Here is a 115343-nt window from a genome sequence, read left to right as displayed (position 1 = left end):
CGGCTGTCCCGGATAACCGTCACGGTGTCCGCGATCATTTCGAGCTCCGCCAGCCGGTGCGAAATGTAGATCATCGTCACACCGCGCTCGCGCAAACACCGGATCAGTTGAAACAGATGCTCGACTTCGCTCGTCGCCAGCGCGGACGTCGGTTCGTCCAGGAGGAGGATCGCGGGCTCGTTGGACATCGCCTTCACGATCTCCACGACTTGCTGCTGCCCGACACTGAGATGACGCACCGGCGTCTCCGGATCGATCTCGAGCCCCATCGATTCCAGCAAACGGCGCGCCTGGGCAAACGTGGCCGGCCAGTCGACCCTGCCGCGGCGCCCTTTCGTCGGCAAGCGTCCGAGATAGATATTCTCGGCAACGCTCAAGTCGGGAATCAGGCTCAGTTCCTGATATACGGTGGCGATGCCATCACGCAATGCGTCTTGCGGTCCGTCGAACGAGACCGACCGGCCCGCCACGACGATCTCCCCCTCGGTCGGCTGAATGGCGCCGGCCAGCACCTTGATGAAGGTACTCTTGCCCGACCCGTTCTTGCCAATGAATGCGTGGACCTGACCTGCCGCGAAGTCATGGCTGAAATTGTCGAGTGCCAGGATCGACCCGTACCGCTTCGTCAGGCCCCGCAATGACAACGCGATCGGGTGCTGCGCTACGTTGCGCCGCGGATTGCCTTCGAATCCGCACGTGCTGCTGCCTTGCAACATCAATGATTCTCCGCGAGCCGACCGGTGTTCCCGGTCAGCCCTTCACATACATCGGTTGGCGAGTCAGTACTTCTTCACTTCGGTGAGGAATGCCTTCACGGCCGCCGGGTCGGTCCGGGACAGCAGCAGGCTCGGAACGATGACGCTTGCGGGCACCTGCTTCTTGGCGATCAAGCCGACGGATGCATCGATGGCCTGCTTGCCGACCAGATACGGCTGCTGTGCCGTGACAGCCTGCAGGACAGCATCGCCGTTGAGGATCGCCTTGGCCGTCTGCTCCGTGCCATCGATGCCAAATACGGCGATCTTGCCGAGTTTTCCGGCATTCTTCACCGCCTGAACCGCGCCGACGGTGCCGCCTTCGTTTGCGGCAAAGATCATCTGAAGATCGGGGTTGGCCGTGATGATGTCACCCACGACCGCCACGGCCTTTTCAGCGAGCCAAGCGTCCTGCTGCGCGACAACATCGACGCGGGAACGCACCTGATCGAGAAACCCGTTCACGCGCGCGTCGCTTTGTTCGGGAACCTGGGACTTGAACGCGACAACCGCGAGCTTCACCTTGCCGGCGCTCGCGTGCGTCTTCAGGTACTCGACAGCCGCCTTACCCGTGCTGATGCCGAGGTCGCGATCGCTGCTCGTCACCGACGCCTGCGACACGTTGCCGTCGACCGACGTGCCGTACGTCACCACGGTAATGCCCTTTGCACGCGCCTTTTCGATCGCGTTGACCGAGCCCTTCGCGCTCAACGGCGCAATCACGATCGCGTCGACGCCCCGCGCGATATAGGTGTCGATCAGCTGCGACTCCTTCTCGAGCTTGCCATCGCTGTTGCCTTCGAGCAGTTCCGCACCCGCCGCCTTTGCGGCATCGCGCATGCCGACCTCTACCGTCCTGAAATACTGGTCCTGCTGAAACACGATTCCCGCGATGACCGGCTTCTTGGCTTCGGCGTACGTCGCGCCCATGACGCCCACGACGGCCAGTACGGCCACGAGTGCTTTCTTGATGTGCTGCATGCTTGTCTCCACTTGCGTCTCGAATTGAAAAATTGGAATCGGCTTCAGAACCGCTCAGCCGGCAATGCGCGACCCGTCGGAAAAGCGTAACGGTTTCGTCATGACGGACCGCCTCGCATTGCCTCGATTCCGGCGCGCCGCCGCATTCACGTCTTCGCTCCCCTCCGGTGTTGCGCGCAGATCCATCTCCCCCTGCGTGTCACGCACGGCGGAGCGGTTCGCTCCGCCGTGCGAAGGAAAAGGCTATCGAGCCGATAGCCAAAACTTACTGACACACTAGTATCCTAGTTATATGAGCACACTGAGTCAATGCGGTTAACCATGACCTGTCACACCATCGACTGCCGTCACCACACCACTTTCAGGATGACTAATGGAGCGTCAGCGCGCGGTGTCGCGCCCGTGGTGGCTATTTCCGTGCAAACGCCGGCAGGACGCTTGCGCCCGCGTAGCTGGCTTGCATGCCCAGCTGCTCTTCGATCCGGACGAGCGCGTTCCATTTCGCCATCCGCTCGGAACGACTGAACGATCCGACCTTGATCTGCCCGGCATCCCAGCCGACCGCCAGATCGACGATCGACGTATCCTCCGTTTCGCCGGAGCGCGCCGAAACGATGGTGCCGAAGCCGGCCAGTTTGCCGGCTTGAAGCGCAAGATTCGCTTCGGACACGGTGCCCACCTGGTTGACCTTGATCAAGACCGCGTTGACCGCCGCCTCTCGTGCCGCCTCGATAACGCGATCACGACGCGTCACGAGATAGTCGTCGCCGATCACCTGAACCCGATCCCCGACTGCCGCAGTGAAACGCTTGAGCCCTTCCGGATCGTCCTCCCCGAGCGGATCCTCGATCGACACGATCGGATAGCGCGTGCACCAGTCGATCATCAGTTCGCACAGTCCGTCGCTGTCCAGCTCTCGCTTCTCGAGGCCCAGCCTGTACCTGCCGCTCTTTCCGAACTCGGAAGCAGCAATATCGAGCGAAATCGCCACGTCGCTGCCGGGTACGAAACCCGCCGCCTCGATCGATTTCACCAACATCTCCAGTGCTTCCTCGTTACTGTCGAACGCCGGCCAATGCCCTCCTTCGTCCGCCACGCCCGCCTGGCGCCCGCGGGCCCGAAGCAGTTTGCCCGCCGCGTCGTAAACCTCGGCCGTCATTTCGAGCGCCTGCGCAAACGAGCGGGCCGCGGGTGCGACGATCATCAGGTCCTGAATGTCGATGCGACGCCCCGCGTGAGCGCCGCCGCCGAAGATCTGGATTTCGGGCAGCGGCAGGCGCACCGGCCGTCCTTGCGACAGATAGCGCCACAACGGCATCCCTGCATGCATCGCAGAACCGTGCGCGACGGCAAGCGAAACGGCAACGATGGCATTGCCGCCCAGCCGCGATTTGTTCGGCGTCCCGTCGAGTTCGATCATCGCGTCGTCGATTGCCGCCTGATCGCGCGAATCCATGCCGATCAACTTCGGCGCAATTTCGCGCCGAATCGCGCCGATCGCCAGTTGTACGTCGAGCCCGCCGAATCGGTCGCCACCGTCGCGCAAGTCGATGGCCTCGAATTTGCCGCGCGACGCACCGGCCGGTGCGATGCCGCGACCGGTGCTGCCGTCGGCGAGTTCCACCTCGGCCTCGACGGTCGGGCGGCCTCGCGAATCCCAGATTCGTCGAGCGTGAACCTGAACAATCGTTGTCTCATTCATGATCTTTTCTCTGCCAGTATTCGCCAAGTTCGGTGACGGATCGCCCCGGATCGGCAATCAGCGCAGTCGCCCGTCGTCTGACGAAATTCATCTGACCCTGGTCGCCCAGGTATTCCACGGGGGACTTGCCGTCGATTCGCGCGAGCAACAGCGCCGGTATCAGCGTCGCGCACCGCGCATCGAGTGCGTCCACGTGCTCCCAATTCACACCCGCCAGATACGCCCGCGCCAATGCCGAGTAGCAGCGCGCATAGTCGCCCGCCCACTGCGGTTGCCACACCGCCTTCAGAAGCAGATGAGTCAGACAGAAAGCGAGATCGAATGCCGGATCGCCATACCATGCGCATTCCGCATCGATGAAGACGGGCCCGGCCGTGCCGCACAGAATGTTCTTCGGGCTGACGTCCCCATGCACGAGCGCGACCTTGGTCGCGAGTGTCCGATCCGCCAACTCCCCCAACCGGTCGGCGAGCCGCGGATACTTCGTCGCGGTGAATCGGAAATACGGATCGAGGCGAATCAGTTCGAATGTCCGGTCGTTGGCGAACGTGCGCGCAATGTCGCGATCGCCCGCACTCAGCGCATGAATTTTCCCCAGCACTTCGCCGACACGCGATGCGAACGATGGGTCGATTTCCCCGTCTTTCAAGCGAGCCTTCCAGACCGGATGCGCGTCCGGCGACAGATACGTCATCGCGAACAGCCCTTCCGCGCGCGCCTCGCCGAGCACGGCCGGTACGTTCTCCGGCAACCACCCGCCAACCAGCGACAGCCAGTCCGCTTCGGCTGCGTTGCGCCCGACCGGCGCCTCCCAGACTTCCGTCACCTTCAATCGGGTCAACGCCCGTTTGATGCAGAACTTCCGCGTCGGCGTCGTTGCAAGCAATATGTCGGACGACACGCCGCCCGTCAGCGGCGCAAGCGCGATCGTCTCGCCCGGCCGCAGCAATCCCATCCGCAGCAACGGCTCATACAGATCGGCGCAAACCTCTCGGTCGGTTTCGTGCACCATGTCAACGCTCCACGAGGCGTTGCTGTTGCTCGCCCAGTCCCGCGATGCCGAGGCGCATCACCTGTCCGGTTTGCAGAAAGGTGGGCGGCTTCATGCCGGCCCCCACGCCCGGAGGCGTGCCAGTCGCAATGACGTCGCCCGGCTGCAGGCTCATGAACTGGCTCAGATACGAGACAATGAACGGAACCGAAAAAATCATCGTCCGGGTATTGCCGTTCTGATGTCGCTGGCCGTCGACTTCGAGCCACATATCGAGGTTGCCCGGATCGGGAATGTCATCGGCCGTCACCAGCCACGGGCCGAGCGGACCGAACGTGTCGCAACCCTTTCCCTTGTCCCACGTTCCGCCGCGCTCCATCTGGTACGCGCGTTCCGACACATCGTTGACAACGCAATAACCCGCCACGTGACGCATGGCGTCCGCCTCGTCGATATAGGCGCCGCCACGGCCGATCACGACACCCAGCTCCACCTCCCAATCGACCTTTTCCGCGCCTCGCGGCCGAACGACCTCGTCATACGGCCCGCTCACCGCGCTGAGCCATTTGTTGAAAACGATCGGCTCGGACGGAATCGGCAAGCCAGCCTCCGCCGCGTGATCCGCGTAGTTGAGTCCGATACAGATGAATTTTCCGATCCCGCCAACGCACGGGCCGATCCGCGGCGTCCCATCAACGATCGGAAGCATCTCCGTGTCGAGATTGCGCAGCCTGTCGAGCGCGTCGTGCACCAGGGCCTTGCCGTCGATATCCGGCACGAACGCGCTGAGATCGCGAATTCGTCCGGCCGAATCCATGCAGCCAGGTTTCTCCTGTCCGCGTTCGCCGTAACGCAACAACTTCATGTCCAGTTCCTCATGTAAATACAACCCCATATGTCACGACAACCCGCATCGACCGAAGCAGGCGCGAAGCTGCCGCAAGTCGGATCGACCGATGCGATACGAGAATCGATGACGCTCAGGCGGATTCGACCCGAACCCGGTTCTCCGGCAATCCCGCGACGTCGCATTCGACTGCCCAGAGCGAGCCGGCCAGACGCTCGCCAGGCTCCTTCAACGCAGATGCCGAAGTCACGTACAGTCGTTTCAGATCCGGTCCGCCAAACGTCGCCGTCGTAATGTTCTTCACCGGCATTTCCACGACCTTGTCGATCGTTCCGTCCGATGCGACACGCACGACGCATCCACCAAAGAACCGGCAGTTCCACAGGAATCCTTCCGAATCGATAGTCGATCCGTCCGGAACGCCCCGCGCGAAATCTTTCAGATGTTCACGGCGGGATCCTATCGACGCGCGGACCGGGTCGAATGCGTAAGCCCACACCACGTTCGCCAGCGTGTCTGCCGTATAGAACGCTGTCTTTTCGCCGTTCCAGCACAGCGTATTGGCGATACCGAGCCCCGCAATATGAGTGGTGACATCGCCGTCCGGATCGATCCGGAGCATCACACCTTCCGCACCGCCCGCTTCACCCTGCTCGCCATTCGGCAAGATGTTGTTACGCATCGAGCCGACCCAGAAATTGCCAAGCGGATCGGCTCGACCGTCGTTCAGGCGCAAGTGCGGATAACCGTGCAGCACGAATCCATGATCCACGCGCCGGTCATCTTCAGGCCACCACCAGATCAGTTTCGATCCGAGCGCGACGAGCCATCTGCCTGGCTCGTCGCTCAAGCTCAGCGCGACCACCGGTTCGTCGAACAACCAGGTACGCACCGAGCGATCGGCCTCGTCATAGCGGTGAATCAGGTAGCGGCACACGTCGGTCCAGTACACGGCCCTTTCCGCCTCGGACCACACCGCACCTTCACCCACCACGTCCCCCGTCGCTGCGACGCAATATGGTTCGAACAAGTTCATACTGCCTCCCTGCTTCGCGGGAAAATCGATCAAATCGAAATACCGCCGTCGATACACAAAGCCTGGCCTGTCACGAAGGTCGACTCGTCGCTCGCCAGATACACGAGCATCGGCGTCACGTCGTCGACGGTCGCCATGCGACCCATGGGCTGCCGGGCGACGAAGTCCTTGAGCGCCTGGGCCGGATCCTCCGCGCTCGCGATCCGCGCCAGCAACGACGGCGTTTCGACCGTACCGGGACATACCGCGTTGCAACGAACGTTGCGCTTGACAAAATCGGCAGCGACCGCTTTCGTCATGCCGATGACCGCGGCTTTGCTCGCACCGTATGCATAACGGTTCGGAAAGCCCTTCACGCTCGATGCCACGGACGACATATTGATGATGCTGCCCCCGCCCGAGACGAGCATGCCCGGCAGCACCGCCTGAATCAGGCGATGCATGCTCGACACATTGATCTCCATCGAGCGCTGCCATTCGACTTCATCGCACTCGAGCACCGTGCCCTGGTGCACGATCCCTGCGCAATTGAAAAGCACGTCGATTCGCCCTGCTTCACTCACGAATCGGTCGATCGCAACGCGGTCGCACACATCCAGCACGTGCCGTTCGATAGCTGGATGATCGAGCGTTTCCAGCGCATCGGCGTCGATATCGCATGCCCACACCCTTGCACCTTCGTCGGCAAAGGCCAGCGCAGCAGCCTTCCCGATACCATTGGCGGCCGCAGTGACCACGATCCGCTTTCCGGTCAATCTCCCACTCATGATGTACTCCTTAATGATTTTATAAAGAATCGGCCCGGCATCAGCGCGTCCTTCACATTGGTCTTGTTTTCCGCCCCCGGTGCAGATATGTCCTCGAAGCCGCCGCCCCGTTCATCGCTTCGCCGCGACAGCCGGAATCCGGAAGTACGCTTTCAACGTTGCCGACAAACGAATTTCACCGCAACCCGGCCTCACCCGCAAAGGAGAGCCGCCCCCTCTCCGCCAACTGGACCAGTGCACGCATATAGCCGAGCGCATAGGCCATCCCCGCGTGCCAGGAAGCGTCGCACTCGAGCGCCGGCGTATGATCGGGGATCAACACGCCCTGGTAGTCGTTGTCCTTCAAGATCGCGACGATCCGTGCCATGTCGATGTCGCCCTCGTCGACAAAGACTTCCCGATAAGCCGGCACCTTGCCCTTGACATTGCGGAAGTGGATGTAGCCGACACGCCCTTCGCGGACGTACCTGGCCACGGCCTGATACACATCCATTTCGCTCGCCGGCATCTCCTGTATGCTGCCGAGACACAGTTCGATCTGGTTCGAACGCGACGGCGAAATCTCGACGAGCCGGCTGTATTTCTCCGGGCGATTGACAAGCCGCGCGCAGCCGCGCATCGCGTCGACCGGAGGATCGTCCGGATGCAGCGCAAGCGCGACGCCACACTCTTGCGCAACCGGCAGCACGCGCTCGAGGAACCAGCGAAGCCGTTCCCACAGTTCGTCGCTCGATACCTCGCCCACGACACCGTCGCTGCGGCGCGCGCGATATCGCATGTTCCAGACCATGCCGTCCGGAATCGGCTCGGACAGATCCACTGCGGACGCGTCGAATCCGACCGACATCGCGCCGCCTCGCGCATAGGGCCCGCGCGACCATCCCCAGACGCCTGCGACACTGAAGTTGTAGCCGATGGTCGGAATGCCGGCGTTGCCGGCCGCACGGATCGATTGCTTCACCACTTCGATTTGCGCATCCCGCCGCGGGCCATCAAGCAAAATGTCGTGCCATTGCGCGGGATTGAAGTTCTCGATCGCGGCAAGTTCGAGACCGTGAAGACGGATGTCGCCAACCAGCGCCTTCAATTCGGCTTCGTTCCATGGGCACGCATCGGTACTCGTGCCCCAACCGTCGTCTCCCCCGCTCGATATCTCCGGGTTCGCATCGCTGAAGTAGTCGGTCAAGTGGGCAACGATATGCGTGGCGCCAGCCTGTTTCGCGAATGCATAGTTACGGTCGGTCAGGGAATTCCGGTACAGCCCAAGTCCAATTTTCATGTCCTTCCTTTCTACTCGATCACGAAGTCGGAACAGTCGCTATCGATACGCTGGAGAAGAAAGTCGCGAATGCCGGTCAGGTGAGTTCCAAGCGCGTCGTCCAGCTTCGCACGATCTCCGACGAAAAGCGCGTTCGTCAGCGCCACGTGCTCCGCATAGGCCTTGCTGCAAAGGGCCGTATTGTTCGCGATCAACAGAAGCCGCGCACGATCGAGGTGCTGCTTGGAATGCTGAACGATCTCCCATACGGGGAGCCGGCCAGTCAATTCGAAGAACAAGCGATGCATCGCCTCGTCGTGCTCGAAGAACTCTGCAATCCGGCCCTGCTCGAGTGCCTCCTCCTGGAGCGCCAGCTCCCTGCGAATTTTCTTCTTGCCTTCTTCCGTGAGCGTGCCGGCGAGATCCATCAGGTTTGCCCGCTCAAGTGCATGGCGAACGAAATTGTCGTTCGCGATCAAGGACAAGCGAATCGGCGCGACAACCGTACCCGCCTGAGGGAAGATGTCGACCAGGTTCTGATCGGACAGGTCCTTCAGCGCTTCTCGCACGGGCGTCCGGCTCAGTCCGAGAACCTTTGCGATCGCCGCTTCGGAAATCGGCGTTCTCGGCATCAATTTCAGACTGATGATCGCCTTGCGCAGAATTCCGACGATCTGCGGCGTATAAGGCAGCGCAACCTCGATCGAGGCACCGTCGAGCGCCTCCGTCAAGACGCGAACCTGCTCCAGTTGATCCGCCCGTTTGGGTGCAGTTGCAAAACTCTTCACCGATTCACCTATCGCTCAAATACACTCGTATCGACTATTTATCGACTATGTCCAACCCCATCGAGAAGCGAATCCCGACTTCCAGCCCCCGCAACTCGGCCAAGCCGATCATCCGGCCTGTTCTCGAGTATCCGGGATAGGCGCCACTATCCCTGTCTCCATCCATCAACTTACCATGGTCCGGCCGAACCGGAATCGCCCAATGCTCGACGCCGGCAGCATTGCGACGCTCCTCTTCGCTGATCAGCGCCTTCATTGCCCGAGGCATGTCGACAGATCCGAACAGATGGTTCGACTCGTAGAATGAGCCCTCCTTGCCCTGCACATGCGTCACGTTCCGGAAGTGCACGAAATACACACGCTCGGCGAAACGCTCCAGCATTTCCGCAGGATTGTTGTCGATGCAGCTGCCGAACGAGCCGGTGCACATCGTCAGGCCGGAATGCATGGATGGCACGGACGCGAACAGTTCCACAATATCTTCGCTTCGGCTCATGACGCGCGGCACGCCGAACACGGAATAGGCAGGATCGTCGGGATGGATGCACATCCTGACGCCCGATTCCTCGCACACCGGCATGATCTCATTGAGAAACGCGTACAGATTCTGTCTCAACTGGTTCGCGTCGATGCCGTCGTAACGCTTAAGACGACGCAGGAATTCGTCCAGCGTCAAATCGTCTACGGTGCCCGGCAAGCCGAGCAGAATTGCATCGCGCAGCTCATCACGCGCATCGTCGGACAGGCCTGCGTAAAATTGCGCGGCCGACCCCAGCATCCAGGCGGGATAGTCATTCTCGGCACCAGGCCGTCGCAGGATATGGAGATCGAACGCAACGAACGCGTCGATATTGCATCCTGAAATCGTGCTGCCGTCCGGCTGCTCGATATTGAGATCGGTGCGCGCCCAGTCCAGAACCGGGATGAAGTTGTAACAGATGGTTCGAACGCCTGCCGCGCCGAGCCGCCGGATATTCTGCTTGTAAACATCGATGTAGTGCCGATAGGCGCCGGTGCGCGTCTTGATATCCTCGTGAATCGGCAGACTTTCCACGACACCCCAGTGCAAACCGCTCGGCCTGTCGCCGCGAGCGTCCCATTCGACTTCTCGAATCCGCTTGTGGATTTCCTCTTCGGGCCAGGGTTCGCCACAAGGAATGTGATGCAGCGACGTGACAATATTGCTCACGCCGGCCTGGCGCACTTCACGAAGGGATATCGGATCGGAGGGGCCGAACCATCGCCAACTCTGCAGCATACTTTCTCCATTTTGAAATTGGATAAACAAGCGTCTGTAACCGGAGATCCGCACTCGACGACGAAATCTACCGCTCTGGATGCGGTGCGATGGAATACCCCGCACCGCATCCGGACAACGCTTGGTCATCGAAACCGGTTGCGCCGCTCCTCGCCATTACGATCAGTAATCGAAATTAAATCAGCGACGTCATTTTCACGATTCAGTTGAACTTGATACTAAGCGCGCCGTCCACGACGAACTCGCTTCCCGAACAATAGCTCGCACGAGTGCTCGCTGCGAACGCGATCACCTCCGCGACCTCTTCCGGCTCGCCAATTCGCCCGGCAGGAACGCTCTCCCCCCAGTGCGCAAATACTTGTTCCTTGTCTTGTCCCGGTGCAAATTTGTCGACCGACACATCAAGCAGCGGCGTTCGAATCGAACCGGGGCTGACGCTATTGGCACGAATGCCCATCGACGAATAATCGACGGCCAGGGTACGCGTGAAGCCGAGCAGCGCCGCCTTGCTCGTGGAGTAGGCCGAAACGTCCCGCTGGCAGCCGGAACCCTGGATCGACGACACGTTGACTATTGCGCCATCGCGTTGCCGGAGCATGTGCGGTAGCGAATGGTGCGCCAGCAGAAATGCGCTCTTGAGATTGACGGCCATCACCCGGTCCCACACCTCTTCCGACGTGTCGCCGGCGTTGCCGTAAGGATGTATGCACGCGGTATGGACCGCGATATGCAGTCCGCCGCGCTCTGCCGCGAGGCGATCGATCGCCTGCTTCATGACGGCCGACGACGATGCATCGCCGGTCACACCTTCAAGCCGGACATGCCGACTGGCGGCCAACGCCACCGCCTCGTCGACACCGCGATCGGCAAGTATCGTGACATCGGCACCGCGTTGCGCCAGCAAGAGCGCCGCATGCAATCCGATCCCGCTCGATCCGCCAACAACGATCGCCACCTTTCCGGCAAATTCCTGCTCGACTACCGATACCGTATTCACATTTGTCCCCTATATCTACTGGTAATGGCGTCAACGAATTGCACCACAAACATACTAGTACCTCAGTATGCTAGATGACTTTCCTCCGATGGTCAAGCCAGCCTTGTCCAGGGCGCGGCGCGCCCCGCTCCAAGCCGACCACGAGATCCTCGAAATCCTTGCCCACCGGGCTCCGACACACGCTCTGCCGACTTGTGCCAAGATGCTTGCGTGTTCCCGAGTCCGCGTCGACTCGTGCCCAATCGATGACTCACCGGCCGGGAACAACGCGGCTTGGAATGCGCAATCGTTGCCTCCGGGTTCGAAAGAGGCGGCCGTATATACCTCCGAGCGGATCGATATCCCGCTTGCGCTCTGGCGGCTTCATCCATCGCGTCGGGCACGCCCCGCAAATGGCGGGATCTACAGGAGAACAAAATGATCGTGAAACGTAGCGGAGCGACAATCCTGATCGTACTGTCGCTGACCCAAGCGGCTTACGCGTTGGGGCCGTCGAATGCTGGTGCCCAGGGTATCGACTCGCAATCTGGCGTGCAGTCCACTTCGGGTCGCCATGTCGCAACGGAAGTACGCCGGGCGCTCGGCAATGCGAACGGCATGAACGTATCGCGGATGTCCGTCACCGCTCATTCCGGCACGGTAACGCTGTCGGGCAGTGCGACGGATCAACGGCAAATCGATCGCGCAACGCAACTTGCGGCAAGCGTGGACGGCGTCAAGGATGTCATCAACCACCTTGCAGTTAGGGCATCCGGCAGGGGCTCCTGATTCCCGAAATTTCGAAGGTATCTGCAAGCCGCGACACTTCGGGCGAATGCCATCCTTGCGGCACAAGGCGTCTAACACTGCATGTGGAGTAAAAGGCGTCGATTCGAGTCCAGTCGAGACGAGCATCGTGATACCCACCGACGCTCGGATCAGACCGAACCGACAAACATTCGCCTCGTCGCCACCAGCCCTGATTTTCCAAGGCGCCATTCCTGGTGCCGACAATTGCAGGACACAAACGCGACAGCAGCAAGCAAGTTCCCAAATCTGCGCCGAGCTGCGCGAGGGTCGGCCGCGATTCAGCCCGCATCCGCTGAGAGTCGTACCCACCCTGGTTTTGCGAAGCTTCTCGAAGCGATTGGGGTGGCCCTACGTATCTGAGGACACAAGGGCTTTCCTAAGATAAGGGATAGTCTTGTGAGCGGGGAGGCCACGGCGTCGCCGAAGCAGCCTTCCCTAAGAACCGTGCGTGCGAGTTTCCCTGCATACGGCTCAAGCATCCCTAAGTCAACTCTACGAGTGACCGGCGCCAAGTTACCAGCGCCTGCACATTGCAACGTCGAGGATCAATGGCTGCATGTGATCGGCAAGGGCGCAAATTTGGCAAGGTGGCGCTGCCTGCGCTGAATGGTAGACACTAACTCATTGTTTTGTCGGAATAATTATTCGGGGCCGCAAGGGAGAGCCTTACCACGCCTAAAGGCGTCTAACCGGAAGAATGCACGGGAATCAAAGGCACCCCTATCCACGCCTGCGCGAACTGATCCGGCAACATGACACGCACCCGCTCTTCCAGGGTGCGACAGAAGTCGATACGCGAAATAGATGCGCTGTACTCCTGAATAATCAGGCACGAACCCGAACCATCATGGCACGCTCGAAGCGGAACTGCTCATGCGCGAACACTTTGCGACGCACGAGCAGGCACGGCACGCGATCTTTAGTCAAATACCACCTGTCATCGAGATTAGGGACAGTTTTCTTCTCTCAGCTTCATCAACCCTTTTTGCAGAATTGCGACATTTTCCGCATCCCCGCCACGATCTATCTGACGAGACCACTTGGGGAAATATTCAATAAATATTGAATTTCCAATTTCAGTCAGATTGGATTTGCGAATCACGAGATCGGGTTTTATCGATCCATCTGCATCAAATGGATCAATCTTGATAAGATCATTCTCCTTTAAAAACCGCATCAGCACATGCGTTATTTTTTCCACCTGCTTCCTGTAGGATAGATTCTTGCTACGTTCAAGCATGGCAGGGTAGCTGTATCTTAGCGTATCCATTTATTCAATATTAATCCGTCTTGAAATGGTGTCAGAGAGTTCGATCAGTTTCTTCGATCTTGGATAACGTACAAAGATGCCACCAGCATCTCTGATTGCCTGCTCCTTGGCTGATTGAGCACTCTTGACTGCCGAGCCGCTCGTAACTTCAATGCCCTTCCATCCATCTTTCGTCTTTACGACAAAATCAAGAATTCTGGAGCCTTCCGTTCCTTTTGCATGCTGGACCTCCCCCTCAATCTGACAAAGTATTTTCCCGCCAGCATCCCGCAGATGCCTTTGCTTAAGAACATTCTCCTTCCCAAAAATCGACTTCAGGAGCCCCTCCAGCCTCGCCTCGCGCCGCATCCCGTTTTCGTGGTTTTCCTGAACATCAAGACCAAGTGGGTCAGCCCAACCCAATACGTTTAGCGCAAACTCATAGGGGTTCGTCCCACCGGGTAATCCGATGGGGTCATGCGAAATGAAGCGGGCAGAGCCGGGATCGTAATAGCGATACCGGTTGTAATGCAATCTGGATTCAGCATCGAAATATTGCCCCTGCAGCCTGAGCGGTTGCTCAACCAGGCGAGCCCCAAAACCATCCATGCTCCCCGTCGCGCTGTAATGCGCCTCCCATACGATGTTTCCACTGGCATCAAGCATCCGCACGGGCGATCCGTTCGGATCGTTCTGGTAAAAATACATGACTGCCGCTTCCCCCGGCAACCGCCACGGTGTTGGTACTGACGCCCCGCCCACTGCAGCATCGCGATGCACCGCGATGAGCGGCCGGAACGTTTCCGGGTAATAGACCCACTCATACGCACGGCCAGGGTTGGGGGACGACCCGACGCCGGCGTGGCCTTGTGCGGATGGGACCAGTAGCGCTGGGCGCGCCCCGCCTTCAACGCCCGGGACGCGATGACCGCGCCCATCCTCGCCGCTCGCATACTCTCCCACGAGCGTATTGCCATCCCAGAAGAATCGGCTGACGCGCGACGGTGGCCCCTGCGCCGCGCCGCTTGCCACCGCCGCATGCACGACCTTGCGCACCCGCCGCTGGAAAGCATCGTATTCGTATTGCGCGCGGATAGAGACCCGGCCTTCCTCTTTGCCCGCAGGCGCTGGTCGGACTGCCAGCGTTTCGGCGAGCTGCCCGGCCACATCCCAGCGCAGAATCAGATCCTGCTCCGCGTCCTGCAGGTGGACCAGGTTCCCCCCGCGGTCGTACACGTGATAGCAGTCGTCGTATTCGCCTTCGCGCACCCATTCGCCCGTCTGCGTCGCACCAGCGGCGCCTGCTGCGCGGCGCTCGCAGATATGTGTCCTCAGAAGGTCGCCCGCCGGGTCGTACAGATAACGGCGCAGCCGGCCGGTGGGGTCGAGGTGCGTGGTCAGCCGCCCCACGGGGTCGTACTGGAAGCGCTCGGCACCGCTGCGAGAATCGCGCTTCCCGATCAGCTCGCCATTGGTGTCATACGCATATTCGCTGGCAAACAGCGGGCCGGTACCGGAAAACAGTGCCTGCTTCTCCAGTAACCCCTCAGGCGTGTATGACAGCTCGCGGCGCAATTCGGGCCCAAGATGCTCGACGCGAATCTGCCCGAGCGCGTCCCGTTCGAAGGTCATCGGTGCCGCGTCATCCATCTGGATCGAGCTGACGGCATCAAGCGCGTCATACGCATAACGAACGGTGTGCGTGATAGCCTCGTCGCCCGTGTTGAGTCGGGTCCGGCGTTCGACCCGATTACCCGCCGCGTCATACACGCTGGCGATCACGAAATCATCGCCCAGCCTTTCCTCGACAACGCGACCGAGCGCGTCATACGCGAGCTCGACCCTGCAATCCGGATTCTCCGCGACAACGAGGTTGCCACTGCGATCATACGAGAACGTCTCGATGCGGATCCCGTCGGGCTGGCGCGAGTCCGGCACGCGCTTTTGCACGAGACGGCCGAGCGTATCCGTTTTGTAGTCGATTGCCTGGCCCAGCGGATCGATGCTGCGCAGCAGCTCACCTGCCGCACTGTACTCGTAGCGCCGCGGCTGGCCCCAGTAGTCGACCTCCTCGACGATCTGCCCCAGGGCATCACGTTCAAGCCGGTACAGCTCGCCGCGCTCATTGACGACGCCGACCAGCTGCGCCTCGGAGTCGTACCGGTATTCGACTGCACTGCCGCCCGGTGCCACCCGCCTGGTGATTCGCCCCAGCGGCGAATAGTCGAGCTGCGTGACCTGGCCGTTCGGATCGCGATAGCGCGTCAGGTTGCCATCGGCGTCATAACCGCAAAGGAATTCCCGCCCGCCCGGCTCGATTGCCCGCGTCAGGTTGCCGTTGCGATCGTATTCATAACGGCTCATCTGACCGAGCGCATTGACGGTCTGGGTAATGTTAGCCCGCGCATCATGCGTGTACCGGGTGGGGCGGCCGAATGCATCGGTAACCACTTCAAGATTGCCGTCGCGATCGTAGTCGAAGCGCGTCACCGCGCCGCGGGGTCCCGTATACGCCACAAGTTGCCCGTGCCGGTCATACTCATAGCGCATGATGGCCTGCGTCGGCGTTGTCTGCTCGAGCAGATTGCCGCGCTCATCCCACGCGTAGCGCCACTGCCGGTCACCCGGCGCGGCCACGCACACGGGTCGGTCGTGCGCGTCGTACGCGGCACGCACGACGCTCCCGTCCGGCAGCGTCTGAGCCAGCAGATTGCCGTACGCATCGTACTCCCAGGCAGTCATGCGCCCGGCGGGGTCCGTTTCCGCGCTCGCGCGCGCCTGCGCGTCGTATCCGTAACTCCACACTCCGCCCAGTGGGTCGACCCGTGCCACCGGCATGCCACGCTCATTGGCCTGGAGGATCGTCGTGTGGCCCAGCGAGTCGGTGATCCACGTCTCCCGATGTTCGAGGTCATAGACGAAGCGGTAATCAAAGAGGCCGTCGTCGCCCCACGCGTGATCAACGCGCCATAAACCGTCGTCGTGCCGATGATGGCTGTAGCGGAACGATACCCCGCGGGCGCTTGTGTGGCGTACCATCCGGTGACCGTCGACGTACGCGAAATGATGCGGCTGGCTCATCGCATCCAGGGCGGCGATCAGGTTCCCGGCATCATCGTGCTCGTAACCGGCAAGCGGATGCGCACGGCCGCCGGCATCGACGAGCGTCAGTGCGGTAAGCAGCTTCGCATGGCGTCCGGCCGCGCTGCCCATGCCGGCCTCGCACTCGATCATGCGCCCGGTCGACATGTTGCCCTTCCACTCGGTCAGGCGCGTCAGGCTGCGATCCGCTCCGCGCTCGAACACCCATGCGTTGCCGTTCAGGTCAGCCATCCGCCCGACGGGCAGGGTCAAGGTGGCGTCTTCGATGCCCCCATCCAGCACGTGCTGCCAGTGCGCAGGCAATGCAAACTCATATTCAATCCCGGCATGCGCACGCAGAACCAGCCGGTCATCATGACGATACAGGGCATGGCCGTGCTGCCAGTCATGCACGCGCGCCGGCCATCCACCCGCATCAGGCAGCGCATCGAAGGCCGTCGCGTGATCCGGGAAATACGCCGCGACACCGACCGCACTTGCCCGCCCGATCAGTTCGAGCCGGATATCGGCCGGTGTCTGCCAGCCCACGCCAATCGCTCCGCGCCGCGTGTCGTGACTCGCATAATGGCGGTTCCATGCGAGCGGCAGGCGGCCCTCGACCGTGAAATCGTGCTGCTGCACGACCACCTCGCCGGTGATCGAATCGACCGGCTCCGCATCCAGTACGACGCAGCGTAAGAACCCCGGCTTCAGGTGCAACCTGTCCGCAAGCTTTTTCGCCCATCCGGAGCCGCGGAAAGCCTTGAACAACCCCTTCGCCGCCGCAGCCATATTCATGATCGGCGGCCCGCCCACCAAAACCGGCCGCCCTGCCGGAATCGGCAACATCACCGAACTCGGCATCGACGGATAAGTCCGATCGGTATGCGCGCTGTTATGCGGAGGCGGCTCCATCCCGACCGACCAGCAACTCAACGCCTCCAGCGCCATGTACGACATCGGATCGTTGTTGGCGAGCACCGTCTTGCCGCCCATGAACGATTCCCCGTCGTTCGACGGTTCAACTTTGTCAGGCGGAGCAAACGATTCTCCAAGCGGGAAATGCAACCCCGGTACGTGATAAACATGCGTCCCGGCCGTGGCCCGCATCATCCCGTTCACAAAAATCGGCCTGCCGCTGCTTCCCCCCGACCCGACGTTCGAACCAAGATCATCGCTTATGCGGTTCTTGATCTTGTTGGCCTCTTTCGCCAGCCGCATCCCCTCAGCGACGTTGGGGTCGTCCTTGAAGTCCGGCAGCTTGCCGCCACCCATCAAGTCGTTGACCTGCTGGTTCGCCTCATCGGCCAGATGCGCCAGCTTCTCCACATCTTCGGGATGATCTTCGATGTATTCGGTCACCTTCTCCTGCACGATCATCATTGCGATGCAGCCGACCACGGCCTTTGCCGCTTGAACGTACTCACGCAGATCGAGCATGAACCCGACATGAGGGTGCGGCAGGAACACCGGCGGTGTCCCAGGGGTAACCAGCACCGAATGAACGTCGACGCCGACGACTGGATCGAGATGCTTGACGGCCGGAAGTGCCACGATTTCAGCCCTCGTTCGCGCTCAGCGCCCACCACGCAACGCCGCGACTTTCTCGCTCAACGCGTTGCGCCGCCGGTCCTGAGCACCCAGCTGCGACACCATCCATTCGACGACCATCGGCAGATTGCTGTTCGCCCGCATCGGCTCGGCGATCATCAACCCTGCATCGAGCGCATTGAACCCGGCCTCCAGCGCATGCTCGCGCTCCCCTGCCCGCTCCCAGCACACGGCGCTCATCCGCCACGCCTCGACCGTCATCAGTCCATCCTTCGCCGCCGTGGTCGACGCGACCGCACGCTCGTAGCAATAAGCCGAGTGCGCATAGTCCTTATGCGTCAAATGCACGCTCGCCTCGCCGAACAATCCGTTCGCGATGAGCTTGTGTCCGGCCGGATGCCCAGCCTCAACTGCACGCATCCCGCTGCTGGTCGCGCTCCGATACGCATCGATCGCCTGCTCCCGATCCCGCCACTTCAGATACGCGGCTCCCGCAATCAGATGCACGACAACGCACTGATCGAACCACTGCTCGCGTTCCGCGACCTTCAGCGCAGCCGCGCGCAATTCCTCCAGCCGAGTCGGATTGCCGCGTTCGATCATCTCGGTCAGCAACACGAAATGCCGTCGAAACTCTCCGCTCGGCCCGCGCTCGCCCGATTCCGCCAGCAATTCACGTGGCACGCTCGCCATCGAGTACTTGCCGTGCACGACCCGCACCGCGGCACGATGCCGTTGCATCAACGCCGCAAACGGCGCGATATCGATACGCGGCACGACAAAACGCACGCGCTCGCCAAGCTGCGGCGCGACCGCAATGATCGACAGCAAATCGTCGAGCCATCGCACCCATGCCGCGTCATCCCGCACTTTCGCCGGTTCCAGCACGAAAACCATCGCCGGAAAAACATCCGGATGGTGCTGCATCAGGCTGTCGGCAACCGCGAACAGATACAGCAACGGATCCTTGTCATCGTCGTACGGCGCTTGCCAATCGGCCCGCACCCCATGCGCATCGGATCCTTCACGCCGGCTGTCATAGAACGCAATGAGTTCGTCCGTCAGCGCCTTCGCATAACTCGCTTCACTAATGAACGACGCGCGCATCATCCTGACCGCACACGACGTCTCGTCCTGAACCTGAAAATAGAGCCGCACGAGTTCCGCATCCGTCTCGTCGGTCTGCCAGATCATCAATCGCGCATCCGGCTCTTTTGCGAAACTCATCCAGTCCGTATGCGCATCCATGAACCTGCGTTCTATCGGATTGGTCGGCTGCCAGTTCTGCATTCGTGCGAGCCTCCGTTATGGATTCAGTTTCAGGATCGTCCCTTCGACCGTATGCTCGACCGACGCAGACGACGTCACCTTCTTGCTGTTGACGGTGTGACTTTCGGTGCCAGCCGATTCGACGTTGACACCCTGGATCGTGATCGTTCCGTCGCGCTTCATCACGATGCTGGACATCCCGCAGACGAGCGAAAGCTGATCGCCGGCGTTGACGAGCACCTGATGCTGCACGTTCGTCGTATGGTTCGCGCCGACGTTGACGGTGTGCTCACCGCCGACCGTGTGCGTATGGGCGTTGGCAATCGTCGATGTACGTGCACCGATTTCCTCGGTATGCGACGACGCAACCAGCGTCTTCATGTCCTGCGACGTCGTTTGATACATCTGTCCGACATTCAGCGTCTTGCCTTCGCCGATCGTTTCAGTCTTGGCTTTCGCAACCGTCTCGGTATGCATTCCACCAATGGTCGCGTCGCGATTCGCCGCGATCGTCACGGTTTCGTTCTTGCCGACCGTTCGCGTCCGGTTTCCCCCCACCCCATGCGTCTCGTCCACCCCGATCTGCGCGACCCGGTTCTGCCCAATATTCACGGTCTCGTTCTTCCCGACGCTCCGTTGCCGGTTGTTCTTCACCTGCATCGTTTCGTCGTTCCCGACGGTATGCGTATGGTTGTTCCCGACGGAAAGTGTGTGATCGGCCTCCGTCTCCGCGTCGAAATTGCGCTCGGCATGCATCCACAGCTGCTCGGCGCCCTTCTTGTCCTCGAACCGAAACGCATTCGCATGCTCGGTGGTCCCGCCCGGCGACGACCTCGACAACAACCCGCTCTGCGTCGCACTGCCTGGCAGCCCCCACGGCGGCATCTTCTCGCCGTTGTAAACGCGCCCCGTCACGATCGGCTCATCCGGATCGCCGTTGAGAAAATCGACGACCACCTCATCGCCGACACGCGGAATCTGCACGCCACCGAAGCCCCCCCCGGCCCAAGGACTCGACACTCGAACCCAGCATGACGAATCCTGATTGCTCTGCCCGTATCGGTCCCATCGGAACTGCAACTTCACCCGCCCATACTGATCGGTCCAGATTTCCTCCCCCGGCGGCCCGACCACGGTAGCCGTCTGCGGCCCGTTCGTCCGCGGCCGCGGCGTTTCACGCGGCGATCGATAAGGCAGGCTCGATGGCTGCACGAGCATCATCGTCTGATGCACCACAGCCTCCGCGCCCTGATCGCTTGCATACGCGTTCTCCTGGAAACGGTACCGACACCGCACGATCAGGTACTCGCGGTTCTGATCGGCACGCGGGCAATGCGCAAGCGTGAACAGATAGCCCGGCGCGGCGCCGCGCACGTCGGTATCAGCACTCGCCCGCTCATGTTCGGCCTGCTGCTCCTCGAGCCGCACGCGGCTGTAATGCGCACCAGGCGCATCGTCTCGATACCCGCCCGGCCATTCGAACGACGCGAAGCTGTCGTGATCGTGGCCGCGCGGATCGACCTTCTGCGCCGAAAGATCCGCACGCGGCTTCGTATAGTCGTAGTCGGTCGTCTGATGCTTGCCGACGCTCACTTCCTGCGCGGGCAGCCAGCCGTCGATGTGCTCCTCGTCGGCGATCGCGGTGCGATCCTGCGCGATGTACGGGATCGTTTCGTAGCCGGGCAACGCGACGTGCGACGACATCGCGTCGCACAGCACGAGCGTGTGATTGTCGGCCGCGTGCCGGAAATAAAAATAGATGCCCTCGAACTCCATCAATCGCATCACGAACGCGGTGTCGGTCTCGTTGTATTGCACGCAGAAGTCACGCGGCACGTACGCATCGGTCAGCTTGTTTTCGATGGGGAAGCCGTAAGGCGCGAGCACTTCCTGCACGATGTCGGGCACGGTGCGGTTCTGGAAGATCCGGCAATCTGAGCGACGCGTCGCGAGCCACAGCCACGGCCGCACGACGAGTTCGTAACCGTAGTGCCGCTCGGCACGCCGGCCGGCCAGCGTCGCGCGCGCGACGATCCCGTTTAGATAGCGCGTCGACAGGTCCTGCTGCTCGATCCTCACGGTCACGGGCTTGCCGAGCATGTCCTTCAGCGACAGGCTGTGGCTGTCAGCCAGCGCCTCGATCCGGAATTCGAACAGGCGGCCGAGTTCGTCGCTGCCGTCGAGCGTGTGGAACTTCAGGTCGTCGCCGTGCGGGCTGTCGAGTGTGAATACGCGATTCACGTCGTTCCCTCCTCGTCGAACCGGTAAGCGAATTCGCCGCCGGCGGCGCTCACCTCGATCGACGCCAGCGTGCGGCCTTCGAGCGTGGCCTCGAGGATCGCGCGGCCGATGCGCGGCATCACGGTATGCGTGAGGATCGCGTCGACCATGCGGCCGCCGGATTCGATCGTCCGGCAGCGCGCGACGATCAGCGCGGTCGCCGAATCGGTGCAGCGCAGCCGGATCCCGTGATGTTGGTCGATCCGCTTCTCGAAGCGCCGCAACTGCAACTCGACGATGCGCGCGAGCGTCGCATCGGTCAGGGGGTAGTAAGGCACGACGGTCAGCCGGCCGAGCAGCGCGGCGGGGAACACGTCGAGCAGCGGCGCGCGCAGCGCATCGGCAAGCGTCTGCATGTCGGGCAGGCGCTCGGGGTCGCGGCACAGCTGCATCACGCGATCGGCGCCGACGTTCGACGTCAGCAAAATCACGGTATGCCGGAAATCGATGTCGCGCCCTTCGCCATCTTCCATCCAGCCCTTGTCGAACACCTGGAAGAAAATCTCGTGCACGTCGCGATGCGCCTTCTCGATCTCGTCGAGCAGCACGACGCTGTACGGCCGGCGACGCACGGCCTCGGTGAGCACCCCGCCCTGCCCGTAGCCGACGTAGCCGGGCGGCGCGCCCTTCAGCGTCGATACCGTGTGCGCCTCCTGGAATTCGCTCATGTTGATCGTGATCGCGTTGCGCTCGCCGCCGTACAACGTGTCGGCCAGCGCGAGCGCGGTCTCGGTCTTGCCGACGCCGGACGGCCCGCACAGCAGGAACACGCCGTGCGGTTTGGTCGGGTCGTCGAGCTTCGCACGTGCGGTCTGAATCCGTTCGGCGATCAGTTCGACCGCATGGTGCTGGCCGACGACGCGTTCGCCGAGCGTCTCGGCGAGCTTGAGCACGGCCTGCGTCTCGTCGCGCACCATCCGGCCGAGCGGTATGCCGGTCCAGTCGGCGACGACGGCGGCGACCGCATGCGTGTCGACGGCGGGCAGCACGAGCGGTGCGTCGCCCTGCATCTCGGTGAGCGCCTGCTGCGCGGCGGCGAGGCGCGACAGGACATCGGCGCGTGCGTCGCCGGTGAGCGCGCGCGACGGCGCGTCGTCGAGCAGCGCGGCGCGCGATTCGACGATCGAGGCCAATGCGTCGCGCTCGGCTTGCCAGCGCGTATCGAGCCGATCGAGCTCCGTCTGCACGGCGGCAAGCTCGGCATCGATCGCGTCGCGCCGCGCGGTGTCGCCGCTGCCGAGCGCGCACTCGCGCGCGATCCGTTCCCGCTCGACGCGCAGGCCGTCGATGCGTCGGCGCGCATCCTCGATCGGCGCGGGCACCGCGTGCTGGCTGACCGCAACGCGCGCGCAGGCCGTGTCGAGCAGGCTGATCGCCTTGTCCGGCAACTGCCGCGCGGGAATATACCGATGCGACAACGTCACGGCGGCCTGCAGCGCATCGTCGAGCACCAGCACGCGGTGGTGGGCTTCGAGCTTCGCGGCGAGGCCGCGCAGCATCGTCACGGCGGCTGCCTCCTCGGGTTCGAGCACGTGGACGAGCTGGAAGCGCCGCGTCAGCGCGGGATCCTTCTCGATGTACTGCTTGTACTCGGACCACGTGGTCGCGCCGATGGTGCGCAGCAGGCCGCGCGCGAGCGCCGGTTTCAGCAGGTTCGCGGCGTCGCCGGTGCCGGCCGCCCCGCCCGCGCCGACGAGCGTATGGACTTCGTCGACGAAGAGGATCGTCGGCCGCTCGGACGACATCGCTTCGTCGATCACGCCGCGCAGGCGGCTCTCGAATTCGCCCTTCACGCTCGCGCCGGCCTGCAGCAGCCCGATGTCGAGCAGGTACAGCGCGACGTCTCGTAGAGACGGCGGCACGTCGCCGGCGGCGATGCGCAGCGCGAAGCCTTCCGCGACGGCGGTCTTGCCGACGCCGGCCTCGCCGACCAGCAGCGGGTTGTTCTGCCGGCGCCGCAGCAGGATGTCGACGATCTGGCGGATCTCGGCGTCGCGCCCGACGACGGGGTCGATCTCGCCTGCCCGCGCACGGGCGGTCAAGTCGACGGCGAAGCGCGCCAGGGCCGCGCCTTCCGCGGCTGGCGCACCGCGCATCGCGGCGTCGCCGGAGCCGGTGCCCGAGCCCGGATCGGCACGCGCAGCCGGTTGCGCCTCGGGCGAACCGTCGACGATCGATGCGAGTTCGTCGGCGAGCACGTCGGGCACGATGCGCTCGAACTCGCGTGCGATCGCGTACAACACGTTGCGCAACTGCGGCGTCTTCAGGATCGCGAGCAACAGGACCGCGCCGCGAATCCGCGACGCGTCGTATTTCAAGGTCGCATAGACCCACGCGCGCTCGACCGCGTCGTCGATGTGCACGGACAGGTCCGACACCGATCCCGCGCCACGCGGCAGCCGATCGAGCGACGCGACGAGGCCGCGCTCGATCGCGGCCTCGTCGATCTCGAACCGGCGCAGCACGCGCTGCAGGTCGCCGTCGGGCCGCTGCAGGAGCTGCTTGATCCAGTGCGCGAGCTCCACGTATGGATTGCCGCGCAGCCGGCAGAATCCGGTCGCCTGCTCGAGCGTTTCGTAGAGGAGCGGGTTGAGCTTTCCGAACAGGTTGACGCGGCCGATATCGGACATGACGGTTCCCGTTTAGGCGGTTTCGCGATGAGGGACGGCGCCGGTGCGCGGCGGCCCGCCACGGCGCGCGTCGTAACGGACGACGAGATCGCGGGCGGGCCCCGCGTCGAGCCGCTGCCCGAGCCACGCAGTACGGCCGAGGCCCTGCGGCGCGCCGAGCGCGATCGCGGGCACCGCGTCGGCCGCCAGTTCGAGCTGGACGTCCCAGTCGAACTCGATGCCGACGTATTCGCGCACCCAGTGCGCGAGCTGCCGCGCGTGCGGGCCGCCCGGCAGGAAGCGCCGGTATGCGTCGAGCGACAGCGGCCCGAGCACGATCCGGAAATGGGACTGCGCGTCGCGCACCGCGATGCCGAGCGCGACGCCGCCGACGCGCAGGGTCGGCCGCGTCGCACGGATCACGCAGCGCTGCGTGCGCTCGATCGCGACCCAGCGCGGCACGTGCTCGACGATGCGCGCATCGACGCCGAAATGGCTGCTCAGGATCTGCACGAGCCCTTCCGGGTTGCGCGTGTGCCGCACGAGATGACCCGCGTGGAAATAAAGCGCATGCGGCGCGAGCGTGTCGGCGGCCGTGCGTTCCGCATCGGCCTGCGCGGCCGGCCTGTCGTCATGCGCGGCGCGCCCGATGAGGCTCGCGACATACGCGTCGAACCGTGCGCGCCCGGGACGATCGAGGCTCGCCGTCGGTTGCGCGTCGGCCCATGCACGGTAGAACAGCAGGATCAGCCGGTGATGAAACAGGTCCGCGAATGCGGCGAACGTCGGGTCGTCGTGCTGGGCCGCGCGCTCGTGCGCGTATTCGGTCAGGTGGGTCGGCAGCGGACCGTTCGGCCCGAACAACCCAAAACCGTGGATCGCGATGCGCGGCCGCGTGGCGCCGCCGTCGCCATCGTATGCGCCGGCCACCATCGACGCCGCGAACGCGAGCGACGGCTGTTGCCCGAGCCGCACCGGTTCGTCGCGCGGCCGCGCGGCATGGCCGAGCGGTGCGCGGCCGGACGACAGCGCATCGAGCCAGCGCAACGCCTGGAACAGGTCGTAGCCATGCGGCGCGGCGCGCAGTCGCGCCCACCACGCATCGCGGCGGGCGGATTCGACGGCCGATCGAGCGCCGGGTGGCGTGCCGTGCTTCATATCGCGGGCCGCCGGCCGATGCGCGCGGGCCAGTGCGCGAGCGTGCCGCGTTGCACGCTGGTCAGCACGCATTCGGCGAACGCATTGATCGAAACATGCCGCGCGAAGAACTGTTCGAGCACCGCGCCGAGCAGGAACGGGCTGTCGCCGGAAAACGCATGATCGTCGACGGTCACGTCGACCTGCACGCCGCGTCCGAACATCAGCGGGCCGAGCGCCGGCAGCCGCCGGAACACCGGCGAGAACGCGACGCGCCGCACGCCGTCGATCTGCCGGCGCATCGCGGCATCGGCCGGGTCGGCGTGCAGGCCGAGCAGCTCGCGTAGTGCATGTGCGCCCTCGTCGTCGTCGAGATCGGTCAGCGTTTGCCGGGCGAGCCCGAGATGACGGACGAGCCGCCAGGCCGTCTGCGCGTCGGCGATCGGCGGGCGCGGGCGGGACGGGCCGCGAATCGCGACGATGCGCTCGACGGGCGCCGAAATGCGCAGCGTGAACGCGTTCGCATCGCCCGGCGGCAGCAGCAGCGCGAGGTCGCGGTTCGTGCACAGCGTGTCGACGGACAGATAGCGCATCGTCTCGTCGTACGGCGCGCACTGGCTGTCGACGAGCGACACGTAGGTTTCGCTGCCGACGTAGCCTGTGCGCGTGCCGTTCGCGCGTGCCTGCGCGGACACCAGTCGAGGCTCGCGCCGTACCGTGTAGTACGCGCCGTAGTTGCCGTCGTCGCGCGCGAACGACGCATGAAACGGCCGGAATTCGCGCGACTGGCCATCGTCGCGCTGCTCGCTCGCGAGCCGCTGCACGGCATAGACCTCGTGATCGAGCGGCCGGCTGCGGTCGACGACGACATGATGCTCGCGCGCGCCCGGCTGCAACAGGATCCGGTCGCCGCGACGTGCGAACAGGTTCACGGCCGGTGTGCAGTTCAGCGCCAGATGTCGCGCATCGACGGCCGCTTCGAGCGCGGCGTCGTGGCGATCGAACAGCACGGTCAGCTCGCATTCGTCGCCGGTGGCGCGCGCGAGCGCGGCGCGCAGCCCGCCGATACTGAAGAACAGGAAGCGCGCCGGAAACGCGAAATACTCGCGCAGCAGCCGGTAGCCGTGGAAACTGCGCCCGTCGTCGGGCAGGATCGCCTGCGCCGGATCGAAGCCCTCATGGACGATCGCATCGGCGTCGAGCGTATGCAGCCAGCGCGGCGGCTGCCCCGGGTCGTGGCAGACAGCGCCGAGCGCATGCGCGGCGATCAGTTCGAGCAGGTGCAGCGCGTCGCGTTCCGAGCCCGCGAGATGAAAGGTCAGCCGCTCGAGCGGCAGTTGCGACAGCCTGGCGCCGCCACGCGCCTTGAGCCGGATGCGCAGCGCGCCGCGCACGTCCTGGCGCGCAGGCACGGCGCCGCGCGGCAGCCACGACGGCGCGCCGGTGACGGCCGCATCGGTCAGCTCGAGCGGCCACAGCGTCAGGTCGTGCGCGGTACGGAATTCACATGCGGTCTGCTCGGACGCGGCGGGCCGCGCGCGCAGCGCGGTGCCGGCCGGCAGCCGCCAGCCCTGTGCGAGGCTGCCTTCGTTGAGCATCGGCGCGAACCGCACGATCGCCATCGACGGCAATGGCGCGAGATAGCCCGGATACACCGCGTCCAGCAGCGCCTGCGTGAAGCGCGGAAACTCGGCGTCCATCTTCAGCTGCACGCGCGCGGTGAGAAAACTGAAGCCTTCGAGCAGCCGTTCGACGTACGGATCGGGCGGCCCGGATTCGGTGAGCCGCAGCCGCGCGGCGACCTTCGGAAACTGCTGCGCGAATTCGTCGCCGAGCTCGCGCAGGTACGCGAGTTCGCGGTTGTAGTAGTCGAGCAGGCGCGTATCCATCGTGTCAGTTTCCCGCCGCCGACCGCAGCGACATCGCACCCGTCTCGAGATCGAGGTCGGAGCGCAGCACGAATTCGACCGGATGCGGGATCGACCACAGCGTGCCGCGAATCTCGAACAGCAGCACGTTGTGACGCCGTTCGCCGGCACGCCCGTCCGATGCATCGGCGACGCTGCGGACCTCGACGCTGTCCGGCGCGATGCGTGGCTCGAAGCGCACGATCGCGTCGCGGATCGACGCCTCGACCGACATCCGCTCGACGCCCGACATCGGCTTGCCGACGAGCGGCCGCATCCCGTAGTTGAGCACCGAGGCCTGCGCGTACGCGAATGCGGCCCAGTCGACGAAGCCGTCCTCGGCATTGCGCGTATTGAGCAGCCACGCGAGATCGCGCAGCACGGCCGCACGCAGGCGCTCGGCGCCGACGCCTTGCGTGCCGGGCGGATCGGCCGTGCGCTGCGGCGCGTCGTCGGTCAGCCGGTCGAGCAGCGCGGGCTGCAGCCGGTCGCGCACTCCGGCGTGGCGGCCGGCGTGGGCTTGCGGGTCGTCCATCGTCATCGCTCCGCCGTCACATCTCGGTGTTTTCCTTGATGTTCCAGCCGACCGACACTTCGGCGCCCTTGCCGCCGTTGTCGTTCTGCTGCCAGTACTGCTTCTTCACCTTCGCGGCCTGGAAGCCGTAGTGCATCATCAGCCGGTCGGCCGCGTCGCCGGGGTCGATGCCCGCGACCTGCGCGGACGTGACGAGCACTTCCTGCAGCGTCACGCGCATGAACTCGACCTGCGTGCCGCCGGTCTTGCACGCGGAGATCTCGACCTTCGGCAAGTGCTTGCCGCTCGCGCAGTTCTTGACGATTGCCGGCGCGCCCTTGTCCATGTACGCGGCCACGACGAGATCGTTGAAACTCGCCTTGCCCGCGTTGCCGCCGCTGCCGCTCGCCATCGCGCCCGGCTGGCTCGCGCCCCACGTGAACGATTCGATGTCGGTCCAGCCCTTGTGCTGCGCGTCCGCCGATTCGCCGGTCACGCCGTCCACCTTCATAAACATTGCCACGCCCATTGCCGTCTCCGTTTCGGTGCGAAATCACGTTGAATGCCGTATCGAATGCCGCGTGCCGCTCACTCGTTCGCCGCCTTCGCCGAAGGCAGTCGCGAGATGAGCCGCAGCGATACGGTGAGCCCTTCGAGCTGGTAATGCGGTCGCAGGAAGAATTTCGACGTGTAGTAGCCGGGGTTGTCCTCGACCTCGTCGACGACCACCTGCGCGGCCGCCAGCGGCTTGCGCGCCTTGGTTTCCTGGGACGAGTTCACGGGGTCGCCGTCGACGTAGTTCATGATCCAGTCGTTGAGCCAGCGCTCCATGTCGTCGCGCTCGCGGAACGAGCCGATCTTGTCGCGCACGATGCATTTCAGGTAATGCGCGAAGCGGCAGCACGCGAACAGGTAAGGCAGGCGGCCGGACAACCGCGCGTTCGCGGTCGCGTCGGGGTCGTGATACTCGGCCGGCTGGTACAGCGACTGCGCGCCGATGAACGCCGCGAAATCCGAGTTCTTCCGGTGCACGAACGGCATGAAGCCGTTCTTCGCGAGTTCGGCTTCGCGGCGGTCGCTGATGGCGATCTCGGTCGGGCATTTCTGGTCGACGCCGCCGTCGTCGGTCGGGAACGTATGGCTCGGCAGCCCTTCGACCGCCCCGCCCGACTCGACGCCGCGAATCGACGAGCACCAGCCGTACAACTTGAACGAGCGATTGATGTTCGCGGCCATCGCGTAAGCCGAGTTTGCCCACGTGTAGCGGTCGTGATTCGCGGCGTCGGTGTCTTCCTCGAAGTCGAATTCGTCGACGGGATTGGTGCGCGCGCCATACGGCAGCCGCGCGAGAAAACGCGGCATCGCGAGGCCGACGTAGCGCGAATCCTCCGACTGCCGCAGGCTGCGCCAGCCCGCGTATTCGGTGTTCTGGAAGATCTTGGTGAGGTCGCGCGGGTTCGACAGCTCCTGCCACGAATCCATCTGCATCAGTTCCGGCGACGCGCCCGCGATGAACGGCGCGTGCGCGGCCGCCGCGATCTTCGACAGCTCGCCGAGCATCTCGACGTCCGGCGGGCTGTGATTGAAGTAGAAGTCGCCGACGAGGCAGCCGAACGGCTCGCCGCCGAACTGCCCGTATTCCTCCTCGTAGATCTTGCGGAACAGCGGGCTCTGGTCCCACGCGACGCCCTTGTAGCGCTTGAGCATCCGCGCGACCTCGTTGCGCGACGCCGGCAGGGCCTTGATCTTCAGCAGCTCGTCGGTCTCGGTGTGCGTGACGAGGTAATGCAGGCCGCGCCATGCACCTTCGAGCGTCTGGAATTCGTCGTGATGCAGGATCTGGTTGATCTGCTCGGACAGCTTCCGGTCGATCTCCGCGATGATCTGCTTCACGCTGCCGTATGCGTCGGTCGTCATGCCGACCGTATGTTCGAGCGCCTGCTGCGCGAGCGTGCGCACCGCGCGCTCGACCGATTCGCGCGCCTCGGCGGTCTTCGGCTTGAACTCCTTCTGCAACAGCGCGGCGAACTCGCCGTGCGCGACGGCCGGCTGCGCGGCGTCGCGGGTGTTGCGAGTTTCTGCGCGGGACTGGACGGGGTCATTCATCGCGGGCCTCCGGTTGGGTCGCGTCGCCGGCCTGCGCGTCGGCGCGCGGTTCGCGCACGAGCGTCTTCAGCAGGTCGGGATCGTTGATCGCGCGCTCGATCAGTTGCTCGGCGCCGTGCTTGCCGTCCATGTACGACAGCAGGTTCGACAGCTCGGTGCGCGCATCCAGCAGCCGGCGCAGCGCGTCGACGTTGCGCGCGATCGCCGCCGGCGAGAAATCGTCGATCTGCTCGAACGTCATGTCGACGTTGAGCATCCCTTCGCCCGTCAGCGTGTTGGGCACCTGGAACGCGACGCGCGGCGCGACCGACTTCATCCGTTCGTCGAAGTTGTCGACGTCGATCTCGAGGAATTTGCGCTCCGGTAAATCGGGCAGCGGCTCGGCACGCTTGCCCGCCAGGTCCGCGATGACGCCCATCACGAACGGCAGCTGCACCTTGCGCTCGGCGCCGTAGGTCTCGACGTCGTACTCGATCTGCACGCGCGGCGCCCGATTGCGCGCGATGAACTTCTGTCCGCTGCCTGCCGCCTTGGTTCTGTCCGTCATCGTCCGCTCCTTCACATCGATCAGATTGCGTGTACGTCGCCGCCGCCGGGCGGCTTGCCTCATTCGCTCCGCTCGCCGCTCAGCAGGTCCAGCTTCGGCAGGCTCTCCGGAGCGAGATCCCGGATGATTTCGTAGAAGTCGAGCGCGAGCAGCCGCTGCGCACGCCGCAGCAGCAGCGGCGCCGGGTGGCTCGGCTCGTGCAGTTCGAAATAGCGGCACATCTTGTCGATGCCGAGCCGCACGTCGTCGCGGCTCGCGACCTCGGCATCGCGCCAGGCCTGCCCGTTCGGCAACGCGGTCGGCGTGGACGCGGCGTGCGCGGCGCCGGATGCGGCCGGCGCCGCCGGAATCGAACCGTCCGCCGGCCGTGCCGCGTGCATCGGCTCCGGCTCCGGCTCCGGCATTTCGTGCACGATGCGTTGCAACGCCTTTTCCGTGTCGCTCGCATCGGGCGACCATTCGCTGCCGAGCCGGTCCGTGACGTGCGCGCGGATCGCGTCCAGCGCACCCAGCACCGCGCGCACCGCGTCGATCGGCACGCGGCCGTCGTCGCCTGCGGTCGACAGCGCGGCGACCAGGCCGTCGCGGCTGACTGCGGCCGGGCCGCCTGTTTCGTCGCGGCCGTCGAGCGCGCGTTCGGCGTCGCGCACGCTCGGGCCGCCGTCGAACAGCGGCTGGCGCCGCGCCGCGCGCGCGCATTCGTGCGCGCCGGCGACATCGGCGAGCGCGTTCATCCGCAATGTCGGATCCGGTTCGCCATCGGCGTCGAGGCGCGGATGCAGGTCGTCCCACCAGCGGCCGATCAGGCCGGCGACGACCGCGAGCCCGTCCGCGTAGCCCGGGATGCCGTGCTGCTCGGTCCAGCTGCGCGCGAGATACGCGGCGACACGCAAGTCCTTCGTCCGCTCGCCCAGCGCGAGCGCAAGGCGCTCGACCGCGCGCCAGTCGGGCGTCTCGGCCGGAATCACGGTGTCGCCGTATTGCTGCTCGGCGCGCGGTGTCGCCCGCTCCTGAAGCTGCAGGAAGTCGGCGTCGTATTCGAGGTTCGGACCGCACGGGGCTTCGGGCGAGACCTCCGCCAGCAGCCGGCCGATCAACTCGGCGCGCGGCGTCGCGGCCGGCAAACCGGGCGACGGCGAGGACAATGCGGCGGCAGCCAGCGCCGCCTGGCTGACGTCATTCGAATGCATAGTCGATGTTGACCGGTTTGCTGCCGAAGTCGATCGCCACGGTGCGGTGCAACGGCGGCAGCGAGCCGTTGCGGATCTCGATCTGATAGACGCCCGGTGTCAGCGACACCGAGCGCAGCGGCGGGCTCGCGCCGCGCCGTGCGCCGTTCACGTACACGTCGCCCCACGGACGCACGTTGAAACGGACCTGGACGGTCTCCTGTTTCGGCGGGCGCTGCTCGACGGCCGGCGCGTTGATCGCGGCAACGGCCGTCGCCGCTTCCGATGGCGACGCCGGCGCGGGCACCGGTGCGGTCGACGGCGGCGCAGCGGCCTCCGACGGCGGCACGTTGACGACGCGCTCCGATGTGTCGAGGCTGCCGGCCGGTGCGATGGTCGCGCTCGAACCGGCTTGCGACGGCGTGACGCCGGCGATGTCCGTGGCGGTCGTCGCGACCTGCGGCGCGGGAATGGCCGCCCCCGCAGCGGGCGTGCTGGCCGGCGCGGCGGCCAGCGAGGGAGGCGGCACCTGCGCGGACGATCCGGCCGGCAGGCTCGACGGCGGCACGACGATCGGCGTCGGGCCGCGCTGCGCGAGCATCGTGTCCGACGCCGCGCCCGAGGACGCAACGCCCGCCAGCGGCTGGCTTGCGCCCGCATCCGGTTCGCCCGCGACTTTCGCGGGACGCGACAGATAGGTCGCGGCGATGCCAACGACGATCAGGGCTGCCAGCGCGCCACCCACGTAGGTCTTCGTGCGCCGGTTGCCCGCCGCGATGAACGATGGGCGGCGCGGCGGGCGGATCGGAGGCGGTGCACCCGGCGACGGCGTGGATGTGGAGGCGCCAGCAGCGCCAGCAGCGCCAGCAGCGCCAGCAGCGCCAGCAATCGGCACTGCCGTTCCGTTCAGGTTTCCTGTATCCGTTGCACGGCCCTGCCCGCTGTCCGCCCCGGCGCTTCCCGATCGCATGCCGGCATCGTCATGCGCTTCAGGCGTCGAAGCCGATCGCTCGTCGTTCGCCCCTTCCTTTGCACGCCCCTCATCACCTTCACGTCCGTCGGATCGCCCGGTTTTCGCGGAAGCCGACAACGCCTGCGATACGGATGACGAAGCAGTTGCAGACGTGGGCGAAGTCGATGAATCCAGGGCTTGCGCAGCCGCCGTCGACGCCAAAGGCCCGCCATCGTTCGGCTTGTCGCCAGCCCTGGCGGACGCGGTAGACGGCGTATCGGAAGTGCTCGTCGGGCCTTCAGCCCGCTCAGGTTGCGACGACCGCACATCCGGTGTTGCATCGCCCGTCACCGCAGCCGCCCCCGAAACACCGGAAGCCACTTTCCCAGCTCCGCCGCCCCCGGCATCGGCGGCCGGCGGCACAACGGCCGCACCATACCCGCCGCCCGTGCGGTCGAGATCGCGCAACCCGAGTTCCGCCGCGAACGCCGCGACCGACTCCGGCCGATCCGGGATCCGCAACTGCAACGCGTGATCGATCGCCGCGAGGAACGCCGGGCTGTACACCTCGCCGGCCGGCAACTCGCGCGACGCGAGCGGCCGGTACGTGTCCTTGATGCTGCGCACGACGGCCGCGGGCGGCAGTTCACCGGTGATCAACGCGTGCATCACCGCGCCGAGCGCGTAGAGATCGGTCCACGGCCCCTGGCTGAACGCGGGGTCGTCGGTGTACTGCTCGATCGGCGCGTAGCCGGGCTTGATCATCATCGCGCCGTCGTCGACGAGATCGCCGATTCGCTTGCGCGCCGCGCCGAAGTCGAGCAGGATCGCGCTGCCGTTCGGGCGGATCAACACGTTGTCGAGCGCGACGTCCCGATGGAAGCACTGCGCGCGATGCAGCGTGTCGAGCGCGCCGAGCAGCGCGCCGACGATGTTGCGCAATTGCGTCTCGCTCATCCGCGCACCGCCGTCGAGCAGTTGCTTGAGCGTGCGCCCCTCGTAGAACGGCATCACCATGTATGCGGTGCCGTGGCTCTCCCAGAAATGCAGCACCTTCACGAGCCCCGGATGGTCGAATTGCGCGAGCAGGCGCGCCTCGTTGAGGAACGCGCCGCGTCCCGCGTCGAACGCCTGGGCGAACCGCTCGGAGCGCAGCGACACCGTGTAGTCGCCGCCGCGCGTCGCGAGCATCGACGGCATGTATTCCTTGATCGCGACCGCGCGCCGCAACGTGCGGTCGAACGCGCGATAGACGATGCCGAAACCGCCGATGCCCAGAACCTCGTCGAGCTGCAGCTCGCCCAGGCGATGACCGAGCGGCAGCGGCCGCACCGTGAATTCGGGCGCGTCGCTGCGGGTCGCCGTGTCGTGCTCGTTGTCTCTCGATGAAGGGTCCTTCATGTCTACCTCGCGATACCGCATCCGTATTGCCTGCGTTGCCTGCCGCCGACCGCCGACCGGCACCGTCAGCTACCGCCGAACAGCGTCAGGAACAGCGCGTTGTCGAGTGCACCCGTATGCGCATGCGTGCGCAGCGGCGAGCCGTCGGCGCGATTGGTCCACCAGAAGCTCGTCCCGCCGTGGGGATCGAAATAACCGGACAGCCCGGGCCACGCGGCGAGCGCCGGTCGTTCGGGCAGCGTCGCCGGGATCGTGTCGACCACTTCCGCCATCGGCCCGCCGCCCGGCGCGAGCCGCACGCGGTCGAGCGTCTCTTCGAGGTCGACCGGCGCGCGCGCATGCCGGATCGCATCGAGCAACGCATGGCCGATCTGCCAGTAGAACGCGTCGGCGGCGTCCGGCAGCCCGTTCCAGTAGTCGGCCGCCGGCATCGGCAACGTGACGATCACCGGGTAGTAACGCCCGACGCGGTCGCAGCTCGGCGCGAGACAACCTGCCTGCACGCACGACGCGCCGGCGCCCGCCGGCACCAGGAAATTCCAGACCGGCGCGACCGTGTAGTGGCGCGCGATCTCGTCCGGGCCGCGCTGGCGCATCGCGGCCATCCCCTGCTGAAGCCAGCGTTCCCACCACTGCGCGAGCGCATGCGGCAGCCGGCTGTTCACGAAGTCGCCGGCGCCGGGAATCTTTCCGTACCAGGCCGGGGCGTCGCCGTCGGCGCGCGTGAGCGGCGGCAGGCGGCTCATTGCTTCGGAGGGCATATAAAGGACTCCATCTGGGGCAGCCTGAACGGATTGCGGACACTGCCCGCATTCACCTGCAGCACGAGCGGTTTGCCGTCGACGGTGAAGCGCGCGACCATCTGGTCCCACCCGCGCCCGGCCGACACGGCCGCGCGGTCGAACAGCCGGTGCAGCGCCCATGGCCCGTTGGTGGTGAAGCCGTCGGTCGCGCCGGCCTGCCCCGACACCTGCAGGCGCACCTGGTTGCTGCCGCGCGTGCCCGGCCAGTCCACCGCGCTCTGCACGAGCGGGCCGTGCGCATAACGGACGATCTGGCCGTCGACGTCGAGCACCATCTCCGTGAGCGACGGGTCCATTTCGAGCGGCTGGATCTGCACCTTCAGTTGCGCCGTGCGTGCACCGCCGCCGAAATACACGTCGCGGATCACCGCGGCCTTCTCGAACGACGAAAGCATCGCGGCGGCGGCCGGATCGGCGTCCGCATTGCGGTTCGCGAAACGCCACGGGTGCGACGTCGTATCGACGATCGACTGCAGGTTCTTCTGGAAGAAGTCGTCCATCAGGCCGCCCGGCGCGAACATCTGCGCGAAATCCGCCGGTGCGACGTCGCGCGACGATCCGCGCGCGAACGGATAGCGGCCCGCGATCGCCTGCCGGCAGAAATCGCCGACGTTCGCGCCGGCCCGCTGCGCGACGCTGCGCTGCTCGACGGTCGCGACGCTGCCGTTCGCGACGTTCGACAGGTCGTCGAGCACTTCACGGAATGGCGTGGGCAGCCGACCGGCCTGCGCGCGCAGCCGCGCGGGCGCGTCGGACGGCGGCGGCTGCGCGCCGCTGCGCAGCGCATCGTCGGTGGCCGTCAGGTACGTATAGAGCGCGTCGATCGACTTCAGCACCGCGTCGAACGCCTGCGCCTGGTCGCCGCTGCCCGGCGCGAACGCGCGCAGCCCGGCGAAGTGGCTGTCGACCACCTGCTCGGGGCTCGCGGGCGCCGCGGCTGACGGATTCGCGTCGCTCGCGCCCTGCCCCGCGAAGATCTGCGACAGCGAACTGCGCGCCTCGTCGACCTTGTCCTGCGCGCGCGACGCGAGATTGCGCGCGCCGCCCGGCGCATCGCCGAGCGCCGTGTCGCGCGCGAGCGCGATCATCAGCCGGGTGAGCGGCGAATCCGCCGACGACAGCGCGCGCGCGACCTGGATGCTCTGCGCGAGCGTCGCCGTGCGCTGCAGCTTGATGTCGGCGAGATAGTCGTCCCAGATCTTCAGATAATCGTTCAGGTACAACTGGCGGATGTCGCGCGCCCATGCGGCGGCGTCGTTCGGCCCGGGGATCTCGGACAGCCCGAGATTCAGCACCCACACCTCCTCGCGCCCGTATGCGTCGACCTCGCCCGCGAGGCGCGGCGCGAACACGTTCCGATAGCCGTTGCGCGTATACAGGCCCGGCACGCCTTCCGACAGCGGCTTGCCGCTCTGGCGGCGGAACACGAGCGACGCGTCGGGCCCCACCGCGCGCGCGACGCTGAAATCGAATGCGGACGTCGCCGGCCGCAGCGTGCGCGTGAGCTGGCGATACAGCCGCTGCGAGAACGGCACTTGCCGCAGCCGGTCGCGCACGTCGGCCACGAGCCGCTCGTTCATCGGATACGGCGACACGGCCACCCGGTTGCCGAACAGCGCGGCGAGATGCGCGCGCAGCGCCGAGCGTTCGGCCGGCGAGAAATCGGGCGGCAGCGAGCGCTCCATTTCCAGGTCGACGACGGCCTGCACGAACGCGGGATCGTAATGCGCGCTGTCGTACAGCATCAGGTAGGCCTTCAACGCCGCATACGCGTAGTCGGTTTCGTCCGGCCGCGCATCGCTCAGCGCGGCCTCCATCCGGCGCGCGGCGATCGGCAGCAGCACGTCGTCGAGCGCGCGCCGGTACACGGCGTCGACGGCCTCGTCGATCTTCTCGCCTTGAAACAGCCCCCAGCGGTACGCGAGCGGCGGATGCGAGCGGTCGACGCCGCCGGCATTCGCGAGCCCGCCGAGCGCATCGAGCACTGGCAGTAGCCGCGCGATGTCGGCCGCATCCGAGAACTTCGCGCCGGCGATCTGCGCATCCACGGCGGGCACCTGCTGCGCGATCCGGTCGAGATACGCGCGATTGTTCGCATAGCTGCGCAACCAGGCGGCCAGCACGACCACGCTCGCGAGCGCGAGGAGCGCATAGCCGGCGATCTGCAACACGCGCCGCTTCTGATGCCAGCGCAGGTCGCTGCCGGCGAGCGCGGCTTCGCGGAAGATGTGCTCCTGCAGCAGCGACTTCAAGAAGAAGCTGCGCCCGGTCGAGCCGACCTGGGCAACCGGCGGCACGCCCTCGATCTTCAGGAAGCGCTTGATACCGCTCATCACGCGGTCGAACGCGGTGCCTTCCTGCGTGCCGCTCGTCAGGTACACGCCGCGCAGCATCGGCATCGGCTCGAAGCTCGACACGGAAAACACTTCGGCGACGAACTGGCCGAGCATGTCCTGCAGGTCGGCGACCTGCTGCGGCAGCAGATACGCCATTTCGCGCTGGCGCGCGTCGGTCTGTGTCGCGAGCAGCTCGGGCAGCCCGTCGTTCAGCCGCTGGTGCAGAAGCCGGTATTCGCGGTCGAAGGCGGCGCGCAGGTCGAAGCCCGGCGCCTCGCTTTGCGCGAGCGGGAACGTGAAACCCCACACCTGCGCGCATTCCGCGCGGCCGAAGCCGCCGAAATACTCGGCGAAGCCGGCCAGCAGGTCGGCCTTCGTCACGAGCAGGTAGACGGGAAACCGGATGCCGAGCTGGGCGCGCAGCTCGAGCAGCCGCTTGCGCAGCACCATCGCGTGCTGCGTGCGCTCGGCTTCCGACGCGCCGACCAGGTCGGCGACGCTGATCGTCAGCATCGCGCCGTTCAGCGGCTGGCGCGTGCGGTACTTCTTCAGCAGCTCGACGAAGCCTTTCCACTCGGCTTCGTCGAGTGCGCGGTTGCCTTCATGGGTCGTGTAGCGGCCGGCCGTGTCGATCAGCACCGCGTCGTTCGTGAACCACCAGTCGCAGTGCCGGGTGCCGCCCACGCCGCGAATCGCGGCACGGCCGAACTGCTCGGCAAGCGGAAAACTGAGCCCGGAATTGACGAGCGCGGTCGTCTTGCCCGAGCCCGGCGCACCGATGAACACGTACCACGGCAACTGGTACAGATACTGGCGCGACATCCGGTCGAACCAGCGCGCCAGCCCCTTGCGCGCGGTGTCCGCCTGCCCGAAGCGGACCTTCTTCAGCAGCGCCGCGGCCTCGTCGAAGCGGCTGCGCAGCTCGTCGAGCTGGGCCTTGGCCGGATCGTCGGCGTTCGCCGGCCCGGGCGCGGCCTCGCGCAACTGGTTCAGCAACTGCGCGTTCAAGCGGCTTGCGTGCCAGCTTCGCCACGCCACGCGTGCGCCCCACGCGGCGAACAGCACCGCGATCGTCGCCGCGCGCGCCCAGCCGCTCTCGAGCGGGCGGATCTCGGCGAACGCGAACAGCGGCCCGGCGAGCCACACGAAACACGCGAGCACGACGAGACCGGCGAAGGTCCAGATCTCTCGCGACGGCAACGGCCGGACGAAACGCGCGACAGCCTGGTTCATGTCAGTGCGCTCCCTGCGTCGCGCCGACGGCGGCACTGCCGGGCGCCGGCAGCAGCGTGATCTCGACGCGCCGGTTCAGCGCGCGGTTCGCGGGCGTATCGTTCGGCGCGACCGGATCGAGCGTGCCGCGCCCCTCGGCCGCGAGTCGCTCCGGATGGTCGAGGCGCGCGGCGATCATGCCGCGCACGGCCTCCGCGCGCTCGCGCGACAGGTCCCAGTTCGACGCGAAGCGTGCCGTGTGCACCGGCGTGTCGTCGGTATAGCCGGTCACGCGCACGTTGCCGGGCACCTGGTTGAGCGCATCCGCGACGCGTGCGAGCACCGGCGAGTAACGGTCGATCACCGACGTCGAGCCGGACTTGAACAGCCCGTCGCCGCGCAGCACGATCACGCTGCGATCGGCGTCGTCGCGCACCGACACGAGGCCGGCCGCGATCTCCGGCGCCAGGAACTTGGCGACGCGCGGCGCCGCCGCCCGGCGCGGCGGTGCCTGAGCAGGCTGCAGCTTCGGCACGTGCAGCGCGTCGATCGACGCGAACAGCCGGTCGGAATGCCCGGCCAGCGCGATGCGCAGCCCGACGAACGCGCCGAAGCCGATCAGCAGCGCAAGCGCCACACAGACCCAGAGCGGCACGACGAAGCGACGCGACACGTCGCGCGTGACGACGTCGCGCCAGTGCGGCGACAGCGCGGGCTCGAATTCGCCGCGCACCGAGCGAATCGTGTGAGCCAGTTGCCAGCGCAGCGCGTCGAGTTCCGCATGACCGTTGTCGAGCACCCGATAGCGGCCCTCGAAGCCGAGCGCGAGGCAGAAATACAGCAGCTCCAGCAGGTCGAGGTGCTGGCGCGGCTGTTGGGACAGGCGTTCGAGCAGGTGGAAGAACTTCTCGCCGCCCCAGGTTTCGTTGTGGAACGACACGAGCAGGCTGTGCGACGACCACACGCTGCCGCCCCACGGCGTCAGCGCGGCTGCTTCGTCGAGCGCCGTGCACAGGCAGTAGCGCGCGCCGATGATCGCCTCCGACGGCACGCCGGCTTCCTGCGCGCGCGCCTCGAACTGACGGATCTCGACGACGAGGTGCTCGCGCAGCCATGCCGGATTCGGATGATGGACGGTCGAGCGGATCTGGGGCACGAGATTGAGCAGCGGGTTGGCGGCCGCGACGAGCGGATTCGTGCCGCTCGCGGCCCAGCGGCCGGGGCGCGGCTGCGTGGCCGTCGGCCCGGCCGCGCCGGACGCGGCCGATGGATGCATGCCGCCCGGATTCGGCGGCACGAATCCGCCTGCGCCGGCGGAAATCGAATCGGAGGAAGAATTCATCGCGCTGCCCCGCCCTCACCCGCGAATCGCCCAGAACTCCATCGAGAGCCCCGGAAATTCGCCGGCGAAATGAAATGCGAGACCGCCGGAGCGCGCCAGCTGCTTCCACAGCTCGCTGCCCTTGTCGATCTCGAAGTACGTATGCCCCGCGTGATACGGGATCTGCCGCGGCGCGACCGGCAACTGGCGCATCGTGATGCCCGGCAGCTGCAACTGCACCAGGTCGCGGATCCGCTCAACCGGGCCGAGCTTCGCCTGCGCCGGAAACCGCGCGCGCAGGCTGTCGGCCGGCACGTCCGCGCGCACGGCCAGCACGAAGCCGGCCGTGTCGCGCAGCGCGGGATCGGCGAGCGTCGCGACCCGGATGCCGTTGCCCGCGTCGCGCAGCTCGATCTGGATCGCGTTTTGCTCCAGCACCGTCGACAGCGACCGGCGCAGCTCCGTCATCAATTCGGCGAAGCTCGTGCGCAGGTCGTCGTGCACGTAGACCGCGAGCGATTGCGGGCGCCGGCCGGCCGCCGTGAACGTGCTGAGGTCGCATGCGAGCTTCAGCCAGTCGCGGAACAGCGCCTCCGGATGCGTCGCGACGTCCTGTTGCGCGTGCCAGGTCAGCGCCAGATAGCGGTTCACCAGTTGCAGCAGCAGGAAATCCGCGACTTCCGATACGCCGCCGCGCCCCGGCTCCGACAGGCGCTCGGCCAGCGCGTCGCTGCGCTGCGTCAGCAATCCGTGCAGCTCGCGCGTGTATGCCAGCAACGCCGCGTCGCGCTGCGCGACCAGGCGCGGCGGAATGTAGCCGTCGTCGACGAGCAGCCGCGCGTCGGTGCGCCGCTCGACGATCCGCACGACGCCGAGCGCATGCCAGTCGCCGGTCAGCTCGGTGTCCAGCATCAGCCGGACGTTCAGGCGCCCCGTTTGCAGCAGTGCGGGGCCGAGCGCGACCGCGTTCGCATCGGCCACTTCGTATTCGCGGACGACGTAGCGCGCGACGTCCGCGCCGCCGTTGCCGCTTGCGTTCCCGCCGAACGACACCTCCTCGCCGCCGCCGCGCCACAACGGCAGCGCGAGCACGACGAGCTGGTCCTTCGCATCCGGTGGCACGTCGAGCGGCTCGGGCAGATCGTCGGGATGCGACAGGTCGAACGGCGTGCCGTCGCGCATCACGCCCGCCGCCGCGCGTAGCGCGACCTTGCCGAGCGCGAGCTGCTCCCGGTCGATCTCGAGCGTGTCGAAGCCCCAGTAGAAGCCCTGCAGCGGCAGGCAGCGCAGCGCGACGTAGCGCTCCCAGTGCCGTTCGAGCTGCTGGAAATGCTGCGGCCGAAGGAACATCCCTTCGGTCCACACCACGCGCTGGCGCAGTGCGGCGACCGGCGTCGCGGACATCGTCGGTTCGGTCATGGGCGCCCCCGCGTGTCGTTCAGCGCGAGACCGCCGTTCCTGACCGCGATCGACAGCTTCAGCTCGCCGGGCGACGTCTGCCAGAACTTGTATACGTTGAGCTGCTTCGCGCGCGGTAGCGGCACCGTGAGGCGCCAGCGGTTCTTGTCGAGCATCCGGTATTCGGCGATCACGCCGACCGCGCCGGCCTCGACGTTGCCGCGGTAATGCAGCGTGCGCGACTCGCCCGGGCGCAGGATCACGCGATCGGTGCCGAGCAGGTCCGCGCCGAGGATGTTCTCGGGCTTGTCCTGCAGCGAGAAGAAGTCGGCGCCGTCGAACGCCGATGCCGCGCGCAGCTGGAACACCTTCAGCACGATCGGCGAAGGCTTGCGGTTGAGGTCCGGATTGACGTCGGGCGCCACGTCGACGGTGATCGCATACGGCACCGCGGCGGCGCGCTCGGTGGCGCCGCATCCGGGCAACAGCAATGCACATCCCAATACGATGAACCCGCTCGACCGCCAGCGCATATTTCATCCTCGCAGCGCAATAATTCCCCCGTCGATTTCCGTACGCGAAACCGACACCTCCAATTAAAAGGGGACAATTAATTGACCGGTAATTATGTGACTTGCATATCCTTCCGCTTAAATTTCACTCGGCAATTTATTCTTGCAAAAAGACGGGTCAAATCGCCAATTATGGAATGAGATCGAAATTGGGGAAATGGCGATGAATTGGATTGATTTCCGTCATTTTGAAAAGGCGCGTTAATCCGACCGGTTCGCCGCGGCGGCCCGGTTCTATTGCAGGTTCACTTGCGGTATGGACGTTGAACCCAAGCCTGACGGCCGTCGGCGGTCGGTGGCTACGCCCTGCGGGTCGTGTCACGCTGTTTGCGTTGCCCGAACGGAGGGCCGGCTTTTCCGATCATTGACCGGTGCCGGGCAAACAACTGACGAATCCCAAAAAGCACAGCGAACTATAGAATCGATTTTATGGATTAACAAGTCGAAAACCCGGAATCGATTTGAGTGAAAACTCGGGCGCAATTTCCAAAATGAAACAAAACGTAACGACGACATCGCCCGCCCCGATTGGCACTAGAATCCAACAGCGCTTGTGCACCACCCTCCAATAACGCAAATATTTCATTTCAGAATGAAAGGCCGTTCATCGATCGTGATTTTCCTCGGCGCCTTGCTGCTGGGAATCGGCGGGTGCAGCACGTCCCCCACGCAATCGGCGGCGCGCGCCGCGGTCGACAGCGCGCGCGCGGCGTACGGCGCCGGCGACTACGGACGCACGATCGCGGTCCTGAGCCGAGCGAAGGAGATCGACGGGGCCGATACCGACACGCAGGTCACCGCGCACAAGCTGCTCGCGTTCAGCTATTGCGTGACGAACCGCATCGCGCAGTGCCGCGCCGAGTTCTCGAAGATTCTCGACCTCAACCCGCGCTTCGACTTGTCCCCCGCCGAGAAGGGACATCCGATCTGGGGGCCCGCGTTCGAGTTCGCGCGCCGCAGGCATGCGTCGTCATCCTGACCGAACCGGAATCCCCGCCAGCGTTTCCTTACCGAGCGACGTATGACATGCAACTGATCGTGATCGAACATGCCGGCGAGCCGGTCGAAAGCGACACCTACGACGCCGTCGTGTTCCACCCGCCCGGCGGCACCATCGGCCGGGCAACCGACAACCATCTCGTGCTGCGCGACGACACCCGGCAGATTTCCCGGCTGCAGGCCCTGTTGCAGGTCGGTGACGATGCGTGCCTGCTGAAGAACCTGAGCAGCGTGTCGACGATCGAGGTGAACCGCGAGCCCGTCGGCTATGCACAGGAGCGCCCGCTCAATACCGGCGACATCATCCGCATCGGGCCGTACGTGCTGCGTGCCGAGCGTGACGACGGACATGACGCGCCGGTCGTCGACATGCCGACCGCCTCCAGCGCGAGCGCCGACCCGCGAGGCACGTCGGGAACCGCCGCACACGCGCACGTCGACGCGAAGACGACCGGCAACCGGTTGTGGGGCCTGCTGCAGGATCGCCTCGCTCCGCGCGGCAAGGCAGCGGACGCCGGCACGCGATCCGGCACGGCGGCGCGCAGGGAGGCGGCGCAGCCCGCGAGCCGCGCCGCGCCGGCCGCGCCGTCGCCACGCGACCTGAATCAATTGTCGACCGACCCGCTCGACTTGTTTGTACAGTCGTCGCCCGATATCGGTGGATCGGGTTCGACGTCTCCGCCCGAACGCGGCGAGGCGGATCGCGGCGCGTCGTCGTCCGCGACGCAAGCCGATCATGCGCCCGAGTGGACGCAGCACGTGCGTGTGCAACCGGCGACGGCGCATGCCGAGCCACGTCCCGTCGATGAGCCTGCACCGCAGGCGAACCGCGTGCCGACGCCCGACGAATTGCTGAACGCGTTCTTCGAAGGCGCCGGACTCGATACCGCCGCCGAATCGCATCAATGGTCGGCCGAACAGCTGTACATCGCGGGGCAGTTGCTGGCGCTGTTCGCGAACGGCACGGTCGAGCTGCTGTCGTCGCGCAGCATCCTGAAGCGGGAGGTGAAGGCGCACATGACGATGCTGCTCGATCGCGAGAACAATCCGCTGAAGCTGCTGCCGGACGGCGGCGCCGTGCTGCGCCAGATGTTCGGGCTGCCGCTGCCCGGCTTCATGTCGCCGCAGAGCGCGGTCAGCGACGCGTTCCAGGATCTGCACGCGCACCAGATCGGCATGGTCGCCGGCATGCGCGCCGCGCTGATGGACCTGCTGACGCGCTTTTCGCCGCAACGGCTGCGCGAGCGCGACGATGCGATGCGCTGGTACGAGAAGCGCGTGCCCGCGCTGTACAAGGCGAGGATGTGGGACCGCTACGCGGCGACGCATCGCGACACGGTGTTCGCGATCGAAGACGATTTCGCGTCGGTGTTCGGCAAGGCGTTTCTCGCCGCGTACGACGCGGAGGTGGAAAGCTATCGCGGCAGCAGCCGGCATTGAGCGGCGGGCGTCGCAGGTCCCGTGCGCGGCGGGAACGACCGACATTCCCGGGCGAAGCCGACCGCCAGCGACGCAGAAACAACAAGGCCGGGCAGAACGCCCGGCCTTCGGCAACGCTACCCCGCGTGCGCACCGCACAACGGGCGGCACGCGCGTGGTCGAACGGTCGTCAGACCGCCATCACCGTCACCGACTTCGTGACGAGATACGGCTCCAGCGCTTCCGGCCCGCCTTCCGACCCGTAGCCCGAATCCTTCACGCCGCCGAACGGCATTTCCGGCCACGGCGTCGCGGGCTGGTTGATCCACAGCATCCCGACTTCGAGACGCTGCGTCAGCAGGTGCACGTTCGCGAACGAGCGCGTGAACGCATAGCCGGCCAGCCCGAACGGCAGACGGTTCGCTTCGGCGATCGCGTCCTCGAGCTTGTCGAAACCGCGGATCGCCGCGACCGGGCCGAACGGCTCGTTGTTGAACACGTCCGCTTCGAGCGGCACGTTCGCGATCACGGTCGGCGCGAAGAAGTTGCCTTCCGAGCCGATCCGTTCGCCGCCGGTCTCGATGCTCGCGCCGACCTTGCGCGCGTTCTCGACGACCGACGCCATCGCGGTCAGCCGGCGCGGATTCGCCAGCGCGCCGAGCGTCGTGCCTTCCTCGAGGCCGTTGCCGATCTTCAGCCCCTGCGCATGCTGGACCAGCGCGCGCGTGAATTCGTCGCGAATGCTGTTGTGCACGAGGAAACGCGTCGGCGAAATGCACACCTGGCCGGCGTTGCGGAACTTCGCGCCACCGGCGGCCTTCACCGCCAGCGCGACGTCCGCGTCCTCGGCGACGATCACCGGCGCGTGGCCGCCCAGTTCCATCGTCGCGCGCTTCATGTGCTGGCCCGCGAGCGCCGCGAGCTGCTTGCCGACCGGCGTCGAGCCCGTGAACGTCACCTTGCGGATCACCGGGTGCGGAATCAGGTACGACGAGATTTCCGCCGGATCGCCGTACACGAGACCGATCACACCGGCCGGCACGCCCGCGTCGACGAACGCGCGCAGCAGCGCGGCCGGCGACGCCGGGGTTTCTTCCGGCGCCTTCACGAGGAACGAGCAGCCGGTCGTGAGCGCGGCGCTCAGTTTGCGCACGACCTGGTTGACCGGGAAATTCCACGGCGTGAACGCCGCGACCGGACCGACCGGCTCCTTCACGACGGTCTGCTGCGCGCCGAGATTGCGCGGCGGGACGATCCGGCCGTACACGCGGCGGCCTTCGTCCGCGAACCATTCGATGATGTCGGCTGCCGACAGCACTTCGACACGCGCTTCCGTCAGCGGCTTGCCCTGCTCCTGCGTCATCAGCTGCGCGATCGTGTCGGCGCGCTCGCGCACCAGCGCGGCCGCCTTGCGCATCGTCGCCGCGCGCTCGTGCGCGGGCACCTTGCGCCATGCTTCGAAACCGCGCTGCGCCGCGGCCAGCGCGCGGTCGAGATCGGCGATGCCCGCGTGGGCCACCTTGCCGATCGTCTTGCCGGTCGCCGGGTTCACGACGTCGATCGTCTTGCCGCTCGCGGCGTCGACCCACTCGCCGTCGATCAGCAGTTGTGTATCCGTATAAGTCACGTTAGCCATCCAGACACCCCAGTTTTGCGTCGATAAAACGCGCGCTGCCGCGTACGGCCGCACGCCGGTTGACAGAAAGCACCATGTTGCCGGGCGCCCTGCCCCCGGCAACCTTCGACGACGCGCACGCGGCACGCATGCCCGTCGTCATCCGCCACGTTCGGCCGCGCTCAGCGCGCGGCCGCCGTCGCCTTGCGGAGTTTCGCGACGTCCGCCGCCTGCACGGCCGGCGCGCCGTTGTTCCAGCCGGCGCGCATGAACGTCAGCACGTCGGCGATCTGCTGGTCGTTCAGCTGGTTCGCGAACGCCGGCATCGGATACGCGGACGGCACGCCGCCGATTACGAGCGACTCGCTGCCGTTCAACGTCACGTTGATCAGCGACGATGCATCGGCCTCGAGCACGTTCGGATTGCCCGCGAGCGGCGCGAGCAGCGGCGCGTAACCGCGACCGTCCGCGCCATGGCAATTCATGCAGAAAGCGTTATACACCTTTGCGCCCGGATCGTTCGCCGGCCGGCCCAACGCGACCTGCGTCGGTTTCGGGTCGTAACGGTAAGGCGGCGCGCCCGTGCCGCCCGCCGCCGGCAGCGATTTCAAATAGCGCGAGATCGCCGCGAGATCCTCGTCGGTCAGCTCCTGCGTGCTGTGGTTGATCACGCTGACCATCGAGCCGAACGCGGTCGCATGCTGGTTCGCGCCGGTCTTCAGGAACTGCGCGACATCCGCATCGCTCCAGCGGCCGAGCCCGGTATTGTGCTCGCCGGTCAGGTTCGACGCGAACCAGTTGTCGATCGGCGCGCCCGACAGGAACGCCGCCCCGCTTTCGTCCAGCGCCTTCTCCTGGAAGCCGACGCCGCGCGGCGTATGGCACGACCCGCAATGCCCGAGCCCCTGCACGAGGTACGCGCCGCGGTTCCACGTCGCGTCCTTCGCCGGCTTGTCGGTATACGGCGTCGTGTCGAGGAACACCGCGTTCCACAGCGCCAGCGGCCAGCGCATGTTGAGCGGCCACGGAATGTCGGACGCGCGGTTCGCCTGCTTCACCGGCTCGACGCCGTGCATGAAGTACGCGTAAAGCGCCTTCACGTCGTCGTCGCGCAGCTTTGCGTACGACGGATACGGCATCGCCGGATACAGGTGATGGCCGTCCTTCGCGACACCCGAGCGCAGCGCGCCCGCGAACTCGGCTTCCGTATAGCCGCCGATGCCCGTGTCCGGGTCGGGCGTGATGTTGGTCGTGTAGATCGCGCCCATCGGCGTGACCATCTTCAGGCCGCCGGCGAACGGCGCGCCGCGCGGCGCGGTGTGGCACGCCACGCAATCGCCGGCCTTCGCGAGATACGCGCCGCGTGCGACCAGCGCGCTGTCGGCGGGCGCCGTTTGCGCGGCATGCGCCGTCGTGCCGGCCATCAACGCGGACAGCGCGATCAACGATGCGCCGAGCGTGCGAGCGGCGCGATTCAGGCTGTTCGGGGTGAGGTTTCGCATGGTGTGTGTCTCCCCTCAAGCCGTCTTCAGCTGGTTGCCGACCGGGAGCTTGCGCAGCCGCGTGCCGGTCGCCGCGAAGATCGCGTTCGACAGTGCCGCCGCGGTCGCGGCGGTGCCCGGTTCGCCGATTCCGCCCGGCGCCTCGGCGCTCTTCACGAGATGCACGTCGATCGGCGGCGTCTCGTTGATGCGCATCATCCGGTAGTCGGTGAAGTTGCTCTGCACGACGCGGCCGTCCTCGATCGTGATCTCGCCATACAGCGCGCCCGTGATCCCGAAGATGATGCCGCCCTGCACCTGCGCCTCGATCGTGCCCGGATTCACGGCCATCCCGCAGTCGACCGCGCACACGGCACGCTTGATCTGCACCTCGCCACCCTCCACCGCGACGTCGATGACGATCGAGAAGAAGCTGCCGAACGCGTGCATCACCGACACGCCGCGGCCTTGCCCCTTCGGCAGCGGCGAGCCCCATCCGGCGGCCTTCGTGGCGACGTCGAGCACGTTCAACGCGCGCGGCGTCTTGCCGAGCAGCGCGCGGCGGTACTGCACGGGATCGGTCTTGGTCTGCGCGGCCAGTTCGTCGATGAAGCTCTCGACGACGAAGGTGCTGCGCGTCGGGCCGACGCCGCGCCAGAACGCGGTCGGCACGTGACGCGGCTCCTGCCGCACGTAATCGATCAACTGGTTCGGCAGGTCGTACGGCAGGTCGGTCGCGACTTCGACCGCGTCGGGGTCGACGCCGTCCTTGAACGCGGGCGGTGCGAAGCGCGCGAGGATCGACGAACCGACGATGCGGTGCTGCCACGCGACCGGCTTGCCGTTCGCGTCGAGGCCGGCCGAAATCCGGTCGTAGTAATACGGCCGATACATGTCGTGCCGGATGTCTTCCTCGCGGGTCCACACGACCTTCACCGGCGCATTGACCTGCTTGGCGATCTTCACGGCCTGGCCGATCATGTCCGTTTCGAGCCGCCGGCCGAAGCCGCCGCCGAGCAAGTGGTTGTGCACGACGATCTTTTCCGGCGGAAAGCCCGTGAGCTGCTGCACCGTGTCGCGCGCGCGCGTCGGCACCTGCGTGCCGACCCAGATCTCGCAGCCGTCGGCGCGCACGTGCACCGTGCAATTCACCGGCTCCATCGTTGCGTGCGCAAGGAGCGGCTGTTCGTAGACGGCGTCGATGCGCGTCTTCGCATTCGCGAACGCGTGGCCGACGTCGCCGTCCTTGCGCGCGACCGCGCCCTTCCCGTTCGCGGCGGCCTGCGCGAGATCGGCGACGATGTCCCTGGTCGACACCTTCGCGCCCGCACCTTCGTTCCACTTCACGACGAGCGCCGACGCGCCGCGCTTCGCGGCCCACGTGTGATCGCCGACCACCGCGACCGCGTTGTCCGCGCGCACGATCTGGCGTACGCCCGGAATCTTCCGCGCGGCCGACTCGTCGACGCTCGCGACCGTGCCGCCGAACACCGGGCTGTTCACGATCACCGCGTACAGCATGCCGGGCAGACGCACGTCGAGCCCGAACTGCGCCGTGCCGTCGACCTTCTCGGGCGAATCGAGCCGCTTCACCGGCTTGCCGATCAGCTTGAAATCGGCCGGCTGCTTCAGCGCGACGTCCTTCGGCACCGACAGCTTCGACGCGGCGTCCGCGAGCTGGCCGTACGATGCGCGCCGGCCGCTCGGGGGGTGCCGCACTTCGCCGTTTTCCGCCCGGCAGGTGGCCGGATCGACGTTCCATTGCTTCGCCGCCGCGGAAACCAGCAGCGTACGCGCGGTCGCGCCCGCGCGGCGCAGCGGTTCCCACGCGTAGCGCACCGACGTCGAGCCGCCCGTCAACTGGCCGCCGAGCAGCGGATCGAGGAACAGCTTCTCGTTGGGCGGCGCGTGGTCGAGCGTGACGTTCGACAGCGGCACTTCGAGTTCCTCGGCGATCAGCATCGGCAGCGCCGTGTAGACGCCTTGCCCCATCTCGACCTTCGGCATCACCAGCGTGACCTTGCCGCTGCGGTCGATCTGCACGAATGCGTTCGGCGCGAATACGCCGGCGCGCGCACTTTCGTCCGCATCGCCGCCGATCACCGAGCGCCGTGCGTCATCGCCCGCCGCCGGCAGGCTGAAACCGAGCAGCAAGCCGCCGCCCGCCGCCGCGCCGAGCGACATGCCCGCCTTCAGAAACAAACGGCGCGACACGCCCGCGCCGGCCGCCTTCCCTGCTTCGATGAGTCCTCGCGACATGTCACGCTCCCTTCGCAGCTTGCTTGACGGCCGCGCGAATCCGGTTGTACGTGCCGCAGCGGCAGATGTTGCCGGCCATCGCCGCGTCGATGTCGGCGTCGCTCGGGTTCGGGTTCGACGCGATCAGCGCCGTGGCCGCCATCACCTGCCCGGACTGGCAGTAGCCGCACTGAACGACGTCGAGCTCGCGCCACGCTTCCTGAACCTTCTGCCCGGCCGGGGTCGCGCCGACGGCTTCGATCGTCGTGATCCTGCGGCCCGCGACGGCCGCGACCGGCAGCACGCACGAGCGCGCGGCGACGCCGTCGAGATGGACGGTGCACGCGCCGCATTGCGCGATCCCGCAGCCGAATTTCGTGCCGGTCAGACCCACGACGTCACGCAGGACCCACAGCAGGGGCATGTCGTCGGGGGCGTCGACCGTGCGGTTCTCGCCGTTGATATTGAGGGTGACCATTCAGACTCCGGGGCCGATGTATTGGGGAAGCGGCGCGAACGATGCACCGCGTTGTCGTTGTCATTGCCGTCGCGTCATGCGTGACGGCTGCCGCGCGGCCGGGGCGGGAGCGAGCCGCGACGACGGTGCCGCGTCGTTACTCGGCCACGTCGATGCCCGACAGCACCTTGATGACGGGCGGCGCCGCGAACCAGTCGGCCGACTTCACGCGGAATTCGGCGAAATACGGGCTGGCGAGGTGCGCGTCGAACGCGGCCTGGTCGTCGTAGATTTCGTACAGGTGCAGGTTCGGCGAACCGTCCTGCTCGCGGAACAGGTCGTAGCGCCGGTTGCCCGGTTCGACGCGCGTCTTGGCGACCATGCTGCGCAATTCGGCCTCGGCGGCCTGCGCGTGTTCGGGTTTCAGGAACAGGGAAGCAATCACGTGAAGCGCCATCTTGTCACTCCTTTCGAAACGGAATCGAGCATGCCACAAGCCGGCGTCTCGCGACGCCAGCGTGCAATCGTCGTGTGTCGTCCTGCGCCGGTGTCAGGCCAGTTCGTCCGGGCCCACGCTCACGACGACCTTGCCGAAATTCTTGCCGGCGAGCAAGCCGATCAGTGCTTGCGGTGCGTCAGCCAGGTCGGGGACCACATCCTCGAGCGTCTTCACCTTGCCCTGCGCGACCCACTCAGTCATCTCCTTCAGGAACGACGCATAACCGGTCGCATAGTGATCCAGAATGATGAACCCCTGCATCCGGATGCGCTTGCGCAGGATCGTGCCCATCAACGCCGGCACGCGGTCGCGGCCGCTCGATACCGCGGTGTCGTCGTACGCCGCGTCGTTGTAATGCGCGATGATTCCGCACACCGGCACGCGCGCATGATCGTTGAGCAGCGGCCACACCGCGTCGAACACGGCACCGCCGACGTTCTCGAAATAGACGTCGATGCCGTTCGGGCAAGCGTCCTTCAGCCGGGCGGCAAATTGCGGATCGCGGTGATCGACGCACTCGTCGAAGCCGAGCGTGCCCTTCACGTACGCGACCTTGTCGGCGCCGCCCGCGACGCCGACCACGCGGCAACCCTTCAACTTTGCGATCTGGCCGACCACCGCGCCGACGGCCCCGCTCGCGGCGGCCACGACCACGGTTTCGCCGGCCTTCGGCTCGCCGATCGTCAGCAGTCCGGTGTACGCGGTGAACCCCGGCATGCCGAGCACGCCGAGCGCATGCGACGGATGCGGGAAGTCGCGGCCGAGCGGAATGAGATCGCTGCCGTCGGACAGCGAATAGTCCTGCCAGCCGCCGCCGGCGACGACCAGGTCGCCTTCGCGATACGCGGGCAGGTTCGACGCCACGACACGGCTGATCGTGCCGCCGACCATCACGTCGCCGAGTTCGACCGGCGGCGCATACGACGGCGCGTCGCTCATCCGGCCGCGCATGTACGGGTCGAGCGACAGCCAGACCGTGCGCAACAGCACCTGGCCGGCGCCGGGCGCCGGCACGTCGCCGGCCTCGGTACGGAAGTCGTTCGGGGTGGGCGCGCCGACCGGGCGCGCGTTCAGGATGATTCTGCGGTTTGCTGCCTTGCTTTGCGGCATGGGAACCTCCGTCAACAGGAAGGGACGTGCATCGGGCACGATCGGATCAACTTGTACAACCGTGATGCGTGAGGCCGCGGGCCGTGCCGGCCAATCGGCCGGCGGCGCCGCAGCCTCGCGGGTAAAGCAACGGGATTTCAGCGTAAGTAGACCAGTCGTCTAGCATTCGTTCAAAAAACAAGGCGCGCCTGCGCGCGCCCACGTTACGACTGCGCTCCGTCTGGCTCGAAGGACGGCAGGTTCAGCATCCGCCGCGTTTCGAGCATCGCGCGTTCGAGCGGTTTGCGATTCCGGTGAATCTTCTCCAGCAGCGTCGCACCCAGCCACAGCTCGTAAAGGATCGCGGCCGTATGCGCCGGATCGTCGACGCCGCTCAGCGAGCCGTCGGCCAGCCCGGCCTCGATCCCGCCCGCGAGCCGCTCGATGATCTGGCCGGTGCCGCGCCGCAGCACCGCGCGCATCGCCTCCGACAGATCGGACACTTCCGCGCCGAGCTTCACCGCGAGGCACTTGCCTTCCGGATCGTCCGCGCACTGCGTGTGCAGCCAGTTGCCCCAGTACGTCATCAGGCGCTGCGCGCCCGTGCCGGCCTGATGGCCGAGCAGGTTGTCGAGATGCGCGAGATAGCCTTCGAAATACGATTCGAGCAGCGCCTCGCCGAACGCCTCTTTCGAGCCGAAGTAATGGTAGAACGAGCCCTTCGGGATGCCCGCCGCGGCGAGAATCTCGTTCAGACCGACCGCCGAGAACCCCTTGTGGAGCATAATCGGCTTCGCGATATTCAGGATGTGCTGGCGGACTTCCGCGCCTGAAGATGCATTCATGATGGCGTATCTTAGCAACGATTAGACCGGTCGTCTAGTAACGTCGAGCCGGCAAGTTGAGCGGCACTTTACCCGAATCGCGCCGCGTCGCGGATGCGTTGTCGCCGCACCGTGGCGTCCATGTCACGCGGGTTTGGGAATGCGCTTCCTGGCGACCGGTTTCGCCGCGCGCAGGCTGCCACCCGCCGGCCGACCGGGCGCCCTGCGCACGGGCGGGCGTGATGCGCGTTCGGCACGCAATGCGTCGAGCTCGCCGACATACGCGACATTGGCCGCGCGGGCGCCGTCGAGCTGGCCTTCGAGCACGCCGCAGCGGTGCTGTGCGTCGGCCAATTGCGCCTGCAGCGCCGCGAGATCCTTGCGGTGCTGCATATCGCGCTGTTCAGCGCGCGTCGCGGCCGCGTCGAGTTCCTTTTGAACGCGCGCGGCCGCGAGCCGTTCGCGGTCGATCTCCTGAAGCGCCCGCTTCTCCGATGCACGCAAGCGTTCCTCCGCCCGGCCCGCGTCGTCGCGCAACCGGTCGAGCTGCGACGTGAAATCGGCACGCGCCTGCGCCAGCGCACGATCGGCGTCCGCATTGTCGGACTTCAACCGTTCGACCTCCGCCTGCAGCGCGCGGCGCGATGCTTCGTCGGCCGCCCTTGCCTGCTCGAGCTCCTGGATGCGCACCTGGGCCGCCAGCAGTGCGCTCGTGCGGTGCTCCAGCGCGGTTTCGGTGCGGGACAGGTCGGCCTGCGATGCAGCGACTTCCGCCTTCGCCGCCGCCCGTTCGGTTTCGACTTCGGCGCGCAGTGCATCGAGCGCTGCGGCGGCATCGGTCGTCGAGCGGCTCCACAACGCGGCGACGAGCTCGCCGGCCGCAGCCTGCAGGTCGGCCGGCAGGTCGGGATGCTCGATGCGCACCCGGCTCTTCTCCCGCAACTCCGCCCAGAACTCGCCGAGAACCGCCGTCGGCGTGCTCATGCTGCCTTTGCGCACGAGCTGGTACAGGCGGTTCGCGGTGGGCGTGATGCCGAAGCGGAAGAACATCAATGCGCAGACTTCGCGATACAGCTCGCGGGTTTTCGGGAAATCGACCTTCAGGCGGTCGATTTCGGCGATCAGGCGGGAGTCGTCGGTGGTGAGGTCGGGCATGGCGGGTTGAGTCGGTAGTTTCGTGAATAATATAACGTAAACCGTTAAATATCCAATCATGCGCCTCTTCTAGTTTGACATTATTTCTATAATGTTGATGTTTTGCGGGCGCGCTTCGTTATTTCCGAATGTCGCCTGGATGGCGCCATCAATTTTCTGGCGAGCCTGAGCCGCGGATGCTCTGCTTTGATTACGGCGGGGACTGGGGAGCTACTGGTCGACCCGCTCACCGACGTACCGGTTGGGTGGCAGGCTTGCCATCTTGGAGAAGCGTCGTGAGATCACTACAAAATGGAAGCGCATTACCGCGAACACGGCGGATGACATCACGCACGCCATGACGCACGCGCGAGCGGTATCGTGCGGAACGCGACAAACATCTATCGTTGCTGCGACGGCAAGGTTGAGCTTTCAGGCAAGGCGGATTCTCTTATCTGATGGGCGAAGTCGCCGGGCGGCAATGGTCGGTTCGCCACGTCAAGTGCCTCGGCGCACGTCAGGCCGAACGTCTGCAATACCATCGCCGCGGCTCGCTCGGGGAACCTGCCCTCGTCCCCCATCGGCTTTCGCGCCGCGCCCGCAGCCGCGTCGGCCGCGTAGGACTCCGCCGCGATCACCGCCAGGATCGTTCCCATCGTCGCAAGCACGCTCATGAACAGATCGCCGACGACAAAGCGGCGTGCCGAGATTCCTCGCTCGCCGTCCCGCCGCAAACGCTGGCCCAGCCCTTGGCCAAGCGCGCGCGCCGAAAATCCTTCCCGCATCAGGAACCGCGCCCAGAGCCGCTCGCGGCGCGCGCGCATCAGCGTGTGACGCACGCAGACGGAAACGACCTCGGCAGGATCCGACAATCCACTCGTCAGACGCTCGAGCCCGTCCGCGAAATCGTCGAACACCCACTCCGTCAGCGCGGCGAAGATGCCGTCCTTCGATTCGAAGTGGTAGTAAAACGAGCCGAACCCCACATCCGCCGCCTCGGTGATCTCGCTGATCGCCACATTGTCCCTGCCCTTTTCCGCCATCAGGCTGAACGCCGCCTGCAGCAAGCGCATGCGCGTCTCCTGCTTGCGCCGGGCGCCGCGCGGCTGGCGATGTTCCGCTTCGCCCGCTGATGCGTTCGAGCAGCGGTGCCGGACCGGTGCGTCGCCCATGAGCGCGCCTCCCTTTTTCGAAAGATTTTTTTGCATGGCGCAATTCTAGATTTTTCTCTCATACTTGACAACATTATCAGTTATGAGTCTAATCTCGGAAATCGCAGAACCGGTTCCGGCCCAGACGCCGTCCCACCCTCGCTAGCGAGCGTTGGCGACGGGTATGGCCACGTCGGCGTAAGCGCGTCTATCGCCAGGCGGCGCCGCGTCATGTTGGCAAATGGAATGGTCTGCACCCGGAACATTGGAGTCCTGATTGATCGTCCGGCGTACCGCCGCGGAGACGCTCGCGTACGTCTGCATAAACCAGGGCGACCCGTCGTGGTCGCCGAACGCTTCTTAGTTGACCCTCACTTGTCTTGGAAACATCGTGAAATCACCCGGTCCTGACGCGCGGACTTCAACGCGCCCGTTTCTGACACGCATCGCATCGCCGGTTCGGCGAACCCCAATCGCGTTCGCGTGCTGTGCGATTCTCCTCACGGCCTGCCACTCGCACGAGGCCCCCGCGCCCGAACTGCAGCCGGTGGTCGCGCTGCCGGTTCATGCGGACGACGGCGCGGTGCAGCGTGCGCTACCCGCACAGGTTCAGGCGCGATATTCGACGCCGCTGTCGTTTCGGGTCGGCGGCAAGCTCGTTGAGCGGCGCGTGCGCATCGGCGACACCGTCAAGGCCGGCCAGATCCTTGCGATGCTCGATCCGGCGGATCTGCACAACACGCTGCTGAACGCACGCGCCCAGCTCGATGCCGCCGAGCATCGCGTTACCTATGCGAAGCAGCAGCTGGATCGCGACCGCGCCCAGGCTCAGGCCAACCTGATCGCACCCGCGCAACTCGAGACGACGCAGGACGCGTATGCATCGGCGGTCGCGCAACGCGATTCCGCCCTTGCGCAAATGGCGCTCGCGGGCGATCACCTGCGCTACGCGACGCTGATTGCGGATCACGACGGCGTCATCACGTCGGAAGACGCAGATACCGGGCAGAACGTTGAACCCGGCCAGGCGGTGTTTCATCTGGACTGGAGCGGGGACCTCGACATCGTCTGTGACGTCGCGGAGCGCGACCTGCGCGATCTCGCGGTCGGCCGCACCGCACACGTCAGCCTGACGGCATTGCCGGGCAAGGTGCTGGACGCACGCGTGCGCGAAGTCGCGGCGGCCGCCGATCCGCAAAGCCGCACCTGGCGCGTGAAGCTGACGCTGCTCGCACCGGGGCCGGACGTGCGCTCCGGGATGACCGCCAGCATCACGTTCGACGGCGCCGCCGACATCGCCGCCGACCACGCGATCACGCTGCCGGCCACCGCGCTCTTTCATCGCGGCGACGCGCCGGCCGTCTGGGTCGTCCGCAAGGGCAGCGATACGCTGGAGCTGCGCCCGGTGTCTGTCGGACGCTACGACGAACGCACGATCACCGTCACGTCGGGGCTCGCGGACAACGAACGTGTCGTGATGCAAGGCGTTCATACGGTCAGTACCGGCCAGCACGTCCGCGTCGTGCCGCCGCTGCATGCGGAGGACTTCGCGTCATGAATGCTCCGGAACATCGCCCCTCGACCGACGGCGCGCTCGGAACCGGCGCGGCATCGCACGACGACGGCCGTTTCAACCTCTCCGCATGGGCGCTGAAGCATCAGCAACTGGTGATCTTCCTCATCGGCCTCGCGACGATCTTCGGCGTGATCGGCTATACGCGCCTCGCACAATCGGAGGACCCGCCGTTCACGTTCCGCACCATGGTGATCCAGACCTACTGGCCCGGCGCCACGGCGCGCGAGGTGCAGGAACAGGTCACCGACCGGATCGGCCGCCAGCTTCAGGCCGCGCCGTACGTCGACAACATCAAGAGTTATTCGCGGCCCGGCGAGTCGATGATCTTCTTCGCGATGAAGGATTCGGCGCCGGTCGACCAGGTGCCGGAAACCTGGTACCAGGTGCGCAAGAAAGTCGGCGACATCCGTGCGACGCTGCCCAAGGGCGTCGTCGGCCCGTTCTTCAACGACGAATTCGGTGACGTCTACACCAACATCTATGCGCTCGAAGGCGACGGCTACTCGCCCGCGCAACTGCACGACTACGCGGACAAGCTGCGCACCGTGCTGCTGCGCGTGCCGGGCGTCGCGAAGGTCGACTACTTCGGCGATCCCGCCCAGCACGTGTTCGTCGAAATCTCGAATGCGCAGCTGACACGCCTCGCCATCACACCGCAGCAGCTCGCGCAGGCCATCGACGCGCAAAACGCCGTCGCCCCGGTCGGCACGATCACGACGGCCGACGATCGCGTGTTCGTGCGACCGAGCGGTGCATTCAAGGACACGCAGGCGCTCGCCGACATGCTCGTCACGGTGAACGGCCGGACCTTCCGGCTCGGCGACGTCGCAAAGGTCACGCGCGGTTACGACGATCCGCCCGTCACGCAGATGCGTACGAACGGTCACGCGGTGCTCGGCATCGGTGTGACGATGCAGAAAGGCGGTGACGTGATCGACCTCGGCAAGGCGCTCGATGCGAAGGCGGCCGAGTTGCAGGCCGGCTTGCCGGCCGGTCTGAAGTTGACCGCGGTGTCGAGCATGCCGCATGCGGTCAAGCATTCGGTGGACGACTTCGTCGAAGCGGTCGGCGAAGCCGTCGCGATCGTGCTCGTCGTCAGCCTCGTGTCGCTCGGCTTGCGCACCGGCATGGTCGTCGTCATCACGATTCCGATCGTGCTCGCCGTGACGGCGCTGTGCATGCACGCGTTCGGCATCGGCCTCGACAAGGTGTCGCTCGGCACGCTGGTCCTCGCGCTCGGGCTGCTCGTGGACGATGCGATCATCGCCGTCGAGATGATGGCGGTGAAACTCGAGCAGGGCTGGAGCCGTGCACGCGCCGCGGCATTCGCGTACACGAGCACGGCGTTCCCGATGCTCACGGGGACGCTCGTCACCGTGTCGGGCTTCCTGCCGATCGCACTCGCGAAATCGAGCACCGGCGAATACACGCGCTCGATCTTCGAGGTATCGGCGATCTCGCTGATCGTGTCCTGGTTCGCGGCCGTCGTGCTGGTGCCGCTGCTCGGCTACCACATGCTGCCCGAGCACGCGCATCGCGACGGTCACGCGCATGGCGACGAGGTGTACGACACGGGCTTCTACCGCCGGCTGTCCGGCTGGATTTCGGTCTGCATCGAGCGCCGCTGGGTGGTGCTCGGCGTCACCGCCGTGCTGTTCGCGATCGCGATGGCCGCGTTCTCGCGCGTGCCGCAACAGTTCTTCCCGAATTCCGAGCGGCCCGAACTGCTCGTCGACATGCGCTTGCCGGAAGGCGCGTCGTTCGATGCGACGCTACGTGAAGCAAAGCGGCTCGAAAAGGTGCTCGACGGCCGGCCTGAAATCGGCCATGTCGTCGACTTCGTCGGCACCGGTGCACCGCGCTTCTATCTGCCGCTCGATCAACAGCTCCAGCAGCCGAACTTCGCTCAATTCGTGATCACGGCCAAGGATGTCGAGGCGCGCGAGCGGCTGTCGCACTGGCTCGAAACGACGCTCGCAAGCCGCTTCCCGACCGTGCGCACGCGCGTCGCGCGGCTCGAGAACGGGCCGCCCGTCGGCTTCCCGATCAAGTTCCGGGTGAGCGGCGACGACATCGCCACCGTCCGCGGCATCGCCGAAAAAGTGGCGGACAAGGTCCGCGCCGACGCCCGCACACGCAACGTGCAATTCGACTGGGACGAACCGGCCGAGCGATCGGTCTCGTTCGAGATCGACCAGCTCAAGGCACGCCAGCTCGGCGTGACGTCGGAGGACGTGTCGGGTTTCCTTGCGATGACGCTGTCCGGCTACACCGTCACGCAGTATCGCGAGCGCGACAAGCTCATCGACGTCGATCTGCGCGCGCCAAGGAGCGAACGCATCGATCCGTCGAGGCTCGCCGGCCTGGCGATCCCGACGCCGCACGGTCCGGTGCCGCTCGGCACGATCGGCCATGTGCGCGACACGCTCGAATATGGCGTGATCTGGGAACGCGACCGCCAGCCGACGGTCACCGTGCAAGCTGACGTGCGCGGCGAAGCGCCGAGCATCGGCGTGACGCGCGACCTCGACGCCGCGCTGGCAACGCTTCGCGCCACGCTGCCGGCCGGTTACCGGATCGAGGTCGGCGGCGCGGCCGAGGAAAGCATGAAGGGCCAGACGTCGATCAATGCGCAGATGCCGCTCATGATCGTCGCGGTGCTGACGCTGTTGATGATTCAGCTCAAGCGCTTCTCGCGCACCTTCATCGTCGTGCTGACGGCACCGCTCGGCCTGATCGGCGTCGTGGCCGCACTGCTGCTGTTCGGCAAGCCGTTCGGCTTCGTCGCGCTGCTCGGCGTGATCGCGATGTTCGGGATCATCATGCGCAACTCAGTGATCCTGATCGATCAGATCGACCAGGACATCGCAGCCGGGCAGCCACGCTTCGCCGCGATCGTGGGTGCGACCGTGCGCCGCTTCCGGCCGATCATGCTGACCGCCGCCGCCGCCGTGTTCGCGCTGATTCCGCTGTTGCGTTCCGGCTTCTTCGGCCCGATGGCCACCGCGCTGATGGGCGGCATCACGATCGCGACGGTGTTGACCATCTTCTTCCTGCCGGCGCTCTACGCGACCTGCTTCAAGGTGCGCGCCGACGAACGCGAGTCGCGCGCAATGGACGTCGCGTCCTCGGAGACATGCTGATGAAACTCTCTCGTATCACATCGGTGCTGGCCGCCAGCGCGGCGCTTGGCCTGGGCGGCTGTGCGATGGCCCCGGACAGTACGCCGCCCGCGATGCCGTCGCCGGCACACTACGGTGCGACGCCTCAGGCGCCGCGCACCGCCGAGGCGGCGGGCGTCGCGCAGCAATTCGACGTCGGCGCCGCGCCCGTCCCGCAATGGTGGCGCCTGTATCGCTCCAGCGTGCTCGACGCGCTGGTCGATGAAGGCTTGCGCGCGAACCCGACGCTGGCCGCGACGGAAAAGACGCTCGCCGCCGCGCAGGAGGAACTGCGCGCGCAGATCGGCGCGTCGACCCTGCCGTCGATCGACGCGAACGCGCAGGTAGCCCGCACGCGCACGCCGGACATCTCCGGCGCAGGCGCGCAAAGCCTGCGCTACAACGTATTCGTCGGACAACTGCAGGCGCACTACACCTTCGACCTGTTCGGCGCCACGCGATACGCGAACGAAGCGAGCGCCGCACGCGTCGACGTGCGCGGTTGCGAGCTCGAAGCGGCAAGGCGTGCGCTGGCAGCCAACATCGTCGGCACCGCCATCCGCGCCGCGACGCTCGACCGCCAGATCCTGCTGACGGAGCGCCTGGTCGCCGTCGCCGAGGCATCCGCACTCGAAGACCAGCAGCGTTACGCGTTCGGTGCGGTATCCCACGTGCAGGCGCTGGCGTCGACGCAGGGCGCGGCGTCGCTTGCCGCGACGCTGCCGCCGCTGCGCCAGCAACGCGCGAGCGCGGTTCACGCGCTGGCGATCCTGCTGGGCCGCACGCCCGACGCGCCGCCACCGGTCCCGTCCTTCACCGGGCTGACGCTGCCGGAACATGTGCCCGTGGCGGTGCCGTCCGACCTGCTGAAGGCACGTCCGGACATCCGCGCGGCCGCGGCAGCCGTGAAGGCGGCATCGGCGGACGTCGGCGAGGCGACCGCCCAGTTGTTCCCAAGCCTGTCGCTCACCGCGACGATGGGGCGCGGCGGCTTCAGCTGGCCGGCGCTGTTGTCGGGGGCGGGCGGGCTGTGGGCCGTCGGCGCAGGGCTGTCGCAGCCGATCTTCCACGGCGGCGCATTGCTGGCGCACCGGCGGGCGACGCGCGATGCGTACGACGCCACAGTGCTGCAGTACAAGGCGGCGGTGCTGTCCGCATTCGGTGACGTCGCGGATTCGCTCGCCGCGCTGGACAACGACGCGCAAGCGCTGGCCGCGAACGAACTCGCGGCGCGCGCCGCAGGCGAGGCGTTCCAAGAAACGGCGCAACGCCGCACGCTGGGTGCCGTTCCGATGTCCGCGCAACGGTCGAGCGAGCAGACCTATTTGAACGCGGAGCTCGATGCGGTGCGTGCCGCGAGCCGCCGGATGACCGATACGGCGGCGCTGCTGCAGGCAATGGGCGAACTGCCGCCCGGCGCCGGCACGACGGTCGCGGCCCGGCAGTAGCCGCTGCTTGAGTCCGCGGACCGGCCCGTGCCTTCGGGTCGCACCGGTCCGCAATCCCGAAGCCCGATGCCCGGCGTACCGTGCATCGCGCGGTGCCGGCCTTCGTTACCCGCATGATTGATTCCCGATGAAATCCGACAACCTGGTCGCCTGCCACGAATGCGACCTGCTGCTTCAGCGTCCGCCGCGCCTGCGCGCACTGACGGCACACTGCCCGAGATGCCGCGCGCGCGTGAGCGGTGCGGCGCACGGCCGCCGCGCCCTCGACCGGATGTGCGCGTTGACGGTTGCCGCGCTGGCGACGTGTTGCATCGCGCAGGCCTTCCCGATCGTCGCGCTCGATGCTGCCGGCATTGCGTCGCACGCGACGCTCGCCGACGCGGTTCGCGCGCTATGGTCGAACGATCAACCGCTGGTGGCTGCGCTCGTGTTCTGCACGACGATGCTGTTTCCGATACTCGAGCTGGCGGCATGGCTGTACCTGCTCGTGCCGTTGCGTGCGGGCCGCGTACCGCGCCAGTTCGCGCCGGTGCTGCGCGCCATTCACCGATTGCGGCCGTGGAGCATGGTCGAGGTGCTGATGCTCGGCGTGCTCATCACGATCGTCAAACTGATGAGCCTCGCACACGTACTTGCCGGGCCTGCGCTATTCGCGTTCGCCGGGCTCACCGTGATGCTCTGCGTGTTGTCGACGATCGAACCGGCCCGACTGTGGGAAGCGCACGAGGAACTCGCCGCTCTGCAGCCGGGCGACACCGACCATACGAAGCCGCCCCGCTCCGACATGACGCGACATGCGTCGCCCCGGACAACCGAAAGCAGCGGATCGGCGGGCATGACGGCGCGCACCGCGGGATTGATCGCCTGTCACCACTGCGCGCGCGTGCAGCCGGTCCACGCGTGCGGCCGGCGCTGCACGCGCTGCGGTTCGCCGCTGCACGCACGCCGCCCGCGCAGCGCCGCCCGCACCGGCGCGCTCGTCGCCGCCGCCGCCCTGCTTTACATCCCGGCGAACCTGTTGCCGGTCATGCACGCGACCTCGCTCGGCCGAGCCGAGGACGACACGATCCTCGGCGGCGTCGCGTACTTCTGGACGTCCGGCGACTGGCTGCTCGCCGCGATCGTGTTCATCGCGAGTGTGCTCGTGCCGATGCTCAAGCTCGCGATCCTCGCATTTCAGGCGATCGCCGCCCATCGCGGCGTGCAATGGCGGCCGCTCGAACGAGCGCGGCTGCATCGCCTGGTCGAGCGCGTGGGCCGCTGGTCGATGCTCGACGTATTCGTCGTCGCGCTCACGATTGCACTCGTGCATTTCGGCTCGTTCGCCGACATCACACCCGGCCCCGGCGCGCTCGCGTTCGGCGCCGTGGTCGTGCTGACCATGTGTGCGTCGATGCAGTTCGATCCGCGGCTCATCTGGGACGGTGCGCCGCGCGCGGCCGCCGCCCACCCCCAACCCTGAACCGGCTCAAGCACTCGCTTTCTCGCGAATTCCAACACGATGTTTCCGTTCGATTTTCCTCCCCCTGAGATCCGGCCGCGCAGCCGCTGGATTCCGTCTCTCGTCTGGATCGTGCCGCTCGTGTGCGCGCTGATCGGGCTGTCGCTCGTGATCCGGACCGTTGCCGCGACCGGCCCGACGATCACGGTCACGTTCGCCAACGCCGAAGGCCTCGAAGCCGGCAAGACCAAGGTCCGCTACAAGGACGTCGATATCGGCTCCGTCCAGGCCATTACGCTCACTCCCGACTTCAAGCGCGTGATCGTCACCATTCAACTGACGCGCGATGCCGCACGCTTCGCGAACCGCGACACGCGGTTCTGGGTCGTCCGACCGCGCGTCGGTGCCACCGGCATTTCCGGCCTCGGCACGCTGCTGTCAGGCGCATTCATCGGCGCGGATCTCGGCCGCTCGCCGCAGAAGCAGACAGATTTCACCGGCCTCGAAACGCCGCCTGCCGTCACCGCGGACCAGCAGGGCCGACGCTACGTGCTGCACGGCGACTCGCTGGGCTCGATCGACATCGGTTCGCCTGTGTTCTATCGGCATCTGCAGGTCGGTCAGGTCGTCGGCTTCTCGCTCGACAAGGACGGTACCGGCGTCGACGTGCAGGCGTTCGTGAAGGCGCCCTACGACAAGTACGTCGGCGTCAATACGCGCTGGTGGCACGCAAGCGGCGTGGATCTGCGGCTCGATTCGAGCGGCCTGAAACTCAACACGCAGTCGCTGGCGACGGTGATCGTCGGCGGTCTCGCGTTTCAGTCTCCGCCTGGACAAGCGGACGCGCCGCAGGCCGCCGACAATGCACCGTTCCGGCTCGCCCCCGACGAAGCCGACGCGATGCGCGACCCCGACGGCACGCCGCTGATGGTCGTCATGCGCTTCGACCAGTCGCTGCGCGGGCTGTCGGTCGGCGCGCCGGTCGATCTGCGGGGCATCGCGCTCGGTCAGGTCACGAACATCGGCATCGAGTACAACGAACACTCGCGCAACTTCAGCATGAAGGTCACGATGGCGCTGTATCCGTCGCGACTGAGCCGGCACAGTGATACGGCGCTTCCCGCGCCCGATACGGCCGGCGGCCACGAACTGATCGAGCACCTGGTGGTCCAGGGGCTGCGCGGGCAGTTGCGCACGGGCAGCCTGCTGACCGGTCAGCTCTACGTAGCGCTCGACATGTTCCCGAAGGCGCCGCGCGCGACCGTTGACGCGCGCCGTACGCCGGTCGAGCTACCGACCGTGCCCAATACGCTCGACGAACTGCAGGTGCAGATCGCCGACATCGCGCGCAAGCTCGATCAGGTTCCGTTCGACCGGATCGGCAACAATCTGAACGGCGCGCTGGCGCATGCGAACCAGTTGTTCGGCCACCTCGACGAGCAGGTCGTGCCGCAGGCGCGTGACACGCTCGCCGCCGCGCAACGCACATTCAATGCGGCCGAGTCGACGTTGCGGCAGGATTCGCCGATGCAGTCGGACGTGCATGAGGCGATGCAGTCGCTCACGCATACGCTGCAGTCGTTGAACGCGCTCGCGGACTATCTGGAACGTCATCCCGAATCGCTGCTGTTCGGTAACAAGGGAGACCACCAATGAAAGCGCGTTCTTTTGGTCGGCTTCGCATGTCGGCGCGCATCGCGACGTGCGTCGTACTCGCGGCGCTGAGTTCGTGCGGTTCGCCGCCGGTGCATTTCCATACCCTCGCGGTGGCAGACGATGCGGGTGTCGAGGCCACCGCCGCGCATCCCGCATGGTTGATCGACATTCAGGCCGTGCACGTCGCGGCGCCGGCGGACGGCAACCGGCTCGTCGTGCAGCGCGGCCCCCAGCGGGCCGACATCCTGGAGCAGGAGCGCTGGGCCGCGCCGCTCGGCGACGAGATGCGCGGCGGACTATCGACACGCATCGCGTCCGCGCTCGGCACGATCGATGTTCACCGCGTCGCCCACCCGGACGGCACGCCCGTCTACCGGGTCGCGGTGGACATGCAGCATGTCGAGTCGTGGCCGGCGTCGCACGTGTTGCTCGATGCCGCCTGGAGCGTGAATTCCGCGGCCGGACAGCCGGCGCTGACGTGCCGCAGCATCGTTCGGGCCGATACGTCGGCGGGCTACGATGCACTCGTCGATGCGTATCGCCGCGCGCTCGATTCGCTCGCGCTCCGGATCGCCGCGGGGATCCGGGCGGAAGTCTCGCACGTTGCGCCGCCTGCCGGATGCCGGACGTGAACGCTCGAATTTCCGTCAACATGGACAACGCAGGATGAAACGCACGCGCCTCACTCGCGAGCAACGCAGGCTCGACACCCGCGAACGGCTCATCGCCACCGCTCGCGCACTGTTCATCGCGAAAGGCTTTGCCGATACGAGTGTCGAACATATCGCAGAGGGCGCCGGCTACACGCGCGGCGCGTTCTATGCACACTTCGAACACAAGCGCGAACCGTTGATCGAGATCCTTCGCCGTGACCATGATCGAATGATCAAGAGGCTTCGGCTGGCGGCGCCGGAAGGCGACGGTTACTGCACCGTCACCGCCGCCGCGGATATCGCCGCCGGCTGGGAATGCTTCCCGCTGTGGGTCGAGGTGTATCTGTACGCCCTGCGCGATGCCGGATTCCGGCAAATCATGGACAGCATGCACGCCGAACGGGTCGCGCCACCGAACGCGGCAAGCGGCGCGGCGGGCCCCTCCGACCGCATGTCATCGTCGGACGAACTGGCGGCGGTGCTTGGCGTCACGCTGTTGCGTACAGGCGCTCGGCGCGACGAGCCGACGTAGTACGCCGCGATGTGCATGCCCTGCTGCCCGTCTTTAACGCGCGCCGGCTGGGCGGTGCCCGACTGGTTAACCGACCCGGTCAACTGATGGGTACCGCACGAGCACTCGGGGTGGCGTGGGCACCGCCTGCGCCGCCCCGTTGCGTCACTGTACAGTTTCAGCCGCTTCCACGACCGGCAGCGGCCGGCTTGCAATCTTCTCGGCTTCCGCACGCTTGAGCCCCAGCGTATGCAGGAGCATCGCAGCCGTGCGCTCCGGGAAATGCTCTCCGCTGAAGCCGAGTTCCTTGAGAACACCGGCCGCCGGCGCGCCCGGAGCGACGAAATTAAGCTCGGCGGCAATTGCGGTCAGCACCGTACCGCCAACCGAAAGGAAGCCGATGAATGGGTCCGCGACCACGAAACGCTTCTCGGCGATACCGCGCTCCATGTCCCGCAGCAGGCGTTGACCCAGGCCAAGCGTCAGGACGCGCGCCGAAAAGCCCTCGCGTATCAGGAAGTGTCCCCATACCGGCTCACGCCGCGCACGTATCAGCGTATGCCGCACCGAGACGGAAATGATTTCCGCCGGGTCGGACAAGCCGCTGGCCAGGCGATCGAGTGAATCCGCGAACTCCTCGAATACCGATTCCACGAGGGTCGCGTAGATCGCCTCCTTCGATTCGAAGTGGTTGTAGAACGAGCCAAAGCCGACGTCGGCGGCCTCAGTGATTTCATTAATGGCGACGCCTTCCATGCCCTTCTCCGCCATCAGTTTGAGCGCGGCGTCCAACAGGCGGGCGCGGGTCTCCCGCTTGCGGCGCGCGCCACGTGGCTCACGCTCTTCGGCGACCGCTGGACTGGATGCTTCCGGAGCGGAGCGCTTTGAAGTCCGGCGACTCGGTGTATTCGTCATGACGTTTCCGATGCTTGTTCGTGCCCAAGTATAGATTCAAATGTCTACATTGACAAAATTATCATCTATGACTTTAATGTCACCAAAGGTGGCTGACAAACCCTCACGAACCGATCGAACGACGAATGGAGATACGGTGGAGACACAACTGCACACGGGCGCCCGCGCGTCCATTGACAACAACTCGCGCGCCTCAACGAAGCGTGCGCTGCCGTTGACGCTCGGCATACTGATCGCAGGATTCGAGGCAGTCGGCGCCGCAGTGGCCAATCGGCAGCCCCTTCACGAAGTCGACGTCTCGATCGTCGCCCCACGCGCGATCGCACGCGGCGACGAAGCGCTGCGGACTCTCGGCATCTGCGACGAGGCGCCCTGCCTCCATGCGAAATCGACGATCGACTTCGCCATATTCACGGGTCGGCCAGTCACGCCGTGCCGCGATTCAGTTGCATGCCTGCCGTCGCACGGCAGGCCCCTCGGTGCGATGGCGTGTGCCTTCGCGAGCGTCATTCGATCTGCCTGATTGTCATCCGCCATGAAACTGACCACGACACAACCGGCTCGCCACCCGCATCCGACAACGAAGGCGTCGGCGCTCGCCTATTTGATCTTCGATCGCCCCGATCTCGGCGAGGCAGAGCATTTTCTCAATGACTTCGGTCTCCGAACGGTTCTGCGGGACGACACGCAATTGCTGCTGCGCGGAACGGGCGACGCACACTTCTGTTATGTCGTTCGCCACGCGCCGAAAGCCCGCTTCGTAGGCTTCGGATTGCGGGTCGACAGTCGTGCCGATCTGGAGGCGCTCGCCAAAGTCCCTGACGCATCGGAGATCGAGGCGTCGGATTGGCCAGGCGGCGGCCTTCGGGTGCGGCTCGCCGATCCGTCCGGGTTTCGGGTCGATGCGATTGCTGGCCAGACACGGGCCGACACGTTGCCGCATCGTGCTCCGCTCCCATTCAACTCGGTCGACGCGCCCGTCCGGATCAACGAGACGCAGCGGCCACCCGCAAACGCACCCGAGATCATTTGTCTTGGGCACGTCGTACTCGAGCTGGCCGACTTCCAGGAAACCTGCGCGTGGTACACGCGACATTTCGGGTTCATCCCCAGCGACGTCCAGGTGCTGCCGGACGGCTCCCCTGCCGTTGCGTTCATGCGGCTCGACCTCGGCGACAGGCCGGCCGATCACCATACGCTCGCGCTCGCCCAAGGGTTCGCGCCGACTTATAGCCATAGCGCGTACGAACTGGTCGACGCCGATGCCGTCGGCATGGGCCAGCGCGTGCTTCGCGACAACGGGTGGGTGCACGCGTGGGGTATTGGCCGGCACATTCTCGGCAGCCAGATCTTCGACTATTGGCAAGACCCATGGGGCGACAAGCACGAACACTATTGCGACGGCGACCTTTTCACGGCCGACGAGCCGACGGGCGTGCATGCGGTCAGCCGCGAAGCGATGGCGCAGTGGGGCCCGACGATGCCGCGCAGCTTCACGAAGCCCCGGTTCACGCCGTCGAGCCTCGCGGCGCTGTTTCGCAACCTGCGCCGCAGTCCCGATCTGACGATCCGCAAGCTGCTGACCCTGGCGAAGCTGTTCGCCTGACCCCATCCGCCTGTTCGACTCACGAGAGACACATTCATGTCACTGCTTGTCCTGCACTTCCGGCATAACGGCCGCGCCCAATGGGGTGTGGTCGCCAACGGCGCCGTCACACCGATTCCCGGCGACTTCGAAACGACCGCGAGCTTTCTCGCGGCGAATCCGGTCGAGCGACTCATCACGCTCGACGGATCGACTATTCCCGAGTCGGACGTGGAGTGGCTGCCGCCGGTGACCGCCAACCAGCAATTCGTTTGCCAGGGCGCGAACTATCGTCGGCACATGATCGAATCGGGCATGGATCCGGACGCGAAAAAATTCAACATGATCTTCACGAAGGCGACGAGTTGCATCGTCGCTGCCGATTCACGGGTCGTGAAACCGCGGCACGTCCGGTTTCTCGACTACGAAATTGAGCTCGGCCTCATCCTCAAACGCGACATCACATCTCACCAGCAGATCACGGACGCGAACCTGCACGATTATGTCGCCGGCACCGTGATCGTCAACGACTATTCCGCGCGCGATGTCCAGATCCCGCAAATGCAGTTCTACAAGGGCAAGAGCTTCCGGACGTTTGGCCCGGTCGGCCCCTATCTGTGCCTGCTCGAGCGGCGTGACTTCCCGAAGCTGAAGGCGCTCGACCTGACGCTGACCGTCAACGGCGCGGTGCGTCAGCAGGACTCGACATCGAACCTCGTCTATGGCCCGGCGGAAACGTTGACCGAGTTGTCGGGCGTGCACGATCTTCACGCAGGCGATTTGCTCGCGACCGGCACGCCGGCTGGCTGCGCACTCAGCATCCCATCGCCGCTCAAGCAGCGCGCTGTCGCGCTTTTCCCCGAATCCGTCAAGTGGAAGATGTTCATGAAGGTGCAGGCAGGACGCGCGCAGTATCTGAAAGCCGGAGATATCGTCGAAGCCCGGATCGCGAGCCGCGACGGAACGATCGATCTGGGCGTACAACGTAACGAAATCGTGGACGAAGCAGCATGAACGGCATCGCGACCCGGGACGACGTACTGGCGATCGAAGCGCAGGGCCTTCCGCGCGACCTTCCGACCAGCACGTACGAGATGATCTGCGCCGGTGCGGCCATCGATCCGTCCGCCCCTGTCCTCTCCTTTTTCATGACCGCCGACGCGCACCGCGACGCGGAGTGCTGGACCTATCGCGAACTGGTCCGTGACATCACGCGCACGGCCAACATGTTCGCGCGCATCGGCGTGAATTCGCAGTCGGTGATCGCCTATTTGTTGCCCAATCTGCCCGAAACGCATTTCGTGATCTGGGGCGGACAGGCGACCGGCATCGTATGCGCGATCAATCCGCTGCTTGAACGCGAAGCGATTGCCAATCTGCTCAAAGCGGCCGGTGCCAGCGTGCTCGTCACGCTCGCGCCGTTTCCCGGGATCGATCTCTGGAAAAAAGTCGCGGAGATTCTTCAGGATGTCGAACCGCTGCGGCATCTCGTGCTGGTCAATCTGGCCGATCGCGTGCGGGGCACGGCGCAGTCGGCGGTACGCGCGCTCCAGCATGACGCGTGTATGCAGCTTTACGGCGATGGCGGTTTGCGCAGCGCCGTGCCTGCACACATCCAGATCCACGACTTCGGTACGGCAATCGCGCGGGAATCCGGTACGGCGCTCGACAATGCGCGCCGCATTCAACCTGGCGACAAGTCATCTTACTTCTGTACCGGTGGAACCACCGGGTTGCCGAAAATCGCGATGCGCAGTCACGGCAACGAAGTGGCGAACGCATGGAGCGCCGCGCGGTTCTTCGGCGACAGTATCGGTCCCGGCAAAACGACCTTTTGCGGATTGCCACTCTTTCACGTCAATGCTGCGATGGTGACCGGCCTGCTGCCTTTCTCGCGCGGCGCCCATGTCGTGCTCGGCACACCGCAGGGTTACCGGGGCGATGGCGTCGTCAAACGTTTCTGGGAAATCGTCGAACATCATCACATCAATTTCTTCAGTGGCGTCCCGACACTTTATGCTTCGCTGCTCGACATTCCTGTCGACGATCATGTTATCGACTCGCTCGAATACGGCCTGTGCGGTGCCGCGCCGATGCCGGTCGGCGTCTTCAGGGCCTTCCAGGAAAAGACGGGCATCCGGATTCTCGAAGGCTACGGCCTGACCGAAGGAACGTGCGTGAGCAGCGTCAACCCGACGACCGGCGAGCGCCGGCTGGGATCGATCGGGCTGCGCATCCCCTTCCAGTCGATGAAAGCTGTCGTCGTGGACGACGCGGGACGGTATCTGCGCGACTGCGCGGCCAACGAAGAGGGGCTGCTGGTCATCTCCGGGCCGAACGTCTTCACCGGCTACACAGATCACGACCAGAACAAGGCCCTCTGGCTCGATCTCGGCGATGGCAAGCGCTGGCTCAACACCGGCGACCTCGGCCGTTGCGACGTCGACGGGTACTTTTGGCTGACCGGCCGCAAGAAGGATTTGATCATCCGCGGCGGACACAATATCGACCCGGCGACGATCGAGGAGCCGCTGCATCGGCACCCGGCGGTCCAGATCGCCGCGGCAATCGGGCGCCCCGATGCGTATGCCGGTGAATTGCCGGTCGCCTACGTTCAACTCAAGCCGGGCATGACCGCTACCGAGCACGATCTGGAGGTGTTCATGCAGCGGGAGATCGCTGAACGCGCCGCCCTGCCCAAGCATGTCCGAATCGTCGAATCGATCCCGCTCACAGGCGTTGGCAAGATATTCAAACCGGAACTCAAGCGCCGCGAGACGGGTGACGCGATACGCGCCGCATTGGACCAAGGCGGAGCCCCAGGGGCATCGGTCGAGGTCACGACCAACGAGTCCGGCGGAATGTCGGTCTCGGTCGAGTTGAACGATCCGGCGCACGAGGCCCCGGCACGCTTCGTACTGGGCCGATTTCCGTTTGCGTTCTCGATTTCGATCGCCGCGCGGCCGATACGGTCGGCTGGATCGACAGCGACAGATCTGCGGTGACGCGGGAGCGCCACTAGCCGCGATAACACAAATTCATAAAGCGGCTTGTCAATATCAATCAGTTATCCAAATTAGTTTTATTCGTGAATCGAATCGAGACAGAGGAGACACATGATGAATTTCAAGCGAATGACGCGTTTCGCAGGCGTGGCGGCTTTTGTCTGCACAACTGCACTTGTCGACAATGCGGATGCACAGACGGCCGGAAGCATCACCACATCGGTTGGATGGCTACACATATCGCCACAGGGCAACGCAACCCCGCTGACCGTGGAAAGTGTCGGTGGCGTAACGGTGAATCAGCAAATGGCGGGTACCGGGGCGCATGCCAGCTCGACGGATACGATGGGAATCACCACCGAGTACCACGTCACCGACAACATTGGTGTCGCCATGCTGTTTGGACTGCCACTGACAGTCAATCTGGTCGGTGACGGGACGTTGCAGAAGTACGGAACCCTCGGCACGACAAGGCCGATGCCGCCCGCCATCGAACTTCGATATCACCTGTTTTCAGCTGAATCGAAATTCCGTCCGTACGTAGGACTTGGTGTCAACTACACGTGGTTCACCCAGGTTCGGGCGACCAATCACCAGTTCGTCTCCGACAGCTTCGGGCCGGGCGGCTCAGCGCGCGCGACACTCAGTTCATCGTGGAACCCGGTGTTCGAGCTCGGGGCGAGTTACGCGATGACCAAACACTGGTCGGTCGGTGCTTCCGTCGGCTACATGCCGGTGAAGACCCACCTCACGTTATACGGACAGACCGCGACCGGGACGCAGATCGTTTCCACATCGACGCTCCGACTCAATCCCGTCAACGTGTTCCTGAACGTCGCTTATACGTTCTAGCGCGTGCGACCCGATGCCAGCCCCTTGCATGGAAGCAACACTTTGGATCGAACGATGAAACGACAGGCTCTCAAGACCATTCTTTTTGCATTGCCCAAGGTTCTGGACCTGACGGCGCGCCGCTTCCCCGCCTATCGCGATCGCCTCAAGGAGCGCAATCTCGTCGCGTGGATCGGGCTCATGGATCAAAGCATCGGTCGCGCCATCGAGTTCAGGAATGGTCGCATTCGGTCGCGTGCCGGCAAGCATGCGCGGCCCGATGTACGCATGGCCTTCAAGGACGTCGCGACCGCCCTGAAGTTCCTTTCCCCGAACCCGGACCAGGGCGAGATCGTCCACGCCGCCAAGAATTTCAAGGTGGTCACCGAGGGTGAGGACGAACTGCTGGTGTGGCTCATGCAAACCCTGAGCATGATGCGCACCGTCGGCCTGCCAATGGGCACGCCCATGCGTGACGGCACCCGACGCTACACCACCTGTACCAACGGCGGGCCCCTGTTCGTCTATGTCAAAGATGGCCGCATCGTCCGCGTGACCCCCATCGAGCTGGACGATACGGACGCGTCAAGCTGGGTGATCGAGGCACGTGGACGACGCTTCAGCCCGCCACGGCGTGGTTTGGTCGCACCCCACGCGTTGACCCTCAAGTCGCTCGTCTACTCGGACAAGCGCATCCTTCACCCGATGAAACGCGTCGACTTCGACCCTGACGGCGAGCGCAATCCACAGAACCGCGGCAAGTCCGGCTATGTGCGCATCAGCTGGGACGAGGCCCTGGACATCGTCGCCAAGGAAATCAACCGGCAGAAACGTGTTCACGGTCCCGGCTCCATCACGTTCCCGATGTCGTCCCACCATCAGTGGGGTAACGTCGGCTACTACCTCAGCGCGCTGACGCGCTTCGCCAACCTGATCGGCTTCACCCGGGTCGCCGCGAATCCGGACAGTTGGGAAGGCTGGTACTGGGGCGCCATGCATCATTTCGGCAACTCGATGCGCGTCGGCGTGCCCGCCGGCTATGGCGGCCTCGAGGATGGCCTCAAGGAGGCCGAAATGATCGTCTTCTGGTCCTGCGACCCCGAAAGTACCAACGGGGCCTATGCCGGATTCGAAGGAACGCCGCGCCGCCTGTGGGCCAAGGAGCTCGGCATCGAGTTCGTTCACATCGACCCGCACTGCAATCCGACCGCCCAGCTGCTGGGCGGCCGCTGGATCCCGATCCGGCCGCAAACCGATGCCGCCCTGGCTACCGCCATCATGTACGTCTGGACCGTGGAGGGCCTGTACGACAAGGATTACGTCGCGACGCGCACGACCGGCTTCGACGATTGGAAAGCCTATCTTCTGGGCGAGACCGACGGTACGCCGAAGACTCCCGAGTGGCAGGAGAGCGAGACCGGCGTGCCGGCCAAGGACGTTCGTGCGCTTGCGCGCCTGTGGGGCAAGAAGAAGGTGCATCTCGCCGTCGGAATGACCGGCGCGGGATTCGGTGGCGCGGGCCGCGGGGCGACCGGGGCGCAATGGGCGCGCTGCATGATCATGATGATGTCCATGCAGGGCTGGGGCAAGCCGGGAGTGAATTTCGGCTGCCTGGAAATCGGTGTCCCGCACGACCTCCAGTTCTACTTCCCCGGCTACGCGGACGGCGGAATTTCAGGCGATCTGGCGTGGACCGCCAATGCGGTGGACAACTACCAGCGCATGCCACACATCCTGACCATGAATCCCGTCAAGCAGATGGTGCCGCGACAGCAGATGCCCGATGCGATTCTCAACGGTCACGCCACCGGTTACCTCTGGGACGGCATGTCCCAGGAAGCCCAGTTCGCGCCATTCACCTACCCGATGCCCGGTTATTCGCCGATACACATGATCTATCGCTACGGCGGATCCGCGTTCAGTACCGTGACGAATGCCGGACGCTGGACGGAGGCCTACCGGCACTCGAGCATCGAGTTCGTCGTCAATCAGTCAATCTGGATGGAAGGCGAAGCCCAGTTCGCGGACATCATCCTGCCCGCGTGCACGTCGCTTGAGCGCTGGGACATCGGGGAATGGGCGAATTCGGGTGGCTACGCCCACCAGGGGTATGGCACGGTCAACCATCGCATGCTGACGCTGCAGCACAAATGCATCGAGCCCTTGGGCGAGTCCCGCTCCGACTACGACATTTTCACCGCGATCCTGACCCGGCTGGGCCTGGGTGGCATTTTCACCGAAGGGTGTGGCGATCTCGACTGGGTCAAGCGCGTCTTCGATTCGTCGGACCTGCCCGATCACATTTCGTGGCGCGCATTTTGCCGCAAGGGCTACTTCGTCGTGCCGCCCGAAAAGCCCGAGCTGCGCCATCCGGTCGACATGCGTTGGTTTGCGGAAGGCAGGAAGAAGGACCTGCCGGAACCTCATCCGCTGCCGTCGCAGTTCTCGGAACGGTTCGGCAAGGGCCTGCAGACGCCGAGCGGCAAACTCGAGTTCGTGCCCGAGTTGTTGAAGCGACACACTGCGGACAATCCCGAGCGACCACCGCTCAACCGATATATCCCCTCCTGGGAGGGGCCACGCTCGGACCTGGCCCGGCGTTACCCGCTTCAATTGATCGCCACCCACAGCCGCTACAGCTTTCATACCTATTGTGACGGAAAGAATTCCGCCGTTAATGGCATCGAGGATCATCGCGCGCTGATCGCGGGACACCGATTCTGGCTCCTGAGACTCAATCCGGCTGACGCCGCTGTTCGACGCATTGCCCATCGCGATCTCGTCAAAGTACACAACGACCGCGGCGCTGTGATCTGTGCGGCCGATGTCTCGCCCTTGGTGAACGCCGGAGTGGTGAAATCGTACGAGGCGAGCGCTGAATTTCAGCTGATCGAAATCGATGGCGAGCAAGTCGAGATCGGCGGTTGCATGAACATGCTTACCCCCGACCGGCCGCAGACCTCCGGCACCAGCAGCATGAGCCCGAATTCCTGCCTGGTGCAGGTCGAGAAATGGCGCGGTGCCGAAGCTTTCATGCTCGGTCGCGCAGCGTGAGGAATTTCAAATGAGCAAGTGGAACCTGATTATCAACGTCGGCCGTTGCGAGAACTGCCAGAACTGCGTGATCGCCGCGCGGGACGAGCACGTCGGCAACGACTTCCCCGGTTACGCCGCACCCGCTGCGGCCAGCGCCGAGAGCCCGATCCGCATCCTGCGGCGTGTACAGGGTGCCTCGCACATGATCGAGACCACTTATCTGCCGGTCATGTGCAACCACTGCGACGACGCGCCCTGCATGCGTGTGGGCGGTAGCGCCATTCGCAAGCGCGCCGATGGCATCGTCATCATCGATCCGGACAAGGCACGAGGCCGAAAAGACATCGTGAAGGCGTGCCCCTACAAGGCGATCGTCTGGAACGAAGAACTGCAACTGCCTCAGATCTGGATCTTCGATGCTCATTTGCTCGACCAGGGGTGGTCCCGTCCGCGTTGCCAGCAGTCGTGCCCCACCGATGTTTTCGAGACGGTCAAGCTCGATGACGCGGCGATGGCCCAAAAGGCCCGGCGCGAGGGACTCAAGGTATTGCGGCCCAACCTGAGCACGAAGCCCCGCGTGTGGTACAGCGGCCTTGAGCGCTGGGAAACGTGCTTCGTCGGCGGAAGTGTCAGTGCCCAGGCAGGGGACGTGGTCGAGTGTGTCGCGGGTGCGGTCGTCGCCTTATATGGAGGCAAACGGCAGGTGGCCGAAACCGTCTCGGACGCCTTCGGCGATTTCCGGTTCGACGGCCTCGCCAAGGGTAGCGGCCTCTACCGAGTCAAGATCCGACATGCCCTCGGCATCGCTTGGCGCGAGTGCGAATTGGGCGAAAGCGCCTACCTGGGCGAGATCAGGCTCAGTCAATCGACAAACGCCGTGGCGGTCGAGTGCTCATGAGCCGACCAAGGCTGGCCGCCGTCATCGTGCCGCACATGGCGCGCGAAACCGGCTCGACACTGCTCGAAGCGCGCGGCTGGCATGCGCGCGGCTGGCCGCACTCGCGATCGGTGCGATCGTGATCCGGACGGGCGTCGGATGCATCCGGCGCGGTTGCGTGCAATGACCGGCATTGCCGGCGTGGACGACATGCCGCCCCGATCAACCGAGCGGCACCACGCTCCCGAGCAGAATCCGCACGAGCGTCGCCTGGCGCGTCACGCCCGTCTTCGAGAAGATCGCGCGCAGGTGCGTGCGTGCCGTGTTCTTGCTGATCCCCGACTCCTCCGCCGCCTCCTCGAGCGTCAGCCCGTTCGTCAGCAGCAGCGCGAGCGACGTCTCGGCCGGCGTCAGGTCGAACAGCTTCCGGATGATTTCCTGCGCGCCCTGCGGCTTGCGGTCGGGGTCGCGCAGGAACAGCGTGACGGCCGGCCGGCGCTTGTTGTCCTCCGACCAGTCGGACAGCAGCACGGTGCGCACCAGCAGCCCGAGGCGCGGCTTGTCGAAACTGCGCGTGATCGGCATCGCCTCGACGGTCGCCGCCGCCGTGCCGTGATGTCCCATCACCGCGTGGCGGATCAGCCGCTTGAGCGTGCGGTTCTCCTGCGCATCGGTCGCCTCGATCGTGCCGCGCGCAATCGTCAGACCGTTGTTCTGCTTCAGGATCTCGTCGGCGACGCTGTTCATGTCGATGATCGTGCCGTTCTCGTCGAGCGTGATCGTGCCGATCTGCATCCGGTTGATCGCGTTCGCGTAGATCGACCGCTCGACCTCGGCCGTGTCGAGCCGCGAATGGAGCTCGACCGCGCGCTTCAGATGCGGCAGCAGCAGCGCGCAGATCGCCTTGTCGCGCGCGGAGAACTGCTTCGACGCATGGTTGCGGCACACGCGGAACCGGCACTCGACGCCCGACGGCGTGCGCAGGTCCGCGCCGAGGATGTAGCGCACGTCCTGCGGCTTCAGGAACTGCTTGTACAGCTCGCTCGACAGCCAGCCCGTGTCGCCGAACACGTCGTCGACCGTGACCACGCGATCGGCCGGCAGGCCGACGAACGGGTCGAGCGAATAGTAGTAGTTGTTGTACGACGCCTCGCCGTCACCCGGCACGACCGGGCCGTACTCCGACGCGTGCACGGACAGCGGCGCGCGGCGGTCGCTCGCGGCCGCGCGCAGGATCAGCGTCACGTAGTTGGCCTGCAGCAACCGGCGAACCAGCTCGAGCGCCCCCGCCCACGGCGGCGTTTCCAACGGTCCCTGGTAGATGCGCGCCATCAGCTCGCTGAAATCCGCGACGCCGATGTCGGCCTCCTCGCTTGTTGACTGGCTCTCTTGCGGAGCCCATCTCGTCTCCATCAGCACGCTCCATCCTCCATGCAACTTGTGGTCGGTGCGATTCATCCGCGCCGCCATGATTAAGACGCGTCTTAATTCCGGCGTCATCGGGACATTCACTGAATGGTGAGCTTTGGCCAATCGGACGCGCGAACCATCGTCCGATCGGATGATGTGGCGCCCTGCCCGCTGCGCTGGAATGCCCGTCAGGCCGTGCCGACAAGCGTCCGGCGCGGGCTCAGGGAAAACCGCGATGCGGGTTTACCTGATTCAGACCGCATCCGATTCAGACAGGAGTTCCAATGCCGCTCGACCCTCAGGCGCAGGCGCTGCTCGCCGCGCTCGCCCAAGCGCCCGCGATCGATTTCGATCAACTGACCGTGCCCGCGTACCGCGCGAGCCTCGCCGGCGGCAGCACGTTCGCGCCCGGCGACGCGATTGCCGCCGAAGAGGACTGGCAGATCCCCGCACCGGGTCGTCAGTTGTCCGCTCGGCTGTATCGGCCCGACGCCGACGGGCCGTTGCCGCTGACCGTGTTTTTCCACGGCGGCGGCTTCGTCGCGTGCGGTATCGACTCGCACGCGAACCTGTGCCGCAGTCTTGCCGGACGGGCGCGCACGCTCGTGCTGTCGGTCGATTACCGGCTGGCGCCCGAAGCGCGCTTCCCGGCGGCCGCGCAGGACGCATGCGATGCCGTGCGCTGGGCCGCCGCCAGTGCGCGCGATCTCGGTGCGCGCGCCGGTGCGATCGCCGTGGCCGGCGATAGCGCCGGCGGCAACCTGGCCGCGGTCGCCGCATTGCAGTTGCGCGGCTCGGGCATCGCGATCGCGCACCAGTTGCTGCTGTATCCGGTCGTCGATTGCGCGACCGAACATCCGTCATACGAATCGCTCGGCGAAGGCTATTTCCTGACGGCGGACGCGATGCGCTGGTTCAAGCGCCAGTATTTCGACGACGACGCCGACCGCGCATCGCCGCTCGCGAGCCCGCTCGCCGTGGCGGATCTGTCGGGCGCGGCGCCGGCCACGATCGTGAGCGCGGAATTCGATCCGTTGCGCGACGAGGCCGAAGCGTACGCATTGCGTCTCGCGCAGGCCGGCACGCCGGTCTCGCTCGTGCGCTGGCCGGGCCAGCTGCACGGCTTCGCGAGCATGCTCGGCGCGGTCGATGCGGCCGATCGCGCGCTGACCTTCGGCGCCGATGCGCTGCGCCGCGCATTCGACGCGACGGAGGTGCAATGACGCTCGCCAGCACGTTGGAAATCGTCGACGAGCTGCGTGCGGGACGGATGGTCCTGCTCGTCGACGAAGAGGATCGCGAAAACGAAGGCGACCTCGTGATCGCGGCCGATCACGTGACGCCCGACGCGATCAACTTCATGGCGCGCTTCGGGCGCGGGCTGATCTGCCTGACGTTGACCGCCGAGCGTTGCGAGCAATTGCGCCTGCCGCCGATGGCCGATCACAACGGCACGCCGTTCGGCACTGCGTTCACCGTCAGCATCGAGGCGGCCGAAGGCGTGACGACCGGGATTTCCGCGGCCGATCGCGCGCGGACGATCCGCGCGGCGGTCCGCGCAGGCGCGCGCCCCGACGATCTCGTGCAGCCCGGCCACGTGTTTCCGATCGCCGCGCGCGCGGGCGGCGTGCTGGTGCGCGCGGGGCACACCGAGGCCGGCTGCGATCTCGCGGCGCTTGCCGGGCTCACGCCCGCGTCGGTAATCTGCGAGGTGATGAACGACGATGGCACGATGGCGCGGCTGCCCGAACTGAAGACGTTCGCCGCGCATCACGGGCTGAAGATCGGCACGATCGCGGACCTGATCCATTACCGCCGCGAGCACGAGTCGCTCGTCGAACGCGTCGGCGAACGGCCGCTGCATACGCCGTGGGGCCGATTCCGCGCGATCGAGTATCGCGACACCGTGCATGGCGCGCCGCATCTCGCGCTGGTGCGAGGCGAGCCCGATCCGTCGACGCCCGTACTGACGCGCGTGCACGAATGCCACTCGTTGCTCGACCTGCTCGACGCGGAGCCGTCTGCGCATTCGTGGCCGCTGCACGCGGCGCTGCAGCGGATCGATGCGGCCGGCTGCGGCGTCGCGGTGCTGCTCGACTGCGACATGCGAGGCGACGCGATGCGAACGCCCGCCGGCCACGCACGCCGCGACGGCCGCGTGACGGGGATCGGATCGCAGATCCTGCGCGACCTCGGCGTACGGCGGCTGAACGTGCTGTCGAGCCCGTTCCGGCTGCCGGCGCTGTCGGGGCACGATCTGGAAGTCATGGCGTTCATCCCGCTCGGCGACGACGATCCGGAAAGCGCGCGCACCGCCCACGCCAGCCCGCTGCGAGCGGCGTGATACCGAGCGGACGAGCGCGCTGCCCTTTCATCGACCGCGGGTTTCCGCCTGACAGGCTATCGTTTGTTTTTATGAATTACAGTCCCAAGTTTGTATTTTGACGATACATCCCATAGACTGTATTTTTCGATTACAAGCGATCGCCTGTCATTTCGCGGAGAGCCCATGGCATTCCCAGTCCAGACCTTGAGCCAGTTGCGCCCGATCCTCGTCGGCTTCCGAAAGTCGGCGGGGCTCACGCAGGCGCAGCTCGCCGCCCGCCTCGGCGTGACGCAACAGTCGTACGCGCAGCTCGAAGCCAATCCGTCCGCGGTCAGCATCGAACGGCTTTTCAAGGTGCTGAACGTGCTCGGCGTTCGCCTGACGCTCGTGCCGGGCACCCCGGACGACACAACGGCGCCCGACGACACCGCGCCGGCGCTCAAGCGCGCACCGGCCGCGCGTGTCCGCTCCTCCGGTTCGTCGGATGTGCCGGCCCGCCCGCCGGCCGCCGCGAAGGCTCCATCCGCCGCCGCGCGGAAACGGCCTGCCGCGGCGACGCCCGGCAAGTCCCGGAACTCCACGCGGGAGGACTGGTGACGATGGCCCGCCGTCCCCGTCACGACCGCCTCGACCTCTGGATGAACGGCATCCCGGTCGGATACTGGGAAGTCCGGCGCGGCGTCGAGCGCCTCGTCTATCTGCCGGCGTGGGTCGACGATCCGCAAGGCCGTCCGCTGTCGCTGTCGTTGCCGTTCACGCCGGGCAACCAGCCGCATCAGGGCGCGATCGTCGCCGATTACTTCGACAACCTGCTGCCGGACAGCCAGCCGATCCGCCGCCGCATCGCGCAGCGCTACCGGCTCGGGTCGACGGCGCCGTTCGAACTGCTCGCGTCGATCGGCCGCGATTGCGTCGGGGCGCTGCAGTTGCTGCCACCCGACGAAACCCCGGTCGACCTCGAATCGATCGACGGCACCGCGCTCGACGACGCGGCCGTGGCCGACGTGCTGCGCCACGCGACCGCCGCGCCGCTGCCCGGCCACGCGGAGCCGGACGGCGAGCTGCGCCTCTCGATCGCCGGCGCGCAGGAAAAGACCGCGCTCTTGCGCGACGGCAAGCGCTGGCTGCTGCCGGCGGGCAGCACGCCGACCACGCATATCTTCAAGCTGCCGCTGGGGCGTGTCGGAAACATGCAGGCCGACATGCGCACGTCGGTCGAGAACGAATGGCTGTGCTCGAAGATCGTCGCCGCGTACGGCCTGCCCGTCGCCGCGTGCGACATCGGCCGGTTCGACGACCAGAAGGCGCTGATCGTCGAGCGCTTCGACCGCCGCCCGTCCCGCGACGGCACGTGGATTCTGCGGCTGCCGCAGGAGGACATGTGCCAGGCGACCGGCACGCCGTCGGGCGCCAAATACGAATCCGACGGCGGCCCGGGCATCGCGACGATCATGGGCATCCTTGCGAATTCCGCCGATGCCGCGCAGGACAGGAGGAATTTCTTCGTCACGCAGCTCGTGTTCTGGGTGCTCGCGGCCATCGACGGCCACGCGAAGAATTTCAGCATCGCGCACCTGCCGGGCAATACGTATCGCAGCACGCCGCTGTACGACGTGCTGTCCGCGCATCCGATCATCGGCACGCGACGCAACCAGCTCTCGCCGCGACGCGCACGGCTCGCGATGGCCGTGTGCGGGAAGAATCGCCATTACGTGATCGGCGACATCCAGCCGCGTCACTGGATCGCGCAAGGCGCGCGCGTCGGTCTGACCGAACACGACGTGCGCGCGGCCATGGCCGATGTGGCCGCGCGCACCGAGCCGGCGATCGCCGCCGTCGCGTCGCGGATTCCGGCGGATTTCCCGGCGGACGTGGCCGATGCGATCTTCGACGGGATGCGTCGTCAGGCGCGCAAGCTGGGCACGGCCGAGTAGGCTGTGCGGGCACGGCTCCGGCGGCGGGTCGTCCACGTGGACGATGCAGCCCCGCACCGACTCAGCACAATGGTCGCCGTGCCCATTCCCGATGCCCGCCCGACATGGAACCCTTCACGCTCGATACCGCATTCAGCCCGCTGCAGATCGGCCCGCTGACGCTGCGCAACCGCCTGATCAAATCCGCGACCAACGAAGGGATGACGCCGAACGGCGTGCCGTCGCGCGCGCTCGTCGGGTTTCACGAGCGCATCGCCGCAGGCGGCGCCGCGCTGACGACCGTCGCGTACTGTGCGGTCAGCGACGACGGCCGCACGTTCGTCGACCAGGCGCGGCTCGATGCGCCGACGGTCCGGCAATTCCGCGCGCTGACCGACGCGGTGCATCGTCACGGCGCGGCGGCGTCCGCGCAGATCACGCATGGCGGCTGCTTCACGTTCCTGCCGTCGCTGTCGACGAAACGGCCGTTGAGCGCATCGGGCGGCTTCAACAAGGTCGGCGTGATGAGCGGCCGTTTCCTGAAGCAGGCGATGACGCGCGACCAGATGACCGCGATCGCCGACGAATTCGCCCGGGCGGCGCGACATGCGCGCGACGCGGGCTTCGACGCGGTCGAGATCCACATGGGGCATGGTTATCTGCTGAGCCAGTTCCTGTCTCCGCTGTACAACCGTCGTCGCGACGCGTACGGCGGCGATGCGGCGCGCCGCGCGGCGTTTCCCGTCGAGGTGCTGGGCCGCGTGCTAGACGCGGTCGGCCGCGATCTCGCCGTGGTCTGCAAGATCGGCGTGACCGAAGGCGTGCGCGGCGGCGGAACCGCCGACGACGCGTGCGAGATCGCGCGGCGGCTCGAGGCCGAGGGCGCGCATCTGCTCGTGCTGAGCGGCGGGATGAACGTCGAGTCGGTGTGGCAACTGTTCGGCAGCCCGCTGCCCGGCGATGCGCGCGCGAACGCCGACAACGCGATCGTGCGCGCCGCGATGGCGCTGCAGAAGCTCACCGAGCCGAAGATGGGCGCGTTTCGGGAGATGTATTTCCTCGAGCATTCGAAGCAGGTGCGTGCGGCCGTCCGGATGCCGCTCGCGTATCTCGGCGGCGTGCGTTCCCGCGAGAACGTCGCGCTGGCGATGCGCGAAGGATTCGACGCGGTGGCGCTTGCCCGCGCGCTCGTGTTCGAGCCGGATTTCGTGAACGGCCTGCACGACGGCCGGCTCGCGCAGTCGGGCTGCACGTCATGCAACCGCTGCGTCGTGTCGATGTACACGCCCGGCGGCACCGCGTGCGTGCTCAAGGCGCCGAACGACCCGGCGCCGAACCGCGTGCCGGCCGTGGGCGCTTGAGGTTACGCGGCGGCTGATTCCGCGGTCACGATCGTGCGCCTGCCGCTCAGCCGGCGTCGCGGGCGCGGGCCAGCGCCGCGAGGTTCCCTTCCCCGAATCCGTGGTGCCCCTGCCGCTGCACGATCTCGAAGAAGATCTCGCCGGGCCGGCGCTTCACGAAAGTCTGGAAGAACAGGCGCGGCACGCCGTCGCTGCCGACCTCGCCGTCGACCAGCACCGCACGGCGGCGCAGCGCATCGAGATCGACGCCGTGCCCCGGCAGCCGCGCATCGACTTCGTCGTAATAGCGCGCAGGCGGCTCGATGAATTCGACACCGTTCGCACGCAGCGCATCGACGCTCGCCAGGATGTCGTCGGTCGCGAGCGCAACGTGCTGGACGCCTTCGCCCGGGTGGTCGGGCAGATACGCGTGCATCAGCTCGGTGCGCCGCGTGCCTTCCTCGTAAACCGGAATCCGCACCGCGCCGCACGGCGACACCATCACGCGCGATTCTTCCGACACATGCCAGTGCGCGTCGATTTCATGAATTTCGCGGAAGTGCAGCAGGTCGTGATAGAAGTCCAGCCACTCGCGCATGCGCCCCGCGCCGACCGTCTGCGTGAAGTGATCGACCTGCTGCAGGCCCGTGCCGACGCACTCGACATCGGTATGGGCGGTCGCGATGTCGATCGGCCGGAAATCGATGTCGAAGATCGAGATGTCGCCGACGCCGCCGCGCTGGCCGTCCCGCCCGCGCCAGCGGTCGACGAAATAAAGGTGCGAATCGCCGATCCCCTGGATCGCGGGAATCTTCAGCTCGCCGACCCCGATCCGCTCGCCCTCGAACGCCCACGCGCCGAGCTCGATCGCACGCTCGAACGCGCGGCGCGCGCTCGCCACGCGCAGCCCGATCGCGCAGACGCCCATCCCGTATTCCTCCGCATAGCGCGCGGCGAACGAATCGGGTTCGGCATTGATCAGGAACTGCATCTGTCCCTGCCGGTACAGCGTGACGTTCTTGCTCACATGGCGCGCGATCGCCTTGAACCCGAGCTGCTCGAAACGTTGCGCGAGCGCGTCCGGCACCGGCGCCGCGAACTCGACGAATTCGAGTCCGGCCATCCCGAGCGGATTGGCGGCCGGATCGGCAACGGGCGGCGTATCGCTGGACAGGGGGTGGGAATTGCCGGGCATTCCAGTCTCCGGAGGCATGCGGTCGATGGGGATGACGCCCGGCTCGCGCGGCACGCCCGGCGGATGTGACGGCCGGACATCCGCCCGATTCGGGCGAGGTTTTGATGGTCCCGATTTTAACCAGATCGTTCACGGCGGCACACCCTGGCTGAACGGGATATGGGTGTCGCGCCTAGTGCAAACCCGGAAAGCGTTCGATAATCGCACACGGCTGAACGATAATCGCGCATTTTGGCCGATCGGCCAATTGCCGCCGTGCGGCGTGCGCCCTATTCTCCGTTCACTCATCGACTTCAATGCAGCATCGGACGCGGCGCAGCCACGATTCCACGATGCGCCGTGCCAGGAGACATCGCCATGACCCCAACCTTCGACACCCTCGACGCCGCTGCCGGCGCCCGCGCGCGCAGCCAGGCGCGCAAGGCCGCGATCGGCAGCTTTGTCGGCGCCGTCGTCGACTGGTACGACTTCCTGCTGTACGGGATCGTCGCCGCACTCGTCTTCAATTCCGAATTCTTTCCGAAAGTCAGCCCGACCATGGGCACGCTCGCGGCGTTCGCGACCTTCGGCGTCGGCTTCCTGTTCCGCCCGCTCGGCGGCGTCGTGTTCGGCCATTACGGCGACCGGCTCGGCCGCAAGCGGATGCTCGTGCTGACCGTCATGCTGATGGGGCTGTCGACCGTCGCGATCGGCCTGCTGCCGAGCTTCGCGACGATCGGCTGGTGGGCGCCCGTGTTGCTGGTGCTGATGCGCGCGATCCAGGGCTTCGCCGTCGGCGGCGAATGGGGCGGCGCGGCGCTGATGGCCGTCGAGAGCGCGCCGAAGCAGAAGAAGGCGTTCTACAGCAGCGGCGTGCAGGTCGGCTACGGCGTCGGCCTCGTGCTGGCGACGGGGATCGTGTCGATCCTGAGCCATACGCTCGGCGAGGCCGCGTTCAAGTCGTGGGGCTGGCGCCTGCCGTTCGTGTTCAGCATCGTGCTGGTGCTGATCGGGCTGTGGGTCCGCAAGAGCATGGACGAGTCGCAGGAGTTCGTCGAGAAGGTCGAACACGGCAACCGCAAGCTCCGCCTGCCGGTGCTGGAAGCGCTGACGCGCCATCCGAAGGCCTTCCTGCTGATCGTCGCGCTGCGGCTCGCCGAGCTGTTCACGATGTATATCGTCACCGCGTTCGCGCTCAGCTATTCGACGTCGAACCTCGGGATGTCACGCGACCTGTTCCTGAACATCGGCCTGCTGGTCGGCGCGGTGAGCTGCGTGACGATCCCGTGCTTCGCGTGGCTCGCCGACCGCTTCGGCCTGCGCCGCATCTACCTGATCGGCGCGCTGATCGGTCTCGCGTCGGCGGTGCCGTTCTTCGTCGCGCTGGAATCGCGCTCGATCGCGTGGATCGTGGTCTTCTCGATCCTGCTGGCGAACGCCGCGCACGACATGGTCGTGAGCGTCCAGCAGCCGCTCTTCACCGAGTTGTTCGGCGCGGAATACCGCTACAGCGGCGCGGGCGTCGGCTATCAGTTCGCGAGCGTCGTCGGCGGCGGGTTCACGCCGTTCATCGCGGTGGCGCTGGTCAGCATGGCCGGCGGATCGTGGCACCTCGTCGCCGGCTATCTCGCGGTGGGCTGCCTGATCTCGCTGGTGGTCGCCGCGCGGATGCGGGCGGCGCAGTAAGGCCATGACCGGATGGCCGGCCGCGATGCGCGCCGGCCGTTTCCGCACCGGCTGCCGTCCCCGGCCGAGCAAGGGGATCGCGCCTCGCCCAACGTCAAACACGGTCAATCCCGCGGGCAGAAGCCCCTTTTCCCCTCTGAACATTCCACGCCAGCCGCCGACCAATGGCATCATATGGGCCTACGTCAGTCACAGATACGCCCCCATATCATGTCGAATCTCATCGTCCACGGCGGCACTCCGCTGCGCGGGGACATCAAGCCGTCCGCGAACAAGAACGCCGTCCTGCCGATTCTGTGCGCCACCCTGTTGACCGATCAGCCGCTGCGCCTCGTCGGCGTGCCTGACATCACCGACGTGCGCAAGATCCTCGACATCTTCCGCACGCTCGGCAGCGACGTGTCGGTCGACTTCGCGACAGGCATTCTCGATCTCCACCATCGCAACACGACGTTCGACCCGGCCGTTCACCGCCTGCCCGAGGCGATGCGCTCGTCGATCATGCTGATTCCGCCGTTGCTCGCGCGCTTCGGCGTCGCGCGCCTCGAGAACGACGTGAAGGGCTGCACGCTCGGCGTGCGCGAAATCGATCCGCACGTCGAAGTGTTCGAGCGCTTCGGCGCGCACATCCAGCGCACGCCCGATTCGCTGATCGTCCGTGCCGACGGCCCGCTGACCGCCAACGATCACTGGCTCGACTACGCATCGGTGACCACCACCGAAAACTTCGCGCTGTGCGCGACGGCGGCAGGCGGCACGTCCACGCTGATGAATGCGGCGTCCGAGCCGCACGTGCAGGAGTTCTGCCAGTTCCTCGCGATGATCGGCGTCGCGATCGAAGGCATCGGCACGTCGCGCCTGTGCGTGACGGGCGGCGGCAAGCTCGGCGGCGGCGAATTCCGCTTCGCGGAGGATTTCCACGAAATCGCGACGTTCCTCGCGCTCGGCGCGATCACGGGCGGCGACATCACCGTGCGCAACTCGTCGCCGGAGCATTTCCCGCTGATCGACCGCACATTCGCGAAGTTCGGCGTGACCGTCACGCACCGCGACGGCTGGTCGCGCGCGGAACGCGACGGCCCGCTGCGCGTGCGGCGGCCGTTCACGCAGAACATCCTGACCAAGGTCGAAGCCGCGCCGTGGCCGTACCTGCCGGTCGACCTGCTGCCGATCTTCATCGCGCTCGGCGTGCGCGCGGAAGGCAGCGCGATGTTCTGGAACAAGGTCTACGACGGCGCGCTCGGCTGGTCCGGCGAACTGTCGAAGTTCGGCGCGCACGTGCTGCTGTCCGACCCGCACCGGCTGATCACGTTCGGCGGGCTGCAGCTGACGCCGGCGCGCGTCGAGAGCCCGTACATCATCCGCGTCGCGATCGCGCTGCTGATGGTGGCCGCCAGCATCGAAGGGCGCTCCGAAATCATGAACGCGCTGCCGATCCGCCGCGCGCACCCGCATTTCGTCGAAAACCTGCGTTCGGTCGGGGCGAACGTCGAGTGGACGAGCAGCGAGTAACGTCGATCCGGATGCGGCGTGGACGATGTCCGCGCCGCGTATCCTGCCTCCCCCGCATTCACCGGACGCCCCCCCTGACGAACAAGGACAGCGGCCACCGGTTCCAACCGGCCGTACCGTCGCCGCCCGGCACATTCCCCCTCTTCGTCGCCCATCGCACGTCCGTCGATCGCTTTCGCACGCTTTTGGACTGCGCGATAATCGCGCATTCCCGCGCGAACACCGCGCGCCCACCCGTGCGCCACCGACGATGAAAAAGCCCGACCTCGACCGACGCGACTGGATTGCCGGCCTCGAAAAGGGCCTGATGATCCTCGAAGCATTCGACAGCCAGCACGCGCGGATGACGCCCACCCAGGCGGCCGCCCGCACCGGTCTCACGCGCACGGCCGCGCGACGCTACCTGCTGACGCTCGAATCGCTGGGCTACGTGTACACCGACGGCAAGCTGTACGGCCTCACGCCGCGCGTGCTGCGGGTCGGCTGGTCGTACTTCGACTCGGCGCGCCTGCCGCGCACGGTCCAGCCCTATCTGCAGCAGCTGAGCGCGTCGCTGAACGAATCGGCGTACGTGAGCGTGCTCGATGGCTGGGAACTCGTGTTCATCGCCCGCAACGGCGTGTCGCGCGTGATGACGACCGGCTTCGTGCTCGGCGCGCGCGTGCCCGCCCCGCTGACGTCGCCGGGCGTCGTGCTGCTCGCGCATCATCCGGATCGCGAGGCCGTCCGCGCGTGGCTCGACGCCACCGAACTCGCGCCGTTCACGCCGCACACCATCACCAACAAGGCACGCCTGCTCGAACAGGTCGACCACGCGCGCGACGCGGGCTTCGCGGTGATCGAGCAGCAACTGCAGGTCGGCGTGCGCGGCATCGCGGTGCCGCTGAAGAACCGTCACGGCGAAGTCGTCGCCGCGCTGAGCACGAACATGCCGATCGGTGCGGAGTCGACCGACGCGGCCGTGCGGCGCGTGCTGCCGCATCTGCAGGAAGCCGCGCTCGCGATGCTGAACGTGCTTTAGGAATTCGCGCAAGCGGGCGCACGACGCCCGTCCGGCAGGTCACCCGATCCGCCACCACCTCGGCAACAGATCGCGCACCTCGCGCCGCCGGTAACGATCGTCGATCAGATGCACGACGCCCTCGTCGTGTTCGGTGCGGATGACGCGCCCGGCCGCCTGCACGACCTTCTGCAAGCCCGGGTACAGATACATGTAGTCATATCCGTTGCCGAAACGCGCATCCATCGCGCGCCGCATCTGTTCGTTGACGTCGTTGACCTGCGGCAGCCCGAGCGTCGCGATGAACGCGCCGATCAGCCGCTCGCCGACGAGATCCACGCCCTCCGAGAACGCCCCGCCCAGCACCGCGAAGCCGACCCCACGCCCGCCCGCGTCGAAGCGCGCGAGAAACGCGTCGCGCTCGCTTTCGGCCATGCCGGGCGCCTGGGCCCATACGGGCACGTCCGGGTGGCGCGTCTGCATCAGCGCGACGACGCGCCCGAGATAGTCGAAGCTGCTGAGAAAACCGAGGTAGTTGCCGGGCCGCGTCGCATATTGCGCGGCGATCAGGTCCACGATCGGTTCGAGCGAACGGTCGCGGTCACGCCAGCGCGTCGACACGTGGCTCGCGACGCGCACGGTCAGTTGCTCGGCACGGAACGGCCCGTCGACGTCGAGCCAGCCCGTGTCGGCCGGCAGTCCGAGCGTGTCGCGATAGAAATGAAACGGGCTCAGCGTGCCGGAAAACAGCACGGTTGCGCGCGCGGCTTCGTAGCGCGACGCGAGAAACCCGGCCGGAATCACGTTGCGCACGCACAGCGTCGACTGGATGCGGCGCCGGCGCGCGGCCGGCGCGACGCCGTCGAGCCCGGACTGGCGCGGCAGCGGCTCGCCGTGCAGCGTCGCGTCGAAGATCGACGCGCTGTCGAACGCGTCGGCGAGCACACCGAACTGGATCGCCTCGAAATGAAAGCGCAACAGCGCATCGCCGTTCGCACGCGGCGCATCGGTCAGGTGTTCGCCGATCGCCGCGACGAGATTCTGCACGGCCGTCACGATCGGCCCCGGAATCTCCGGATACGCCGCGTAGCGCTCGGCCTGTGCGCGATTGAGCGTGCCCCACGCGCGCGCGAGCCGGTCGAACGCCTTGCGCAAAGCCGTGGGCGCCGCCTCGCGCGCGGCCGCGAACGCGAACGGGTCGAGCGATGCGCTGTACATCTTGCGGGCGCGATCGAGCAGGTTGTGCGCCTCGTCGACGAGCACGCCGACGCGCCACTGGTTTTGCTGCGCGAGCGTATGCAGCATCGCGCTGCCGTCGTAGTAGTAGTTGTAGTCGCCGATCATCATGTCCGACCAGCGCGCAAGCTCCTGCGCGAGGTAGTACGGACAGACGTCATGCGCGAGGGCCGCCTCGCGCACGGTGTCGCGATCGAGCAGCCCGGCGCCGATCGCCGCGTCGCGCGCCGCCGGCAACCGATCGTAGAAGCCTTGCGCGAGCGGGCACGATTCGCCGTGACACGCGCGATCCGGATGCTCGCACGCCTTGTCGCGCGCGACGAGCTCCAGCACGCGCAGCGGCAGCGCCGGCGTGCCGGCGCCGAGCGTGGTCGCCGCTTCGAGCGCGAGCGCCCGGCCGGGCGTCTTCGCGGTCAGGAAGAACACGTGATCGAGCTCGCCCTCGCCGCACGCCTTCAGCAGCGGGAACACCGTGCCGAGCGTCTTGCCGATGCCGGTCGGCGCCTGCGCCATCAGGCAGCGTTCGTCGCGCGCCGCCCGATAGACGGACACGGCCAGCTCGCGCTGACCGCTGCGGAATTGCCCGTGCGGAAACGTCAGCGCACGCAGCGCCGTATCGCGCGCCGCGCGATGCGCGGTCTCGCGCTCGGCCCAGCCGACGAAGCACGCGCACTGCTCGGCGAAGAACGCGGCGAGCGCGCTTGCGCCGAGCGTCTCCGTCAGCACGGTCTCGCGCTCCGACACGATGTCGAAATACACGAGCGCGACGTCGATTTCCGCGAGGCCGCGCGCGTCGCACATCAGGTGCGCATAGACCTTCGCCTGCGCCCAGTGCAGCGCGCGATGATTGGCCGGCATCGCGTCGAGGCTGCCGCGATAGGTCTTGATCTCCTCGAGCCGGTTCGCGACGGGATCGTAGCCGTCCGCGCGCCCGCGCACGGTGAGCGTGCCCCACGTGCCGGTCAGCGCGATCTCGGTTTCGTAGCGTGCGCCGCGCTTCGACGTGACGGCGCCGTGACCCGCGATGCCTTCGAGCGCGGTCGGCGCGGGCGTGAAGCGCAAGTCGAGATCGCCGCGCCGCGCGGTGAACTCGCACATCGCCCGCACCGCGACGACATAGCTCATACGGACAACCCCGCCGCCTCGTCCTGCCGGACGCCCGCGCCCGCCCATTCGACATCGACGACGCGCACCGGCATGCCGTGCGCGATGCAGTACGCGAGCCAGCGCGTCTGGTTGTCCTGCAGCCGGTCGCCGGGCCCCTTCACCTCGATCAGTTCATAGCGCCGCTCGCCGGGCCAGAAACGGACGAGGTCGGGCAACCCCGAGCGATTGCCGCGGATATCCGCGAGCAGGCGCGTGAACCACAGCCGCAGGTGCTCGGCCGGCAGGCATGCCAGCGCCTCGTCGAGCAGTTCGTCGGTCAGCACGCCCCAGAACACGAACGGCGATTGCAGCCCCGTCTTCGTCGCGTAGTGCCGGCGGATCGTGTCGCGGTACGCACCCGAATCGAGTTGCGCGAAACACGCGGCGAATGCGGCGGTGCGGCGTACCGCGAAATCGGGCGCGTGCAGGTCGGCCGGGCCGCGCTGAAACGGGTGAAAGAACGCGCCGGGCACGGCCGCGAACACGGGCTCCCAGCACAGCAACCCGAACAACGAATTGATCAGCGTGTTCTCGACGTAGTGAACCGGCGCGTCGGGCCGTGCAAGGTGGTCGCGCACCGCGTATTCGACGCTGACGAATGCGTCGGGGCGCGCAAGCACGAGCGTCTCGCGCGGCACGTCCGGCGCGCTGGCCGCGCGTTCGACCCGCTGCCCGAGACGGCGCTGCAGGCGCGGCAGCATCCGCTCGACGCGCTGACGCTCCTCGTCGCTTTCGAAGGCGTTGCGCGCGTCGAGCGCCAGCGCGAGCGCATCGTCGTCGCGTCCGCAGCGTTCGAGCACGCGAATGCGCCGGTGCCGGCTGCCCGGCCACGCGCTGCGCGCATACGCGTCGAGCGCGGCGGTCCAGTCGGCGCGGCGCTCGCAGGTCTGCCCGAGCGCGAACAGCAGCTTCGCGCGGCGCGTCGCGAGCCACGGCTGTACGCAGCCGACCGCGTCGATCGCCTGCAGCAGCGCATCGAACGGCAGGTCGTCGGGCCACGCATCGAGTGCTTCGCGGCAGGTCTGCAGCGCAAGATACGTCTCGATGTCGTCGCGCTGCTGGAACGCGCGCGACGACGGCGCGAACGGCACGCTTTCGTACTGGAACACGCCGAGATCGGCGAGCACGAATTCGCTCCAGTCCTGATGAAGATTGCCGAAGAACATCAACCGCAACCGGTCGCACAGCGCGCCGACCGTCACGCGCAGCACGCGATCGTCGGCCTGCGCGCACCATGCGTCGAGCGGCTGCGCCACGTCATGCGCGGGCCGCAGCCGCTCGAGCCAGTCGGGCTTGCGCTCGCCCGCGTGCGCGGCGAGCGACGGGAACACCTTCAGGAGATCGGCCTTGGTCGACAGCGCGAACAGTTCGTCGAGCGTGAGCGCGGGCGCCGGATCGACCCAGCCGAGCTCGACGAGCGGCGCGGCCGCGTCGAGCGTGCTGCCGATCTCGTCGTACACGAGCTTGCTCGCGCGGAAGTCGGACCCGCTGCGCATCAGCATCCGCACGAGCAACGCGCGCGACGCTTTCGGCAGCTGCGCGAAATCCCGAAGGAACGCGTGTTCGCGCGCATCGAGCAGGTCGTCGTAACGCTCGCCGAGCCAGGCCAGCGCGCGTTCGAAATTGGTCAGGTAGTAAAACGCCGGGGGCGTCGGCGATGCAGGCGTCACGGGGATTGATCACTGTACGTTTGTACAGGTCGGAATCATATCAAATGTGACGAAAAATACCGCATGCCGCGCCGCGCACGGCTGCCCCCGCCGGTCCGGTTCAGAACTGGTAATTCACCGACATGTCGAACACGCCGTTCGTCGACTGCTGCGTGACCGGGCTGCGCCTTGCGCGGCCGACGAGCTGTTCGATCGCGCCGTCCATCGTCACGAACCAGTGCTTGTCGATGAACCAGACCATCGTCACGCCCGCACCGAACGACTTCATCCCCGCGCCCGACGAATAGGTCGGCAGCCCCGAACGGGCGGACGCCCCCGCGTTCACGCCGAACCAGCTGTTCATGTAGCGCGAATCGGCGAACGACACCGTCGGCCCGGCGAACCAGAAGAAGTGTTCGTTGCTGCCCGGCATCGGCATGTACGCGGAGAAATCGCCGACCCAGCCGTTCGAGCCGCCGATGCTGCGCCGGACATCCGCGCGCAGCACGAGCGGAAATTCCTTCGAGATCACGTAATCGGCCGCGAGCTTCATCACCGGCGCCGCGTTGATGTTGTCGAGCCCGTTCAGGTGGTCGAGGTCGTCGGCCGAGCGGCGCCCGAGGTCATAGCCGACCGACAGGCTCACGCGCCAGTTGGGCCCGCGCAGCACGTTCGCGCCGAGCCCCTCGCCCGTCGACAGGAAGAACAGGTCGCGATAGCGCACGTCGACATTCGGGCCGCCCATCACGCGGTAGCGGTCGGAGCCCGCGTAGCGCGGCTGGAGCGTCATCGCCGCGCCGACGCTGACCTGCCACGTCGGGACCGTCGGACTGAACAGTTTCTGCAGCGGAACGCCCGCCGAGTATTGCCATTCGCCGAGCGGCGAAGGCGTCTGCGCCGACGCGTCGCGCGCACCCGCCGCTGCGAGCGCGGCGAAGGCCGACAGGCCGGACACGAACCGGCGAGCGCCGGGCGACAACAACGGGCGGGCAACGGTCATCAAGGCGGTCTCCGTCGGTTGCATGAAACGAACCAGAGGGAAAGCGCGTCGCATCCCGATCGGCTGCAACGGCAGGCAGCCGACGGCGCGAACGTAGCGTGCGCTGAATTGTGAACATCCTACGCGACGCGCGCGTAGCCGCAAAGCGCCCGTTGAGCACGGGCACTTTGCCGGTTTCCGGTACGAACGGGCGCAGGATTGCGGAATCAGAAACGCTCGACGTGATAGTCGCCGGCCAGCGCGGCCGGACTGCGCTTCGCCATCATGCGCGAGAAGCCGTCGGCGAGACGTCCGAGCGCGAGCTGCTTCTGGCTCGCGTCCCAGTGCGTGTAGGTGTCGTAGGCGGTGTCGTCGAACGACACGGTGACGGCGACCGGGCGCCCGCTCGCGCGAAAACCGATATGCAGCACGCCGCCCGGCAGCTCCTCGATGTGATAGCGCAGCGAACGCGACTCGAAATAGCGGCCCAGCACCTGGGCGATCGCGCGCTTGTCGGGCGATTGCACGTGAATGTCCATGATGGTCCTCCTTTCAGTGATCGCGCGGCCGGCCGTGGTTGGCTGCGCCCGCCCGGCATTCGCATCGGCGGCGGCTGCGACGGCGGATCGCCTTGCGGCAGCCCCGGGGGCACGGGCGGATCGAACGGATCGTCGTGCTCGGGCAGCGCCGGGTCGGGATCGACGTCGGGCGTCGGCTCGGGTCGGTGCAGCATGGATCGCATGCTCATGTCACTCCTGCGCGGCGGCTCGCGCGTGTCGATTGGCGCGGCGAGCGCGCGCAACCGATGTGCCTGCCCGGCGGCGCAACCGCGCACGCCGTCATGCGTCGTATGCCGCCATCACCAGCCACAAGGTGCGCCCTTCGGCGGCGAGCCGCACCGCGAGCGCGAACGGATCGGACGGCGCGCATCGCGCGACCAGCGCCCGCTGCGCGCTTTCCGGCCCCGCGTAGACGGTATGGTTCAGCTCGCGGACTTCGTCCTTCCCGTCGAATACGCGCCGCTCGGGCCGATGGATCCGCGATTCACGCTTCCACGTGTCGAACCGTTCGCGCACATCACGGAAATCGCCGCCGCACACGTTCGCGTCGTAACGTATCCTTTTCCTGGGTTCAATCATCACGATGTCCTCTCGTCCACACCGGCGGCGGGCCGCCCGCATCTGCGCCCGTCCGGCCGCCCCGACGACTGCAAGCGTCATGCCGCCCTTGCCGCACGGGCACGGCGCTTGCGGCCGTCGTACCCGTAAGGAGGTTCGATCATGACCGCATCCGCCCCCGGCAGCCGCAGCGCCGTGTCACCGGCTGCCGGCCCGCTCTCTCTGGCCGCGTCGCGCAAGCCGTCCGAAGACAAGACGGAGAAACGCATCGACGAAGGGCTCGAGGAGACATTCCCGGCCAGCGATCCGCCCGCCGTCGGCGGCGCGACCCGCATCGACCCCGGCAAGCCGTCCGGCGAACGCCACCGTCGCGCGCCCGACGCCCCGCCACCGCCCCGCGATCACGGCTGACGGCGGCACCCCGGCCCGCGATGCGCGGCAGCGTGGCGACGGGCCGGCACAACCGGAGTGAACTGATGAAACGCATTGAACGTGCATGGCACGAAGTCAGCGGCGCCGCGGGCGTCGCAGCGCTGGCCGCGATCGAGAGTGCGCTGGTCCTCGCCATCGTCGTGATGACGGGGGTCGGCCACTGAGCGCGTCACGCGGCCCGGCCACGGCTGCCGCCGTGGAAGATGTACAACCCGGCTGGCAAATTTCTCCGTGGCACGGCCGCGCAGGTCCCGCGCCTGTCGATTGAACGCGGCACGCGTCCTGCTTCCGCATCGTCTCCCTCACGAAGGAGGCGTTCATGTATCGCGTCAATGAAATCATGTCGCGCGACGTAGTGTGCGTCGCGCCCACCGACACGATTCGCCATGCAGCCGAATTGATGCAGCGCTTCGACATCGGCGTGCTGCCGGTGTGCGACGGCAGCGGGCTCGTCGCGATCGTGACGGACCGCGACCTCGCGATACGCGCGCTGTCGCACGGGCATCCGCCCGATACCCCCGTGAAAGTGGTCGCATCGGCGCCGGTGCAGTGGTGCGTCGAGGATGACGGCGTCGGCGACGTGCAGCAGCGGATGGCCGACATACAGCTGCACCGGATGCCGGTGCTCGACGCCAACCACCAGATCGTCGGGATGGTGTCGCTCGGCGACATCGCGACGCGCGCGGGCGGCCCGGCACGCGACGAGTTGGCGAATACGCTCGAGGATGTGTCACTGCCGCGCCGCCGCTGAGCGGCCGCTCCCCCAACCGCGCTGCACGCGCGCCGTATGCGCCGCGCCGCTTCGACCAGGAGAAAAGCGATGACAACGGACAGACCGTCGCGCACGCAGGCGCGCATTGTCGGCGACCGCGGCCGTTCGGCCGGCGGGCCGGGGCCGGACGTAATGGCCGCCGGCACGCTGGAAAACGATCGCGTGCTGACGATCGATGGCGACGACATCGGCAAGGTCACGAACATCATGCTCGACATCCGCTCCGGCCGGATCGCGTACGCGGTCGTGTCGTCGGGCGGATTTGCCGGGCTCGGCGACAAGCTGCTCGCGGTGCCGTGGAGCGTGCTGACGCTCGACGTCGAGCGCCGCTGCTTCGTGCTGCCCATGCCGACCGAGCAGGTGCGCGACGCACCGGGCTTCGAGAAGGACCGCTGGCCGACGATGGCCGATCCCGCGTGGGCCGAGGCGCTGCACGCGCATTACGGCGCGTCGCCGTACTGGCTGATCGAGGAAGGCGAAACGGCGCTCGACTCGCCGCCGTACGAGGCGTCGCCGGGCGGCCCCGAGAACGACACGCGGCGGCACTGATCGCGGATCAGTGCGCGGCCGCGATCGAACGCTCGAGCGCGCGCGCGGCGCCCAGATGTGCCTTCAGCGTCGGCAGCGTGTCGGCCGCGAACGCGCGAAGCTGCGGGTCGTGGCCGTTGCGCGCTTCGGCTTCGTAGAGCCTGATCGCCGCCTCGTGCGCGTTCGGTCCCGCCAGCGCGATGTACCCCTTGTCGAATGCGTCGCCATTCATGGTTCGCAGGGCCGTCAGCGCCGGATCGACCAGCATGCGCGTCTGCACGGGCAAGCCTTTTTGCGCGCCGAGCCGGCGCAATTCCGCGGCGACGCGACCGTGATCGTCGATCATCCGGCGCGCGAAGGCCTTCACGTCCGGATTCGACGACCGATCGAGCGCGAGCTGGCTCGCCTGCAGTTCCGTCTTGCCGACGATGCCCGCCTTGTCGACGAATTCCGCGTCGATGCCGTTGGGCCGCCGCGTCATGTCCGCCTCGTCGGCGGTCTCGCCGGGACGGACGACGCCCGGCGCGACACGAACGGACGATGCAGGCGGCGCCTGCGCATGCGCCGGCGTGCATGCCGACCCGCAGAACGCCGCGAGCACGCCCGATACCAGCAAGCAGGCGTTGCCGGCAAACGAGATCCGCACGCTCAACGGCATGCGCCCGGCGCGCGCCGGCTTGCCGCCGGCGTCGTCGCGCCGCGTGTTGTTCGATCGCTTCATCGTGCCTCCCGGTGGGTGTTGCGGAGGCCGCCGTGCGTCAGCGGTGCCGTCCGGCGCCCGCCACGTCGACGATCACGCTGGCCAGCGTCGGCATGTCGACCGGCTTGCACAGATACGCGTCGAAGCCGGCAGCCATCACGCGGTTCCGGTCCGCCGTGCCCGCGTGCGCGGTCACCGCGACGACGGGCAAACGCCCGCTGCCGTTCTGCAAATGGCGGATGTGGTCGAGCAGCCAGAAGCCGTCGCCGTCCGGCATCGCGAGATCGGACAGCACGACGCTCGGGGGCTGCCGCGCCACCACGTCGAGCGCGTCGCGACCCGATTGTGCGGTCGACACCTGGGCGCCGAGCGTTTCGAGCGCCGCCGCGAGACTCGCGCGCGACGTCGCGTCGTCGTCGACCACCAGCACGCGCTGGCCGTCGAGCGCGACCGCCGTCGACGCGCCGCTCGGCCGTAACGGCTGGCCGGTCAGATTGTCCGCGCCCCATTCCACCGGCAGCATGACCGTCACGGTCGTACCGCGCCCGGCGCCTTCGCTCGTGGCCGCAACCTCGCCGCCATGCAGCCGCGCGATGTTGCGCACGATCGACAGGCCGAGCCCGAGGCCGCGCTTCGGCGACGCGGACGCACCTTCCGGCCGGTTGAACGTATCGAACAGATGCGGCAGGCGTTCCGCCGAAATGCCCTGCCCCGAATCGGCGACCGACAGCCGCACGCGCGCGCCGGCCCGGGTCAGCGACACCTTGATGTGGCCGCCCGGCGGCGTGAACTTGATCGCGTTCGACAGCAGGTTCGACAGCACCTGACGGATGCGCTCGCCGTCCGCGTAGATCACGCAGTTGGACATCGCGCACGCAGTCGACAGTTCGAGCCCGTTCGCCTCCGCGGTCGCGCCGAGCTCGCGCACCGCCTCGTTCACGACGCGCACCAGGTCGACGGGCGTGCGTTCGAGCCGCATCCGGCCCGTCGCGAGCGACGACGCGTCGAGCAGGTCGCCGACCATCCGCGACAGCGACCGCGCGCTACGATCGATCGCGTCGATCGCCTGGTGCGCGAAGCTCTGGCCCTCGGCGTTGCGCAGCACCTCGACCCAGCCGTAGATCACATTGAGCGGCGTGCGCAATTCATGCGACACGGTGGCCAGCAGTTCGTCCTTCAACCGGTTCGATTCGTCGGCCTGCACGCGCGCGTCGCGCGCGCCGCGCAGCGAGCGCAGATAGCGCCGCTCGTCGCGGCGCCGTTCGCGCGCCTCGCGCAGCGTCATCGACAGGCCGGTGCAGTTGCCTTGCGCGTCGACGATCGGCGCTGCCGCGAAAGTCGCGCGAAACCGGCCGCCGTCGTGCCGCACGCACAGAACGTCGAGCGGGCCGGCGGGCACACGCGCGTTCGCGAACGAAGCGGGAACGGGATGCAGCCGCAGCCAGCGCGGCGCGATCAGCGTGGTGACGTCGTGTCCGATCACCGCCGCGACCTCCATGCCGAAGAGGCGCCGCGCCGCCGGGTTCCAGCTCGTGATCCGCCGTGCGGCGTCGACGCCGACGATCGCGTCGGGCGATGCTTCGACCACGCGGCGCAGCAGGATGTCGTCGAGTGCACGCGGCGCGGGCGCCGGTTCGCGGCTCGGCGTGCGTGCATCATCTCCTTCGGCATCGTCGGCCCCGCGCAGCCGGTCGCTCGCGAGCAGCGGCTTGACGGCCAGCACGAGCATGCACTCGACGAAGCAGATCGCGACGAAGACGCCGGCCCGCATGAGCAGCGCGGGCAGCGGCATGTCGCGCCACCACAACGCGCCGATCACGACCGCGCTCGCGGCGGTCGCCGCCAGACCGCCGCCGAACGAAGTCAGCCAGGCCGCAGCCGCGACACCGAAGTACAAAGGCAGCGGTGCCAACGGTTCGCGCATGCCGACGACGTGAATCGCCCACGCCTGCAGCGCGGACGCCAGCCCGACGGCCAGCGCGACCCATGCGCCTTGCCGAAACAGCTCGCGGGTAAAAGTTCTCATCGTTTCCCTGCATCGCCTGCGACCGTCGCTCGAAGGCATGCCGCCGAGCGGACCGGGCGAGCCTATGAACGCCGCAATGCGCGTACCCGCCGCATCGCGCCCGGCGACTTCGCGGCAAGGTCAGGTGTGCGTGCCGTCGCGCCGCGTCGCTCAACGGCCTGCCATGCTTGCGGGGAACGCGATGGCCGATATCTTTCAATTTCTCATTCGTCGGCTGTAAAAAAGCACCGGCGGCGGCATCGTGCCCCAGCGATCGCATATTTCTTCCGTCATCGCACCGGGCATTGGAAATTTCTAAATCGCGGCACCTTCCGTGCGGTTTCGCTGTCGATGATAGATATTGCAAAGAAGGGGATGCGCGGTGCCGATTTTCAAAACGGCCCGCTGACGCCTATGGCCGAATCCGCAAACCGTCCGAAGCAACGCGCCGACGCGCGCCGGCTGTCCGGCCGCTCCGCGGCGATGCGCACGCTGCTCGGCCGTATCGAGAAAATCGCTCCGACCCGCGCCAGCGTGATGATTGCCGGCGAAAGCGGGGTCGGCAAGGATATCGTCGCGCGGCGGCTGCACGACCTGAGCGCGCGACGCGACGGGCCGTTCGTCCCCGTCAACTGCGGCGCGATTCCGGCGGACATCGCCGAAGCGCAGTTGTTCGGCCACGAGAAAGGCAGCTTCACCGGCGCGATCGCGCAACGCGAAGGATTCTTCGAAGCCGCGTTCGGCGGCACGCTGCTGCTCGACGAGATCGCGGAGATGCCCGCGTCGCTGCAGGTGAAGCTGCTGCGGGCGCTCGAATCGAACACGATCGTGCGGGTCGGCGGCACCGAGTCGATTCCGCTCGACGTGCGCATCGTGTCGGCGACCCGCCACAATCCCGCCGAAGCCGTGCGCGACGGCCGGCTGCGCGAGGATCTGTTCTATCGTCTCGCCGCGTTCGCGCTGTACGTGCCGCCGCTGCGCCAGCGCAACGGCGACGTCGAGGCGATCGCGCACGAGTTCGTCGATGTGCTCAACGTGCGGCACCACTCGCACAAGCGTCTGACCGACGCGGCGATCGCCGCGCTGCGCGCGTATTCGTGGCCCGGCAACGTGCGCGAATTGCACAACACGATCGAGCGCGCGTACATCCTCGCGGACGACGGCATCGACGTCGCGCTGCCGAAGCCGACGATGATGCCGGACCATACGTCGGACGATGCGATGGCGCTGCCGCTTGGCGCGACGCTGCACCACGCGCAGCAGCGTTTCATCGCGGCGACGCTGCAGCACTTCGACGGCAACAAGCCGCAAGCGGCGAAAGCGCTCGGCATCAGCCTGAAGACGCTCTACAACCGCCTGGCGCTGATGCGCGACGGCGGCAACGGCTGAGCATCGCCGAGGGCGTCGCGCGTGGCGCGCTCGACCTGCATCAACCGATGCAGGTCACGCGACCTTGAACTGCCCGACCGTCGTCGCGAGCGCGTTTGCCTGCGTCTGCAGCGCGGTCGCGGCCGCGGTCGACTGTTCGACGAGCGCCGCGTTCTGCTGCACCATTTCGTCGAGCTGCGTGACCGCGCGGTTCACTTCCTGGATGCCGCGCGTCTGCTCGTTCGCCGCGTGCGTGATCTCGGAGATGATCGTCGTCACGTTGGCGACGTTCGACACGATTTCGCGCATCGTGTCGCCGGCCTGACGCACCTGCCCCGACCCGGCCGACACGCTCGCCACCGTCGACTCGACCAGCACCTTCACCTCGCGTGCGGCCTGCGCGCTGCGTTGCGCGAGACTGCGCACTTCCTGCGCGACGACCGCGAAACCGCGCCCTTGCTCGCCGGCACGCGCGGCTTCCACGGCCGCGTTCAGCGCGAGGATGTTGGTCTGGAACGCGATCCCGTCGATCACGCCGATGATGTCGCCGATCCGGCCCGACGCTTCCTCGATCTTCCCCATCGTCGACACGACGTCCGATACGACCACGCCGCCGTGCGACGCGATCCGCGACGCCGCGGCCGCCCGTTCGTCGGCCTGGCCGGCGGCGGCCGCCGACTGGCCGACCGTCGCCGTGATCTCTTCCATCGATGCGGCCGTTTGCTCGAGGCTCGCCGCCGCCGATTCGGTCCGCGACGACAGGTCCTGGTTGCCCGCGGCGATTTCGTTCGCGGCCGTGCGCACCGATTCGCTCGCATCGCGAATCTGCCGCATCACGTCGTTCAGCTTGTCGACGAAGCTGTTGAACGAGCGCGCGATGTCGGCCACCTCGTCGCGGCCTTCGGCCGGCAGGCGCTGCGTCAGGTCGCCGGTGCCCGAGCCGATCGACGCCATCGCCTGGCGCACCTGCGACAGGCGGCGGAACGCGGTTGCCGTGATCGCGCCGACGATCAGCGACGCGACGCCGACGATCACCACCAGCGTGATCAGCGACGCGGTCAGCAGCGAGCGCATCCCCGCCGTCGCTTCCGATTTGTCGAGCAGGACCAGCGCGTACCAGTCGGTGCCGGGCACGGCCTGCGCGCGCACCAGCTTCGCATCGCCGCCCACCTGCACCTCGACCGGCGCGACGGCCGCGGCCAGCGACGCGGCGCTCACGGCGCCGAGGTCGGGCGACACGTCGGCGACCGGCTTCAGCGTGAGCTTCGCGTCCGGATGCGCGACGACGTGGCCGCTGCTGTCGATCAACATCCCGAAGCTCGCGGGCGTCGGGCGGATCGACTTCACGTTCGCGATCACGCTGTCCATCGCGACGTCGGCCGCGACGACGCCCTTCAGCGCGCCGTCGCGCAGGATCGGCACCGCGAACGTGACGACCAGGTTGCCGGTGCCGGCATCGACGTACGGCGGCGTGACGACCGGCTTGCCGGCCTGTGCGGCCTGCTTGTACCACGGGCGGCCGGTCGGGTCGTAGTCGGGCGGGATGCCGGTCGGGTCGGAGAAACGGAACACCTTGTCCGCGTAGCCCGCGTAGACGTTCGTGAAGCCGCCGGCCGCGGCCATCTGCTTGAACACCGGCAGCGGATCGGGCGACAGCGCGGCGTCCTGCAGCGACGCGATCATCCGGCTCCGGGTCGCGACCCAGTCGCCGATGCCGACCACGTGGCCGCTGGCGACGGATTTCAGGTTGCGGTCGATCGCATCGTCGTTGTACGCATGCGCGATGAAGTAATTGATCAGCGTGGTGGCGACGAGCGCGAATACGACGATGGCGACGCACGCTGCAAGAATGCGGGTGCGGATGGACGAGAACATGGCAACGACTCGGTAAGGGAGCGCGAACGCCCGGTGGACGGATTCACCGGGTAAACGGCATTCGCGCCGCTTACTTGAGCCTGTTGTGTCGATTCGATGAAACGTATGACGAAAAACGCCGACGGCCGCAGGGGCGTTGTCCGCAAGCTAGCGCGCGGCGGTTGCCTATGCGGCATGCAGGCGCGTCAGCGTCGGTGGCGCCGGCGTCGTTCACAGACGGCGACTGGTATTCGTATCCGGCTCCCGGTTCGGCGTACTGGCTGGCGTGTCGCGCTCGAGGTCGTCCTGTCTGCGCATGCGTTCGCGCAAGTGGCGGATCGCGAACACGTGAATGTAGTCGTGCACGCGCGCATCGGACGACAACGCACGCACTTCGTCGTCGAGCATCGTGCGCAACTGGTCGTCGCCGATCGCGCGCGCTTCGGCGACGGCCTTCAAAGCATCAAGCAGATTGTCCTGTGACATCGACGGGCTCCTGACGGTCGAGGAACGAAAGGAAAAGACGACTTACCGGAAGATTAGATTAGAGACTGGATCGCCGCCCGGCGTACGATGCGCCGAAGCGTGTTTGCGCGCGATCAACGGCACGTTGCGTGCCGCCGCGCCGATCCGTCGCTGGATCGGCCCGCGCGCAGGATTCGCGGCGCGCGTGGCCCGCGAACGACTGGAAGGATTGTCCACGCCTCCCCGAGGCGCGGCATCGCCGATCGCGCGGACGACGAACCGTCGCGCGACGGCGATGCACTCGGAAACTTAGACCGTCCGAAATCCTGCGTCAAGCGACGCTCGCCGGCGGCGATTCGTCTGTTCGAATGCACCGGATCGGAGCGCCGCACATCGCGTGCCGGCCGTTCTTGTCAGCGGATTCCGATACCTCGCACGCAATGTCTGACAGCGACTTCAGCGCGCGCCGATTGGCAGCGCGGCCTGCGCGGCGGATACTGACGTTATGAACGAAGCGTTCATACCCGGTCATCGCTCAGCCGGCCATCGAGCCGGCACGCGGGGTCGGGCGCAGGAGACCATCATGGCCCATCGCAACTTCCCGGTGCGGGACGGACAGCGGCGCACGCGCATGCTGTCCGCGCATTCCGTTCCGGTCGCAATCCGCCCGCCCGACGATCTCGACGCGTTACTCGCGCTCGCGCGCGAATCGGGCTTGCTCGTCACGCTCGACGGGCAGATCGGCCGCGAGAAATACCAGAGCGTCATGGGATCGGTGCTCGCGCTGCAGCGTTTCGCCGCCGCCCTTTGCGCGCGGGCCCGTGCCGACGCACCGGTCGTCGTCAGGCCGCGCCGCAAGGCACGCCCCGGCTGGCCACGGCTGCGCAATCGCACGCCGGGCGGACGAGGACGGCTGCATGGCGCGCGTCGGCGCGCACGCGGATGCCGCGGCGGCCGCAGTCGGCACGACCTGCGAGCGCCTCGCATCGCGTAAAAGCCGAACGCAGCCGACGCGGCACGAGGCCGCGCGATGGTTGCGAAGGCTGCCACGCCAATCGGCGGCGACCGCTTCACGTCGACTGCGCGACGGCGCATCGCATGCCGCCACACGCCGTTCCGCACGACGACATCGACCCAAAAATACCTGCGAGGAAAAGTAGTCTGCACGGGGCCAGGAAGCGGACGGGGTGAAAATCACCCCGTCCGTCATTCCAAGGCAGCCGTCGGCTGCCTACCCTCGCGCCAGAGAGTTCGTGATCGGCTGATGCGCCACGCGCTGCGTGGCACGGCGCCGGAAATCGGTTGAAATGCGAGCGACCGCGTCGGATATGCGCCCGTTCGCGCGGTTCTGGACCCGACGTATCGAATCGTCGCGCCCCAAAACAGGACGACGGACGTTCTGTCACTATCTCATGCGAGGCGCACGGCGATTCTGATGCAGGTCAATGAAAGGCCGCTTCGCCACGGTCGCGTCGAGACGTTCACTCCGCGCCGCGCACGAGCAGCACCGGCACCTGCGCGAGATGCGAGATCCGGCGCGCCACGCTGCCGATCAGCCAGGCGGCGATGCCGCGCCGGCCATGCGTGCCGACCACCAGCAGTTCCGCATGCCAGTGCACCGCGTCGCGCATCAATGCATGGGCGACGTCGTCGCTGGTCGGACGGGTTTCGACGATGCCGCGCTTGGTCGGATTCCCCATTGCATGGAACAGCGGGCCGACCCGCGCCAGCGCATCCTCGCCCTCCGCGCGATACGCATCCTCGAGCGCGCGCACCGGCACGAGATCCGTCAGACGAACCGCCCGATCGACGACATAGGCCGCGTACAGCAGCGTCGTCGGCGCCGCGAAGCCGAGCCCGACGCGCACCGCATGCAGCGACGGCTCGCTGCCGTCCACGGCGAACATCAGGCGCTGCAGCGGTCCCTCCGACGGCCGCGTGTAGTCGGCGGGCACGATCAGCAGCGCGCAGCGTGCGCGCGAGGCCAGCGTGTCGGACACCGCGCCCTCGACGAGCCGCAACAGCCCATGGTGCGGATTGGCGCCGACCACGAGCACGTCGGCGCGCGACGCCAACGTGTCGTTCGCGAGTGCATCGGCCACCGTGCCGCCCGTGACCGACGTATCGATGATCACCTGCTCGATCTCCGCGCCGCTCCCGGCGAACAGCGCCGCGATGCGCTCGAGCGTCGCCTGCGCCTCGCGCGTCATCTCCTCGCGCGCCGAGGTCAGCAGCGCGTCGACGCGCGGAATGTCGGGCAGCACGAGACGTGGATTGTCGATCGCGCAGACGATGCGCACCTGCATGCCGGGACGCAGCAGCGTGCGCATGTAGCGCGCGGCGGCCAGCGATTCCGGCGTCAGGTCGACGGCCAGCGAAATTCGGGCGAGCGGCGGGATGGTCGGGCTGGATGGCATGGCGAAGATCTCCTGGCGGACGCGTCGTCGCGGACGACGACCGGAGCTTCGCGCGGGCGGCGGCGCGCGGCGGACGAACGGCCGACGCGGTCGCAGGGATCGGCGGACGGCCACGCGAAGCGCGGACAAGCGATTCAGACAGCATATGTCGTCCGGCCCGCACGTGCATGATCGTAATCAATGCCCGTGCGGGCCGCGATGCGCGGCGCGCACACGCGTGGCGCGCCGAGCGGCGACTTTTGCCCTGCCCGCTTACGACTTCGTCGACGCGGGCGCGCCCGCGCGGTTCGCGTAGAACACCGCGTATGCGATGCCGAGCAGCACGATCCACGCCGGGCCGATCACGAGCGCGACACGCGTGTCCGGCGTGAATGCCATCAGCACGACGACCAGCGCGAGAAACCCGAGCGCGACGAACGAGCCGAGCGGATAAAACGGCACGCGGATCGGCAGGCGCGCGATCCTGTCGGCCGACAGCGTGCGGCGAAAACGCATCTGCGCGATCAGGATCACGCACCACGTCCAGATCGCGCCGAACGTCGACACCGACGTCAGCCACGTGAACACCTGCTGCGGCGCCAGATAGTTGAGCAGCACGCCGATCAGCAGCAGCGCGACCGACACGGCGACGCCGTACACCGGCACGCCGTTGCGGTTCACGCGACCGAGGCTGGCCGGCGCCTGGCCCTGCTGCGCGAGGTTGTAGAGCATCCGCGCGGTGCTGAACAGGCCGCTGTTGCACGACGACAGCGCTGCGGTCAGCACGACGAAGTTGATGATGCCGGCGGCGGCCGGGATCCCGAGCCGCGAGAACGTCATCACGAACGGGCTGCCCTGCGTGCCGATCTGGTCCCACGGATAGAGCGACATGATCACGAACAGTGCGCCGATGTAGAAGATCAGCACGCGCCAGAATACCGAGTTCACCGCCTTCGTCAGCGACTTCTCCGGATTGCGCGCCTCGCCGGCCGTGAGGCCGAGCATCTCGACGCCGAGATACGCGAACATCACGATCGGCAGCGCGCCGATGACGCCGTCGATGCCGTTCGGCATGAAGCCGCCGTGGGCCCACAGATTCGAGATGCCCGTCGCGACGCCGCCGTTACCGATGCCGAATGCGATCATGAGGCCGCCGCCGACGATCATCAGCACGATCGTGACGATCTTGATCAGCGCGAACCAGAATTCGAATTCGCCGTACAGCTTGACCGCGATGAAGTTCACCGCGCCCATCGCCGTGAGCGCCGCGAGCGCCCAGATCCAGTTCGGCACGCCCGGGAACCACATGTGCATGTAGACGCCGACCGCGGTGATCTCCGCCATGCAGGTGACGATCCACACGAACCAGTAGGTCCAGCCGGTCAGGTAGCCCGCGAGCGGGCCGAGGTAGTCGCGCGCATAGCGGCTGAACGCGCCGGCGACCGGATTGGAGATCGCCATTTCGCCGAGCGCGCGCATGATCAGGAAAATGGCGATGCCGCCCAGCAGGTAGGTCAGCAGGATGGCCGGGCCGGCCGTGCGGATCGCGGTGGCCGAGCCGAGGAACAGGCCGACGCCGATCGTCGCGCCGAGCGCCATCAGGTTGATGTGTCGCTCCTCCAGCCCGCGGTGCAGCTGGTCTTCTGGTTGTTTCAAGTCCGTCTCCTGGCAGCCGCGAACGGGCCGCCGTCATTGTGGATGTCAATGCGCGGCCGTTCATGCCGATACCGGCAAACCGAAAACGAAAAATCCCGCCATCGTTTTCCGGATGAAAAACGTTGCGGATACTGCGCCACTCCGATTGGAATCGCCGCTGATTATCGGCATTTTCCGGAACAATCCGGAAAACGGATCGGGCCTTTCACGGAATACGCCCGTCTAGCCCGTGCGACGCGTCTGTGCGCGTGACGGGCAGCAACGGGATCAATCGCTTTCGGTGCGAACGAACGCGCGTCGAATGTGCGCAATCAAGCACACGCAATATGCAGGCGGGATTATAAGAATAATCGGTGGTTTCTAGCCAGCCGATTTTAGCGGGAATGCGAAGCGTGAAAGCGGAGGTGAAATCGGGATGTGCGCGGAATCCCGCGCACGATTTATTTCGACAACGTCGCCCGCACCGTATATTCGCCTGCGAGCGCCGCATGTTCCGGCCGCACGAAATACCGCGATGAATCGAGATCGGCCGGCAGCGGCTCGACCGGATAGCCGTGCTTTTCCCACGCATCGAGGCCGCCCTTCAGCGCGCGGATGTTGTGGATCATCTTCTTGCGCTGCATCTTCGCGATCAGACGCTTCGCGGTCGCCTCGTTCGGGCACACGCAATACACGACGATCGGCCGCTTCAGCAGCTCAGGATCCAGCAGGTCCGGCGAATCGAGATCGACCGGCACCGCACCGGCGATCCGGTACGGCTCGCGTTCGCGAATCGCGCGCGGTCGCGCATCGAAGATCAGCGGCGGCTCGCTCGACGTCATCATTTCGACGAGCTGCGGCGGGGAGATGCGCACCTGCGCGAGGTAGCGGCGGAACTGCACGCGGCGCACCCAGCGGTACAGCAGGAACGTGATGAAGATCGCGAGGAACGCATCGAGGATCGTGCCGCCGCTCGCGCGCACCCACAGCACGAACTGCACGATCTGGTCATGCACGGCCGCGCCGCCGACGAGCCAGAACGCAGCCCATAGCGACGCGCCGGCCAGATCCCAGAACAGGAACACGCCGATGCCGATCGCGGTCGTGCCGAGCAGCGGCGCCGACACGAGGCCGAGGCCCGGCAGGAATTTGGAAAGGACGAGCAGCGGCGCGCCGTATCTTTCGAATACGTTACGCGCGAAGCGCAGCGTCGTGTCGAGCGACAGCGAGAATCGCACGAGCCCGTTCAGCAAGCGCCGGCCGCGCGTGCGGCCCATGAAGAACCACAGCGAATCGGCAAGCATCGTCGCACCGATCGCCGCCGCGAACATGCTCGTCCAGGACGCCTGCCCCATCGCCGCCATCGTACCGCCGAGAATCAGCATCGGCACGGCCGGCACCGGCACGCCGAGCTGCGTGATCAGTACGCTCGCGAACACGGCCCACGGGCCGAGCGACGAGGGAATCGCAATGGGAAAGTGCCACACGGCGGCGCTCCTGGAAGACATGCTGACCGTGCGACGGAGGCGGCCGTCGATACGGCTGGCAGCGATCGCCGCGGCACGTCCGCGGCCGATCCCGCACCATCGTGCATTCTAAACGGGTTTGGCCGGGACCGCGCGCAACGGCTACCGTTGGAGGCGGCCGCCGCGCTCACGCGTCGGGGCGCTGCGCGAGCGCCGCGACGTATTCCGCGTACTCGGGGAACGCGGCGGCCAGCGCCGTCGCGTCCGCAAGCTCGAATTCAGCGAACTCGAACCCCGGCGCGACCGTGCAGCCGACGAGCGCGACATGCTCCGGCGACGCGCAGCGCGCACCGAACCAGCGCCCGGCCGGCACGACCGCCTGAAATACGGTGCCGGGGTGCGTGAGCGGGTTGCCGAGCCGGTGGATCGTCAGGCCGTCGTGCTCGTCGAGCACCCACACTTCGAGCGGATCGCCCGCGTAGAAATGCCAGACCTCGTCGGAACGGATCCGGTGCCACGACGAATACGCGCCTTCGCACAACAGGTAGTAGATCGCGGTCGACGCCGCGCGCGGCGCGCCGTCGGCCGGACGCACGACCGTGTCGGCCGCGCGGTAGGTTTCGCGGAAATAGCCGCCCTCGGGGTGCGGTTGCAGATCGAACTGGTGAATCAGGTCGGCGGCGGAGATCGGCATGGCGGATGACGTCGGTGAAGGAATGAACCGGGCACGCGGCACACGGCCCGGCCGTTCGGGAATCCCGTCGGCCGACGTCGCGTGCCGCTGCGTCGATCGCCGCGACCATGCACGCGGCGACTGGATCGCGCGCGAAACGCGGCGCGCGACGATGAAGCGAACACCGGCCGATGCTGCCAGAAGTGCGGGCCGCGATGCAACCCGCGCCACGCGGTCACACCGTAGCGATGTCGCGACGCCAGATATCGGCCGCGCGTCGATCGATGCCGCGGACGCACCGCCGCACCCGCCATCGCACCGCCATCCGCGCGGCGGCCGCCTGCCCGCCGCTCACGGCGCGACGCCGCACCGCCCCGTCACGCGGATGCCGCCGCGGCCGGCTCGTCGTGGCGCACCAGCAGCACGGGCCGATCGGCCGCGCGCAGCAGCGATTCCGCGACACTGCCGAGCAGCAGCCGGCGCAGGCCGTGCCGCCCGCTCGTGCCCATCACGATCAGATCGGCGCCGGCCTCGGCCGCCGTGCGCATCAGCACCGCGGCGATGTCCTCGCCGTACGCGTCGAGCGCGCGCACGGTGCCCGGCACGTTCCGCTGCGCGAGCGCCGCCTTCGCATCGTCGAGCACGGGCGTCGCCGCATCGGTTGCCGCCGCGTCGCCGTCGTGTTCGGCCGCGAAGCCCGCATCGACGTCGACGAGCTGCGGCCGGTGCTCGACGACATACGCGCACGTCACCTCGCCGCCGGACGCCGCCGCGATCCTGATCGCTTCATTCAGCGCGAGACGCGCACTCGGGCTGCCATCGAGCCCGACGAAAATCCGCTTGTACATGGTCCACCCTCCGACCGGGCGCGCGTCGCGCATCGCGCGCACGACGCCCCCGTCACCGCAAGCCGGCCCGATGCCGGCTCGCCTGCCGAACAGTCTGCCCCACGTGCCGACACGCCGGTTGACGCGTGTCAATCGCGGCCGGGACGCCCGCTGCACCGCCCGGCTATCTCATTTTTAGCTGACCCTATTACAAAAAACGCATAAAACGCGCACAATTTCATCTTGAAAATAGACGCCGCACGCGGCCGGTGCGATTTTTCCCGGTTATGCCGCGCCGCCCGAGTGCCACGGGCGGCCCCGACACCAGAATGGCCATCGAATGACCGCCAGTGGAACCCCGCCGCGTGACGCCCGAGGGCCCACGCGCTTCCAGATCATGTTACGCCAGCCGCTCGCGGCTGGCGTCGTTACGCTGTTCGCCGGCGCGGCGCTGTCGCTCGGCGTCGCGCTGCTCGTTCGCGAGCAGTGGCAAGGCGCCGTCCATACGCGCTTCGAGCGACGCACCACGCACGTGACGGCGATGCTGCGCCACGAGCTGCAAGCCGGCGTCGCCGTGCTCGAAAGCACGCGCGGCGCGTTCGCGCTCGCGCCGCAGATGACGCCCGAGCAATGGCGCCGCTACGCCGACACGCTCGAGCTCGACAGCGGGCGTTCGCCGATCCGGCAGTTCGGCTATGCGCCGCTGTCGCCCGCGGCGCGCAGCGCCCTCGCCGGCCACGCGCCGATGCCGGCCGGCCCGCTCGCGGTGGCGACGCTCGGCGCGCCCGTGTCGAGCTCGGCCGGCGTGCGCTTCGGCGCGCCGGATCGGGCCCCGCTCGCGCGCGCGCTGCGGACCGGCGATGTCGCTCTCGGCATCCATTCGGCCGACGACGACACCTCCCGCGATGCGCGCACCCTCACGCTGTTCCTGCCCGCGACGGCTTCGCAGCGCACGACCGCCGCACCGGCCGGCGCCCATGAAACCGGCGCCGACGGCGTGCTGTTCGCGCAAGTGAGCCCGAATCGCCTGATCGAGCGCGCGCTCGACACGGAACGCGGGCTCGACCTGCGGATCAGCGCCGGCGACGATCCTCGGCCGATCGCGAGCGCCGAGACGACGACCGACGAGGCCTCCGCGTCGCCCGACCTGATGCGGCGCACCGACCAGCTGATTTTCGGCGGGACCGTGCTGACGCTCGCCTATTCCGCGGACGGCCGCCCGAGCGCAACCGGCGCGCAGCGCGCGGCGGGCACGGTGCTCGCGGCGGGGCTGATCGCGTCGTTCGCGTTCGCGGCACTCGTCCATGCGCTGCTGCGCGGCCGCGCCGGCACCGCCGATACGGGCGCCAGCAGCCGCGGCATCCTGAACGAGGCGCGGATGATGGGCATCATCCGTTCGTCGATGGAAGCGATCATCACGATCGACGAGAAGCAGACGGTCGTGATCTTCAACCCGATGGCCGAGCAGGTATTCGGCGTGTCGGCGATGGAGGCGATCGGCGCGCCGCTGTCGCGCTTCATCCCCGAGCGGTTTCGTGCGGCACATGCGAAGCACGTCGACCAGTTCGGCGTGACGGGCGTATCCGAGCGGCAGATGGGCCGTCAGCGCGTGCTGTTCGGGCTGCGCGGCAACGGCGAGGAATTCCCGATCGAGGCGTCGATCTCGCAGATCCGCGACGCGTCGGGCAAGCTCTATACGGTGATGTTGCGCGACATCACCGAGCGGCAGCGCGCCGAGAATGCGCTGAAGCAGTCGCGCGAGGAACTGCGCGAACTGTCGGCGAACCTGCAGAACGTGCGCGAGGAGGAAAAGACCCGCATCGCGCGCGAACTGCACGACGACCTCGGGCAGCAGCTGACCGCGCTGAAGATGGATCTGTCGGTCATCGAGCAGCAACTGCGCACGCCGAATCGTGCGCAACCCGACGACGACGTGCTGTCGCAACTGCAGGGCATGCGCCGGCTGATCGACGCGACCGTCGCGTCGGTGCGGCGCATCGCAGCCGACCTGCGCCCCGTGATGCTCGACGATCTCGGCCTCGTGCCCGCGATCGAGTGGCTGGCGAACGACTTCACGAACCGCTACGGCATCGACGTCGAACGCCGCATCGAAACGGGCGGGCTCACGTTCACCAGCACCGGGGCGACCACGCTGTTCCGGATCGTCCAGGAAGCGCTGACGAACGTCGCGCGCCATGCGGATGCGACGCGCGTCGCGCTGCGGCTCGACATCGAGGAAGGCTTCTGCGTGCTGCGCGTCGCGGACAACGGCCGCGGCGCGGCACCCGGCGGCACCGCCCACGAGGACAAGTCGTTCGGCCTGATCGGCATTCGCGAACGCGCACACATGCTGGGCGGCAGCGTGACGATCGATACCGCGCTCGCGCGCGGCTTCTCGATCACGGTCGCGTTCCCGCTCGGCACCGTTCAACAGGAAACCACCCTCACATGATCAAGGTGCTCATCGCCGACGACCATACGCTCGTGCGCGACGGTCTGCGGCACATTCTCCAGAACGCGACCGCATTCGAAGTGGCCGGCGAAGCGTGCGACGGGCCGTCGACGATCGCGCTGATTCGTTCGACGCCCGCGCAGGTGCTGGTGCTCGACCTGTCGATGCCGGGCCGCAACGGCGTCGAGCTGATCAAGCAGATCAAGGACGAGAAGCCCGCGCTGCGCGTGCTCGTGCTGACCATGCATGCGGAGCAGCAATACGCGGTGCGCGCATTCCGCGCCGGCGCGTCGGGCTACCTGACCAAGGAAAGCGCGAGCGCCGAACTGGTCGGCGCGGTGACCAAGGTTGCATCGGGCGGCGTCTACGTGAGTCTCGCGATGGCCGAGCAGTTCGCGCAGAGCCTGAACGAACCGGCCGAGACGCTGCCGCACCAGCGGCTGTCCGATCGCGAATTCGACGTGTTCCGCCGGATCGCCGCCGGACAGACGCTGACCGAAATCGCACAGGCGCTGTGCGTGAGCGCGAAGACGGTCAGCACCTACAAGACCCGGATTCTGGAAAAGATGCAGATGCCGCACGAAGCGGCGCTGGTCCGCTACGCGATGCGGCACAAGCTGCTCGACGAAACGGACGACGTCTAGGCGCACCGTGCCGGCCGCGCGACGCGCGGGCCGGCTGGACGTTGCACGGTCTTACTTCCCCGGCACCGGACAGGCCAGGTCGCCTTCCTCGCAGGACAGATAACCCTTCAGCGTCTCGTTGCGCGTCCTGGTCAGATCGTCGAGGCAGGTCGACACGACCATCGGATACACGCTGCCGCCTTCGGCGTTCGCGCTGGAGAAGCTGCATTCGGCGTCGCGGTGGCGATCCACGCGCGCTGCGCGTTCACGAGTTTCTCCGCGAGCGGCTTCGCATCGCGCAGCCGTGCGGTGACGGCCTGGTAAGTGCGGTTCAGGTCCGCGTCGGATTTCTTGTACGCGCGATCGGCGCACGCCGTCATCGCCGCCTGATCCGTCGCGTCCGCACAATTCGCCTGCGCATGGGCAACGTTCGCCGTCAGCGCGAGCGCGCACAGCAGACCGGTCAAGACACGCATGGATGCTCCTGTTTGTTTTCGTTGAAGTCGTGGAACGTGATGCCGGGCTTGCCGCCGCGCCTCGGTGCGCGACCTCGCCGGCCGACGGGCGCGACTTCCGTCGCGGCCGCCGCAGCGTGGCAATGCCGACCGCGATGCTAGCGCACGCGCGATCGATTGTCAGCCCGCGCCACGCTTGCCGCGCACGCAAAAAAGCCTGCACTCGTCACGAGTGCAGGCTTTTCGGTACGGCTTTGCAGGCGGCCCGACGGCCGCGCGGCGAACGGCTTGCTCAGTGGCCGAAGTACACCGACGAACGATCGGCTGCTGCCGGCACGCTCACGCGCTGGCCCGACTGCGACGTCGCGACCGGGTTCGAGCCGTAGCCCGTTACGTCAGCCTGCGCACCGGTGTTCTGTGCCGCGGCGATCTTTGCCTGTGCGGCCTGGATGTTTTCCGGATAGTTCATCCAGTCGTTCGGGTTGTAGCCGGCCTTTTCGAGCTGGACCAGCTCGGCACGCACTTGCGCGCGCGTCAGCGGCTGCTGGTTCGATTGGGCGAACGAGACGATCGGTGCGGCCACCAGCGCGGCCAGTGCAACTGCCTTGATCAGCGATTTCATGATGCGTTACCTCCAGATTGTTTTGTCAGGCGCTTCGGACTCGGTAGTCGTTGCGCATGAATGAAAGTCTAGGAGGCCCGGCCATCAGGGTAAATACTTAAATCGCAAATTCACTGTTGACCGAATCCGTACAATTGCCGCGCATTCGGCTGAATCATCAGAGGATTATGGCCGGATCGGAACCCAATATGCGGCAGCATGCTGCGACGTTTGCCCGGTCAACGCATCAGCGGACCTGATCCGCGTCCGTGGCGGCCATGGACAGGTCGAACAGCAACGCCTTGAGGCGAATCCGGTCGTCGGCAGCCGTTTCGTCGAACGCCGCGTGGTGAAGCGCCCAGCCCGGCACCGCCGGATCGGCATGCACCGCTCGCACCGTGCCGTCGAGCGTGAGCAACGCGACATGGTCCCCATCCGTATACGGCAATTGCACGTGCAGCGGATCGCCGGCCGCCGCGAGCGCCCGGTCGAGCGCGATCGACAGCCCGCTCAGGCTGAGATCGCGAACGATCCCGATCCCCTCCGCCTGCACCGGCCCGCCCGTGCAGCGGGCCGCGATCCGTACCTGGACGCGCGGCTCGGCGCGCGTGCGCAGCCGGTCGACGAAGCCCGGCGGCGAAAGCACCATGAACGGCGCGGCCCCCGCTGCCTGCACAGCCTCGACCGTCGCACCGAAACGCGACACCGCCGACCGGCCGATCGCGACCGCCTCGACGTCGTCGCCGCGGGCAAAGTCGAGCACGACCGCCGGCTGCGGCTCGACGAACAGCGCACCCGATGCGCCGATCCCGATCAACCGGCAGCGCTGCAGCACGCGGGTCATGCCGACCCGTCGCCGGATGCCGATCGCGGCACCGGTCGATAGCCCCATTCGCATGGCCGCCGGCACGGTGTCGGATGCCGGCGCGGCGGGCTCGGCGTCATCGCGTCGGCGGACGGGCCGGAAATGATCGAACAGGAAAGCATGCTGCGCGGGATCGTGCAGCGTCGTGCCGGCGGGCAGCAGCGCGGCGCCGCCCGCATCGTAGAGATCGAAGCCGAGCGGAACGCCGGCGGAGACGTCGTCGCGCGCGAGCGCGACGTGATCGGTGATGAGCCGCATCGGAAAGGCGCGGAGCGGCCGCGCGAGCTGTCGTGACAACGGTATTACGGCAGCATCGCGCGAAATCTGAACGTCTCGTTACTCCGAACCGCTGGTCGCTCCGGGTGAAACCGGCGCCGCCGACGGAGCCGGTACGGCCGAAGGTACGGTCGGGGCGGAGCCGAGGCCCCCGCCGCCCGTGTTGCCCGCAGGCGTCGCGCTGCCTCCCGTCGCCGGCGGCTGCGCGGCCTGCGGTTGCGACGCGCCCGCCGACAGCGCGGCGGCCGATGCCGCCACCTCGGACGCCGGAACCCACTCCTCGACGATGCCGCCGGATGCCGCCTCGGGCGCCGACGCAGCCGACGCAGCCGACGCCGCGGCGGCGTCCGCCTCCGGCTGCCGCTCGATACGCTGCGTCCTGACGGGCGCCGGCGCCTGCTTCGGCTCGGGCCCGAACCAGCCGTCGAACAGGTCCGTCACGCGTTCGCGCACCGACGCGAACCAGCCGGGCGACGGCTCGGTATCGAATTTCAGCTTCGTGTCGACGATCCGGGCACGTTGCGCGCGCTGGAAGAAATCGCCCACGATCGGCAGCGCGCTGTGCGCGCCTTGCCCCCAATAGTCGCTGCGCAGCGTCACGCGGCCGTCGTCGAAGCCGACCCACGCGCCGGCCACCAGCCCGGGCTGCATCAGGATGAACCAGCCGTCCGCGTTGTCCTGCGTCGTCCCGGTCTTGCCGGCCACGTCGCCGCGAATGCCGAAGCGCGTGCGGATGCTGCTGCCGGTGCCGCGCGTCACCACGTCGCGCATCACGCCGAGCAGCGTCTTGTCGGTCTCGGCGTCGAGCGCGCGCTCGGGCGGCGCCGGCGCGTACTCGGCGAGCACGTCGCCCTGGCGGTTCTCGATGCGCGTCACCATCTGCGGCTCGACGTACAGGCCGCCGTTCGCGATCGTCGCGTACGACGCGACCATCTCCTTCAGCGTCACCGGGCTCGTGCCGAGCGCGAGCGACGGCACGCGCTCGAGCGGGCTTTCGCGCACGCCCATGTCGCGCGCGAGCCGCGCCACCGCCGCCGGTCCGACCTTCTCCATCACCTGCGCGGTGATCCGGTTGCGCGACAGCGCGACCGCGTCGCGCAGCGTCATCGGCTTGCCCGACGGCGGCGCGTCGTCGTTCGGCCGCCAGATCTCGCCGCCCTTCAGCGGAATCTCGACCGCCTGGTCGATGAAGGTGTCGTCCGGCTTCATCCCGTTCGCGAACGCGACGCCATAGACGAACGGCTTGAAGGTCGAGCCCGGCTGACGCCGCGCCTGCG

At 66.8% G+C, this 115343-nt stretch carries 90 protein-coding genes and 2 pseudogenes (2 of these 92 running past the window's edge); 33 read left to right on the top strand and 59 right to left on the bottom strand.

Going from position 1 to position 115343, the window contains the following annotated elements; genetic code table 11:
- The 11 genes from WS46_RS08420 to WS46_RS08370 form a co-directional block, all read right to left on the bottom strand.
- A protein-coding gene (locus WS46_RS08420; protein ID WP_082725276.1) for a sugar ABC transporter ATP-binding protein crosses the window boundary here: on the bottom strand, positions 1–716 show its beginning. 835 nt of this gene lie to the left of the window's left edge; only the first 716 of its 1551 coding nucleotides appear in the window; the start codon lies at positions 714–716; the stop codon falls past the left edge of the window.
- Between the two features lie 63 nt (positions 717–779).
- Positions 780–1736: a substrate-binding domain-containing protein gene (locus WS46_RS08415; protein ID WP_059690107.1), complete on the bottom strand. Its 957-nt coding sequence runs from the start codon at positions 1734–1736 to the stop codon at positions 780–782.
- A gap of 409 nt (positions 1737–2145) precedes the next feature.
- Entirely contained in the window at positions 2146–3438 is a 1293-nt protein-coding gene (gene eno / locus WS46_RS08410) for a phosphopyruvate hydratase (protein ID WP_059690106.1), read from the bottom strand.
- Complete coding sequence (locus tag WS46_RS08405) at positions 3431–4450, bottom strand: phosphotransferase (protein ID WP_059690105.1); 1020 nt, start codon at positions 4448–4450, stop codon at positions 3431–3433. The genes eno and WS46_RS08405 overlap by 8 nt, the downstream gene beginning before the upstream one ends.
- A gap of 1 nt (position 4451) precedes the next feature.
- Entirely contained in the window at positions 4452–5294 is an 843-nt protein-coding gene (locus WS46_RS08400) for a fumarylacetoacetate hydrolase family protein (RefSeq protein ID WP_059690104.1), read from the bottom strand.
- A gap of 115 nt (positions 5295–5409) precedes the next feature.
- Positions 5410–6312 carry an SMP-30/gluconolactonase/LRE family protein gene (locus tag WS46_RS08395; RefSeq protein ID WP_059690103.1) on the bottom strand — a complete coding sequence of 301 codons (903 nt, stop codon included), beginning with the start codon at positions 6310–6312 and terminating at the stop codon, positions 5410–5412.
- Positions 6313–6341: 29 nt separating this feature from the next.
- On the bottom strand, positions 6342–7079 hold the full coding sequence (locus tag WS46_RS08390) for an SDR family oxidoreductase (RefSeq protein ID WP_059690102.1): 738 nt from the start codon (positions 7077–7079) through the stop codon (positions 6342–6344).
- A 175-nt stretch (positions 7080–7254) separates the two neighbouring features.
- The gene (locus WS46_RS08385; RefSeq protein ID WP_059690101.1) at positions 7255–8358 is read right to left on the bottom strand and encodes a mannonate dehydratase; all 1104 of its coding nucleotides are present in this window, start codon (positions 8356–8358) and stop codon (positions 7255–7257) included.
- 11 nt (positions 8359–8369) lie between these two features.
- Positions 8370–9125, bottom strand: a complete 756-nt coding sequence (locus WS46_RS08380) for a GntR family transcriptional regulator (protein ID WP_156443090.1) — start codon at positions 9123–9125, stop codon at positions 8370–8372.
- 34 nt (positions 9126–9159) lie between these two features.
- The gene (gene uxuA / locus WS46_RS08375; RefSeq protein ID WP_059690099.1) at positions 9160–10383 is read right to left on the bottom strand and encodes a mannonate dehydratase; all 1224 of its coding nucleotides are present in this window, start codon (positions 10381–10383) and stop codon (positions 9160–9162) included.
- A 202-nt stretch (positions 10384–10585) separates the two neighbouring features.
- Positions 10586–11380, bottom strand: a complete 795-nt coding sequence (locus tag WS46_RS08370; protein ID WP_059690098.1) for an SDR family NAD(P)-dependent oxidoreductase — start codon at positions 11378–11380, stop codon at positions 10586–10588.
- Positions 11381–11797: 417 nt separating this feature from the next.
- Between WS46_RS08370 and WS46_RS33570 the strand changes: the two genes are divergently transcribed.
- Positions 11798–12148, top strand: a complete 351-nt coding sequence (locus WS46_RS33570) for a BON domain-containing protein (protein ID WP_082725275.1) — start codon at positions 11798–11800, stop codon at positions 12146–12148.
- A 967-nt stretch (positions 12149–13115) separates the two neighbouring features.
- Here the strand turns inward: WS46_RS33570 and WS46_RS33565 are convergent.
- From WS46_RS33565 to tssJ, 18 genes are all read right to left on the bottom strand, one after another.
- On the bottom strand, positions 13116–13439 hold the full coding sequence (locus WS46_RS33565) for a hypothetical protein (protein ID WP_082725274.1): 324 nt from the start codon (positions 13437–13439) through the stop codon (positions 13116–13118).
- Positions 13440–18053, bottom strand: a complete 4614-nt coding sequence (locus WS46_RS08365) for an RHS repeat-associated core domain-containing protein (RefSeq protein ID WP_082725273.1) — start codon at positions 18051–18053, stop codon at positions 13440–13442.
- Positions 18054–18074: 21 nt separating this feature from the next.
- Positions 18075–19340 carry a hypothetical protein gene (locus WS46_RS08360; protein WP_059690096.1) on the bottom strand — a complete coding sequence of 422 codons (1266 nt, stop codon included), beginning with the start codon at positions 19338–19340 and terminating at the stop codon, positions 18075–18077.
- 15 nt (positions 19341–19355) lie between these two features.
- Entirely contained in the window at positions 19356–21560 is a 2205-nt protein-coding gene (tssI, locus tag WS46_RS08355) for a type VI secretion system tip protein VgrG (protein ID WP_059690095.1), read from the bottom strand.
- Positions 21557–24229: a type VI secretion system ATPase TssH gene (gene tssH, locus WS46_RS08350; protein WP_059690094.1), complete on the bottom strand. Its 2673-nt coding sequence runs from the start codon at positions 24227–24229 to the stop codon at positions 21557–21559. Before tssH ends, tssI begins: the two co-directional genes overlap by 4 nt.
- Before the next feature lie 12 nt (positions 24230–24241).
- Positions 24242–25366: a type VI secretion system baseplate subunit TssG gene (gene tssG, locus WS46_RS08345; protein ID WP_059690093.1), complete on the bottom strand. Its 1125-nt coding sequence runs from the start codon at positions 25364–25366 to the stop codon at positions 24242–24244.
- Entirely contained in the window at positions 25363–27234 is a 1872-nt protein-coding gene (tssF, locus tag WS46_RS08340; RefSeq protein WP_059690092.1) for a type VI secretion system baseplate subunit TssF, read from the bottom strand. Before tssF ends, tssG begins: the two co-directional genes overlap by 4 nt.
- Positions 27235–27238: 4 nt before the next feature.
- Entirely contained in the window at positions 27239–27787 is a 549-nt protein-coding gene (gene tssE / locus WS46_RS08335; RefSeq protein WP_059690229.1) for a type VI secretion system baseplate subunit TssE, read from the bottom strand.
- 16 nt (positions 27788–27803) lie between these two features.
- Positions 27804–28295, bottom strand: coding sequence for a type VI secretion system tube protein Hcp (locus WS46_RS08330; RefSeq protein ID WP_059525502.1), 492 nt, complete (start codon positions 28293–28295; stop codon positions 27804–27806).
- Positions 28296–28354: 59 nt separating this feature from the next.
- Positions 28355–29872 carry a type VI secretion system contractile sheath large subunit gene (tssC, locus tag WS46_RS08325; protein WP_059690091.1) on the bottom strand — a complete coding sequence of 506 codons (1518 nt, stop codon included), beginning with the start codon at positions 29870–29872 and terminating at the stop codon, positions 28355–28357.
- Positions 29865–30419, bottom strand: a complete 555-nt coding sequence (tssB, locus tag WS46_RS08320) for a type VI secretion system contractile sheath small subunit (protein ID WP_059525499.1) — start codon at positions 30417–30419, stop codon at positions 29865–29867. The genes tssC and tssB overlap by 8 nt, the downstream gene beginning before the upstream one ends.
- Positions 30420–30478: 59 nt before the next feature.
- Positions 30479–31609, bottom strand: coding sequence for a type VI secretion system protein TssA (gene tssA / locus WS46_RS08315; protein ID WP_082725272.1), 1131 nt, complete (start codon positions 31607–31609; stop codon positions 30479–30481).
- Positions 31596–33941 (bottom strand): serine/threonine-protein kinase, encoded by a 2346-nt coding sequence (locus tag WS46_RS08310; protein ID WP_059690090.1) that lies wholly within the window; start codon positions 33939–33941, stop codon positions 31596–31598. Before WS46_RS08310 ends, tssA begins: the two co-directional genes overlap by 14 nt.
- Before the next feature lie 65 nt (positions 33942–34006).
- The gene (gene tagF / locus WS46_RS08305; RefSeq protein ID WP_082725271.1) at positions 34007–34702 is read right to left on the bottom strand and encodes a type VI secretion system-associated protein TagF; all 696 of its coding nucleotides are present in this window, start codon (positions 34700–34702) and stop codon (positions 34007–34009) included.
- Positions 34684–38313 carry a type VI secretion system membrane subunit TssM gene (gene tssM, locus WS46_RS08300; RefSeq protein ID WP_059690088.1) on the bottom strand — a complete coding sequence of 1210 codons (3630 nt, stop codon included), beginning with the start codon at positions 38311–38313 and terminating at the stop codon, positions 34684–34686. The genes tagF and tssM overlap by 19 nt, the downstream gene beginning before the upstream one ends.
- A gap of 1 nt (position 38314) precedes the next feature.
- Positions 38315–39634 (bottom strand): DotU family type VI secretion system protein, encoded by a 1320-nt coding sequence (locus WS46_RS08295; protein WP_059690087.1) that lies wholly within the window; start codon positions 39632–39634, stop codon positions 38315–38317.
- 15 nt (positions 39635–39649) lie between these two features.
- Positions 39650–41032, bottom strand: coding sequence for a type VI secretion system baseplate subunit TssK (gene tssK, locus WS46_RS08290; RefSeq protein ID WP_059690086.1), 1383 nt, complete (start codon positions 41030–41032; stop codon positions 39650–39652).
- Complete coding sequence (tssJ, locus tag WS46_RS08285) at positions 41029–41544, bottom strand: type VI secretion system lipoprotein TssJ (RefSeq protein ID WP_059690085.1); 516 nt, start codon at positions 41542–41544, stop codon at positions 41029–41031. The genes tssK and tssJ overlap by 4 nt, the downstream gene beginning before the upstream one ends.
- 631 nt (positions 41545–42175) lie before the next feature.
- Between tssJ and WS46_RS08280 the strand changes: the two genes are divergently transcribed.
- Together WS46_RS08280 and tagH are read left to right on the top strand one after the other, a co-directional pair.
- Positions 42176–42562 carry a TssQ family T6SS-associated lipoprotein gene (locus WS46_RS08280; RefSeq protein WP_059525484.1) on the top strand — a complete coding sequence of 129 codons (387 nt, stop codon included), beginning with the start codon at positions 42176–42178 and terminating at the stop codon, positions 42560–42562.
- Positions 42563–42609: 47 nt separating this feature from the next.
- The gene (tagH, locus tag WS46_RS08275; protein WP_059690084.1) at positions 42610–44022 is read left to right on the top strand and encodes a type VI secretion system-associated FHA domain protein TagH; all 1413 of its coding nucleotides are present in this window, start codon (positions 42610–42612) and stop codon (positions 44020–44022) included.
- 169 nt (positions 44023–44191) lie between these two features.
- Here tagH and WS46_RS08270 read toward each other — a convergent pair whose 3' ends face one another.
- The 9 genes from WS46_RS08270 to WS46_RS08230 all read right to left on the bottom strand — a co-directional run bounded on the left by WS46_RS08270 (position 44192) and on the right by WS46_RS08230 (position 54510).
- Positions 44192–45637, bottom strand: coding sequence for an NAD-dependent succinate-semialdehyde dehydrogenase (locus WS46_RS08270; protein ID WP_059690083.1), 1446 nt, complete (start codon positions 45635–45637; stop codon positions 44192–44194).
- A 161-nt stretch (positions 45638–45798) separates the two neighbouring features.
- On the bottom strand, positions 45799–47118 hold the full coding sequence (locus WS46_RS08265; RefSeq protein ID WP_059690082.1) for a cytochrome c: 1320 nt from the start codon (positions 47116–47118) through the stop codon (positions 45799–45801).
- A 15-nt stretch (positions 47119–47133) separates the two neighbouring features.
- Complete coding sequence (locus tag WS46_RS08260; RefSeq protein ID WP_059690081.1) at positions 47134–49356, bottom strand: xanthine dehydrogenase family protein molybdopterin-binding subunit; 2223 nt, start codon at positions 49354–49356, stop codon at positions 47134–47136.
- A gap of 1 nt (position 49357) precedes the next feature.
- The gene (locus tag WS46_RS08255) at positions 49358–49813 is read right to left on the bottom strand and encodes a (2Fe-2S)-binding protein (RefSeq protein ID WP_059525474.1); all 456 of its coding nucleotides are present in this window, start codon (positions 49811–49813) and stop codon (positions 49358–49360) included.
- Positions 49814–49949: 136 nt separating this feature from the next.
- Positions 49950–50249, bottom strand: coding sequence for a putative quinol monooxygenase (locus WS46_RS08250; protein WP_059525472.1), 300 nt, complete (start codon positions 50247–50249; stop codon positions 49950–49952).
- Positions 50250–50342: 93 nt separating this feature from the next.
- Positions 50343–51401: an NADP-dependent oxidoreductase gene (locus WS46_RS08245; RefSeq protein WP_059690080.1), complete on the bottom strand. Its 1059-nt coding sequence runs from the start codon at positions 51399–51401 to the stop codon at positions 50343–50345.
- 203 nt (positions 51402–51604) lie between these two features.
- A complete protein-coding gene (locus WS46_RS08240; protein ID WP_059525468.1) occupies positions 51605–52225 on the bottom strand; it encodes a TetR/AcrR family transcriptional regulator in 621 nt (206 codons plus the stop codon).
- Between the two features lie 123 nt (positions 52226–52348).
- Positions 52349–53359: a DNA-binding protein gene (locus WS46_RS08235; RefSeq protein WP_059690079.1), complete on the bottom strand. Its 1011-nt coding sequence runs from the start codon at positions 53357–53359 to the stop codon at positions 52349–52351.
- Positions 53360–53739: 380 nt separating this feature from the next.
- Positions 53740–54510, bottom strand: a complete 771-nt coding sequence (locus WS46_RS08230) for a TetR/AcrR family transcriptional regulator (RefSeq protein ID WP_257129937.1) — start codon at positions 54508–54510, stop codon at positions 53740–53742.
- 370 nt (positions 54511–54880) lie between these two features.
- On the opposite strand from WS46_RS08230, the gene WS46_RS08225 reads away from it, so the two are divergent.
- From WS46_RS08225 to WS46_RS08195, 7 genes are all read left to right on the top strand, one after another.
- On the top strand, positions 54881–56047 hold the full coding sequence (locus WS46_RS08225) for an efflux RND transporter periplasmic adaptor subunit (RefSeq protein WP_059690078.1): 1167 nt from the start codon (positions 54881–54883) through the stop codon (positions 56045–56047).
- Complete coding sequence (locus tag WS46_RS08220; RefSeq protein WP_059690077.1) at positions 56044–59208, top strand: efflux RND transporter permease subunit; 3165 nt, start codon at positions 56044–56046, stop codon at positions 59206–59208. The genes WS46_RS08225 and WS46_RS08220 overlap by 4 nt, the downstream gene beginning before the upstream one ends.
- On the top strand, positions 59208–60674 hold the full coding sequence (locus tag WS46_RS08215) for an efflux transporter outer membrane subunit (protein WP_059690227.1): 1467 nt from the start codon (positions 59208–59210) through the stop codon (positions 60672–60674). Before WS46_RS08220 ends, WS46_RS08215 begins: the two co-directional genes overlap by 1 nt.
- Positions 60675–60801: 127 nt before the next feature.
- Positions 60802–62136: a paraquat-inducible protein A gene (locus WS46_RS08210; protein ID WP_059690076.1), complete on the top strand. Its 1335-nt coding sequence runs from the start codon at positions 60802–60804 to the stop codon at positions 62134–62136.
- Between the two features lie 39 nt (positions 62137–62175).
- A complete protein-coding gene (locus tag WS46_RS08205; RefSeq protein ID WP_059690075.1) occupies positions 62176–63771 on the top strand; it encodes an intermembrane transport protein PqiB in 1596 nt (531 codons plus the stop codon).
- A gap of 26 nt (positions 63772–63797) precedes the next feature.
- Positions 63798–64403 (top strand): membrane integrity-associated transporter subunit PqiC, encoded by a 606-nt coding sequence (locus WS46_RS08200; RefSeq protein ID WP_257129933.1) that lies wholly within the window; start codon positions 63798–63800, stop codon positions 64401–64403.
- Between the two features lie 34 nt (positions 64404–64437).
- Positions 64438–64956 (top strand): TetR/AcrR family transcriptional regulator, encoded by a 519-nt coding sequence (locus WS46_RS08195; protein WP_059690074.1) that lies wholly within the window; start codon positions 64438–64440, stop codon positions 64954–64956.
- Between the two features lie 144 nt (positions 64957–65100).
- Here WS46_RS08195 and WS46_RS08190 read toward each other — a convergent pair whose 3' ends face one another.
- Positions 65101–65850, bottom strand: coding sequence for a TetR/AcrR family transcriptional regulator (locus tag WS46_RS08190; protein ID WP_059690073.1), 750 nt, complete (start codon positions 65848–65850; stop codon positions 65101–65103).
- Between the two features lie 136 nt (positions 65851–65986).
- Here WS46_RS08190 and WS46_RS33560 point away from each other — a divergent pair, with 136 nt between their 5' ends.
- The 8 genes and pseudogenes from WS46_RS33560 to WS46_RS35125 form a co-directional block, all read left to right on the top strand.
- Positions 65987–66373 (top strand): hypothetical protein, encoded by a 387-nt coding sequence (locus WS46_RS33560; RefSeq protein WP_257129932.1) that lies wholly within the window; start codon positions 65987–65989, stop codon positions 66371–66373.
- Between the two features lie 12 nt (positions 66374–66385).
- Complete coding sequence (locus WS46_RS08180; RefSeq protein WP_059690071.1) at positions 66386–67456, top strand: VOC family protein; 1071 nt, start codon at positions 66386–66388, stop codon at positions 67454–67456.
- A 36-nt stretch (positions 67457–67492) separates the two neighbouring features.
- On the top strand, positions 67493–68449 hold the full coding sequence (locus WS46_RS08175) for a fumarylacetoacetate hydrolase family protein (protein WP_059525449.1): 957 nt from the start codon (positions 67493–67495) through the stop codon (positions 68447–68449).
- Positions 68446–70440 carry an acyl-CoA synthetase gene (locus tag WS46_RS08170; RefSeq protein ID WP_059690070.1) on the top strand — a complete coding sequence of 665 codons (1995 nt, stop codon included), beginning with the start codon at positions 68446–68448 and terminating at the stop codon, positions 70438–70440. The genes WS46_RS08175 and WS46_RS08170 overlap by 4 nt, the downstream gene beginning before the upstream one ends.
- A gap of 114 nt (positions 70441–70554) precedes the next feature.
- Complete coding sequence (locus tag WS46_RS08165) at positions 70555–71292, top strand: OmpW family protein (RefSeq protein ID WP_059690226.1); 738 nt, start codon at positions 70555–70557, stop codon at positions 71290–71292.
- A 54-nt stretch (positions 71293–71346) separates the two neighbouring features.
- Positions 71347–74325, top strand: a complete 2979-nt coding sequence (locus tag WS46_RS08160; protein WP_059690069.1) for a molybdopterin-dependent oxidoreductase — start codon at positions 71347–71349, stop codon at positions 74323–74325.
- Between the two features lie 10 nt (positions 74326–74335).
- On the top strand, positions 74336–75205 hold the full coding sequence (locus WS46_RS08155) for a 4Fe-4S dicluster domain-containing protein (protein WP_059525443.1): 870 nt from the start codon (positions 74336–74338) through the stop codon (positions 75203–75205).
- A gap of 38 nt (positions 75206–75243) precedes the next feature.
- Positions 75244–75371: pseudogene (locus WS46_RS35125) on the top strand (cation transporter); the annotation flags it as partial.
- Positions 75372–75406: 35 nt separating this feature from the next.
- On the opposite strand, the gene WS46_RS08150 reads toward WS46_RS35125, so the two are convergent.
- Positions 75407–76597, bottom strand: coding sequence for a LuxR family transcriptional regulator (locus WS46_RS08150; RefSeq protein ID WP_059525725.1), 1191 nt, complete (start codon positions 76595–76597; stop codon positions 75407–75409).
- Positions 76598–76878: 281 nt separating this feature from the next.
- On the opposite strand from WS46_RS08150, the gene WS46_RS08145 reads away from it, so the two are divergent.
- The 5 genes from WS46_RS08145 (at position 76879) to WS46_RS08125 (ending at position 82194) form a co-directional block, all read left to right on the top strand.
- Complete coding sequence (locus WS46_RS08145; protein WP_059690068.1) at positions 76879–77817, top strand: alpha/beta hydrolase; 939 nt, start codon at positions 76879–76881, stop codon at positions 77815–77817.
- Positions 77814–78938: a bifunctional 3,4-dihydroxy-2-butanone-4-phosphate synthase/GTP cyclohydrolase II gene (gene ribBA / locus WS46_RS08140; RefSeq protein ID WP_059690067.1), complete on the top strand. Its 1125-nt coding sequence runs from the start codon at positions 77814–77816 to the stop codon at positions 78936–78938. Before WS46_RS08145 ends, ribBA begins: the two co-directional genes overlap by 4 nt.
- Before the next feature lie 165 nt (positions 78939–79103).
- Complete coding sequence (locus WS46_RS08135; protein WP_059690066.1) at positions 79104–79517, top strand: helix-turn-helix transcriptional regulator; 414 nt, start codon at positions 79104–79106, stop codon at positions 79515–79517.
- A gap of 2 nt (positions 79518–79519) precedes the next feature.
- Positions 79520–80854 carry a type II toxin-antitoxin system HipA family toxin gene (locus WS46_RS08130; RefSeq protein ID WP_059690065.1) on the top strand — a complete coding sequence of 445 codons (1335 nt, stop codon included), beginning with the start codon at positions 79520–79522 and terminating at the stop codon, positions 80852–80854.
- 104 nt (positions 80855–80958) lie between these two features.
- The gene (locus WS46_RS08125) at positions 80959–82194 is read left to right on the top strand and encodes an NADH:flavin oxidoreductase (protein WP_059690064.1); all 1236 of its coding nucleotides are present in this window, start codon (positions 80959–80961) and stop codon (positions 82192–82194) included.
- Positions 82195–82240: 46 nt separating this feature from the next.
- Here the strand turns inward: WS46_RS08125 and WS46_RS08120 are convergent, their stop codons facing one another.
- Entirely contained in the window at positions 82241–83368 is a 1128-nt protein-coding gene (locus WS46_RS08120) for a 4-hydroxyphenylpyruvate dioxygenase family protein (protein ID WP_059690063.1), read from the bottom strand.
- 357 nt (positions 83369–83725) lie between these two features.
- On the opposite strand from WS46_RS08120, the gene shiA reads away from it, so the two are divergent.
- The 3 genes from shiA to WS46_RS08105 all read left to right on the top strand — a co-directional run bounded on the left by shiA (position 83726) and on the right by WS46_RS08105 (position 87566).
- Positions 83726–85033: a shikimate transporter gene (gene shiA / locus WS46_RS08115; RefSeq protein ID WP_059525432.1), complete on the top strand. Its 1308-nt coding sequence runs from the start codon at positions 83726–83728 to the stop codon at positions 85031–85033.
- Positions 85034–85243: 210 nt separating this feature from the next.
- A complete protein-coding gene (locus WS46_RS08110) occupies positions 85244–86545 on the top strand; it encodes a UDP-N-acetylglucosamine 1-carboxyvinyltransferase (RefSeq protein ID WP_059525430.1) in 1302 nt (433 codons plus the stop codon).
- 250 nt (positions 86546–86795) lie between these two features.
- A complete protein-coding gene (locus tag WS46_RS08105; RefSeq protein WP_059525428.1) occupies positions 86796–87566 on the top strand; it encodes an IclR family transcriptional regulator C-terminal domain-containing protein in 771 nt (256 codons plus the stop codon).
- A 39-nt stretch (positions 87567–87605) separates the two neighbouring features.
- Here the strand turns inward: WS46_RS08105 and WS46_RS08100 are convergent, their stop codons facing one another.
- The 5 genes from WS46_RS08100 to WS46_RS08080 all read right to left on the bottom strand — a co-directional run bounded on the left by WS46_RS08100 (position 87606) and on the right by WS46_RS08080 (position 93694).
- Positions 87606–89906, bottom strand: coding sequence for an ATP-dependent DNA helicase (locus WS46_RS08100; RefSeq protein WP_059690062.1), 2301 nt, complete (start codon positions 89904–89906; stop codon positions 87606–87608).
- Complete coding sequence (locus WS46_RS08095) at positions 89903–91597, bottom strand: VRR-NUC domain-containing protein (RefSeq protein ID WP_059690061.1); 1695 nt, start codon at positions 91595–91597, stop codon at positions 89903–89905. The genes WS46_RS08100 and WS46_RS08095 overlap by 4 nt, the downstream gene beginning before the upstream one ends.
- A gap of 100 nt (positions 91598–91697) precedes the next feature.
- Positions 91698–92576, bottom strand: coding sequence for a MipA/OmpV family protein (locus WS46_RS08090; protein WP_059690225.1), 879 nt, complete (start codon positions 92574–92576; stop codon positions 91698–91700).
- Between the two features lie 206 nt (positions 92577–92782).
- Entirely contained in the window at positions 92783–93094 is a 312-nt protein-coding gene (locus tag WS46_RS08085; protein WP_044843100.1) for a hypothetical protein, read from the bottom strand.
- Positions 93095–93394: 300 nt separating this feature from the next.
- Positions 93395–93694 carry a hypothetical protein gene (locus tag WS46_RS08080; protein ID WP_059525422.1) on the bottom strand — a complete coding sequence of 100 codons (300 nt, stop codon included), beginning with the start codon at positions 93692–93694 and terminating at the stop codon, positions 93395–93397.
- A 141-nt stretch (positions 93695–93835) separates the two neighbouring features.
- On the opposite strand from WS46_RS08080, the gene WS46_RS08075 reads away from it, so the two are divergent.
- The 3 genes from WS46_RS08075 to WS46_RS08065 all read left to right on the top strand — a co-directional run bounded on the left by WS46_RS08075 (position 93836) and on the right by WS46_RS08065 (position 95426).
- Positions 93836–94084 (top strand): hypothetical protein, encoded by a 249-nt coding sequence (locus tag WS46_RS08075; protein WP_059525420.1) that lies wholly within the window; start codon positions 93836–93838, stop codon positions 94082–94084.
- A gap of 340 nt (positions 94085–94424) precedes the next feature.
- Positions 94425–94856, top strand: coding sequence for a CBS domain-containing protein (locus WS46_RS08070; protein WP_059525418.1), 432 nt, complete (start codon positions 94425–94427; stop codon positions 94854–94856).
- Positions 94857–94925: 69 nt separating this feature from the next.
- Positions 94926–95426, top strand: a complete 501-nt coding sequence (locus WS46_RS08065) for a PRC-barrel domain-containing protein (protein WP_059690060.1) — start codon at positions 94926–94928, stop codon at positions 95424–95426.
- Positions 95427–95433: 7 nt separating this feature from the next.
- Here WS46_RS08065 and WS46_RS08060 read toward each other — a convergent pair whose 3' ends face one another.
- Entirely contained in the window at positions 95434–96063 is a 630-nt protein-coding gene (locus WS46_RS08060) for a DUF4142 domain-containing protein (protein ID WP_059690224.1), read from the bottom strand.
- A gap of 100 nt (positions 96064–96163) precedes the next feature.
- The gene (locus WS46_RS08055) at positions 96164–98131 is read right to left on the bottom strand and encodes an ATP-binding protein (protein ID WP_059690059.1); all 1968 of its coding nucleotides are present in this window, start codon (positions 98129–98131) and stop codon (positions 96164–96166) included.
- Positions 98132–98461: 330 nt separating this feature from the next.
- On the opposite strand from WS46_RS08055, the gene WS46_RS08050 reads away from it, so the two are divergent.
- Entirely contained in the window at positions 98462–99499 is a 1038-nt protein-coding gene (locus WS46_RS08050) for a sigma-54-dependent Fis family transcriptional regulator (RefSeq protein WP_059690058.1), read from the top strand.
- Positions 99500–99553: 54 nt separating this feature from the next.
- On the opposite strand, the gene WS46_RS08045 is transcribed toward WS46_RS08050, so the two are convergent.
- Both WS46_RS08045 and WS46_RS08040 read right to left on the bottom strand, forming a co-directional pair.
- Entirely contained in the window at positions 99554–101353 is a 1800-nt protein-coding gene (locus WS46_RS08045; protein WP_059690057.1) for a methyl-accepting chemotaxis protein, read from the bottom strand.
- A 210-nt stretch (positions 101354–101563) separates the two neighbouring features.
- Positions 101564–101818: a DUF3562 domain-containing protein gene (locus tag WS46_RS08040; RefSeq protein WP_059690056.1), complete on the bottom strand. Its 255-nt coding sequence runs from the start codon at positions 101816–101818 to the stop codon at positions 101564–101566.
- Positions 101819–102380: 562 nt separating this feature from the next.
- Here WS46_RS08040 and WS46_RS08030 point away from each other — a divergent pair.
- Positions 102381–102791, top strand: coding sequence for a hypothetical protein (locus WS46_RS08030; protein ID WP_059690054.1), 411 nt, complete (start codon positions 102381–102383; stop codon positions 102789–102791).
- A gap of 487 nt (positions 102792–103278) precedes the next feature.
- Here WS46_RS08030 and WS46_RS08025 read toward each other — a convergent pair whose 3' ends face one another.
- The 5 genes from WS46_RS08025 to WS46_RS08005 all read right to left on the bottom strand — a co-directional run bounded on the left by WS46_RS08025 (position 103279) and on the right by WS46_RS08005 (position 108815).
- Positions 103279–104214 (bottom strand): universal stress protein, encoded by a 936-nt coding sequence (locus WS46_RS08025; protein WP_059690053.1) that lies wholly within the window; start codon positions 104212–104214, stop codon positions 103279–103281.
- Positions 104215–104466: 252 nt separating this feature from the next.
- Positions 104467–105849, bottom strand: coding sequence for an amino acid permease (locus WS46_RS08020; RefSeq protein WP_059690052.1), 1383 nt, complete (start codon positions 105847–105849; stop codon positions 104467–104469).
- 440 nt (positions 105850–106289) lie between these two features.
- A complete protein-coding gene (locus WS46_RS08015) occupies positions 106290–107315 on the bottom strand; it encodes a DedA family protein/thiosulfate sulfurtransferase GlpE (protein WP_059525400.1) in 1026 nt (341 codons plus the stop codon).
- A gap of 166 nt (positions 107316–107481) precedes the next feature.
- Positions 107482–107988, bottom strand: coding sequence for a cupin domain-containing protein (locus tag WS46_RS08010; RefSeq protein WP_059690051.1), 507 nt, complete (start codon positions 107986–107988; stop codon positions 107482–107484).
- Between the two features lie 356 nt (positions 107989–108344).
- The gene (locus WS46_RS08005) at positions 108345–108815 is read right to left on the bottom strand and encodes a universal stress protein (protein ID WP_059525714.1); all 471 of its coding nucleotides are present in this window, start codon (positions 108813–108815) and stop codon (positions 108345–108347) included.
- 319 nt (positions 108816–109134) lie between these two features.
- On the opposite strand from WS46_RS08005, the gene WS46_RS08000 reads away from it, so the two are divergent.
- Together WS46_RS08000 and WS46_RS07995 are read left to right on the top strand one after the other, a co-directional pair.
- Positions 109135–111246: a PAS domain S-box protein gene (locus WS46_RS08000; RefSeq protein WP_059690050.1), complete on the top strand. Its 2112-nt coding sequence runs from the start codon at positions 109135–109137 to the stop codon at positions 111244–111246.
- Complete coding sequence (locus WS46_RS07995; RefSeq protein ID WP_059467935.1) at positions 111243–111890, top strand: response regulator transcription factor; 648 nt, start codon at positions 111243–111245, stop codon at positions 111888–111890. The genes WS46_RS08000 and WS46_RS07995 overlap by 4 nt, the downstream gene beginning before the upstream one ends.
- 51 nt (positions 111891–111941) lie before the next feature.
- On the opposite strand, the pseudogene WS46_RS07990 reads toward WS46_RS07995, so the two are convergent.
- From WS46_RS07990 to WS46_RS07975, 4 genes and pseudogenes are all read right to left on the bottom strand, one after another.
- A pseudogene (locus WS46_RS07990) lies at positions 111942–112345 on the bottom strand (lysozyme inhibitor LprI family protein).
- 271 nt (positions 112346–112616) lie between these two features.
- Positions 112617–112946: a DUF4148 domain-containing protein gene (locus WS46_RS07985; RefSeq protein ID WP_059690049.1), complete on the bottom strand. Its 330-nt coding sequence runs from the start codon at positions 112944–112946 to the stop codon at positions 112617–112619.
- A gap of 226 nt (positions 112947–113172) precedes the next feature.
- Positions 113173–114048, bottom strand: a complete 876-nt coding sequence (locus tag WS46_RS07980) for a PilZ domain-containing protein (protein ID WP_059690223.1) — start codon at positions 114046–114048, stop codon at positions 113173–113175.
- A 78-nt stretch (positions 114049–114126) separates the two neighbouring features.
- On the bottom strand, positions 114127–115343 hold the 3' end of the coding sequence (locus WS46_RS07975; RefSeq protein WP_179949133.1) for a penicillin-binding protein 1A. Its footprint extends 1336 nt past the window's final position; 1217 of the gene's 2553 nt are visible here — the last part of the coding sequence; its start codon lies beyond the right edge, outside the window; its stop codon occupies positions 114127–114129.

It is taken from the genome of Burkholderia sp. RF4-BP95 (assembly GCF_001521985.1).
Classification (GTDB): Bacteria; Pseudomonadota; Gammaproteobacteria; order Burkholderiales; family Burkholderiaceae; genus Burkholderia; species Burkholderia diffusa.
This window is presented reverse-complemented; position numbering and strand designations above follow the sequence as displayed.

Coding starts and splice junctions, on each gene's coding strand:
- WS46_RS08130 (WP_059690065.1), top strand. CDS start 79,520: ATGGCCCGCCGTCCCCGTCACGACCGCCTCGACCTCTGGATGAACGGC.
- WS46_RS08075 (WP_059525420.1), top strand. CDS start 93,836: ATGACCGCATCCGCCCCCGGCAGCCGCAGCGCCGTGTCACCGGCTGCC.
- WS46_RS08255 (WP_059525474.1), bottom strand. CDS start 49,813: ATGGTCACCCTCAATATCAACGGCGAGAACCGCACGGTCGACGCCCCC.
- WS46_RS08230 (WP_257129937.1), bottom strand. CDS start 54,510: ATGGGCGACGCACCGGTCCGGCACCGCTGCTCGAACGCATCAGCGGGC.
- WS46_RS08205 (WP_059690075.1), top strand. CDS start 62,176: ATGTTTCCGTTCGATTTTCCTCCCCCTGAGATCCGGCCGCGCAGCCGC.
- WS46_RS08405 (WP_059690105.1), bottom strand. CDS start 4,450: ATGGTGCACGAAACCGACCGAGAGGTTTGCGCCGATCTGTATGAGCCG.
- WS46_RS08125 (WP_059690064.1), top strand. CDS start 80,959: ATGGAACCCTTCACGCTCGATACCGCATTCAGCCCGCTGCAGATCGGC.
- tssF (WP_059690092.1), bottom strand. CDS start 27,234: ATGGATACGCGCCTGCTCGACTACTACAACCGCGAACTCGCGTACCTG.
- WS46_RS08385 (WP_059690101.1), bottom strand. CDS start 8,358: ATGAAAATTGGACTTGGGCTGTACCGGAATTCCCTGACCGACCGTAAC.
- WS46_RS08005 (WP_059525714.1), bottom strand. CDS start 108,815: ATGTACAAGCGGATTTTCGTCGGGCTCGATGGCAGCCCGAGTGCGCGT.
- shiA (WP_059525432.1), top strand. CDS start 83,726: ATGACCCCAACCTTCGACACCCTCGACGCCGCTGCCGGCGCCCGCGCG.
- WS46_RS08260 (WP_059690081.1), bottom strand. CDS start 49,356: ATGTCGCGAGGACTCATCGAAGCAGGGAAGGCGGCCGGCGCGGGCGTG.
- WS46_RS08245 (WP_059690080.1), bottom strand. CDS start 51,401: ATGCCGCAAAGCAAGGCAGCAAACCGCAGAATCATCCTGAACGCGCGC.
- WS46_RS08040 (WP_059690056.1), bottom strand. CDS start 101,818: ATGTCACAGGACAATCTGCTTGATGCTTTGAAGGCCGTCGCCGAAGCG.
- WS46_RS08110 (WP_059525430.1), top strand. CDS start 85,244: ATGTCGAATCTCATCGTCCACGGCGGCACTCCGCTGCGCGGGGACATC.
- WS46_RS08190 (WP_059690073.1), bottom strand. CDS start 65,850: ATGACGAATACACCGAGTCGCCGGACTTCAAAGCGCTCCGCTCCGGAA.
- WS46_RS08155 (WP_059525443.1), top strand. CDS start 74,336: ATGAGCAAGTGGAACCTGATTATCAACGTCGGCCGTTGCGAGAACTGC.
- tagF (WP_082725271.1), bottom strand. CDS start 34,702: ATGCCCTCCGAAGCAATGAGCCGCCTGCCGCCGCTCACGCGCGCCGAC.
- WS46_RS08330 (WP_059525502.1), bottom strand. CDS start 28,295: ATGGGCGTGGCAATGTTTATGAAGGTGGACGGCGTGACCGGCGAATCG.
- WS46_RS08395 (WP_059690103.1), bottom strand. CDS start 6,312: ATGAACTTGTTCGAACCATATTGCGTCGCAGCGACGGGGGACGTGGTG.
- WS46_RS08010 (WP_059690051.1), bottom strand. CDS start 107,988: ATGCCGATCTCCGCCGCCGACCTGATTCACCAGTTCGATCTGCAACCG.
- WS46_RS08180 (WP_059690071.1), top strand. CDS start 66,386: ATGAAACTGACCACGACACAACCGGCTCGCCACCCGCATCCGACAACG.
- uxuA (WP_059690099.1), bottom strand. CDS start 10,383: ATGCTGCAGAGTTGGCGATGGTTCGGCCCCTCCGATCCGATATCCCTT.
- ribBA (WP_059690067.1), top strand. CDS start 77,814: ATGACGCTCGCCAGCACGTTGGAAATCGTCGACGAGCTGCGTGCGGGA.
- WS46_RS07985 (WP_059690049.1), bottom strand. CDS start 112,946: ATGAAATCGCTGATCAAGGCAGTTGCACTGGCCGCGCTGGTGGCCGCA.
- tssM (WP_059690088.1), bottom strand. CDS start 38,313: ATGAACCAGGCTGTCGCGCGTTTCGTCCGGCCGTTGCCGTCGCGAGAG.
- WS46_RS08250 (WP_059525472.1), bottom strand. CDS start 50,249: ATGGCGCTTCACGTGATTGCTTCCCTGTTCCTGAAACCCGAACACGCG.
- tssB (WP_059525499.1), bottom strand. CDS start 30,419: ATGACGGACAGAACCAAGGCGGCAGGCAGCGGACAGAAGTTCATCGCG.
- WS46_RS08150 (WP_059525725.1), bottom strand. CDS start 76,597: ATGGAGACGAGATGGGCTCCGCAAGAGAGCCAGTCAACAAGCGAGGAG.
- WS46_RS08070 (WP_059525418.1), top strand. CDS start 94,425: ATGTATCGCGTCAATGAAATCATGTCGCGCGACGTAGTGTGCGTCGCG.
- WS46_RS08295 (WP_059690087.1), bottom strand. CDS start 39,634: ATGAATTCTTCCTCCGATTCGATTTCCGCCGGCGCAGGCGGATTCGTG.
- WS46_RS08280 (WP_059525484.1), top strand. CDS start 42,176: ATGAAAGGCCGTTCATCGATCGTGATTTTCCTCGGCGCCTTGCTGCTG.
- WS46_RS08100 (WP_059690062.1), bottom strand. CDS start 89,906: ATGAGCTATGTCGTCGCGGTGCGGGCGATGTGCGAGTTCACCGCGCGG.
- WS46_RS08105 (WP_059525428.1), top strand. CDS start 86,796: ATGAAAAAGCCCGACCTCGACCGACGCGACTGGATTGCCGGCCTCGAA.
- WS46_RS08200 (WP_257129933.1), top strand. CDS start 63,798: ATGTCGGCGCGCATCGCGACGTGCGTCGTACTCGCGGCGCTGAGTTCG.
- WS46_RS08085 (WP_044843100.1), bottom strand. CDS start 93,094: ATGGACATTCACGTGCAATCGCCCGACAAGCGCGCGATCGCCCAGGTG.
- WS46_RS08055 (WP_059690059.1), bottom strand. CDS start 98,131: ATGAGAACTTTTACCCGCGAGCTGTTTCGGCAAGGCGCATGGGTCGCG.
- WS46_RS33570 (WP_082725275.1), top strand. CDS start 11,798: ATGATCGTGAAACGTAGCGGAGCGACAATCCTGATCGTACTGTCGCTG.
- tssE (WP_059690229.1), bottom strand. CDS start 27,787: ATGGACGACCCGCAAGCCCACGCCGGCCGCCACGCCGGAGTGCGCGAC.
- eno (WP_059690106.1), bottom strand. CDS start 3,438: ATGAATGAGACAACGATTGTTCAGGTTCACGCTCGACGAATCTGGGAT.
- tssJ (WP_059690085.1), bottom strand. CDS start 41,544: ATGCGCTGGCGGTCGAGCGGGTTCATCGTATTGGGATGTGCATTGCTG.
- WS46_RS08310 (WP_059690090.1), bottom strand. CDS start 33,941: ATGAAGGACCCTTCATCGAGAGACAACGAGCACGACACGGCGACCCGC.
- tagH (WP_059690084.1), top strand. CDS start 42,610: ATGCAACTGATCGTGATCGAACATGCCGGCGAGCCGGTCGAAAGCGAC.
- WS46_RS08415 (WP_059690107.1), bottom strand. CDS start 1,736: ATGCAGCACATCAAGAAAGCACTCGTGGCCGTACTGGCCGTCGTGGGC.
- tssH (WP_059690094.1), bottom strand. CDS start 24,229: ATGTCCGATATCGGCCGCGTCAACCTGTTCGGAAAGCTCAACCCGCTC.
- WS46_RS08170 (WP_059690070.1), top strand. CDS start 68,446: ATGAACGGCATCGCGACCCGGGACGACGTACTGGCGATCGAAGCGCAG.
- WS46_RS08270 (WP_059690083.1), bottom strand. CDS start 45,637: ATGGCTAACGTGACTTATACGGATACACAACTGCTGATCGACGGCGAG.
- WS46_RS08240 (WP_059525468.1), bottom strand. CDS start 52,225: ATGAATGCATCTTCAGGCGCGGAAGTCCGCCAGCACATCCTGAATATC.
- tssA (WP_082725272.1), bottom strand. CDS start 31,609: ATGCATTCGAATGACGTCAGCCAGGCGGCGCTGGCTGCCGCCGCATTG.
- WS46_RS08025 (WP_059690053.1), bottom strand. CDS start 104,214: ATGCCATCCAGCCCGACCATCCCGCCGCTCGCCCGAATTTCGCTGGCC.
- WS46_RS07995 (WP_059467935.1), top strand. CDS start 111,243: ATGATCAAGGTGCTCATCGCCGACGACCATACGCTCGTGCGCGACGGT.
- WS46_RS08195 (WP_059690074.1), top strand. CDS start 64,438: ATGAAACGCACGCGCCTCACTCGCGAGCAACGCAGGCTCGACACCCGC.
- tssG (WP_059690093.1), bottom strand. CDS start 25,366: ATGAAGCACGGCACGCCACCCGGCGCTCGATCGGCCGTCGAATCCGCC.
- WS46_RS08210 (WP_059690076.1), top strand. CDS start 60,802: ATGAAATCCGACAACCTGGTCGCCTGCCACGAATGCGACCTGCTGCTT.
- WS46_RS08050 (WP_059690058.1), top strand. CDS start 98,462: ATGATAGATATTGCAAAGAAGGGGATGCGCGGTGCCGATTTTCAAAAC.
- WS46_RS33565 (WP_082725274.1), bottom strand. CDS start 13,439: ATGGATACGCTAAGATACAGCTACCCTGCCATGCTTGAACGTAGCAAG.
- WS46_RS08215 (WP_059690227.1), top strand. CDS start 59,208: ATGAAACTCTCTCGTATCACATCGGTGCTGGCCGCCAGCGCGGCGCTT.
- WS46_RS08235 (WP_059690079.1), bottom strand. CDS start 53,359: ATGCCCGACCTCACCACCGACGACTCCCGCCTGATCGCCGAAATCGAC.
- WS46_RS08400 (WP_059690104.1), bottom strand. CDS start 5,294: ATGAAGTTGTTGCGTTACGGCGAACGCGGACAGGAGAAACCTGGCTGC.
- WS46_RS08060 (WP_059690224.1), bottom strand. CDS start 96,063: ATGCCGTTGAGCGTGCGGATCTCGTTTGCCGGCAACGCCTGCTTGCTG.
- WS46_RS07980 (WP_059690223.1), bottom strand. CDS start 114,048: ATGCGGCTCATCACCGATCACGTCGCGCTCGCGCGCGACGACGTCTCC.
- WS46_RS08045 (WP_059690057.1), bottom strand. CDS start 101,353: ATGTTCTCGTCCATCCGCACCCGCATTCTTGCAGCGTGCGTCGCCATC.
- WS46_RS08030 (WP_059690054.1), top strand. CDS start 102,381: ATGGCCCATCGCAACTTCCCGGTGCGGGACGGACAGCGGCGCACGCGC.
- WS46_RS08080 (WP_059525422.1), bottom strand. CDS start 93,694: ATGATTGAACCCAGGAAAAGGATACGTTACGACGCGAACGTGTGCGGC.
- WS46_RS08265 (WP_059690082.1), bottom strand. CDS start 47,118: ATGCGAAACCTCACCCCGAACAGCCTGAATCGCGCCGCTCGCACGCTC.
- WS46_RS08120 (WP_059690063.1), bottom strand. CDS start 83,368: ATGCCCGGCAATTCCCACCCCCTGTCCAGCGATACGCCGCCCGTTGCC.
- WS46_RS08165 (WP_059690226.1), top strand. CDS start 70,555: ATGAATTTCAAGCGAATGACGCGTTTCGCAGGCGTGGCGGCTTTTGTC.
- WS46_RS08160 (WP_059690069.1), top strand. CDS start 71,347: ATGAAACGACAGGCTCTCAAGACCATTCTTTTTGCATTGCCCAAGGTT.
- WS46_RS08065 (WP_059690060.1), top strand. CDS start 94,926: ATGACAACGGACAGACCGTCGCGCACGCAGGCGCGCATTGTCGGCGAC.
- tssK (WP_059690086.1), bottom strand. CDS start 41,032: ATGACCGAACCGACGATGTCCGCGACGCCGGTCGCCGCACTGCGCCAG.
- tssC (WP_059690091.1), bottom strand. CDS start 29,872: ATGAATGACCCCGTCCAGTCCCGCGCAGAAACTCGCAACACCCGCGAC.
- WS46_RS08220 (WP_059690077.1), top strand. CDS start 56,044: ATGAATGCTCCGGAACATCGCCCCTCGACCGACGGCGCGCTCGGAACC.
- WS46_RS08360 (WP_059690096.1), bottom strand. CDS start 19,340: ATGCAGAACTGGCAGCCGACCAATCCGATAGAACGCAGGTTCATGGAT.
- WS46_RS08145 (WP_059690068.1), top strand. CDS start 76,879: ATGCCGCTCGACCCTCAGGCGCAGGCGCTGCTCGCCGCGCTCGCCCAA.
- WS46_RS08390 (WP_059690102.1), bottom strand. CDS start 7,079: ATGAGTGGGAGATTGACCGGAAAGCGGATCGTGGTCACTGCGGCCGCC.
- WS46_RS08090 (WP_059690225.1), bottom strand. CDS start 92,576: ATGACCGTTGCCCGCCCGTTGTTGTCGCCCGGCGCTCGCCGGTTCGTG.
- WS46_RS08135 (WP_059690066.1), top strand. CDS start 79,104: ATGGCATTCCCAGTCCAGACCTTGAGCCAGTTGCGCCCGATCCTCGTC.
- WS46_RS08175 (WP_059525449.1), top strand. CDS start 67,493: ATGTCACTGCTTGTCCTGCACTTCCGGCATAACGGCCGCGCCCAATGG.
- WS46_RS08000 (WP_059690050.1), top strand. CDS start 109,135: ATGACCGCCAGTGGAACCCCGCCGCGTGACGCCCGAGGGCCCACGCGC.